Here is a 104,664-nt window from a genome sequence, read left to right as displayed (position 1 = left end):
GAGACAGCAGGCGGAGCACCGCCCGTCCTGCGGCGGACGGCCCGGGTCCGCGCCGTCAGGCGGTCACTTGACCGCGCCGGCCATCACCCCGGTCACGAACTGCCGCTGGAAGGCGAAGAACACGGCCAGCGGGATCACCATCGAGATGAACGCGCCGGGTGCCAGCACGTCGATGTTGTTGCCGAACTGGCGGACCTGCGTCTGCAGGGCGACCGTGATCGGCTGCGTGCCGGATTTGGTGAACACCAGCGCCACCAGCATGTCGTTCCACACCCACAGGAACTGGAAGATGCCCAGGCTCGCGATCGCCGGGCCGCCGAGCGGCAGCACCACCCGGGCGAACAGCCGGAGTTCGCCCGCGCCGTCGAGGCGGGCCGCCTCCAGCAGCTCCCGCGGGATCTCCGCGAAGAAGTTGCGCAGCAGGAACACCGCGAACGGCAGGCCGAAGCCGGTGTGGAACAGCACCACCCCGAGGATCGACCCGAACAGGCCGATCCTCCCGAAGAGTTCGGCGATCGGGATGAGGGCCACCTGCACCGGTACGACCAGCAGCCCGACCACGCCCAGGAACCACCAGTCGCGGCCGGGGAACTCCATCCACGCGAACGCGTAGCCCGCGAGGGAGCCGACCACGACGACCAGCAGCGTCGCCGGGACCGTGATCAGGACGGTGTTCACCAGGGAACCGGTGATGTCGCCGTTCTCCAGGAGCTTCTGGTAGCTGTCGAAGGTGAGCTGCGAGGGCCTGGTGAGCGCGGTCCACCAGCCGCTGCCGCTCATGGCGTCCGGAGCGCGCAGCGACGACAGCAGCAGGCCGATCGTCGGCACCAGCCAGAACAGGCCCACGACGACGAGGAACACCCGGACAAGCCCGCCGCCGAGGCCCTCCGTGAGCCGTGCTCCCAGCGGCCGCCGCGCCGGCCGGGGCCGGGGGGCCGCAGCCGTCCCGGTGAGGTCCTCGGCCCGTGCCGTCATCGCCGTACCTCCCGCCGCAGCCTGCGCATGTTGAACAGCATCACCGGGATCACCAGCAGCAGCAGGAACACCGCGATGGCGCTGGCGACGCCGGGGCGGCCTTCCGAGAAGCCCTGGCGGTACAGCTCCAGCGCCAGTACGTCGGCGTCGTCCTGGGAGGAGCCCGGCGCGATGATGAAGACCAGGTCGAAGACCTTCAGCACGTTGATCATCAGCGTGACCACGACCACTGCGAGGACCGGCGCCAGCAGCGGGACGGTCACCCGGCGGAAGACCTGCCACTCGCTCGCGCCGTCGACGCGGGCCGCCTCCAGCAGTTCCCGGGGCACCCCCGCGAGGCCGGCCGCGATCAGCACCATCGCGAACCCGGCCCACATCCACACGTACGCGCCGATGATGGCCGGGGTCACCAGCGACGGGCCCAGCCAGTCCACCCCGTTGTACGGCGCGCGGAAGTTCTCCGCGGGCAGCCGCAGCACGGCCCCGTCGGCCTTCGCGGGCAGGCTGAAGGTACCGTCGGCGGCCGCGGTCGCCGACGCGACCACCCGGCCGTCACGGACCGCCTCGATCCGCATGCCGGGGTAGCCGAGCTCGGAGGGGTCGACGGTGCCGAGCCGGCCGACGCCCTGGCCGCGGGTGAAGTCCTGCCAGGTGGTGCCGGTGATCCGGCCCGGCTCCGCCGTGGCCCGCCGGGCCCTCGCGGCACCGTGGGGCATCTGGTCGGGGGCGACGCCGACCAGCGGCAGGGCCACCGCCGTGCCCGTGTGCACCGGGTGCGTGGTGACGAAGCCGCCCCCGTCCGGCTTCAGCGGCGACTGCCGGCCCGGGTGGGCGTGCGGGAACGCCGACGAGCGGGCGAAGGTGTCGTGGACGCCGACCCACACCGCGTTGGCGACCCCGCGGTCCGGGTCCTGGTCGTACACCAGCCGGAAGATGATGCCGGCCGCCAGCATCGAGATCGCCATCGGCATGAAGACGACCAGCTTGAACGCCGTGCCCCAGCGCACCCGTTCGGTCAGCACCGCGAAGACCAGGCCGAGCGCGGTGGACACCGCGGGCGCGAACACCACCCAGATGACGTTGTTCTTCAGGGCCGTGCGGATGCCGTCGTCGGTGAACAGCGTCCGGTAGTTGTCGAGGCCGGCGAAGGAGTGGCCGGAGGAGTCGAAGAGGCTGCGGACGACGGAGTACCCGATCGGGTAGACCACGAGTGCGCCGAGCAGGACCAGGGCGGGCAGCAGGAACAGCGCCGCCACGGTCCTGCGGGTGCCGGTCACGCTCCTGCGCTGCCGGGGGGCGGGGGGCGCCGCCGGGCGGGCGGCGGCACCCCCGGCGGCGGCCGGGCTCATCGTCCGGCCGGCCCGGTGCCGGGGAGTGGGGTCATCGCCGGATCAGCTCCCGTTCCCGTAGGCGGCCGCCGCGTCCTTCTCCAGCTTCGCCTGGGTGCCCGCCACGTCCTTGGGGTTCTTCAGGAAGTCCTGGAGGTCCTTCCACTCGCCCTTGCCGGGCGTGCCGCCGAAGGCCTGCGGGGCCTGGTCGGACATGTCGAAGCGGAAGGAGTCGCCGGACGCGATCAGCGACTTGGCGATCTTCTGCTGCACCGCGTTCGGGTACGCCGAGTCGGGCACGTTCCGGTTCGGGGAGAGGTAGCCGCCGAGCTTCGCCTGGATGGTCGCCGCCTCCGGCGAGGCGAGGAAGGTGGCCAGTGCCTGGGCCCCCTTGGAGTCCTTGAGGATCACCGCCGCGTCACCGCCGGAGACCACCGGCGCGGTGCTGCCCACGGCCGGGAACGGGAACACCTTCGCGTCCGCGCCCACCTTCGCCTTGGTCTCGCCGATGTTGACCTGGGCGAAGTCGCCCTCGAAGACCATGCCGGCCTTCGGCTGGTCGCCTCCGGTGAAGACCTGCGTGACGGAGGCCGGGAACTCGGTCTGCAGCGCGCCGTCCGGGCCGCCCGCCAGGTACTCCTTCCGGGACCAGATCTGCGCCAGCGTCGTCAGCGCGTCCTTCACGGACGGGTCGGTCCACTTGATGCGGTGCTGGGCGAGCTGGTCGTACTTCTCCGGGCCGGCCTGGGACAGGTAGACGTTCTCGAACCAGTCGGTGAGGGTCCAGCCGTCGGCGCCGCCGACGGAGAACGGGGTGACGCCGGAGTCGTAGACCTTCTGCGCGGTGGACAGCAGGCCCTTCCAGTCGGTGGGCTCCTGGGCGCCCGCGTTCTCGAAGACCTTCGCGTTGTACCAGATCAGCGACTTGTTGGCGGCCTTGTAGTAGACGCCGTACGGGGTGCCGCCGACCGAGCCGATGTCCTGCCAGCCCTTGGAGTAGTTCTTGGTGAGCTGCGCCCGCGCCTCGGGGCCCAGCGGCTTGGCCCACTTCTTGGCGACGGCCTGCTTGATGGCACCGGGCTGCGGCAGCATCGCGACGTCCGGCGGCTGTCCGCCCGCGATCTTCGAACCGAGGAAGTTGATGATCGGGTCCTGCGCCGGGACGAAGGTGACCTTCGCGCCGGTGCGCTTCTCGAACTCCGCCAGGACCTTCTTGAAGTTGGCCTGCTCGGCGCCGGTCCAGACGGCGGCGACCTCCAGGGACGTGCCGTTCAGCCGCGGCAGGGTGACGCTGCTGCCCCCGGATTCCCTGCCGCTCGTGCCGTCGCCGCTCTTCTTGCCGCCGCTTCCGCCGCACCCGCCGAGCGAGAGCGCCAGCGCCCCCGCGGCGACGGCCGCCGCGGTCCGTACGGCCCTGCGTGTCCGGATCGTGCTGCTCGTGCTGTGCATCAACTGCCCCGTTCTTCGACCTCGTCGAACGTCCGAGCGCTGTCCCGTGCGAACCGGTCTACGCCCGGGCCCCGGGGTCGGCAAGACCGCCCACCGTGTCAAGTGGGCGATCGTGACCACGTCGTGACGGTACGTACGATCCCGGTTGCGCGCGGACGGGGCGGGGCGCCGCGCCGCTCGGGGCCGGGGCGCGTCTCGGCAAGGGGGCTCCGGTGGGCCCGTGCGGCCGTTTTGGTCAGAGGAGCGAGGAGACCTCGGCCGCCGACACCTCCCGGGCCGCCCGCTCCAACGCGCTGGCCAGCAGGGCCAGGTCGGTCGGGCCGTTGCCGAGCTCGCGGACGGTGCGCCGCGCGGGCGGGTCGCCCATGCGCTGCCACTCCAGGGCGACGACCGTGGGGCGCTGCGTCGCCGTGCGCGGGATGCGGCCCGTGACCCGGCCGCCCTGGAACGGCGTCACCCGCCCGTCCGGGCACGCCAGCCGTCCACGCCCGGGCGCCGGCTCCTCCGGCCCGGCGGCGGGCGCGTCCAGGGTGACCCGCAGCGTCGCCCGGCGGGCCGGCTCCGACTCCGCCGTACGGCCGCCCGGCGCCGCCGAGGCGACCAGGTGGACGCCGAGCGGCTCGCCGTCCCGGGCCACGGCCTCCAGCGCACGCACCACGGACCCGGCCGCGGGCCGCCCGGGGGAGCCGAGGGCGGGGGAGACCAGGGCGTCCAGGTCGTCCACGACCACGACCAGCCGGGGCAGCGGAGGCGCCGCCTCGGTGGCGGCCCGGGCCGCGGCGGGCCGCAGCCGCAGCGTCGCACTGGGCGGGCTGTCCAGGTCGCCGGCCCCGGCGGGGCCGTGCGGCCCGCGGCCCGGCGCCGCGCGCTGGGCGACCGCCCGGCCGCCGCCCTCGCGCCCGCCGTGCCACCCGGCGAACCCGGTGCGCCCGAGCAGCTCGGCCCGCCGCTTCAGCTCGGCGCTCAGCGACTGCGCGAACTCCCGCATGCGGACCGGGTCGTTGGCGGTGAGATGGGTGGTGACGTGCGGGACGTCGGTGCAGGCGCGCAGGCCGTCGGCGGCGCCCGCGCCGGTGCCGTCCCGTCCGTCGACCAGGACGACGCCGAGCCGGTCGGGACGCTCGGCGGCGGCGAGCGAGGCGACCAGGGAGCGCAGCAGCTCCGTGCGGCCGCTGCCCGCCGGGCCCTCGACCAGCAGATGCGGGCCGTCGGCCACGAGGTCGGCACAGACCGGGCCGCGCGGTCCGGCACCCAGCACGGCGCACGCCCGCCCGCCGTGGGCGGCCGCCGCGTCGGCCGCGTCCGCCCACCGGGCCAGCAGCGACGCCGGCGTGGCGCGGGCCAGACCCAGCTCGTCCAGCAGCCGCGCCGACAGCGGAAGCGGCGCCGACACCCTCGCGGGCCGGTCCCCGGCGACCGCGTCCGTCCGCAGGGGCGCCAGGGCCCGCGCGAATCTTTCGGCCCACGCCGGGGACACGGCGTCGACGACGGCGACGGTGCCGGGGGCTATGGGGAAGGGGTGCGGGCGGCCGGTCCGGCGGGGTGCGCCCCACCCGCGACGGCGTCCGGGGAGTGCGGGTCGTGCGGGGCGCCGGACGGGGCGTCGCGCCGGTCGTACGGGGCGGCGGTCCGAAGGCGCCGGTCGTACGCGGCGGCGTGCGGGTCGTGCGGGTCGTAAGGGCCGTACGGGTCGTGCGGAGTGTCGGCCGGCAGGTGCGGAGCGTGCGCCGTGGAGGAAGCGGCGTGCGGGTCGTGCACGGCGGCGGGCCGGGTGCGCGGGTCGTGGCCGGTGGCGGCGGACGGAGAGGGAGAACCGGCGGTGGGCGCGTCGGCGACCCGCATCACGCGCAGCGCCGTCGCCACGTCCCCGCTGAGCAGGCCGACCGCCCCGCACGCGCGGAACACCGGGGACACCGCGCTGGCGGCGTCGTACGTGTCGGTCACGGGCGAGGCGGGCGAGGCCGGCGCCGTCTCGGCCAGGCACACGAGGTGGATGCCCGCCCGCGGCCCCTCCTGGGCCAGCCGGACCAGCGCCGCCCGCTCGGCGGCGCCGCCCGGGTCGCCGTCCACGACGACCACCGCGTACGGACCCGCGAAGCCCCGCGCGTCGCCCGCGTCGTCGTCCCGGGCCCACGAGGGCCGCCGGGCGGCGGGGCCGGGGGCGGCCGTCGCGGTGGCGCGCGGTCCGGCCGGGCCGGGTGCGGGGCCGGCCGGGTGGTCCTCCAGGCGGCGCAGCAGTTCGCCGGTGCGGGCCGCGGCCTGCTCCCGGTCGAAGGCGAGCAGCAGACGGCAGTCCTGGCCGTGGGCGGGGCGCAGATGGGGCAGCCAGCCGAGCCAGGACCACTCCGCGGTGCGCTCCTGCGCCGTACGGGCCGGGTCCGTGCTCAGCAGGACGATCTCCAGCGCGTCGGGGGAGTGCAGCGCGGCCAGCTGGGCCAGCACGGAGCGGGCCAGCCCGTACAGGCGGGCGCGTGGCCCCGCCAGGCCCAGTGCGCCCGCCTCGCGCAGGTCGGCGGTCACCGGGACCGCGGGCAGCAGCCCGGAGCCGTCGGGGACCGACCGGTCGGCGGTGCCGAGCCGCACGGTCAGCGTCTCCGGGTGTCCCGGGGCGCGCTCCCACAGGCGGGGGCCGGGCCCCAGGACGCTCAGCAGCAGCGCGGCCGGGTCCGGCCAGGTCTCGGGCATCTGCGGGCCGCCGGTGACCGGTGAGGCGTCCGGCGCCGCCGGCCCGGCCGCGACGGTGTCGTGCGGCGCGGGGTGGTCCGCGGCCTGCTCCGGGCGTCCGCCGGCCAGCCGCCGCGCCCAGGCGCCGATCCCCCCGCGGCGGCGCAGGCCCGGCGGCACCTCGGTGCCCCGCAGGGGCGTGCCCTTGCGACCGCCGCCTCCGTACGCGCCGCCTTCCCCGTACCCGCCGTCCCCGGCCGGTGCGTCGTCCCCGGCGGAGGGCGGGACGGCCTCGGGCGACCGGGCGGATCCCGGCGGGCGGGCCGCTCCGGCGTCCGGGCCGGAGCGGGAGTGGTCCGCGGGGCCGGGCCACCGGGGCTCCCCGGTACCTCGGCCGGGGGCGTCGCCCGGTGCGCCCGGGACGTCGGCGCCGAAGCGGCCGCCGGTGCCGAAGGGGCCCGCGCGGGTGTCGCCCGCGTCCGCCGGCAGGGCGTCGCCGGGGTGCGGGGCGCCGTGGCTCTCGATCCGGGGGGCGCGGCTCTGCGGCGGGACCACGGACGCGGTGCCGGGATCGCGCTGCCCCCGCGCGTCACGGGCTCCGCCCGCGGCCGTGCCGTCCGCCCGCGACCCGTCGTGCCGTGCGCCGCCGGGCGGCTCCGCCCCGGGCGGGACCGGGGCGGAGCCGTGCCGTCCGCCCGGCCCGTGCGCGGCCGCCGCCCGGCCGCCGGGAACGCCGGGCCCGCCGGGGACACCGGGCCGCCCGCCGGGAGCACCGGCGGCACCGGCCGCGGTTGCCGGGCCCGTGCCGGGGCCGCCCGGGGAGGGGACCCGGACGTGGCCCTCCCCGTCGGGCGCCGTCCGGGCGCGGGCGCCGGGCCCCGCGGCCGGCGTCAGACGCAGGGCCGACTCGCCTATCCGGAGCAGCGCGCCCGGTGCGAAGCGGACCGGGCGTCCGCCGACCGGGCGTCCGTCCAGCACGGTGCCGTTGGTGGAGTCGAGGTCGGCCACCGCGACGCGGCCGTCCGCGCCCACCGTGACCGCGCAGTGCACGCGCGAGACGTCCGGGTCGTCCAGGGGCACGTCGGCGTCGGCCGAGCGGCCCACGGTGATCTGCCCGCCGTGCAGCAGATGGACCCCGCCCGCGTCCGGTCCCGCGACCACGTGCAGCTGGGTCGGAGCGTCGTCGAGCTCGGGGTGCGGCTCGGGGTCGGCGGGGGCGCCCAGCGACAGCACCGCGCCGTCCAGCAGCGGCGGCTCGCCGAGCGTGCAGCGCTGGACGTCGAGCCGCTCCGTGCCCGCGTAGAGCACCACAGGACCCGCGCCCGCCTCGCGGCCGCGCTCGGACCCGGCCCGCTCCCGGCCCCGCTCGGCCGCCGCGCCGTCCCCGGCGACGGCGGCCGCGAGCGCCGGGGCCACCGCGGCGAGCGCCGTGCCCGCGGGTGCCGTGACCAGCACGTCACGGCTGGTGGGAGCGGTGCGCGGGGTCGCCGGGCCGCTCGGCTCGCGCGGGGCGGGCGGCGCTGCGGAGGAGGGCGGGCCCAGCGGGTCTACGACGGTCAGCCGGATCTGCATCGCCGTCTGCGGTCCCTTCTGCGCGGGCGCCCGCAGAGCGGGGACGAAGCGCTCCCGCGGTCGCCCACCGCGGACTTCCCCCACCGCCGCACGAGCACGTCGGCCAGTACTGGCAGCATCCTCGCACCTGCCGCCGACAGCGTGCCCGCCGCCCACCGCCGAGTGATCTTGATTGGTCGGCTCTGCCCGCAAAAGTGCCTGACCATGGCTCGGCAGGTGTCCGTTTGATGCCTACTTGAGATCGGTCACGTCCGTGTGGGGCAACCATGCGACCCGAGTCGAGCGTCTTTCCGTCGAACATGCACGACGTCCCGTGCGTACTGGCCCAGTGGGGCCCGGCGGCGGCGCACCCCGGGCACCGGGTGCACCAGCACGACCGCCCGGCACCGCGTACGGCGGCACTACAGTGGGTCGGAACACCCTCCCCCCGCTCTCGGCACCGCCCGAGCGGAGGGGGTACCGCCCCGCCGGACGGGGCCGGGGACCAGGCAAGCGATCAGCAGGGAGCGCATGACGTGCGGCCGGTAGGCAGCAAGTACCTGCTCGAGGAGCCGCTCGGCCGCGGCGCCACGGGCACCGTCTGGCGAGCCCGCCAGCACCAGACCGCGGGTGCCGAGGCCGCTGTGGCCGGCCAGCCCGGCGAGACCGTCGCGATCAAGGTCCTCAAGGAGGAGCTGGCCAGCGACGCGGACGTCGTGATGCGGTTCCTGCGGGAGCGCTCCGTGCTGCTCCGCCTCACCCACCCGAACATCGTCCGGGTCCGCGACCTGGTGGTCGAGGGCGATCTGCTGGCGCTGGTCATGGACCTCGTCGACGGCCCCGACCTGCACCGCTACCTGCGCCAGAGCGGCCCGTTCTCCCCGGTGGCCGCCGCGCTGCTCACCGCCCAGATCGCCGACGCGCTGGCCGCCAGCCACGCCGACGGCGTGGTCCACCGCGACCTGAAGCCGGCCAACGTGCTGCTCCGCCAGGACGACGGGCGGATGCACCCGATGCTGACCGACTTCGGCATCGCCCGCCTGGCGGACTCGCCCGGCCTCACCCGCACCCACGAGTTCGTCGGCACCCCCGCGTACGTGGCGCCGGAGTCCGCCGAGGGCCGCCCGCAGACGTCCGCCGTCGACGTCTACGGCGCCGGCATCCTGCTGTACGAGCTGGTCACCGGCCGTCCGCCGTTCTCCGGCGGCTCGTCCCTCGAGGTCCTGCACCAGCACCTGAGCGCCGAGCCCCGCCGCCCCTCCACGGTCCCCGACCCGCTGTGGACGGTCATCGAGCGCTGCCTGCGCAAGAACCCCGCCGAGCGGCCCAGCGCCCAGAACCTGGCGCACGGCCTGCGCGTCGTCGCCGAGGGCGTCGGCGTGCACGCGAGCGTCGCGCAGATCGCCGCCGCCGAAGGCGTCGCCGCGCTGCTGGCCCCGGACCCCGAGCCCGCGACCGTGCCGGACGCGCCCGGCGCCGCCGATCCGACGCAGGTGCTGCCCCAGGGAGCCGCAGGCTTCGACCCCAACGGGGCGACCAGCGTCCTGCCGCACACCGGGGCCCCCGGCGTCCCCGGCGGACCGCAGGGCGCGGCCGACCCCACGACCGCGCTGCCGCACCACGGCGGGGCCGACCCGACACGCATGATGCCCCCGATGCCGCCGGGCGGCCCCGGCGCCGGACCGCAGGGGCAGAACCCGGACCAGCCGCACCCCTGGCAGACCCAGCTGCGCGCGGCCCGCGACCGCAACGAGCAGACGCAGGTGCAGTACCTCGACCCGAACGAGGACCCGCTGCGCCGCCGCCCCCAGCGCCAGGTCGCCCGGCCGCAGCAGCCCGGCGCCGGGTACGGCCACCCGCAACAGCAGCAGCCGCGGCAGCAGCAGGCGCCCGCCCGGAGCCGGCCGCAGCGGTACGCCCCGGCGCCGGAGCCCCAGCGGCCCGCCCGTGAACCCCGGCCGCCGCGTCAGCGCAGCGCCAACCCCATGAAGATCCCCGGCCTCGGCTGCCTCAAGGGATGTCTCTTCACCCTCGTCATCCTGTTCGTCGCGGGCTGGCTGGTGTGGGAGCTGAGCCCGCTCCAGCACTGGATCGGCACCGGCCGGAGCTACTGGGGCCAGCTGAGCCACTGGCTCGGCACCGTGTCCCACTGGGTCAAGGACATCGGCAGCGCCTCCGGGAGCGGCAACTGACCGGTTCCGCACCGTCCGGCACGGTCCGGCGGCCGCAGGACCGGCATGAGTCTGGGGATTTGTCGACACCCAGCGGGTGATTTCCGTCTCCGCGGTGAAGGTTGCTTCTCCGGACGCGTAGTTTGAACGCCAACACGCGTCTGTAGGAGCAGCCTTGGCACGGAAGATCGGCAGCCGGTACACCGCCCACCAGATCCTGGGACGGGGCAGCGCCGGCACGGTGTGGCTGGGCGAGGGGCCGGACGGCCCCGTGGCCGTCAAGCTGCTGCGCGAGGACCTGGCGTCCGACCAGGAGCTCGTGGGCCGCTTCGTGCAGGAGCGGACGGCACTGCTGGGCCTGGAGCACCCGCACGTGGTGTCGGTGCGGGACCTGGTGGTCGACGGCAACGACCTCGCCCTGGTGATGGACCTCGTCCGCGGCACGGACCTGCGCACCCGCCTGGAGCGGGAGCGGCGGCTGGCGCCCGAGGCGGCGGTGGCCGTCGTCGCGGACGTCGCCGACGGGCTCGCCGCTGCGCACGCGGCCGGCGTCGTCCACCGGGACGTCAAGCCGGAGAACGTGCTGCTCGACATGCAGGGCCCGCTGGGTCCCGCCGGGTCCCACCCCGCGCTGCTCACGGACTTCGGGGTGGCCAAGCTCATCGACTCGCCGAAGCGGACCCGCGCCACGAAGATCATCGGCACCCCGGACTACCTGGCGCCGGAGATCGTCGAGGGCCTGCCGCCACGGGCGGCCGTCGACATCTACGCCCTGGCCACCGTGCTCTACGAGCTGCTGGCGGGCTTCACCCCCTTCGGCGGCGGGCACCCGGGCGCGGTGCTGCGCCGGCACGTCACCGAGACCGTGGCACCGCTGCCGGGCATCCCCGACGAGCTGTGGCAGCTCGTCGTGCAGTGCCTCGCCAAGGCGCCGGCGTCGCGGCTGCGCGCCTCCGAGCTGGCCGCCCGGCTGCGGGAGCTGCTGCCGCTCCTCGCCGGGATGCCGGCGCTGGACGTGGACGAGCCGGAGGCGGAGCCGGGGCAGGAGCCGCCCGAGGAGCCGTCCGCGCGGGCCGAGGCCCCGGCCGCCGACAGGGCCCGGAGGCGCGGCGCGGTGCCACTGGTGCCCGGCGCCAAGCCGGACTCCAACCGGGACACCCACACCTCGATGCGGGTCCCGGCGCCGGACGAGCTGGCCGGCGGCGCGCGCGGCACGGCCCGCGTCCCGCGTCCCGCGGGCGCCCCGCGCCCCGGCTCGGCCCGCCACCGCGCGATCGCCCGCCGGCGCCGGATCACGCTCGGCGTGGCCGGTGCGGTGCTCGCGGCCGCGGTCGGGGCGGGCGCCTGGCTGGCGACCTCCGGGGACGGTGGCGACGGCGCGCCCCACGACCCCCGGCAGCACTCGGCCCCGGCGGCCCCCTGACCCGTCCCCGGTCCCGCCGTGCCGCACGCCGGTCCCGCCGTGCCGCACGCCCGGACGGGCCCGGACGCCCCGGGGGCCGTGACCGCCCCGCCTCCACCGGCACCCGCCCGCACCCGTGACCGGCGCGCCTCCACCGTGGCCAGGTCCGGCCTGCCCGTGCCCGGAGCGACCCGGGCCGGGGCGGCTCCAGGCACCCGCCCGCACCCGGGAACCCGGCCCTGACCCGGCCGCCCGGGTCCGCCCGCACCCGGGATCCGGCGCCGTCCCGCTCCCGCCCTGGCCCCGGCGCCGGACCGCCCGTGCCGCCGTCGGCGGGCGGTACCGGACCGGCCGTGCCCGCGCCGGGTGGGCGGCCCCGCCCCACCCGGGCGGTACCCGGCGGGCCCGGTGTGCGGGGTGGGCGCCCGCCGGCGGCTGCCGACGTCCGGCGTTCCCCGCCTGGCGGAGCCGTTACGCTGGAGGCGTGGCAGTCGTCGATGTATCCGAAGAGCTGAAGTCCCTCTCCTCGACCATGGAGTCGATCGAGGCCGTCCTGGACCTCGACAGGATGAGGGCAGACATCGCCCTGCTCGAGGAGCAGGCGGCCGCGCCGTCCCTGTGGGACAACCCGGACGAGGCGCAGAAGATCACCAGCAAGCTCTCCCACCTCCAGGCGGAGGTCCGGAAGGCCGAGGCCCTGCGCGGCCGGATCGACGACCTGGGCGTGCTCTTCGAGCTCGCCGAGGCCGAGGACGACCCGGACACCCGCGCCGAGGCCGAGACCGAGCTGGCCGCCGTCCGCAAGGCGCTGGACGAGATGGAGGTGCGCACGCTGCTCTCCGGGGAGTACGACTCCCGTGAGGCGCTCGTCACCATCCGCGCCGAGGCCGGCGGCGTCGACGCCTCCGACTTCGCCGAGAAGCTCCAGCGCATGTACCTGCGCTGGGCCGAGCGCCACGGCTACAAGACGGAGCTCTACGAGACCTCGTACGCGGAGGAGGCCGGCATCAAGTCGACCACCTTCGCCGTCCAGGCCCCCTACGCCTACGGCACCCTCTCCGTCGAGCAGGGCACGCACCGCCTGGTGCGCATCTCGCCCTTCGACAACCAGGGGCGCCGCCAGACCTCCTTCGCCGGTGTCGAGATCCTCCCGGTGGTCGAGCAGACCGACCACATCGAGATCGACGAGACCGAGCTGCGCGTGGACGTCTACCGCTCCTCGGGCCCCGGCGGCCAGGGCGTCAACACCACGGACTCCGCGGTGCGCCTGACCCACCTCCCCACCGGCATCGTCGTCTCCTGCCAGAACGAGCGCTCGCAGATCCAGAACAAGGCGACCGCCATGAACGTCCTCCAGGCCAAGCTCCTGGAGCGGCGCCGCCAGGAGGAGCAGGCCAAGATGGACGCCCTCAAGGGCGACGGCGGCAACTCCTGGGGCAACCAGATGCGTTCGTACGTCCTGCACCCGTACCAGATGGTCAAGGACCTGCGTACCGAGTGCGAGGTCGGCAACCCCGAGTCCGTCTTCAACGGCGAGATCGACGGTTTCCTGGAGGCCGGGATTCGCTGGCGCAAGCAGCGGGAGCAGCAGGCCGGGTAACCGGCCGCCCGCAGGGCCCGAATACGACGCTTTGTCGACAAGGCAACTGCCGCCCACCGGGCGGCGGTTGCCTTTTCCGTTCCTGAATGTCTGGGTTCCACATCACACTCACAGGCTTCAACAGCCCATAAAGGGGCGTCATTTGGACAATGCGTACGCAATGACCTTGACGGTCCTTTGAAAAATGGGAAGGGTGAAGCGTGGCATGCGCATTTCCGGGGCGCATGTGAACCGGGGGACGTGCGTCAAGTCTGCTGCCTCCGTCGATCACCGCCCCGAGCGGCGCACATCGACCTTTTCAGCTACTGGGGGTAGCAACCAGATGACAAAGAAGACGCGGATCCGTGTCGCGCGCATAGCGGCCGGTGCCGTGATCGCGGCCGGAGCCTCGCTCACCGCTGCGGGCGCCGCCTCGGCCCTCGACATCGGCGTGAACGTCGGCGTCGACGCGGGCGGCGTCGGTGTCGGCGCGGGCGTGCAGGTCGACGGCGACGGTACGCCGAGCGCGACCGCCTCGACGACCGGGCTGCCGACCGACCCGCCGCCGTCCCCTCCGGTGACCTCGGCCCCGGTCACCACGCCTCCGACCAGCTCGGTCCCGACCCAGCCCACCGGCGGCCCCACCGAGCCCACCGGCGGTCCGACGGACAACCCGACCGAGCCCACCGGCGGCCCGTCCGAGACCGCGGGCGGCGGCTCGACCGGCGGTGGCCCCGGCCCCGACGGCGGATCCGACACCTCGGCCCAGGACGAGGGCTCCTCGGCCCTCACCGACACCGGCTCGGACACCCCGGCCAACCCCTCGGCCCAGGGCGGCGGCAAGCAGCTCGCCGAGACGGGTGCCGGCCAGACCGCCTTCCTGCTGGTCGGCGCCGCCACCATGATCGCCGGCGGCATCGGCTTCCGTCTCCTGCCGCGCCTGGTGGGCGGCCGCGGCGGCGCTGTCGCCTGACGGTAGCCGCACGCGCACACGGAGTGACCGTGCGGCGCAGCGCAAAGGGCCCGGAGCACTGTGCTCCGGGCCCCTTCGCGTGGTCCCGACGTCCGCGTCGGGCGGCCGGCCCGCGCTAGACGGTCTGGTGCGCCAGCAGCGCCACTGCCGCGACCAGCACCGCGAGCAGGACGACGAGCGCCATGGGATTCAGTCCCGCGAAGAAGTTCTCCTGCTGCAGCCGCTGACGGTGGGCGCGGCACACGGGGCACCGGCCCTCGCTCACGGGCGCCGCGCAGTTCGCGCACACCAACCGGTCGTACGTCATGCGCGCCCTCCTTGCACTGTCTCCGCCTACGACAACGCTCACGGACACGCGAACGTTCCCCCCACCACTGTGCCAGGTTCCGTGGATTTCAGCGCGGGTTCCCCGGCGGCGCCGGGCACCGGGCCCGTGCGGCACGGTGCATCCGCGTCGTACCGTGCCGCGCATCCGCGTCGTGCCGTGCGGCGCATCCCCGCCACAAACCCCCGTACAAAAACACACAAGCCGCGCGCAACCCCGACCGGCGACTGCGCTCGCCCACCCGGTTCGCGTATGGTCACGCTCATCTACCCCCGGCGACCCGTGGTGCATCCGTGATCCGATTCGACAGTGTCTCCAAGGTCTACCCCAAGCAGACCCGTCCCGCCCTGAGGGATGTCTCCCTCGAGGTGGAGAAGGGCGAGTTCGTGTTCCTCGTGGGGTCCTCCGGCTCCGGAAAGTCCACCTTCCTGCGGCTCGTCCTCCGCGAGGAGCGGTGCAGCCACGGCCAGGTGCACGTCCTGGGCAAGGACCTCGCACGCCTCTCCAACTGGAAGGTGCCGCAGATGCGCCGCCAGCTGGGGACGGTCTTCCAGGACTTCCGCCTCCTGCCGAACAAGACGGTCGCGGAGAACGTCGCCTTCGCCCAGGAGGTCATCGGCAAGTCCCGCGGCGAGATCCGCAAGTCGGTGCCGCAGGTGCTCGACCTCGTCGGGCTCGGCGGCAAGGAGGGCCGGATGCCGGGCGAGCTGTCCGGCGGTGAGCAGCAGCGCGTCGCCATCGCGCGGGCCTTCGTGAACCGGCCCAAGCTGCTGATCGCCGACGAGCCCACCGGCAACCTCGACCCGCAGACCTCCGTCGGCATCATGAAGCTGCTCGACCGCATCAACCGGACGGGCACCACCGTGATCATGGCCACCCACGACCAGAACATCGTGGACCAGATGCGCAAGCGCGTCATCGAGCTGGAGAAGGGCCGTCTCGTCCGCGACCAGGCGCGCGGCGTCTACGGCTACCAGCACTGACGAGGAACGGAAAGGCTTAACCAGACGCCATGCGCGCCCAGTTCGTCCTGTCGGAGATCGGTGTCGGTCTCCGCCGCAACCTGACGATGACCTTCGCCGTCATCGTCTCCGTCGCCCTGTCCCTGGCCCTGTTCGGCGGTTCGCTGCTGATGAGCGACCAGGTCAGCACCATGAAGGGCTACTGGTACGACAAGGTCAACGTCTCGATCTTCCTCTGCAACAAGAGCGATGCGGAGAACGACGCCAACTGCGCCAAGGGCGCGGTGACCGCGGACCAGAAGAAGCAGATCCTCGCCGACCTCGACAAGATGCCCGTGGTGCAGAAGGTCACCTACGAGTCGCAGGACGAGGCGTACAAGCACTACAAGCAGCAGTTCGGCGATTCCCCGCTGGCCAGCTCGCTGACGCCGGACCAGATGCAGGAGTCGTACCGGATCAAGCTGAAGAACCCGGAGCAGTACAAGGTCATCGCCAGCGCCTTCAACGGGCGCGACGGCGTGCAGTCCGTGCAGGACCAGAAGGGCATCCTGGACAACCTCTTCGGTCTGCTGAACCTGATGAACAACGCGGCGCTCGGCGTGATGGCGCTGATGCTGGTGGTCGCGCTGCTGCTGATCGTCAACACCGTGCGCGTCTCGGCGTTCAGCCGCCGGCGTGAGACCGGGATCATGCGGCTGGTCGGCGCCTCCGGCTTCTACATCCAGGCCCCCTTCATCATGGAGGCGGCCGTCGCCGGCCTCATCGGGGGTGGTCTGGCCTGCGTCTTCCTGGTCGTGGGCCGCTACTTCACGATCGACCACGGCATGGCGCTGTCCGCCAAGCTGACGCTGATCAACTTCGTGGGCTGGGACGCCGTGCTGACCAAGCTCCCGCTGATCCTCGCCGCGAGTGTGCTGATGCCCGCGCTGGCCGCGTTCTTCGCGTTGCGCAAGTACCTGAAGGTGTGACGCATGCCAAGGGGGTCGTACGGTCAAGCGGCCGTGCGGCCCTCTTGCGTTGTCCTAGACTCACCGCCATGTCAGGTCGTGACCTGTTCTGCCCGCCCCGCCGCATTCGCCGCGGGGCCGGTCTGACCTTGCTCTTCGCGGGCGTCCTCGTCGCCGGCGCCGCCACCGGCTCACTGCCCGGCCCGGACCGCAAGTCGGCCGCGGACCGTGCCGGTTCGGCCGTCGCCGCCGGCCACCACGAGCAGGTGGCGAAGGCGGCCGCCGAGGCCATGGCCGACGGCAAGTCCCCGATGGCGGCGGCCGAACGCGCGGCCAGCCGCAGCGGCGACCGCTGGGCCGCCGTCTACTCCCAGGGCGATTACCAGGAGTTCGAGCAGGCCCTGGACGGCCGGTACACCGGCGTGGGCCTGTGGGCACGCCGTGAGCGGGACGGCCGCATCGAGGTCACCCGGGTGCAGAGCGGCTCGCCCGCCGCGGCCGCCGGCGTCCGCGCCGGCGACCGGCTGCGCAGCGTCGACGGCGAGCGGACCGACGGGCTGCCCGTCACGGACGTCGTCTCCCTGCTCCGCGGCGACGCCGACGACGCGCCCGCCGGGACCCCGGTCGTGCTCGGCCTCCAGCGCGGCGCCCGCACCTGGGACGAGACGGTCCGCCGGGCGCTGCTGTCCACGGACTCCGTGACCGTCCACCGGCTCTCCGACGGCACCACCGTCATCCGGATCTCCGCCTTCACCAAGGGGGTCGGCGACACCGTCCGCGCCGCCGTGCGCGACGCCCCCGCCTCCCGAGGCATCGTTCTGGACCTGCGGGGCAACTCCGGCGGCCTGGTCGTCGAGGCCGTCGGCACCGCCTCCGCGTTCCTCGACGGCGGCCTGGTCGCCACCTACGACGTCGACGGCGCGCAGCGCGCCCTGCACGCCGAGCCGGGCGGCGACACGGCCCGCCCCCTGGTCGCCCTCGTCGACGGCGGCACCATGAGCGCGGCCGAGCTGCTGACCGGAGCCCTCCAGGACCGCGGCCGCGCGGTCGTCGTGGGCTCCCGCACCTTCGGCAAGGGCTCGGTGCAGATGCCGAGCCGGCTGCCCGACGGCTCGGTCGCCGAGCTCACCGTCGGCCACTACCGCACCCCCTCGGGCCGCGGCGTCGACGGCCGGGGCATCACTCCCGACCTGGACGCGGGCCGGGACGCCCTGCAGCGCGCCCGCACGGTGCTCGGCGGTCTGGGTGATCCGTCGTGACCGTGGGCCCCGATCCGCATATCGGCTTTCCCCCCACCCCCTCCGTAGTGCGAAAATGGCGGCACTATGGCTAAGGAAAAAGGGCGCAAGCTGATCGCGCAGAACAAGAAGGCGCGGCACGACTACCTCATCATCGACACCTACGAGGCCGGTCTGGTCCTCACCGGCACCGAGGTGAAGTCGCTGCGCCAGGGACGGGCGTCGCTGGTCGACGGCTTCGTGCAGCTCGACGGGCACGAGGCCTGGCTGCACAACGTGCACGTGCCGGAGTACAGCCAGGGCACCTGGACCAACCACACCGCCCGGCGCAAGCGGAAGCTGCTCCTGCACCGGGCCGAGATCGAGAAGCTGGAGTCCAAGTCGCAGGAGACCGGTCACACGATCGTGCCCCTCGCGATGTACTTCAAGGACGGCCGCGCCAAGGTGGAGATCGCCCTGGCGAAGGGCAAGAAGGAGTACGACAAGCGGCAGACGCTGCGGGAGAAGCAGGACCGCCGCGAGACGGACCGCGCCGTGTCGGCGGCCCGCCGGCGCCAGAAGGCGTAGAGGCACGCCCGGGGCACCGGGAATACGCTGGCATCCGCCCGCGTTGGTCCCGTACGATGGCACTGCACCCCACAGCGGGTGCGCGCCCCTCCGAGGAGGGCCCTCCTCGGAGGGATTGAAAAAACAACATGGGGATGATCGGTTTCGACAGCGGCTGTCGAAGCAGGGGAAGCGTGTCGAGGAAGCGGCCATGATCTCGTAAACCACAGGCCGAAAACAATAATCGCCAACACCAAGCGCGATTCCTTCGCCCTCGCTGCCTAAGTAGCGACTTGCGAAGTGTCAGCCCGGGGCTGTTCCCGACCCGGATCCTGGCATCAGCTAGGGAACTAAACCTTGATCCCGGTCACGGGGTGAAGAGGGAAATCAAACAGTGACTGAGCCCGTCGGCGACTTGTTCGCGTGATCGCCGGGGCTGAGAAAATCACAGCGGACTGCACACGGAGAAGCCCTGGTTCCGCACCGTTGGACGCGGGTTCGATTCCCGCCATCTCCACGATCGGGAGGCTCCCGAGCCTCCTTCACCCATGTGGGCGAGGGGCCCCGTCGCGCGAGCGACGGGGCCCCTCGCCATGTCCGGACCGGGCGGGTGCCCGGATGCGGGGCCCCCGGCCGGTCCGCCGCCTCTCTGACAGAGGTCACCGGCCTCGGCTCGACCGGGCGTCCCGTGGGCGGTCCGCCACGTCACCGACGGGCTCCCGGCCGGGCTGCCCCGCCGCGCCGCCCGGCCAGCGCGATCAGCAGCGCCGCCGTCGCGGCCGCCACCGGCACCCCGTAGCCGGCCGTCGGCGACAGGTGCTCCACCACCCAGCCGCCGGTCGCGCTGCCGCACGCGATCCCGCCGAGCAGGCCGGTCACCGCGAGGGTCATGCCCTCGTTCAGCCGGCCCTCCGGGGTGTACTCCTGCACCAGCGCCATGGTCGTGACCATGGTCGGGGCGGTCGCCGTCCCCGCCACGAGCAGCGCCCCGGCCAGCACCACCAGCGAACCGGTGAGCGCGGCGGCCAGCAGCGGCAGGCCCATGAGCACCGCCATCGCCCCCGCGCACCACGGCAGCCTGCGCACCGCCGGGCCCGCGGGGCGCACCGCCCCGTACACCAGCCCCGCCACGCAGGAGCCCGCCGCCTGCAGCCCGAGCGCCACCCCGGCCACCGACCGATGGCCCCGGTCGTCCGCGAACGCCACCGTGACGACCTCCATCGCGCCGAACACCACGCCCGTCGCCAGGCATCCGGTGAGCAGCCGCGGCATCCCCGGCGCCCGCAGCGGCGCCCCCGCCGGGGTGCCCCGGCGGGGCGGCGGCTCGGTCGAGCGCTGCGCGGCGAACACCAGCACGCCCGCCAGCAGCAGCACCGCGGCGGCCAGCGTGCCCGCCTCCGGGAAGAACGTCCCGCACAGGAAGGCCGCGAACGCCGGGCCCAGCATGAAGCACAGCTCGTCGGCCGCCTGCTCGAAGGAGTTCGCGGTGTGCAGCGCGTCCGCGTCGCCCGCCAGCAGGTGGGCCCAGCGGGCGCGGGACATCCCGCCGGTGTTGGGCGTGGTCGCCGTCGCGGCGTACGAGGCGAACAGCGTCCAGTCGGGGGCGCCGAGACGCACGCACAGCAGCAGCGCCAGGCTGCCGAGCACCGCGCACAGCGTGGCCGGCACCGCCACCCGGGCCTGGCCGTGGCGGTCCACCAGCCGGGCGATCCAGGGCGCGGTCAGCGCGGTCGCCGCCAGCCCGGTGGCCGTGACCGCCCCGGCCAGCGCGTACGAGCCGCGCGACCCGGCGATCATCACCACCGCGCTGATGCTGAACATGCCCATGGGCAGACGGGCCGTCAGGTTGCCCGCGGTGAAGGCGCGGGTCCCGCGGCGGGCGAACAGGCGCCGGTAGGGGCCGGGCGGGCGGTGCCGGAACCGCGGGGCGAAGTCCGCGGCGACGAGCTGCTCGCCGACCACGCAGAGCAGGGGCGCCGACGGGCTCGTGGAGGTCCTGGGAGGCATGGCGTCCACGGTCCCGCCCGGGTGCGCCGCCGGTCCAACACCTGATGAGCGGGGATTGACGCATACTCGATGTGAGTCCGGCGCGGTGGCCGCCCGGCGCTGTAGGTTCCCCGCATGCCCGCCCACCTGGACCCGCGCCTGCTGCGCGCCTTCGTCGCCGTCGCCGAGGAACTGCACTTCACCCGCGCGGCGGCCCGGCTCTACGTCGCCCAGCAGGCCCTCAGCCGGGACGTCCGGCGCCTGGAACGGGAGCTCGGCGCCGAGCTGTTCGCGCGCACCACCCGGCAGGTGGTGCTGACCCCGGACGGCGAGCGGCTGCTGCCGTACGCGCGCCGCGCCCTCGACGCCCAGGACGAGCTGCTGGCCGCCTTCGGCCAGGCGCGCCCGCTGCTCGTCGACCTGAACTCGCCCGGTCTGGACACCGGACGCCGGGTGCTGCACCGGGCCCGCGAACTCGCCCCCGAGCACGAGATCATGGCCCGCTACGAGAGCGGCCTGGGCCATGCGGCGGGGGAGATGCTCGCGGGCCGGCTGGACGCCTCGTTCGGCCGGTACGCGGGCCTGGACCCGGTACTGCGGGCCCGGCTGGACCACCAGCTCGTGCGCTACGAGCCGATGGCGCTGCTGCTCCCCGAGGAGCACCCGCTCGCCGCGCTCTCCGCCGTCCCGCTGGACGCGCTGGCCGGCACGACCGTGTACGCGGGGGCCGGGAACCCGCGCACGCCGGAGTGGACCGACCTCGCGCACCGCCTCTTCGACGGGCGCGGCATCGCCGTCTCGCCGCCGGCCCCGCTGGCCGTGGGCGACGAGGAGTTCCAGCGGCTCATGGCGAAGACCGGCCATCCGGTGCTCGCGGTGGTGGACTTCGCGGCGCTGCCCGGGACCGTGGTGCGCCCGCTGGTCGACCCGGTGCCGCTGTCGCCGGTGTCGCTGGTGTGGCGGCGGGGACTGGGCCACCCGGCGTTCGACGCGCTGCGGCGAGCCGCGGCGGATCTGTCGGCTGCGGAGGGCTGGTGGCGACGACCCGAAACCGGATGGATTCCGGACATCGATGAATCGGTCAATTCCGTTCACCATGGAAACTTCGCAAACCGGCCGACCTCCCGGGCGCTACGTTCGTGAAAACCGAGCACGGTGTGACAAGGGGGGCGCTCGGACCGGTGGGGGCCGAGTCCGGCGACGCGGGCTCGGGAGTCGTATGCGCGCCCGAACACTCCCGTGGGGGGAAACGTACGTGCGCGTGAAGAACGACAAGAACGTGAACAACAGCGAGTCCGCGGAGGGCAGTAGGGAAGGCACCCCGGCCGCATGGCCCGCCGCCGCTCCGGCGACCGGAGAGGTCCCCGCCGCCGAGAACGACGTCCGCGCGGTCGACGGGACGGCCGTCACCCGGGCGCTCCGCGTCACGGACCCGTGGCAGGAACCGGTGACCGCCCGCGAGCGCCTCACCGAGGACACCCCGGACCCGAACGAGCTGACCGTGCGGCTCGACCGGGCCGCGGAACCCGGCGACCCGTCGGCCGCCCGGGATCCCGGCGGCCGCGGAGGCGGAGGCTCCGACGGACCCGTCTTCGTCGACGAGTCGGGCCGCCGCAGCCGCCGCTTCCGCCGCTTCGGCATGGGCGTCGGCCTGACCTGCGCGGTCTACGCCGTCGTCATCGTGGTCACCCTCGTCTCGGGCAACTCCAACGCTCCCTGGCTGCCGGTCCCCGGTCAGGCCGACGACGCGCCGGCCGGCAAGGTCGACACCTCGCCCGTGCCCTCCGACCCGGCGCGGCCGCCCGGCACCGGCTCCGGCGCGGTCGCCCCCGGCACCGTCGTGACGGCCCCCGGCGGCACCCGGGCCACGCCCGACGCCGCCGCCACCAGGGCCGCACCCGGCGGCTCCACCGCCCCGCACCGGCCCGGCGCCTCCGCCGCGCCCCGGCCCTCGGCCTCCGCCAGCCCGAAGAAGCCCGGTTCCGGCGCCACCGCGCCCGCCGTGCCGCCGTCCACGCCGTCGGCCGCCCCGTCGCCCGACCCGAGCCCCAGCCCGGGCGGCGGCCAGCCCTCGCCGGGGCCGTCCCCGTCCCCGGCCTCCGGGGGCACCGGGTCCGGCGGGTCCGGACCGGGCAGCCCGGGCACGGTCGCCGACGGCCCGCCCACGCCCACGCCCGTGGCCTCGGAACCGGGCACCCCGGCCCCGGACCCCGCAGGCTCCCCGGCCCCGGCCACGTCGCCGCCGCCCGCCGCCGGCCCCTCCGACACGCCCGCGCCCGCACCGACGGACACCGCGCGGCCCACGGAGCCCGCCGCCACGTCCCTCACCGTCACCGTGCAGGTCGCCTGATGGCACCGAGCACCCGCCGCCGGTCCGGGGCCGCTGCCGGAGCCCAAGGCTCCCGCACCCTCGGTTCCCGGCGCGCCCCCGCCGCCGAGGGGCGCGCCGGGAACCGCCGCCCGCGCGACACCGGCCGGCGCCGTCTGCCCATGCGCCTGCTGCTGCCTCTGCTGCTGCTCGCCGCCCTGATGGCGATGCTGATGCTGCGCGGCTACGTGCACAGCGAGATCCTCGCCGACCACCGCATCCGCACCGAGGCGCCCTCCGACCAGGTCCCCGAGAAGATCCTCGACGGCGGACCGGTCATCGACACCCGCGACGGCCGCGCCACCAGCCTGCGCGTCCCCGACCACCGCCTGGTCCTCACCTTCGACGACGGGCCCGACCCCACCTGGACGCCCAAGGTCCTGGACGTGCTGAAGAAGCACCACGCGCACGCGGTCTTCTTCGTCACCGGCACCATGACCTCCCGCTACCCCGACCTGGTCCGCCGGATGGTCGCCGAGGGCCACGAGGTGGGCCTGCACACCTTCAACCACCCCGATCTGTCGTACCAGTCCAGGCAGCGCACCGACTGGGAGCTGTCCCAGAACCAGCTCGCCATCACCGGTGCGGCCGGGATCCGCACCTCGCTGTTCCGGCCGCCGTACTCCTCCTTCGCCGACGCCATGGACGACCGGTCCTGGCCAGTGACCCGGTACATCGGCTCGCGCGGCTACATCACCGTGGTCAACGACACCGACAGCGAGGACTGGCGCAAGCCCGGCGTCGACCGGATCATCCGCAACGCCACCCCGAAGGGCGGCAGGGGCGCCGTCGTCCTGATGCACGACTCCGGCGGCGACCGCCACCAGACCGTGCAGGCGCTGAACCGCTTCATCCCCGAACTCCAGGCCCGCGGCTACCGGTTCGAGAACCTCACCGAGGCCCTGCACGCGCCGAGCGCGCACACCCCGGTCACCGGCCCCGACCTGTGGAAGGGCAGGGCGTGGATCTTCCTGGTCCAGGCCGCCGACACGGTCACCGACGCCCTGGCGGTCTGCCTCGCGGTGGTCGGCGGCCTGGTCATCGCCCGGTTCGCGCTGATGTTCCTGCTCTCCGGCGCGCACGCCCGCCGGGTGCGCCGCCCCGGCTTCCGCTGGGGAGAGCCGGTCACCGAGCCCGCGTCGGTGCTGGTGCCCGCCTACAACGAGGCCAAGTGCATCGAGAACACGGTCCGTTCGCTGAGCGCGAGCGAGCATCCGATCGAGGTCCTCGTCGTCGACGACGGATCCGCCGACGGCACCGCGGAGATCGTGGAGGCCATGGGCCTGCCCGACGTCCGGGTGGTCCGCCAGGCCAACGCGGGCAAGCCCGCCGCGCTCAACAACGGCATCGCCCACGCCTCCCACGACCTGATCGTGATGATGGACGGCGACACCGTCTTCGAGCCGTCCACCGTGCGCGAGCTGGTCCAGCCCTTCGGCGACACCCGCGTCGGCGCGGTCGCGGGCAACGCCAAGGTCGGCAACCGCGACTCCCTCATCGGCGCCTGGCAGCACATCGAGTACGTGATGGGCTTCAACCTCGACCGCCGCATGTACGACATCCTGCGCTGCATGCCGACGATCCCCGGCGCGGTCGGCGCCTTCCGCCGCTCGGCGCTCCGGGAGGTCGGCGGCATGAGCCACGACACGCTCGCCGAGGACACCGACATCACCATGGCCCTGCACCGGGCCGGCTGGCGGGTCGTCTACGCCGAGAAGGCCCGCGCCTGGACGGAGGCGCCGGAGTCCGTGCAGCAGCTGTGGTCCCAGCGCTACCGCTGGTCGTACGGCACCATGCAGGCGATCTGGAAGCACCGCCGCGCCCTGGTCGACCGGGGGCACTCGGGCCGCTTCGGCCGCGTCGGCCTGCCGCTGGTGTCGCTGTTCATGGTGGTGGCACCACTGCTGGCGCCGCTGATCGACGTCTTCCTGCTGTACGGGGTGGTCTTCGGCCCGACGCAGAGGACGATCGTGGCCTGGCTGGGCGTCCTGGCCGTGCAGGTGGTCTGCGCCGCGTACGCCTTCCGCCTCGACCGGGAGCGCATGACGCATCTGATCTCCCTGCCGCTGCAACAGGTCCTCTACCGGCAGCTCATGTACGTGGTCCTGCTCCAGTCCTGGATCACGGCCCTCACCGGCGGCCGCCTGCGCTGGCAGAAGCTGCGCCGCACCGGCGCCGTCGAGGCGCCCGGAGGCGGCGTCCCGGCCCCGCGCGGGACGACCGCGCACGAGGCGGAACGGAGGCCCGTGGCATGACGCACGACCACCGGGGACACGCCGACGGCGGCGCGCGCCCCGACACGGCGGCCGCGGCACCGCCGCCCGGCATACCGCGTCAGCGGGACGACTCCGCCGGGCCGCGCCCGCCGGCCGGCGCCGCTCCCGCGGAACCGGGCACGGCCGCCGCTCCGGCCGCGGCCGGCACGGACCGCCCGGCCGCGCCGGCGGGCCGAGACCGCTACCTGGACCTGCTGCGCTTCCTGGCCCTGGTCCGGGTGGTGGTCTACCACCTGTTCGGCTGGGCCTGGCTGTCCGTCCTCTTCCCGTCCATGGGCGTGATGTTCGCGCTGGCCGGGTCCCTCATGGCCCGCTCGCTGAACCGCCCGGCGCTCAGCGTGATCCGGGGCCGCCTGCGCCGGCTGCTGCCCCCGCTGTGGGCGTTCGGCGCGGTGCTGCTGCCCCTGATGTTCGCGGCCGGCTGGAACCCGCTGCGGGACCCCGACCTCGGCGGCCCCTCCGGCCTGGCCCAGCTCCTCGACTACCTCGTCCCGGTCGGCGCGCCGCCCTACCCCGAGCACCTCGGCTCCGACTCCGGTCTGCTGGACCCGACCTGGGCCGACGACGCGGCCGGACCCCTGTGGTACCTGCGCGCCTACCTGTGGTTCGTGGTCGCCTCGCCGCTGCTGCTGTGGGCCTTCCGCCGGGTGCCCTGGGCGACGCTGCTCGCACCGCTCGCCCTGACCGCGGTGGTCGGCACCGGCGTGGTCACCATCGGCGGGGAGACGGGCAACGCGGTCACGGACTTCGCGGTCTACGCCGGCTGCTGGGTCCTGGGCTTCGCCCACCACGAGGGCGTGCTCGCCCGGGTCCCGCGCTATCTGGCCGTCTCCTGCTCCGCGCTGTTCATGGCCTTCGCCCTGTGGTGGGCCTCCGGCCACCAGGGACCCGACCACTGGGACCTCAACGACATCCCGCTCGCGCAGGCCACCTGGTCGTTCGGGTTCGTCGTGATCCTGCTCCAGTACGCACCGTCCTGGAAGGAGCTCCCCGGCCGGCTGCGCCGCCTCGACAAGCCGGTCACGCTGGCCAACAACCGCGCCGTCACGATCTACCTCTGGCACAACCTGCTCATCACGGCCGCGGTCCCGATCCTCGACCAGGCCTACAACCTGCCCTTCATGCAGAGCGACGCCGCGTCGTCCCTGCTGGACTCCACCTACACCCTGTGGACCTTCCTGCTGGTGTGGCCCCTGATCGGCCTGGCCATCGTCGCCTTCGGCTGGATCGAGGACATCGCGGCCCGGCGCCGGCCCCGGCTGTGGCCCGCCGGACCCGGCCGCAAGCGCCGCCGGAGGGCATGAGGACACGGGGGGCGCGAGGGCGCGGAACCGACGGCCCCGGCGGGAGCCGCCCACCGGGGCCCGGCCGTGCCCCCGGGGCCGCCGGGGCCGTATACCGTCGTCGCAGGGCCGCCGCGCGACACCGGCGGCACACGGCCCGAGCGGGCCCGTCACCTGCCGTGGACAGGCCCGGGCGACAGGACGGCAGGCCCCGAGGGGCCGACGAGCAGCGCGGGACCCGGGAGCCATGGACGACGCACAGCGACCGCAGACCGGGCCCCTGGCCGGTTTCACCGTCGGAGTGACCGCCGCGCGCCGCGCCGACGAGTTCGGCGCACTGCTCCGGCGGCGCGGCGCCGCCGTCGTGCACGCCCCCGCCCTGCGCATCGTGCCGCTCGAGGACGACGGCGAACTCCTCGCCGCCACCCGCGAGATCGTCGCGCGGGCACCGGACGTGCTGGTGGCCACCACCGCCGTCGGTTTCCGCGGATGGACCGGGGCCGCCGACGGATGGGGGCTCGGCGAGGCCCTCCTCGCGCGGCTGCGCGAGGCCGAGGTGGTGGCCCGCGGGCCCAAGGTCACGGGCGCCGTCCGCGCCGCCGGGCTGAGGGAGCGGTGGGCGCCCTCCTCGGAGTCCATGGCCGAGGTCCGTGACCGGCTGCTGGCGGAGGGCGTCGAGGGACGCCGGGTCGCGGTGCAGCTGCACGGCGACCCGCTGCCGGACTTCACGGCGGCGCTGCGCGCCGGGGGAGCGGAGGTCGTCCCCGTCCCCGTGTACCGGTGGCTGCCGCCGCAGGACGTGGGCCCGCTCGACCGGCTGCTCGACACCACCGTCTCCGGCGGTCTGGACGCGCTCACCTTCACCAGCGCGCCGGCCGCGGTGTCCCTGATGGCGCGGGCCGAGGAGCGCGGGATGCTGCCGGAGCTGCTCGCCGCGCTCCGGCACGCGGTTCCGGCCGCCTGCGTCGGGCCGGTCACCGCACAGCCGTTGCGGGACCGCGGGGTGCCCACCGTGCAGCCGGAACGGTTCCGGCTCGGGCCGCTGGTGCAGCTCCTGTGCCACGAACTCCCCGCCCGCGCACGGGTGCTGGCCGTCGCCGGGCGGCGGATGGAGATCCGTGGGCACGCGGTGCTGGTGGACGGGGAGTTCCGGCCGGTGCCGCCTGCCGGGATGGCGCTGCTGCGGGCGCTGGCGCGGCGGCCGGGACAGGTGGTCGCACGGGCGGAGCTGCTGCGGGCGCTGCCCGGGGCGGGGCGCGACGAGCACGCGGTGGAGTCGGCGGTGGCCCGGCTGCGGACCGCGCTGGGCGCGCCGGAGCTGGTCCGGACGGTGGTGAAGCGCGGCTACCGTCTCGCCCTGGACCCGCAGGCCGAGGGGAGCGGGGCCGAGGCGTGACCCCGCGAGGGGTTCCGGCGGGGCCGACGGGCGGGCACTGTGGGAGTGAACGGTTCCGCAGCCCTGACGAGCACCCCACCGACCCCGCTGACCGGGGCGACCCTAGGCGGTGACAGGCACATGGCACTGGGCACGGCGACGACCCCGTACGAACTGCGCTTCGACGCGGGGCGGATCTGCCTGGATCTCCTCTCCACCACCCACCCCGCCGAACAGCTCGGCTCCGTCCCGCCGCTGCGGGCCTGGATCACCGGCACCGGCCTGGTCCCCCCGGGCACCCCGCTCGGCCACCTCGACGCCTCCTGGCCGGCCGCGTTCCGCGAACTGCGCGGGCACGTGCGCCGGTTGGTCCTGGCCGGGCTGCCCTCCGGCGGCCGGCTCCGCGAGGCGGGACCCACGGCCGCCGACGACCTGGCGCTCGCCGGCGTCAACGACCTCGCCCGCACCGCGCCGCCCGCACCCCGCGCGGTGCGGTGCGAGGACGGGCTGCTGCTGCGGGCGCCGGACGGCCCGCCGGAGTGCGCGGCGCTGCTCGCGGCCGTCGCACGGGACGCGGTCGAGCTGCTCACCGACCCCGTCGCCCGGGCGGCGCTGCGCCAGTGCGCGGGCGACAACTGCCCGATCGTCTACCTCGACACCTCCCGCGGCCGCAGGCGCCGCTGGTGTTCGAGCGAGCTCTGCGGCAACCGCGAGCGCGTGGCCCGGCATCGCCGCAGGGCGGCCCTCGCCCGCGCCTGAGGGCTGTCCCGCGATCCGCGGCGGACCGGCGCGTGGCGCCGGTCGGATCCGAGAGCGAGGCCGTGGACGCGATCGGGGGTTTCGCGGAATCCGCCCGACCCGGGCGCCGCGCCTGGGGGCCGGGCCCGGTCGGCGGGATGTCCCGAACGCGGCTTCTGCGCTGGGGACGTCCGCGTGATTTCCGCAACACCCCTGTGCGGGGCTGCGGTTGGGGCCGGAGCGGAATCCGCCCATCCTTTGTGTCGTAAATGTAAAGATCGCGCGGGAGGAATGTGGCTCCATGTCCCGCTCGTCACGTCGTTCCCGAGAAAACTGCCGCCCGGGTTTGAACGCGCCGCACCCCTCGTCCGTACCCGTCGGTGCGAGACCGACTGGGGGAACCCCCGGACACCGGAGGTGGGCGTGCGCAAGGATTCCGTCGTGGCCAATGAACGTGGATCGAGGGCCCGACATCGCATGTCCCAGCCCTCGGAACCTGACGAGGAGCTGATGCGTGCCCTGTATCGCGAGCACGCCGGACCTCTGCTCGCGTATGTCCTGCGCCTGGTCGCCGGTGACCGGCAGCGCGCCGAGGACGTGGTGCAGGAGACGCTCATCCGTGCCTGGAAGAACGCCGGCCAGCTCAATCGAGCGACCGGTTCGGTACGCCCCTGGCTGGTGACGGTCGCCCGGCGCATCGTCATCGACGGCCACCGCAGCCGGCAGGCCCGGCCTCAGGAGGTCGATCCGTCGCCGCTGGAGGTCATCCCCGCGGAGGACGAGATCGACAAGGCGCTGTGGCTGATGACGCTTTCCGACGCGCTCGACGACCTGACCCCGGCCCACCGGGAGGTCCTCGTCGAGACGTACTTCAAGGGGCGTACCGTCAACGAGGCGGCCGAGACGCTGGGCATACCCAGCGGCACCGTCCGCTCCCGGGTGTTCTACGCCCTGCGTTCGATGAAGCTGGCTCTGGAGGAGCGGGGGGTGACGGCGTGATGAGCGGGTACGGGGGGTTCGGAACGGGTGGTTCGGGTATGTCAGGCCCCATGCAGGGATCACCGGCCCCGAACGAGCACGAGACCGTCGGCGCCTACGCCCTCGGGATCCTGGACGACGCCGAGGCGACCGCCTTCGAGACGCACCTCGCCGGCTGCGAATGGTGCGCCCAGCAGCTCGACGAACTCGCCGGTATGGAGCCGATGCTGGCCGCGCTCGCGGACCTCCCGGGCTCCGGCACGCCCGCCATCGGGGAGTCCCTGTCGGCCCGGCCCAGCCCGCGGCTGGCCGAGAAGCTCGTCGACGAGGTGTCCGAGCGTCGCGCCCGCAAGCGCCGGCGCGGCTTCTACCTCGTGGCGGCCGCGGCCGCGCTGATCATCGGCGGCCCGCTGACGGTGCTGGCGGCGACCGGCGGCTCCGACCACGCCACCGGCGACCCGATGGCGATGGGCCCCGCGCAGACCGCCTTCCAGACGATGAGCGACAAGCGCACGGCCACGGACCCGGCCACGCACGTCACCGCGACCGTCGCCCTGGAGAAGCGGGACTGGGGCACCCACGCGGTGCTCCAGCTGAAGAACGTCACGGGCCCGAAGAAGTGCTCCCTGATCGCCGTCGGCAAGAACGGCGAGCGCGAGACGGTCACCTCCTGGGCGGTCCCGAACTGGGGCTACGGCGTCCCCGGCGCCAAGTCGGAGGAGGCGAAGAACCCGCTCTACGTCCACGGCGGCGCCGCCTTCGCACCCAACCAGATCGACCACTTCGAGGTCATGACCTTCGACGGCAAGCGGCTGGTCGAGGTCCACGCGTAGCAGCACGGCGCGGCCCGGCCGGAGCACCTCCGCCGGGCCGCAGCGGCGTGCCCGGACGGCTCGGCGCGACCCGGCCGGGCAGGTCCGTAGCCTGACGGGGGCCCTTTCGCGTACGGTTGACGGCTGCCCAGCACGTCAGAAGGGGGCTCGGTGGCCGCTCAGGCACAACAGAAATCCGCGGTCGACTCGGTTCCGGACACGGCGCACGACTCCGTGCGCGACCGAGAGATCAGCGTGGAACAGGAACACCTGGACCGGGTGTACCGCCGCCTCGAGGAGAAGATCCACGAGGCCGAGTTCCTCATGCACGACGCGGCCCAGCGCGGCCACGTCGGCACCCCCGGCGCGCTGGCCGAGCGCGACGCGCAGGTCTTCCGGGCGGGCGTCCACCTCAACCGCCTGAACAACGAGTTCGAGGACTTCCTCTTCGGCCGCATCGACCTGCTGCTCGGCAGGGACGGCAAGAAGGGCCCGGACGGCGCCTACACCGCGGTCGAGCCCGCCGAGGGAGCCGTGCGCCCCGACCGCACCGCCGACATCGCCGAGACCCTGCACATCGGCCGCATCGGCGTCCTCGACGCCGACTACGCCCCGCTGGTCATCGACTGGCGGGCCCCGGCGGCCGCCCCGTTCTACCGCTCCACCCCGGTCGCCCCCGGCCGGGTCGTGCGCCGCCGCGTCATCCGCTCCAAGGGCCGCCGGGTCCTCGGCGTCGAGGACGACCTGATGCGCCCCGAGCTGCGCGCCTCCCTCGACGGGCGCGAACTGCCGGTGATCGGCGACGGTGCCCTGATGGCCGCGCTCGGCCAGGCGCGCGGCCACACCATGCGCGACATCGTCGCCTCCATCCAGGCCGAGCAGGACCTGGTGATCCGGGCCCCCGCCGCCTCCGTGACCCAGGTCGAGGGCGGCCCCGGCACCGGCAAGACCGCCGTCGCCCTGCACCGGGCGGCCTACCTGCTCTACCAGGACCGGCGCCGGTACGCCGGCGGCATCCTGATCGTCTCGCCGACCCCGCTGCTGGTCGCCTACACCGAGGGCGTGCTGCCCTCGCTCGGCGAGGAGGGGCAGGTCGCCATCCGGGCCATCGGCTCGCTCGTCGACGGCGCCGAGGCCACGCTGTACGACTCCCCGTCGACGGCCCGCGCCAAGGGCTCCTCCCGGATGCTCAAGGTGCTGCGCAGGGCCGCCCGCGGCGCCCTCGAACGGCAGGACGCCCCGGACCGCCTGCGGGTCGTGGCCTTCGGCCGCCGCCTGGAGCTCGAGGCCGCCGAGCTGGCCGAGGTGCGCCGCTCCGCACTGGGCGGCACCGCCCCGGTGAACCTGCTGCGCCCGCGCGCCCGCAAGCTGCTCCTGGACGCGCTGTGGGAGCGCTCCGGAGCCGCCGCCCGCCACACCGACCCGGAGCTCGCCGCGGAGCTGCGCTCCTCCTTCGACGAGGACGTGTCCGACGAGGACGCCTTCCTCGGCTTCCTCGACGCCTGGTGGCCGGAGCTGACCGCGCCGGACGTGCTCGCGGTGATGGCCGACGAGCGGCGGCTGGGCCGCTGGGCCCGCCGGATCCTCAACCCGGGCGAGGTCCGCCGGGTGGCCCGCTCGCTGCGCCGTGAGGGCCACTCCGTGCACGACATCGCGATGCTCGACGAGCTCCAGGCGATCCTCGGCAGTCCGGCCCGGCCCCGCCGCAAGCGCGAGCTGGACCCGCTCGACCAGCTCACCGGCCTGGAGGAGCTGATGCCGGTGCGCGAGGAGTCGCAGCGGGAGCGGGCCGAGCGGCTGGCGCAGGAGCGCACCGAGTACGCGCACGTGATCGTCGACGAGTCGCAGGACCTCACGCCGATGCAGTGGCGCATGGTCGGCCGCCGCGGCCGGCACGCCACCTGGACGGTCGTCGGCGACCCGGCGCAGTCCTCCTGGTCCGACCCCGACGAGGCCGCCGAGGCCCGCGACGAGGCGCTCGGCACCCGCCCCCGCCGCCGCTTCCAGCTCACGGTGAACTACCGCAACCCGGCCGAGATCGCCGAGCTGGCCTCGAAGGTGCTCGCACTGGCCATGCCGGGCGCCCAGGCGCCGTCGGCCGTGCGCTCCACCGGGGTGCGGCCGCGGTTCGCCGTGGTGGGCGACGGCCTGGCGGAGACCGTGCGGGCGGAGGCGGCCTCACTGCTGGAGCAGGTCGACGGCACGGTCGGCGTGGTGGTCGCCATGAACCGGCGCGAGGAGGCCCGGCGCTGGCTGGCCGGGCTCGGCGACCGGGTGGTGGCGCTCGGCAGCCTGGAGGCGAAGGGCCTGGAGTACGACGCCACGGTGGTCGTCTCGCCCGCGGAGATCGCGGACGAGTCGCCGGCCGGTCTGCGGGTGCTCTACGTCGCGCTGACCCGGGCCACCCGGCAGCTCACCGTCGTCTCGGGCGGGCGGGACGAGCCGGACGCGGCCGGAGTGCCCGACCTGCTCCGGGACTGACGGGCGCCGCGGGGCCGTCCGGGGGACGGGCCGACGAAGTCCCCGACGGGGGAATGGCCCCGCGGCATCCGTTTGTTAGCCTTGTCGTGGCACCGGCTCGATCCAAGCCCCCGGGCCCAACCTTCGTCGCCACGAGCGACCACTTGCCGCGAGGCGAGCATGGCGGGTCGGTGCCACTGACCTCCGAAGAGGCCCACGTCATCCGATGGCGTGGGCCTCTTCGCATGCCCGGCTCCCCGCCCGTACCCCTTCCACCGGCCTCCCGCTTCTCGTATGGTGGAAACAAATTTCCGAAAAGCCTCGCCCTCCATGAACACAACGTCCGCAATCCGGGGCGACTACCGCGTACTCAGCGGTAGGTGCGACGATCGGACGGCACAACACGCGACACGGTGAAAGCAGAGGAAGTCGGCCATGGCAACGGCGCCCAGCGTCTCCTACTCGATGACCATCCGGCTGGAGGTGCCCGCGAGCGGAACGGCCGTCTCGCAGCTCACCAACGCCGTGGAGTCCTCCGGAGGCTCGGTCACCGGCCTCGACGTCACCGCGTCCGGCCACGAGAAGCTCCGCATCGACGTCACCATCGCGGCCACCTCCACGAAGCACGCCGAGGAGATCGTCGAGGAGCTGCGCGGCATCGAGGGCGTCACGCTCGGCAAGGTCTCCGACCGTACGTTCCTCATGCACCTCGGCGGCAAGATCGAGATGGCGTCCAAGCACCCCATCCGCAACCGCGACGACCTCTCCATGGTCTACACGCCCGGCGTGGCCCGGGTCTGCATGGCCATCGCGGAGAACCCCGAGGACGCCCGCCGCCTGACCATCAAGCGGAACTCCGTTGCGGTCGTGACGGACGGTTCCGCCGTGCTGGGCCTGGGCAACATCGGGCCCAAGGCGGCCCTGCCCGTCATGGAGGGCAAGGCCGCCCTCTTCAAGCGCTTCGCGGGCATCGACGCCTGGCCGATCTGCCTGGACACCCAGGACACCGACGCGATCGTCGAGATCGTCAAGGCGATCGCCCCCGGCTTCGCCGGCATCAACCTGGAGGACATCTCCGCCCCCCGCTGCTTCGAGATCGAGGCGCGGCTGCGCGAGGCCCTGGACATCCCGGTCTTCCACGACGACCAGCACGGCACCGCCATCGTCGTCCTGGCCGCGCTGACCAACGCCCTGCGCGTGGTCGGCAAGGCCGTGGAGAACGTGCGCGTGGTGATGTCCGGCGCCGGCGCCGCCGGTACCGCCATCCTCAAGCTGCTGCTGGCCGCCGGCGTGAAGAACGCCGTCGTCGCCGACATCCACGGCGTCGTGCACGCCGGCCGGGCCGACCTGGTCGACGCGGCCCCCGGGTCGGCGCTGCGCTGGATCGCGGACAACACCAACCCGGAGAACCTCACCGGCACGCTCAGGGAGGCCGTGCGCGGCGCCGACGTCTTCATCGGCGTCTCCGCGCCGAACGTCCTCGACGGCGAGGACGTGGCCGCCATGGCCGACGACGCCATCGTGTTCGCGCTCGCGAACCCGGACCCGGAGGTCGACCCGGCGATCGCCCGCCAGACCGCCGCGGTGGTGGCCACCGGCCGCTCCGACTTCCCCAACCAGATCAACAACGTGCTGGTCTTCCCGGGTGTCTTCCGCGGCCTGCTGGACGCCCAGTCCCGCACCGTCAACACCGAGATGATGCTGGCCGCGGCCCAGGCCCTGGCCGACGTGGTCACCGAGGACGAGCTGAACCCGAACTACATCGTCCCGAGCGTCTTCAACGACAAGGTCGCGGGCGCGGTCGCCGGCGCGGTGCGCGAGGCCGCGAAGGCGGCGGGCGCGGTCGCCGGCGCCTGATCGGCGCACCGCCGCCGGGCGGGGGACCGTGTGCCGTCTGTGAGGAGGGCCACGGCCGCCGCCCGGCGCGTCGCGGAACGCGCGCCGCCCGCGCGCCCTCTATGGTGACGGCCAGGCGCAAGACCCTCTTCGTGTGACTCCCAAGGGTGTTCTCACGACTCCTCCGGGTGCCGGATTGGCTTTCCCGCCGCAGGTAGGGGCAGGATGCTCATCCAAGGACCACGTCCAGGGGGCACCCCCACGGGCGCGAGGGCCTGAGGGACGGACCCGGGTCCGGGGACTCACCGAGGACCCTGGCAGCATCGGCTTCGATCTCACGCCTCAACGGCAAGAAGAACACGGGAGTAACAACATGAACCGCAGTGAGCTGGTGGCCGCGCTGGCCGACCGTGCCGAGGTGACCCGCAAGGACGCCGACGCCGTGCTGGCCGCGTTCGCCGACGTCGTCGGCGATGTCGTCTCCAAGGGGGACGAGAAGGTCACCATCCCCGGCTTCCTCACCTTCGAGCGCACCCACCGTGCCGCTCGCACCGCGCGCAACCCGCAGACCGGCGAGCCGATCCAGATTCCGGCCGGCTACAGCGTGAAGGTCTCCGCGGGCAGCAAGCTCAAGGAAGCCGCCAAGGGCAAGTGACCTTGCCGCCGCCCGCCCGCCAGGGACGGCGCGCGGGGCAGCGCAGGGCGCACTGACGCAGCAGGGGCGGCCACCCGAGAGGGGTGGCCGCCCCTTCGTCGTGCGCACGGGCGGTGCGGCGGTCAGCCGAGCGCCTTGCCCGGCAGCTCGACCTTCGCGCCCAGCTCCATGAGCTTCTCCATGAAGTTCTCGTAGCCGCGGTTGATCAGCTCGATGCCGTGCACGCGGGACGTGCCCTGCGCCGCCAGGGCCGCGATGAGGTAGGAGAAGCCGCCGCGCAGGTCCGGGATGACCAGGTCGGCGCCCTGCAGCCGGGTCGGTCCGGAGACCACCGCGGAGTGCAGGAAGTTGCGCTGGCCGAAGCGGCAGGCGGAACTGCCCAGGCACTCGCGGTAGAGCTGGATGTGGGCGCCCATCTGGTTCAGCGCGGAGGTGAAGCCCAGCCGGGACTCGTACACCGTCTCGTGGATGATGGACAGACCCGTGGCCTGGGTGAGTGCCACCACCAGCGGCTGCTGCCAGTCGGTCTGGAAGCCGGGGTGCACGTCCGTCTCCAGCGCGATGGACTTCAGCTGCCCGCCGGGGTGCCAGAAGCGGATGCCCTCGTCGTCGATCTCGAAGGCGCCGCCCACCTTCCGGTAGGTGTTGAGGAACGTCATCATCGAGCGCTGCTGGGCGCCGTGGACGTAGATGTTGCCCTCGGTGGCGAGCGCCGCGGACGCCCACGACGCGGCCTCCAGCCGGTCGGCGAGGGCGCGGTGGTTGTAGCCGCCGAGCTTGTCCACACCGGTGATGCGGATCGTGCGGTCGGTGTCCATCGCGATGATCGCGCCCATCTTCTGCAGCACGCAGATGAGGTCCTCGATCTCGGGCTCGACGGCCGCGTTGGACAGCTCGGTGACGCCCTCGGCCAGCACGGCCGTCAGCAGCACCTGCTCGGTGGCGCCCACCGACGGGTACGGCAGCCGGATCTTGGTGCCGCGCAGCCGCTGCGGCGCCTCCAGGTACTGCCCGTCCGCCCGCTTCTCGATCGTGGCGCCGAACTGCCGCAGCACGTCGAAGTGGAAGTCGATGGGGCGGCCGCCGATGTCGCAGCCGCCCAGGCCCGGGATGAAGGCGTGGCCGAGCCGGTGCAGCAGCGGACCGCAGAACAGGATCGGGATGCGCGACGAGCCCGCGTGGGCATCGATGTCAGCGACGTTCGCGCTCTCCACGTGGGTCGGGTCCAGCACCAGCTCGCCCGGCTCGTCACCCGGACGGACCGTCACGCCGTGCAGTTGCAGCAGACCGCGCACCACGCGCACGTCACGGATGTCCGGAACGTTGCGCAGCCGGCTTGGCTCACTGCCCAGCAGAGCGGCGACCATGGCCTTCGGTACGAGGTTCTTCGCACCGCGGACACGGATCTCGCCCTCGAGCGGGGTTCCGCCATGGACAAGCAGGACATCGTCGTTGACGGTCATGTATCTCGCGTTCCGATGAGGTGGGCAGGGTCCGGCCGGCCGGTTGGCCAAGGGGCCGGAGGGACAGAGTAATCGCCGTGCGCCCCCCTTCCGTAAGCCCGCCGACGGCCCAGCCGGGTCAGGGTCCTGTCACAACACGAACCGTTCCCCGCCGGGCACGTGCGGTCACCGGGCCGGACGGGGCGCACGGGGACTCCCGCGCCGCCGGCGGCCCCTCCCGTACGGCGCCCTGGCAGGGGCGCAGCACCGGACGGTGTCCTGCTTCACTCCCTTGTCCGCGTTGCCTCCCCATGCCGGGGCAGGATGCGGGATCATGTCTGGCATGACCGAGGTGTCCTCGCTCACAGGGCGGCTGCTCGTGGCGACCCCCGCCCTGGCGGACCCGAACTTCGACCGTGCGGTGGTGCTCCTCCTCGACCACGACGAGGAGGGTTCCCTCGGTGTCGTCCTCAACCGCCCCACCCCGGTGGACGTGGGCGACATCCTGGAGGGCTGGGCGGACCTCGCCGGGGAGCCCGGGGTGGTCTTCCAGGGCGGCCCGGTGTCGCTGGACTCCGCGCTCGGCGTCGCCGTCATCCCCGGCGGGAACGGAAGCGTGGCCGCCCCGCTCGGCTGGCGCCGGGTGCACGGCGCGATCGGACTGGTCGACCTGGAGGCGCCGCCGGAGCTGCTCGCCTCCGCCCTCGGCTCCCTGCGGATCTTCGCCGGATACGCCGGCTGGGGCCCGGGCCAGCTGGAGGACGAGCTGGTGGAGGGCGCGTGGTACGTGGTGGAGTCCGAGCCCGGCGACGTCTCCTCGCCCGCGCCCGAGCGGCTGTGGCGCGAGGTGCTGCGGCGCCAGCGCAACGAGCTGGCCATGGTCGCCACGTATCCGGACGACCCGTCGCTCAACTGATGCGTGTGAGCTTCAGTACCCTTGCCGTATGAGCACTCTCGAGCCCGAGCGCGGGACTGGTACGGGGACACTCGTAGAGCCGACGCCGCAGGTGTCCCACGGCGACGGCGACCACGAGCGCTTCGCCCACTACGTCCAGAAGGACAAGATCATGGCGAGCGCGCTCGACGGCACGCCCGTCGTGGCGCTGTGCGGCAAGGTCTGGGTGCCCGGTCGCGACCCGAAGAAGTACCCCGTGTGCCCGCTGTGCAAGGAGATCTACGAATCCATGAGCAGCGGCGGCGAGGGCGGCGACGACAAGAAGAAGTGACCGGTCCGCCGCTCGGCGCGGACCGGTGACGGGATGACCCGCGGGGCCCCCGCGGCGCGTGCTGCGCGCCGCGGGGGCCTCTGGCGTACCCGGGACGGCCCCGCAGCGGGGGAGAGGTCTTGTCGGCACCGTCGGCCGCTCCCTAGCCTCGGACGTGTTGTGCCGACCGAAACCCCCGTTGCGCGGGGTGCGACGCGCGGCGATGGGGAGGAGCTGTGGCCGACGTGAATCCTGTGCACGCGTTTCGGCCCGGGCGCCGGGTCCGCCGAGGGCGGCGCGCCCGGCCCCCGGACCCGGCCGAGCGGTGAGGGGGAGACGTGTGATGCAGGTGATTCCGGCGCCGCGCACGGTGCGGGACCCCGGCCCCGGCCGGGTCGTGCTCGACCACGACACCGTCCTGTGGGCCGCACCCGGCACCGGCACCTCCGAACGCTGGCTGCGCACCACGCTCGGCGCGGCCCTCGGCCTGCCCCTCCCGCCCGGGCCCGAGGACGCCCCCGGTGCCGTACGCCTGCGCCTGGACGCGTCCCTGGAGCCGGAGGCGTACCGGCTCACCGCCGCCGCGGGCCGCGGTGTCGAGATCCTCGGCGGCGGCGCGGCCGGCGTCTTCCGGGGCGCCCAGACCCTGCGCCGGCTGCTCGGCTCCGACCCCTTCCGCCGCGCCCCGGTGCGCGGACGCGCCGGGCACGCCCTCGACGCCCTCGCCGTCGAGGACGCGCCCCGGCTGCGCCGGCGCGGGCTCCTCCTCGACGTCGCCCGGCACTTCCTGCCCAAGGACGGCGTCCTGCGCCACCTCGACCTGATGGCCGCCCACAAGCTCAACGTCCTCCACCTCCACCTGACCGACGACCAGGGCCGGCGCATCGAGATCCGGCGGTACCCGGAGCTGACCGCGACCGGTTCCTGGCGGGCGCGCACCCGTTGCGGACACCGGGCCTCCCCACTGTGGACGCAGAAGCCGCACGGTGGTCACCACACCCAGGACGACATCCGCGAGATCGTCGCCTACGCCGCCGAACGGCACATCACCGTGGTGCCCGAGATCGGTCTGCCCGGCCACGCGCAGGCCGCGATCGCCGCGTACCCGGAACTCGGCAACACCGACGTGCCCGACGCCGTCCCGCCGCAGGTCTGGGACGACTGGGGCGTCTCCCCGCGCGTCCTCGCCCCCACCGAGGGCGTACTGCGCTTCTTCGAGGGCGTCCTGGAGGAGGTGCTCGAACTTTTCCCGGCGGACGCCGCCGGGTTCTCGGAGTTCGTGCACCTCGGCGGGGACGAGTGCCCCCGCGGCGAATGGCGCGACTCGCCCGCCGCGCAGACCCGCAGGAAGGAACTCGGGCTCGCCGACGAGGACGCTCTCCAGGCGTGGTTCACCGCGCACTTCGGCGGCTGGCCGGCCGCGCGCGGACGCCGGCTCATCGGCTGGGACGAGATCCTCCAGGGCGGGCTGCCGCCGGGGGCCGCCGTCTCCTCCCGGCGCGGCCGCGCCGGCGGGATCGCCGCCGCACGCGCCGGTCACGACGTCGTCATGTGCCCCGAGCAGCAGGTCTACTTGGACCACCGCCAGGCGGCGGGACCCGACGAGCCCGTGCCGATCGGGTACGTGCGCACCCGGGAGGACGTCTACCGGTTCGAGCCGGTTCCACCGGATCTGGACCCCGAACAGGACCGTCACGTGCTCGGCGCCCAGGCCAACGTGTGGACCGGGGCGCTGGAGGACGCCGGGCGCCTCGACTACCAGGTCTCGGCTCGCCGCGTTCGCCGAGGTCGTGTGGAGCGCCCTGCAGGCCCCGGCGGAGCGGGACTTCGCCGCCTTCGGGCAGCGGATGGACGCGCACTACGCCTGCCTCGACGCCCTGCGTGTCGGCTACCGCCCGCCCGGCGGCCCGCACCCCTGGCAGCGGCGGCCCGGGATCCTCGGCCGCCCGCTCGACGGCCCGCACCCCGCCGGGTGAACGCCTCGAACACACAGCGGAAACAAGCCACACAGTCAGCGAAGCGGGGGAATTCGCCCGCACCGGTGATGACATGGCAAAACGGGTGATGCCCCCGATGTGGTGGGTGAACCGCTCCTGGCGGACCCCCGCGTCCGGGCCCTGCGAAGATGTGCCAGAGTTGCCACGTCCGCCCTGTCAGCACGTACCGTACGGCAGCACAGGAGGGACCAGTGGGGCAGCGGGAAGGGGCAGCCGGTTTGACCACGCACGCACCGCAGGCGGCGCAGGCCGTCACGCTGCCCACGACGCTGGACGAGGCCGTGGCGGCGCTCACCGCCCTGCCCGCCGCCGTCCCCGTGGCGGGCGGCACCGACCTCATGTCCGCCGTCAACTCAGGGCAGCTCAGGCCCACCGCGCTGGTCGGCCTCGGCCGGATCAGCGAGATCCGCGGCTGGCAGTACCAGGACGGCCACGCGCTGCTCGGCGCGGGCCTCACCCACGCCCGCATGGGGCGCCCCGACTTCGCCGCGCTGATCCCGGCGCTCGCCGCCGCCGCCCGCGCGGCCGGCCCGCCGCACATCCGCAACGCCGGAACCCTGGGCGGCAACGTCGCCTCGGCCGCCCCCACCGGGGACGCGCTGCCGGTGCTGGCCGCGCTGGAGGCGACGCTGGTCATCGCGGGCGCGGGCGGCGCACGCCGGGACGTCCCGGTGTCGCACCTGCTGGCCGGGGTGGAGATGCTCGGCCCGGGTGAACTCATCGGCTACGTCCGCGTCCCGCTGCTGCACGCCCCCCAGGTCTTCCTCAAGGCGACCGGCCGCACCGGGCCGGGCCGCGCGGTCGCCTCGGTGGCGGTGGTCCTCGACCCCGCCCGGCGCGGAGTGCGGTGCGCCGTCGGCGCCATAGCGCCGATGCCGCTGCGGCCGCTGGACGCCGAGCACTGGGTCGCCCAGCTCATCGACTGGGACAACGGCCGCGCGATCGTCCCCGAGGCGCTCGACGCCTTCGGCGAGTACGTCGCCGCGGCCTGCATCCCCGACCCGGTGCCGGCCGAGGACGGCTCCGTGCAGCAGTTGCCGCCCGCCGTACTGCACCTGCGGCGCACCGTCGCCGCGCTGTCCCGACGAGCACTGGGGAGGGCGCTGTCGTGACCGACGACCCGCACACGGAGGGCACGCCCCAGAGCGGCGGCCGCTGGGACCCGCTGCCGCAGGGCGACTACGACGACGGCGCCACCGCCTTCGTGAAGCTTCCCGAGGGCGGCATCGACGCCCTGCTCGCGGCCGACAGCCCGCTCGCCGCGCCCGGCCACGGCTACGTGCCGCCGCAGATAGCGGTGACGCAGGCCCCGGCCGCCGCCACCGACCCGTCGGGCACCGGCTCGTGGGCCGTGCCGGCCGAGGGCGCCCAGTGGCCCGACCCGAACGCGCTGCCGCGGGGCCCGGGCGCCGGCGACCGGTTCGCCCACCGTCCCGGGGCCACGCAGCAGTGGCGCGTCGAGGAGCCGCCGCAGCGGCAGGAGGACCCGGACCCCGCGGCCGGACACGACGTCACCGGGCAGTGGTCCATCCCGGTCGCCGGCGGCGACCTTCCGGACGAATCGGGCGAGTTCACCACGTCCTCCCTGGTCCAGCAGTGGGGCGGCACACCCCCGGCCACGCTTCCCGGCGGCGCCGCGGCCCCCTGGGCGACCGAGGGCGCGGGCGCGCCCTGGGCCGACGGGGGCGCCGGACCCGCCGGGCACGGGAACCCCGCGGCCCCGGACGCCCACGGCACGCACGACCCCCACGGACACGGCGCCTACGGCGATTTCGCGGAGCACGGCGCCTACGACGCCCCGGACGGAGCGGCCCCCGACGGGTACGCCGACCACGCCGAACACGGCGACCACGCCGAACACGGCGCGTACGGCGGCCCGCACGGGCCCGCGCACGGGGAGCCCGCCGAGCACACCGACGGCGCCGGGCACCCGTACGGCCACGAGCACCCCGACGCGGCCGACGGGAACCCCGCCGCCCGCGACGCCGGGACCGCCGACGGCGACGACGGGACCCCCGCGGCCTCCGAGGGCCCCGCCGGGACGCCCGCGGAGGCCGGCCCGGCCGGACGGCCCGGCCCCGGGCCGCAGGACGCCCACGGGCCCGTCACGGCCCCCGGAGCCCCGGACGACCGGACGGACCACGCGGCCGCCGAGGGCCCCCGGGAGGACCCGGACGCGCCCGCCGACGGCGCCGCCCCCGAGGCCGGCTCCCCGGAGCCGGACGAGACCGAGCCCGCCCCGGACGGGGCCGCCACCGGCGCCCTCCCGCCCGAGGAGCACCCCCTCGCCTCGTACACGCTCAGCGTCAACGGCGCGGACCGGCCCGTCAGCGACGCCTGGATCGGCGAGTCCCTGCTCTACGTGCTGCGCGAGCGGCTCGGCCTGGCCGGCGCCAAGGACGGCTGCTCGCAGGGCGAGTGCGGTGCCTGCAACGTCCAGGTCGACGGACGGCTCGTCGCCTCCTGCCTGGTGCCCGCGGTCACCGCGGCCGGCAGCGAGGTCCGCACCGTCGAGGGCCTCGCCGCCGACGGGGAGCCCTCGGACGTGCAGCGCGCCCTCGCCCGGTGCGGCGCCGTGCAGTGCGGCTTCTGCGTGCCCGGCATGGCGATGACCGTGCACGACCTGCTGGAGGGCAACCCGGACCCGACGGACCTGGAGGCCCGCCAGGCCCTCTGCGGCAACCTGTGCCGCTGCTCGGGCTACAGCGGGGTCCTGCGCGCCGTCCGGGAGGTCGCCGCCGAACGCGGCGGGGGCGGCGCCGAGAAGCCCGGCGCGGACGCCGACGAGCCGCGCATCCCGCACCAGGCGGGACCGGGCGCCGGCGGCGTGCACCCCTCGGCCTTCGACACCCCGGGACCGCACGACCCCTACGGCCAGGACGGCTACGGCCAGGACGGAGGCCAGGCGTGAGCAGCGACGCCGTCACCGCCACGACGGAGCCCGCCCGGGACCCCGACGCGCCGCCGCACGGCCTCGGCGTGTCCCTGCCGGCCGCCGACGCCCGCGCCAAGACCGAGGGCACCTTCCCGTACGCGGCCGACCTGTGGGCCGAGGGCCTGCTGTGGGCGGCCGTGCTGCGCTCCCCGCACCCCCACGCGCGCATCCTGTCCATCGACACCACCCACGCGCGTGAGATGCCCGGCGTCCGCGCCGTGATCACCCACGAGGACGTCCCCGGCACCCCGGTGCACGGCCGCGGCACCGCCGACCGGCCGGTCTTCGCCTCCGAGGTCGTGCGCCACCACGGCGAGCCCATCGCCGCCGTCGCCGCCGACCACCCCGACACCGCGCGGATGGCCGCGGCCGCCGTCATCGTCGAGTACGAGGTGCTCGACCCGGTCACCGACCCGGAGCAGGCCTTCGAGGCCGAGCCGCTGCACCCCGACGGCAACCTGATCCGGCACATCCCGCTCCACCACGGCGACCCCGAGGCGGCCGGCGACGTCGTCGTCGAGGGCCTGTACCGCATCGGCCGCCAGGACCCGGCCCCCATCGGCGCCGAGGCCGGCCTCGCCGTGCCCCGCCCCGACGGCGGGGTCGAGCTGTACCTGGCGTCGACCGACCCGCACGCCGACCGCGACACCCTCGCCGCCTGCTACGGCCTCGAACCCGAGCGCGTGAAGGTCGTCGTCACCGGGGTGCCCGGCGCCACCGCCGACCGCGAGGACCGCGGCTTCCAGATCCCGCTCGGCCTGCTCGCCCTGCGGACCGGCTGCCCGGTGAAGCTCACCGCGACCCGCGAGGAGTCCTTCCTCGGGCACGCGCACCGGCACCCGACCCTGCTGCGCTACCGGCACCACGCCGACGCCGAGGGCCGGCTGGTCAAGGTCGAGGCGCAGGTCCTGCTGGACGCCGGCGCCTACGCCGACACCTCCGCCGAGGTGCTGGCCGCCGCCGTCGCCTTCGCCTGCGGCCCGTACGTCGTCCCGAACGCCTTCATCGAGGGCTGGGCCGTGCGCACCAACAACCCGCCCTCCGGGCACGTCCGCGGCGAGGGCGTCATGCAGGTCTGCGCCGCCCACGAGGCGCAGATGGACAAGCTGGCCAGGAACCTCGGGATCGACCCGGCGGAACTGCGCCTGCGCAACGTACTGGCCACCGGCGACGTCCTGCCCACGGGCCAGACGGTGACCTGCCCGGCCCCGGTCGCCGAACTCCTCCAGGCCGTACGGGACCACGCGCTGCCGCCGCTGCCCAAGGACGCCCCCGAGGACGACTGGCTGCTGCCCGGCGGACCCGAGGGCGCCGGTGAGCCGGACGCGGTGCGCCGCGGTGTCGGCTACGCCGTCGGCATGGTGCACATGCTCGGCGCCGAGGGCGCGGACGAGGTCTCCACGGCGACCGTGAAGGTCCACGACGGCGTGGCGACCGTGCTGTGCGCGGCGGTCGAGAGCGGCCAGGGCTTCACCACGCTGGCCCGCCAGATCGTCCAGGAGACGCTGGGCATCGACGAGGTGCACGTGGCCCCCGTCGACACCGACCAGCCCCCGGCGGGAGCGGGCTGCCGCGGCCGCCACACCTGGGTGTCGGGCGGTGCGGTGGAACGCGCGGCGAAGATGGTCCGCACCCAGGTCCTGCAGCCGCTGGCCCACAAGTTCGGCATGTCCACCGAGCTGCTCCAGATCAACGACGGCCGGATCACCTCGTACGACGGCGTCCTGTCCACGACGGTGACGGAGGCGATGGACGGAAAGGAGCTGTGGGCCACCGCCCAGTGCCGCCCCCATCCCACGGAGCCGCTGGACGAGTCCGGTCAGGGCGACGCCTTCGTCGGGCTCGCGTTCTGCGCGATCCGCGCGGTCGTCGACGTCGACGTCGAGCTGGGCTCGGTCCGGGTCGTCGAGCTGGCCCTCGCCCAGGACGTCGGCCGGATCCTCAACCCGGCGCAGCTGGCCGCCCGGATCGAGGCGGGCGTCACCCAGGGCGTCGGCATCGCGCTGACCGAGAACCTGCGCACCCCGCGCGGACTGGTCCGTCACCCCGACCTCACCGGGTACGCCCTGCCGACCGCCCTGGACGCGCCGGACATCCGGATCGTCAAGCTCGTCGAGGAGCGGGACGTCGTCGCGCCCTTCGGCGCCAAGGCGGTCAGCGCGGTGCCGGTGGTGACCTCGCCCGCGGCGATCGCCTCCGCGGTGCGGGCCGCCACCGGACGCCCCGTCAACCGGCTCCCGATCAGGCCCCAGGCCGCGGTGGTGACCGCACCGTGAGCGAGCAGGACACGCCGCCCGGGGAGACGCGCTACGAGCCGCCGCCCAGCGTCGGCAAGCTGCTGGCGTGGGTCCTGGTCTTCGTCGTGGCCGCCCTCGCGGTGGTGCTGGGCGGCGTCTGCTTCACCTGACGCGGCGGCCGCCCCCCGACGGCGGGTCGCGGGCAGCGGGCCGTCCGGGCGGGCCGCGGGCCGTACCCGACGCACGGGATTCCGGGCCGGTGCGAGGGAACGCGTCCGGCGCGCACGGCGTCCTGGAACCCGGGGGCGCTGTCAGTGGTGCGGCGTAGTCTTCGAGGCAGTGGGGGAGCACGGCCGCCGTCCCGATCGCGGACCGGCCGTGGACGCCCTGCCCAGGACCCATCATTCTCATGCGCGGGGGGACAATGACGTCGACGAGCACCGCCGCCACGGCGACCGTCCCGGCCGGGACCGTTCCGGCCCGCCGCGGCCCGCGCCCCGCGGCGGGCACCGCGCCCGCCCCGCCCCGCAGGCGGCCCCCGGCGCCCGGTCCGGGGGACGGCCGTGCGCCCACCTCCTGCCTGGTGGACGTGCGCCCGCTCGCGCCCTGCCTGGAGCCCCTGGTCCGCTTCGTGGCGACGGCCCGCGAACTGGCGGGCGGCCAGGGTGGGTTCGCCGTCCGCGCCGGCCGGGACGGCCTGGCCCTGGAGCTGCCGACCCGGGCGCTCTTCCGGGAGTTCGGGCCCGGGCGCGTGGCCCGCTTCGAGGACATCGACTTCCCCGCGGCGCTCACCCACGAGCCGACCCGCCGCTTCCTGCGCGACACGGGCCTGCCGGAGGACGGCGTCCTGCTGCGGCTGGACACCGAGGCACCCCTGCCCACCGTCGCCGAGTACCGTGCGGACGAGTCGCCCGGGGCCCGGCTCCCCGCCGACGCCCCCTGCGGCGCCGACCGCCTCGTCCGCCTCGGCCGCCTGGCCGGCGGCACCACCGCCCTGCTCGACGGCACCACGGGCACGATCTGGAACTGGCACGAGACCGAGGCCGTCCTCCGCCCCCTGACGGCGGACGTCTCGACCCTCGTCCTCACCCTGTGGCTGCTCCATCACAGCAGACGGCGGACGCCCGGCCCGGAGGCCGTGGCGGGATTCGAACCCGCGTAACCCTGCTTTGCGGGTTTGTCTCCGCTGGCCAGGGCGTGATCTGTGCTCGTCCGCTGGGCGCTGACGAATGAGACGGATACGGAGACGGTCGCCCTGACGAGCAGCCATGCCCGTCGAGAGGTCGGAACGCGGTTCCACGAACGGTGGCTGCAAGTGGATCGTCTCCAACCACGGGACCGCCAAGCTCCCGGCGCTCTCGCCCTACATCGCCCACTCATGAGTTGAGGACGATCTGATGAAGCTTTCCCTGCTGGCCGTCGGCCTGTCGGCCCTGGTGCTTGTGTCGGCCTGTTCCAGTGGCGAGCAACCCAAGGCCACCGACAGCCACAGTGCGACGACCGGTGCCAGCGCGACCCCCTCTCCGGCGGAGACGCCGACGAGTCCGGACCGGCTTCCCAATCCTGTCCAGTCTGCAATCCCCGTCGGGTCGAAGACGCTGTACACGGGGTCGGGTCACGGCGCACGTGCCGTCACCCTTCCCGCGTCAGCGGGGAAAGCCTCGTCCGTCACGGTGATGTGGACATGCGCCGGCCCCTCCAGGTTCAACATCACCTCAGAGGCAAAGACGCTCGCCGGGTCTCAGTGCGGCGACGGGAACGGCGTGTTCACTGCACGGATACCGCACGCCAACGTCCACGAGCTGGATTGGAAGCTGTCGGCGGCCAAGTCAGTGATCTGGCGGATCGTCATCACTCAACCGCCGGGGAAGTAGGGTCGGGCGCGTCGCTCTCGGGGCCACCCTGGGCATTCGGGTCGGGCCGTGCACAGTGTCCTCTCGCCGGGCCGCGCTCACCGTAGTGAGCGCGGCGATCGAGCGACGCAGACGATAGGTGACTGGCACGTTCGTGCGTAACTGGCGCCAAGGGCCCCACTCGTCAGGGCCTGAGCCTCGTCACTCAACTGGCTCCAATCCTGCTGAGCTGGGGTGGCAACTGAGACGGTAAGTGAGACGGACGAGCCTATGGGCGGCACCCTCCGAGGGTGCCGCTCTTTTGTTTTGCCTGGTCAGGCCCTTGGAGGCCGTGGCGGGATTCGAACCCGCGTAACTCGCTTTGCAGGCGAGCCCCTGAACCACTCGGGCACACGGCCGGGCGGGTGGCGGCGGACGGTGCCGTGCCGACCCGGTGAACCGAGCCTAGGTGGGGCGCGGAGAGGGGCTCAAGGGCGGCACCGCGGGTGCAACGCGACTGCCACACGCCGTTCATGAATGGGCGGGGAGGGGCTTCGGCGGGGCTCCCCCGGGAGGGAGGCGGTGCGGGCGGTCGTAGGACCAAGGTCCCGGTGCGCGCCCGTCTCCCGACAGGTGCCACTGCGGCCCGTGGACCTTACGCTGGCGGTCATGAGCGCCCTGGAACCACGCGACGCCGCCGTCGCCGAGGCGGCCGGCCCCGCCCTCGCCGGAGCCGGTGCCGACCGGCCCGACACCGTGCTGGGCCGGTCCCACCGGGCGCTCAGCGTCGGCATCGTCTCCGTCGTCTTCCTGATCGCCTTCGAGGCGACCGCCGTCGGCACCGCCATGCCGGTCGCGGCGCGGGACCTGCACGGGGTCTCCCAGTACGCGTTCGCGTTCTCCGGGTTCTTCACGACGAGCCTGTTCGGCATGGTGCTCGCCGGCCAGTGGTCGGACCGGCGCGGCCCGCTGGGGGCGCTGACCGCGGGGATCGGCGCCTTCGCGGGCGGCCTGGTGCTGGCCGGGACGGCGGGCGCGATGTGGGTGTTCATCGCCGGGCGGGCCGTGCAGGGGCTCGGCGGCGGGCTGGTGATCGTCGCCCTGTACGTCGTCGTCGGCCGGGCCTACCCGGAGCGGCTGCGGCCCTCCCTGATGGCCGCGTTCGCGGCGAGCTGGGTCGTCCCCTCGGTGGTCGGGCCGCTCGCGGCGGGGGCGGTGACCGAACACCTCGGCTGGCGCTGGGTGTTCCTGGGCATCCCCGTGCTGGTGGTGTTCCCGCTCGCCCTCGCCCTGCCGCAGATCCGGCGCCGTGCGTCCGGACCTGCCGCGACTGCCTCCTCCGCGTCCGGACCCGCCGCGGCGGAGGCGAAGGGCGCGGTGGGGACGGGGGACGCGGCGGAGCCGACGGAGGCGGCCGGGCGGGACGCGGCCGAGGCCGCCGGGACGCTCCGCGCCGACGCGGCGGGGCGGGACGCGCCCCCGGAGCGGACGTCCGCCGGGCGGCGCCGCATCCGGCTCGCCCTCGCCGTCTCGTTCGGCGCCGGACTGCTCCAGTACGCGGCGCAGGACCTGCGGTGGGCGTCCCTGCTCCCCGGCGCGGCCGGGGTCGCACTGCTGGTGCCCGCGGTGCTCGGCCTGCTGCCGCACGGCACCTGGCGGGCGGCGCGCGGTCTGCCGTCGGTGGTGCTGCTGCGCGGGGTCGCCGCCGGCTCCTTCATCGCCGCCGAGTCCTTCGTGCCGCTGATGCTCGTCACCCAGCGGGGGCTGAGCCCGACCCTGGCCGGGTTCTCCCTCGCCGCGGGCGGGGCGACCTGGGCGCTGGGGTCGTGGGTGCAGGCCAGGCCGCGCCTGGCGCCGCACCGGGAACGCCTGATGACCCTGGGCATGCTCCTGGTGGCCGCCGCCGTCGCCACCGCGCCCTCGGTGCTGCTGCCCGCCGTCCCGGTGTGGACGGTCGCCGTCGCCTGGGGCTTCGGCTGCTTCGGCATGGGCCTGGTGATCGCCTCCACCAGCGTGCTCCTGCTGCGCCTGTCCGCCCCGGAGGAGGCCGGCGCCAACTCGGCCGCCCTGCAGATCTCCGACGCCCTGTCCAACGTCCTGCTCCTCGCGGCCGGCGGCGCCGCCTTCGCGGGCCTCGGCGGCGGCACGGTGACCGGCACGGGCGGCTCCGGCGCCGGCTCCGGCGCCCATCCGGCCGCGTTCGCCGCGGTGTTCCTGCCCATGGCCGCGGTGGCGCTGGCGGGCGCCTGGGTGACGACGCGGCTGCGCGAACCGTCCCGAGCCGGGGCCGCCGTCGATGATCTGTGACGCGTGTCGCACCCGCGGCGGAGCCGCGGCGTCGGGCCGGGAGAGGGGCGGACGCACCGGTAGGGTGGCCCGGTTGTCATACACAGCCAGCCCGACGTCGATCTCGTGATCCTCCGGAGACCGTGACTACCACCGCCGCCAGCTCCAGTTCCCACCACCTGTCGCCCGCCTTCCCGGGCCGCGCCCCCTGGGGCACCGCCAGCAAGCTGCGCGCCTGGCAGCAGGGCGCGATGGACAAGTACATCCAGGAGCAGCCGCGCGACTTCCTCGCCGTCGCCACGCCCGGCGCCGGCAAGACGACCTTCGCCCTCACCCTCGCCTCCTGGCTGCTGCACCACCACGTCGTGCAGCAGGTGACCGTGGTCGCGCCGACCGAGCACCTGAAGAAGCAGTGGGCCGAGGCCGCCGCGCGCATCGGGATCAAGCTCGATCCCGAGTACAGCGCCGGCCCGCTCGGCAAGGACTACGACGGCGTCGCCGTCACGTACGCCGGTGTCGGCGTGCGCCCCATGCTGCACCGCAACCGCAGCGAGCAGCGCAAGACCCTTGTCATCCTCGACGAGATCCACCACGCCGGCGACTCCAAGTCCTGGGGCGAGGCATGCCTGGAGGCCTTCGAGCCCGCCACCCGGCGCCTGGCGCTGACCGGCACGCCGTTCCGCTCCGACACCAACCCCATCCCCTTCGTCACGTACGAGGAGGGGCTGGACGGGATCCGGCGGTCCGCCGCGGACTACACCTACGGCTACGGCTCCGCGCTCTCCGACGGTGTCGTGCGCCCCGTCATCTTCCTCTCCTACAGCGGCAACATGCGCTGGCGCACCAAGGCGGGCGACGAGATCGCGGCCCGGCTCGGCGAGCCCATGACGAAGGACGCGGTCAGCCAGGCCTGGCGCACCGCGCTCGACCCGCGCGGCGAGTGGATGCCGTCCGTGCTGCGCGCCGCCGACCAGCGGCTGACCGAGGTCCGCAAGGCCATCCCGGACGCCGGTGCCCTGGTGATCGCCTCCGACCAGGAGCAGGCCCGCGCCTACGCCAAGCTGATCCGTGAGATCACCGGCAGCGCGGCCACCCTGGTGCTGTCCGACGACACGGGCGCCTCGCGGCGGATCGACGACTTCAGCCACGGCGACGACCGCTGGATGGTCGCCGTCCGCATGGTGTCCGAGGGCGTCGACGTGCCGCGGCTCGCCGTCGGCGTCTACGCCACCACGATCTCCACCCCGCTGTTCTTCGCGCAGGCCGTCGGCCGCTTCGTGCGGTCCCGGCGCCGCGGCGAGACCGCCTCCGTCTTCCTGCCGACCGTGCCCGACCTGCTCACCTTCGCCAACGAGATGGAGGTCGAGCGGGACCACGCCCTCGACAAGCCGAAGAAGGAGGGTGAGGAGGACCCGTACGCCGAGTCCGAGAAGGAGATGGAGGAGGCGAACAAGGAGCAGGACGAGGACACCGGCGAGCAGGACATGCTGCCCTTCGAGGCGCTGGAGTCCGACGCCGTCTTCGACCGGGTCCTCTACGACGGCGCCGAGTTCGGCATGCAGGCCCACCCCGGCAGCGAGGAGGAGCAGGACTACCTCGGCATCCCCGGCCTGCTCGAGCCGGAGCAGGTGCAGATGCTGCTGCAGAAGCGGCAGGCACGGCAGATCGCGCACAGCCGCAAGAAGCCGGACTCCGAGGCCGACCTGCTCGAACTGCCCGCCGAGCGGCGGCCGGTGGTCTCCCACAAGGAGATGATGGAGCTGCGCAAGCAGCTCAACACGATGGTCGGCGCCTACGTGCACCAGAGCGGCAAGCCGCACGGCGTGATCCACACCGAGCTGCGCCGGGTGTGCGGCGGCCCGCCGAGCGCGGAGGCGACGGCCGGGCAGCTGCGGCAGCGGATCGCCAAGGTGCAGGAGTGGGCGACCCGGATGCGGTGACGCGGTGCCGGGCGGCGTGGGCGCCGCTGAGCACCCGGCCCCGCAGGTGGGCGTACGTATCGGGACGAACGCCGGCAGTCCGTACCGGCCCGTGACCGGATTCTGGACGAAGCCTTCCGCTCAGCGAACCGGCTTCGCTACTGTCCCGCTACGCACACGCCCCGTGGCAGCGCCGCCGCGGAGCGCAGCCGTGAAGCGACTCGCGTCCGGGACGACCGCCCGGACGGCCGGCCGATCGGCGGCCTCTGAGGCGCGTCACGGACGGGACACCGGGACGCATCCACCACGAGGAGGCCCGCCGACCTCACCACCGAAGGAGTGGGCGTCGTGACCGCGGAGACCTCCCAGACGCTCGACCGGGGGCTGAAGGTCCTCAAGCTGCTCGCCGACACGGACCACGGGCTGACCGTCACCGAACTCTCCCAGAGACTGGGCGTGAACAGGACCGTGGTGTACCGGCTGCTCGCCACGCTGGAACAGCACTCGCTGGTCCGCCGCGACCTCGGCGGCCGCGCCCGGGTCGGGCTCGGGGTGCTGCGGCTGGGCCGCCAGGTGCACCCCCTGGTACGGGAGGCGGCGCTGCCCGCGCTGCGTGCGCTGGCCGAGGACATAGGCGCGACCGCCCACCTGACGCTGGTCGACGGGGCGGAGGCGCTGGCGGTCGCCGTGGTCGAACCGACGTGGACGGACTACCACGTGGCCTACCGGGCCGGTTTCCGGCATCCGCTGGACCGGGGGGCCGCCGGCAAGGCGATACTCGCGGCCCGTCTGCAGCGCGCGGCGGACCCCGGATACACCCTCACCCACGGCGAGCTGGAGGCCGGTGCCAGCGGGGCGGCGGCACCGCTGCTCGGAGTGACCGGGGTGGAGGGCAGCGTCGGGGTGGTGATGCTGGCGGACTCGGTGCCGGAGCGGGTCGGCCCGCGGGTGATGGAGGCGGCCCGCGAGGTGGCGGAGGCGCTGCGCTGAGCCGTCCGGGCGCGGCTCCGGCCGACCTCGGAACGGGCGGTTCCGTCGCGTAGATTGATGGCGTGCTCTCTCGCCTCACACGTCTCCAGGCCGTGGCCGTCTGCGCCGTCCCCGTCGTCGGCCTGCTCCTCGCGGCGGCCCTGGCGCCGCTGCCGTTCTCGGTCGCGCAGCCGGGGATCACGGCGAACGTGCTCGGCAAGAACAAGGGCACCCAGGTGATCACGATCTCCGGCGCGCCCACCCGGGCCACCAGCGGGCAGTTGCGGATGACGACCATCGAGGCGACCGGTCCGGACGCGCGCGTCTCGCTCGGCGACGTGATCGGCGGCTGGTTCGCGACGGACCGCGCGGTCATGCCGCGCGACGCGGTCTACCCGACCGGCAACAGCGTCAAGGAGATCGAGCAGCACAACGCCGCGCAGATGCAGCAGTCGCAGGACGCGGCGACCCGCGCCGCACTCGGCTACCTCCGTCTGAACGGCAAGGGCGTCAAGGTCAGCCTGAAGCTGGCCGACGTCGGCGGGCCCAGCGCGGGCCTGCTGTTCTCCCTCGGCATCGTGGACAAGATCGACGGCAACGGCGGCGGAGGCGACCTCACCGGCGGCCGCACCGTCGCCGGCACGGGGACGATCGCGGGCGACGGCACGGTCGGCGCGGTGGGCGGCGTCTCACTGAAGACCCAGGCCGCGCGCCGGGACGGCGCCACCGTCTTCCTGGTCCCGAAGGCGGAGTGCGCCGACGCGAAGGCGGAACTCCCGAAGGGCCTCCGCCTGGTCCCGGTGACCACCCTCCAGGGCGCGGTGACCGCCCTGTCGGCACTCCAGAAGGGCACGGGCACGGTCCCGGCCTGCTAGTGCTGTGACCGGAAGGTCACCGGCTCGCGGCGTCCGGCACGGCACCTCTCTGCGTCGTCGCCTCACCCGGGTACATCCCGTACGCGGGCGACGCTCCGCCGTGCGATGCTCCCCCACGGCCTGAACGTCGTGGGAGGTGCCCCCGGCACCGGATGCCGCGGGCTTCCCGGCACACCTGTCCGGCCACAGCCCTAGCTCCCCTCTCCCGGACCCTGCCGGGTCCGTCTCAGCACGCGACGACGGCCCGCGGCCCGGCCGCGAGGCGCAGGCCGACCCCCATCACCGCTCCCGTCCCGTGCCGTGCTCGGGGTCGTCCTCCACGAACCCGTGCGCCGCGCGCTGCCGCAGGCGGTAGCTGGTGAGGCCGCCCGACTCGCCCAGCCGCTGGGCCGGTCGGCGCGCGGTGGCGGACCGCCGAAGGGTGAGCCTGGCCGCTCACCCCCCGGGCCGGCCCTCGTCCCCTTCCCGGTCCTCCGCCGCCTGTTCCACCAGCGGGATGATCCGCAGGGGGACGGCGTTCTCCATGACGATCGCGGTGGAGGCGCGGACGATGCCCTCGAAGCCGACGACGCGGTCGATCACCCGCTGGAGGTCGGCGTTCGAGCGGGCGACCAGGCGGCACAGCATGTCGCCGCTGCCGGTGGTGGTGTGCAGTTCCAGCACCTCCGGCACGGTCGCCAGGTGGGCCCGCACGTCCGCGCCCTGTCCCTGCCGGATCTCCAGGGTGGCGAAGGCGGTGACCGGGTAGCCGAGCGCCGCCGGGTCCACCTCGGGGCCGAATCCGCGGACGACCCCGTTCGACTGGAGCCGGTCCAGCCGGGCCTGCACGGTGCCGCGGGCGACCCCCAGCCGCCGGGACATCTCCAGCACGCCGATGCGCGGCTCGCGCGCCAGCAGCACGATGATCCGGCCGTCCAGACGATCGATCCCCATGCCCGCCTCCCGAGATGGTCATCCTGTACAGAAAGTCCGCCGATTGCCGCTCCGTACTGGTCAGATTGCCCAGTCGATGCGCGAACTATTGCGCACCTTGCCGGTCGGGGTGAGGCTTCGGCCATGACGCAGACCACACAGCACGCTCCCGACGCGACCGCCCGGCAGGCCGACCCCTTCCCGGTCAAGGGAATGGACGCCGTCGTCTTCGCCGTGGGCAACGCCAAGCAGGCGGCGCACTACTACTCCACCGCCTTCGGCATGCAGCTGGTCGCCTACTCCGGACCGGAGAACGGCAGCCGCGAGATCGCCAGCTACGTGCTCGAGAACGGCTCCGCCCGGTTCGTCCTCACCTCGGTGATCAAGCCGTCCACCGACCGGGGCCGCTTCCTCGCCCAGCACGTGGCCGAGCACGGCGACGGTGTCGTCGACCTCGCCATCGAGGTGCCCGACGCGCGTGCCGCGTTCGCGTACGCCGTCGAGCACGGCGCCCGCCCGGTCACCGAGCCGCACGAGGTCAAGGACGAGCACGGCACGGTCGTCCTCGCCGCGATCGCCACCTACGGCGAGACCCGGCACACCCTCGTCGAGCGCTCCGGCTACGACGGCCCCTACCTGCCCGGGTACGCGGCCGCCGCCCCGCTGGTCGCGCCGCCCGCCCAGCGGACCTTCCAGGCGGTCGACCACTGCGTCGGCAACGTCGAACTCGGGCGCATGAACGAGTGGGTGGCGTTCTACAACAAGGTCATGGGCTTCACGAACATGAAGGAGTTCGTGGGCGACGACATCGCGACCGAGTACAGCGCGCTGATGTCGAAGGTGGTCGCCGACGGCACGCTCAAGGTCAAGTTCCCGATCAACGAGCCCGCCGTCGCGAAGAAGAAGTCGCAGATCGACGAGTACCTCGAGTTCTACGGCGGGGCCGGTGTCCAGCACATCGCGCTCAACACCAACGACATCGTGCAGACGGTCCGCACCATGCGCGCCGCCGGCGTCGAGTTCCTGGACACCCCGGACTCCTACTACGACACCCTCGGCGAGTGGGTCGGCGACACCCGCGTGCCCGTCGACACCCTGCGCGAGCTGAAGATCCTCGCCGACCGCGACGAGGACGGCTACCTGCTGCAGATCTTCACCAAGCCGGTCCAGGACCGTCCGACCGTCTTCTTCGAGCTCATCGAGCGCCACGGCTCCATGGGCTTCGGCAAGGGCAACTTCAAGGCCCTGTTCGAGGCGATCGAGCGCGAGCAGGAGCGGCGCGGCAACCTCTGACCGTTGCGGCCCGCGCCCGGCGCGGGGTGCCGCCACCGCGGGGATCACCGCCCGGGCGGCACCGCCGGCGGTGCCGCGGCCGGGGCCGGCGGTGCCGCGGCGGGCGGTGCCGCGGCCGGTGGTGGCGGTGGCGCCGTCCGCGTCGGGCCGGGCGCCGTCCGCGTCGGACGGGGCGTCGCCTGCGCCGGCGGCGAGGCACCCTGGTGCGACGGCGGGACGTCCTCGGCCGACGGCCCGGCGTCGTCCGTCGGCGGCTCCTCGTCGGGCGGCTCACCGAGCGCCGACAGTGCCTTCCTCGCCCGGGGCGCCTCCAGCGGCGAGAAGTAGGGGTTGGTCCGCAGCGCCTCCTCCAGGTGCCGGCGCGCCGGCCCGGTCAGGTCCAGCTCCCGCTCGACCATCCCGCGGTGGTAGGCGTAGAGGGCACTGCGCACCGCGCCGCCCCCCGCCTTGTCCGTCGCCGTGGTGACGAACTTCAGCGCCTCCGTGTCCTGCCCGTCCCGGTGCAGAGCCCACCCCAGCGCGTCGGCCACCGCCGCCCCCGGCTGCCGGTGCCACTCGGCCCGCAGCCGCCACACCGCCGCCTCCGCCTGCCCGTGGTCCGCCTCGAAGCGCCCCAGCACCAGCTCGTCGTCGACGCCCGCCGCCGCGTCCTGCCCGACCCGGGTGCGCAGCAGGTCGTACTGGGTCCTCGCCGGCGCCCTCAGCCCGAGCGACTCGTACAACTCGCCCAGCTCCAGCGCGTACTCGGGGCGCGGCTGCCGGGACAGCGCCGACCGGTACGCCCGCACCGCCTCCCTGGGCCGGTCCAGCGCGGCCAGCGCCCGCCCCTTGCCGGCCAGCGCCGCCCACTGGCCCGGGTCGAGCCGCAGCGCCGTCTCGAAGTGCCGCAGCGCGTCCTCCAGGTCCCCGCGCTCCCAGGCGATCCGCCCCGCCTGCTCCACGTAGGCCGCCTGCTCCACCGGTGTCGCCGCGGCCGCCGCCGCGTCCGCGAGCTGGGCCGCCGCGTCCTCCCGCCAGCCCCGGTCCCAGAACACCTTCGCCGCCTGCGCCTGCACCGCCGGGGCCCGGTGCAGCTTCAGCAGCCTGTCCAGGGCGCGCTGCGCGGCCGGGCGGTCACCGAGCCCGGAGCAGGCGTCGATCAGCGGCCCGTACGCCGTCCAGCGCCCGGGCTCCAGCTTCAGCGCCTGCTCGCCGTAGGTCCGGGCCGCGCGGAAGTCCCGCCGCTGGTCGGCCAGCGCCGCCAGCCCCTCCAGCGCCGCCGCGTTCCGGCCGGGCGTCAGCCGCAGCGAGGTCCGCAGCGCCGTGTCGGCCCGCCGGTAGTCGCCGCCGTCGGCCGTCCTGCGGCCCCGCTCCACGAAGGCGGCCCCGAGCACCGCCCACGCGGACGCGTCCTGCGGATGCGCCGTCAGATGCCGCTGCCGGTCCCCGATCAGCGCCGCGAGGTCCGGCAGCGCCACCGGGGCCCCGGCCGTCACCGCCGCCAGCGCGCCCGCCGCGGGCGCCGGTGCTGCGGGCCTCCGCTCGGGCGAGGGCAGCAGCAGCCACGTCCCGCCGGCCGCCACCCCGCCCGCGACCAGGGCGGCGAGTGCCCTGTGCATCACCCGGCCGCGCCGCCGGGGCACCGCCGCCCGGCCCGTCTCCCGTCGCTTGTCCATGGCGCATACTGTGCGTCAATACGACGACCGCCACCCGGTAGGCCCAGGGGTGCGGCCGACGGGGTTCACACCGATGGCCCCGGGTGCCACGCTGTGATCATGAGCCGTATCCACGCCGCACCCGACGCCGCCCAGGGCCACCTCACCGACCGGCTCCTCGCGGGCCTGCCGGCCGAGGCGGTCCTCATCGATCCCGACGTCACCGTCTCCTACGCCAACGACATGGCGAGCTTCTGCCCGTCCGGCGCCCCGGCCGTCGTCGTCCTGCCCCGCACCGTCGAACAGGTCCAGCACGTCATGCGCACCGCCACCGAGCTGCGCGTGCCGGTCGTCCCCCAGGGCGCCCGCACCGGGCTGTCCGGCGGCGCCAACGCCTCCGACGGCTGCATCGTCCTGTCCCTGACCCGGATGGACCGCATCCTGGAGATCAACCCGGTGGACCGGATCGCGGTCGTCGAGCCGGGTGTCGTCAACGCCGCGCTGTCCCGCGCGGTGAACGAGCACGGCCTCTGCTACCCGCCGGACCCCTCCAGCTGGGAGACGTGCACCATCGGAGGCAACATCGGCACCGCCTCCGGCGGCCTGTGCTGCGTGAAGTACGGCGTCACCGCCGAGTACGTCCTCGGACTCGACGTCGTCCTCGCCGACGGCCGCCTGATGTCCACCGGCCGCCGCACCGCCAAGGGCGTCGCCGGGTACGACCTCACCCGGCTGTTCGTGGGCTCCGAGGGCTCCCTCGGCATCGTCGTGCGCGCGGTCCTCGCGCTGAAGCCGAAGCCGCCGCAACAGCTGGTGCTGGCCGCCGAGTTCGCCTCCGCGGCCGCCGCCTGCGACGCGGTCTGCCGGATCATGGAGGGCGGCCACGTCCCCTCCCTGCTGGAGCTGATGGACCGCACCACCGTGAAGGCCGTCAACGACCTCGCCCGCATGGGGCTCCCGGAGACCACGGAGGCGCTGCTGCTGGCCGCGTTCGACACCCCGGACCCGGCCGCCGACCTCGCCGCCGTCGGCGCGCTGTGCGAGGCGGCCGGCGCCACCCAGGTCGTCCCGGCCGAGGACGCCGCCGAGTCCGAGATGCTCCTCCAGGCCCGGCGCCTGGCGCTCACCGCGCTGGAGGCGGTCAAGGGCACCACGATGATCGACGACGTGTGCGTGCCCCGGTCCCGGCTCGGCGAGATGCTCGAGGGGGTCGAGCGCATCGCCGGGAAGTACGGGCTCACCATCGGTGTCTGCGCGCACGCCGGGGACGGCAACACCCATCCCACGGTCTGCTTCGACGCGCAGGACCCCGACGAGTCGCGGCGCGCCCGCGAGTCCTTCGACGAGATCATGGCGCTCGGCCTGGAGCTCGGCGGCACGATCACCGGCGAGCACGGCGTGGGCGTGCTGAAGAAGGAGTGGCTGGCACGCGAGGTGGGCCCGGTGGGCATGGAGATGCAGCGGGCGGTCAAGCTCGCCTTCGACCCGCTGGGCCTGCTCAACCCGGGCAAGCTCTTCTGACCGCTGCGGCACGGGCGTCCCGGGCGCTCAGGCGTCCGGGGCGAGCAGCCCGGTGAGCCCGTCGTCCAGCCCGAGCCGTTCGCCCTCGCTGCCCGGCGGGACCACCCGCAGCGTCCGCTCCAGCCAGGCCGACACCTGCCGCCGCCGGTGCCTCCAGCAGCGCCTCGCCGCCGGGCGGGGCCGGCGCCGGCAGGACGACGCCGCGCCTGTCCGGGCCGGGACGGCCACACCCGCACGTCGCCCCGCCCGCTCGGCCGGAACACGCCCTCCACCAGCAGCTCCCGGGCGAATCCACCGCACGGGGTCCGCGGAGTCGACGCGGAAGGCGAGGCGCACGGCGTACGGGTCGGTGGTGCGGTACCCGAGCCGCGCCGCCACCGGGACGCCGCGTTCGGGCGACAGGACGCGCCGCAGTCCCAACTCCCGCTCCACCACGGTGTGCTGCACGACGTGTCTCCTTTCCGCCGCGGGCCCGCGCGGGCCCGCACGAGTGGAGAGGCCGCCGGGCGTCCGGCGTTACGCGGGTCGGCGGAACTTTTTCGACGCGGGCTTCCGCGGATGTGAAGTCCGTGTACGAGGTTGCCCGGAAAGGAGTGGGTCGGGGCGGACTGGCGGTGGCGGCTGCGCCGGTCTGATAGATGTGGGGGCCCAGACGACCCCCGAGCAGATACGGGACGACGGACCATGAGCGCCCCAACTCCGGCACCCGGTGACGACAGGCCCCGCGAGGGTTATTACCCGGACCCGTCCATCCCCGGATACGTCCGGTACTGGAACGGAGCCGCGTGGGTGCCCGGCACCAGCCGGCCGGCCCCGTCCGACGGCGAGCCGCTCAGCCCGCCGCCCGGCGCCCGGCCCGCGCCCGCTGCCCCGGCGGTGGAGGAGACGGGCCCGCACTTCTTCGACGAGGACCCCGTCGAGGAGCCCGCCGGGCCCGCCCCCGGCGGACCGCCGCAGGGCGCCGGCTCCGAGCCGGCGTCGGCGTGGGGCGCCGACCGCTCCCGCCAGTCCGGCTTCGGCGGCGACCAGGACCGCCGGGTGTCCTGGGGCGCCCCGGCCGGGACCGACCCGCGCTCACCTGCCGCGGCGGACGGCTTCGCACCGGCCCCGGCGGGCGAACCGGCGTCCGGTGACGGCACGTTCCTGCTGCGGCGTCGGGCCCCCGGCGCCGACGGGGCCGCGGCCGACGCCGGCCCCCCGGCTCCGGGTGCGTCCGGTGTCCCGGCTCCCGCCCGGCCGCGCGCCGACGAGGGCACGATGACCTTCCGGGCGGTGCCGCGCCACGGTCCGGCGCCCGGCCCCGCGAACCCGTTGCCCGCCCAGGAGGCTCCCGCGCACGGCGCCGGGGCGGGCCAGGGCGCCGGTGCCCCGGGCTTCGGCGCGGGGAAGGCGGCGGCGGCCCGCGCGGCCACGGCGCAGCCCGGCCCCGCCGCCGCGGCTCCCGCCCCGCAGGTCCCCGCCGCCCACCACCCGGCCGCCGCGCCCGCCGTGCCGGGTGTGCCGCAGCAGTCCGCCGCTCCCGCCCCCGCTCCGCTGACCAGCGGCCCCGGCGGTGGCCAGTCCTCCTGGGCGCAGCAGGTGCACCGGCTCGCGGAGTCCTCCGACGACCAGCCCGTCGCGCCGTGGAAACCGCCGGTCGAGGACCCGTTCACCGCGGCCGCACGACGGCAGGCCGCGGCCCGGCCCGCCGGCCTCGGCAAGCGGCTCGCGGCCCGGCTCGTCGACACGGCCGTCCTCACGGGCGTCACCGCGGCGGCCGCCGTCCCGCTCGGCGTCCGGGCGGTCGACCACGTCGACGCCAAGATCGAGGCCGCCAAGCTGTCCGGCCGCACCGTCACGGTGTGGCTGCTCGACGGCACGACGGGGACGTACCTCGGCATCGTCCTCGCCGTCCTGCTGCTGTTCGGCGTCGTCTACGAGGTGCTGCCGACCGCCCGGTGGGGCCGCACCCTGGGCAAGCGGCTGTGCGGCCTGCAGGTCCGCGACATCGAGGGCCACGACGCCCCGACCTTCGGCGCCGCCCTGCGCCGCTGGCTGGTCTACAGCGTGCCGGGCCTGCTCGGCATCGGCGTGCTCGGTGTGCTGTGGTGCGTGGTCGACCGGCCGTGGCACCAGTGCTGGCACGACAAGGCGGCCCACACGTTCGTGGCGGACTGACCCTCCGTCCGGCGCGCCGCCCGGCCGAGGGCGCCGCGCCGGCGGACCGGACCACGGCGCCGCCGTCCCCCGTACGGACCCGCGCCGGATGCGGGCGGCGGCGGGGCGCGGTGCACTCGGCCCATGAGCAGCGAACCGCCCTCCGGCTCCGGACCCCAGCCCCCGCCCCCCGGCGAGGGCCCGAACGACGGCGGCTCCTCGGGCGGTGGCCCGTACTGGGGCCCCCCGCCCAGCGGCGACCGGCCCGGGGAGGGCCGCCCGGGCGAACCCGGATCCGGTCAGCCGGGTCCGGGTCAGCCCGGTCAGCCGGGCGCGGGTCAGCCGGGTCCGGGTCAGCCCGGTGGGCCCCCGCCGGGCGGTCCGTACGGCGGCGGCCCGTACGGCGGCGGGCCCTACGGCGGCGGACCCCCCGGGGGCGGCGGTCCGTACGGCGGCGGGTCCTACGGCGGCCGGCAGTACCCGCCGGATCCGCTGGCCGGGATGCCCCCGCTGGCCGACAGCGGACGCCGCACCCTCGCGCGGATCATCGACCTGATCCTCGTCGGCATCGTCGTCTGGCTGCTCACCTGGGGCCTGCGGGTCAACGAGACCATGGTGAACGCCGACCACTTCCAGTTCGGGAAGTCCTTCGCCCAGTCGGTCATCGGCGTCGTCCTCTACATCGCGTACGACACCTTCCTGATCTCGCGGTCGGGGCAGACCCTCGGCAAGAAGTGGCTGGGCATGCGGGTGGCCAACCTTGCGGACGGCTCCACGCCCTCCGTGCAGACCGCGCTCGGCCGCGCGGCGGTGCTGTGGCTGCCCTTCTGGTTCTGCTGCGCCTGCGTGTGGCTCGCCGTCGCGGGCGGCTGGAGCTACTTCGACCGGCCCTACAAGCAGGGCCTGCACGACAAGGCGGCCAAGACCGTGGTGGTCAGCACCGGCTGACGCGGCGGCGGTTCACGATCGGCGGGTCCGTCTGCGCGGGCCCGCCGAGGCATGTGCGGAGCTGCCCGGGCCCCCTTCGGGAGCGGCCCGGCGTCCTTCAGGAGCGGCCCGGCACCCGCGCCGGCGGCGCACCGGCGGACACCCGCTCGCGCCGCACCCGCACCGGCTCCGGCGTGCCGTCCGCGCCCGGCGCCGTGACGGCGGCCGGGCCGGTGGCCCGGTCCGCGTCGGCGGCCGCCGCCGACGCGCGGGCGCGGGGCAGCGGCACCGTCATGGCGACCAGCAGGCCCAGGGCGAGCGCCGCCAGGGCGATGACCGTGATCCCGAGTCCCGAACTCGTCTGTGACAGCAGCAGCATGGCGAGCGTCGAGAAGATCACGGTGCACGAACCGTAGGCGAGCTGTGCGGCGGTCGGACGAGGCATGGCAATCGGTCCTCAGAACTGGGGATCTCCTCCCCCCGGCCTCTCATGGGGGAGATGCGGACGGAATCGGGGGTGGGACGGGGGCCCGGCCCGGCGAGCGACCGGCCCCCGGGCGTTCCGCCCGCCGACTCTATTCGCCTGGATGCCCGGGCGGAACGCCCGGTAAGCGTGACCTAACCCACGGTGCCGGTGCACAGGGGGCGCACGGAGTCATGCGACCTGGTCCGGGGGCGGATCCACGCGCCCGGCAAGCCCTGCTTCCGGCCGTCCGTAAAGCGAACCCCCGCTCCGCATAGTGCACTTGACCTGTCCAAGTCAAGGTCTGTCTTTTCTCGTAAACCTCTAGTCAAATGTCGTCACTTGACTACACGCGTTGATCGCGCGCGGATCTTCTGTGGCCAGAGACCCCTGGGCCGCGCGCACGCACGCGTCAGGGGAGGACATCAAGTGATCAGCAGATCCTGGACGTTCAGAACGGCCGCGACCGGCGTCGCGCTCGCGGCGGCCACCGCCACGTTCTCGACGTTCGCCGTCGCCCAGGCCGCGACGGCAGGCACGTCCACCACGGTGACCCGGCACGACCCGCAGCCGGTCAAGCAGCCGAAGCACGACCTCGACGGTCCGCTGAGCAGGACCCAGAACGCACAGCGCCAGGAGGCGCTGCACGAGGTCATCGCCGGCAAGGCCCAGGTGAAGGACCGCAACGGCTCCAAGGTCGTCCAGCTGAAGAGCAGGAAGGGCGACGGCAAGTACGTCGAGCTGGGCCGGGAGAAGACCGACAAGATCTTCACCATCCTGGTCGAGTTCGGCGACCAGACGGACCCGAAGTTCGGCGGCACGGCCGGCCCGCGGCACAACACGATCGCCGCGCCGGACCGCACGAAGGACAACAGCACCGCCTGGCAGAAGGACTACAACCAGAAGCACTTCCAGGACATGTACTTCGGCACCGGCAAGGGTGTCGAGTCCATGAAGAAGTACTACGAGAAGCAGTCCTCGGGCCGCTACTCGGTCGACGGCGAGGTCTCGGACTGGGTCAAGGTCCCGTACAACGAGGCCCGTTACGGCAACAACGCCTGCGGCGCCACGAACTGCCCGAGCGTGTGGAACGTCGTCAGCGACGGCGTCAACGCCTGGGCCGCCCAGCAGAAGGCGGCCGGCAAGTCCGACGCCGCCATCAAGGCGGACCTGGCCAAGTACGACCAGTGGGACCGCTACGACTACGACGGCGACGGCAACTTCAACGAGCCCGACGGCTACATCGACCACTTCCAGATCGTGCACGCGGGCGAGGACGAGTCCGCGGGCGGCGGCGCCCAGGGCAAGGACGCGATCTGGGCCCACCGCTGGTACGCCTTCGGCACCGACGCCGGCGCCACCGGCCCGCAGGGCAACAAGCTGGGCGGCGCCCAGATCGGCAACTCCGGCATCTGGGTCGGCGACTACACCATCCAGCCGGAGAACGGCGGCCTCGGCGTCTTCGCCCACGAGTACGGCCACGACCTCGGCCTGCCGGACGAGTACGACACCGCCGGCGGCGACAACTCCACCGGGTTCTGGACCCTGATGTCCTCCGGTTCCTGGCTGGGCCGCGGCAAGGACGCCATCGGCGACCTGCCCGGCGACATGAACGCCTGGGACAAGCTCCAGCTCGGCTGGCTCACGTACGACACGGCCAAGGCCGGCGTGAAGTCCTGGCACAAGCTGGGCCTCGCCGAGTACAACACCAAGTACCGCCAGGCGATGGTCGTCTCGCTGCCCGACAAGGCCGTCACCACCCAGGTGGTCACCCCGGCCCAGGGCGCGACCCAGTGGTGGAGCGGCAGCGGCGACGACCTCAAGAACACGCTGACCCGCTCCGTGGACCTCACCGGCAAGAAGTCGGCCGCCCTCACGCTCGACGGCTGGTACGACATCGAGGCCAACTACGACTACCTCTACACCGAGGTCTCGACCGACGGCGGCGCCAACTGGACCGCCCTGGACGGCACGGTGAACGGCCAGCCGATCCCGCGCGACGGCAGCGACAAGCCGGCCCTGACCGGCACGGTCGACGCCTACAAGAAGCTGTCCTTCCCGCTCGACGCCTACGCGGGCCAGAAGATCCAGCTCCGCTTCCGCTACCAGACCGACGGCGGCGTGGCCCAGAAGGGCTTCGCGGCCGACGAGATCACCGTGACCGCGGACGGCGCGGCCCTCTTCTCGGACGACGCGGAGAGCGCGGACGCGGCCTGGACGGCCAACGGCTTCTCCCGCATCGGCGCGTCCTTCACCAAGGACTACAAGCAGTACTACCTCGCCGAGAACCGCCAGTACCGGTCGTACGACACGACGCTGAAGACCGGCCCGTACAACTTCGGCTTCTCGACGACGCGTCCGGACTGGGTGGAGCACTACCCGTACCAGAACGGCCTGCTGATCTGGAAGTGGGACACCTCCCAGGCGGACAACAACACCAGCGCCCACCCCGGCACCGGTCTGATCCTCCCGGTCGACTCGCACTTCAAGGCCATGAAGTGGTCCGACGGCACGCTCATGCGCAACCGCATGCAGGCCTACGACTCGCCCTTCAGCCTCTTCCGCACGGACGGCATCACGCTGCACAAGGCGGACGTCGCCACCACGATCAAGTCGTCGAAGGGGGTGCCGGTCTTCAACGACCACACCGGCACCTACTACGACACGGCGAACCCGACCGGCGGTGTCAAGATCACTGACACCAACACCGTGATCCGGATCGAGAAGGAGGCCAAGGACGGCTCCACGATCGAGCTCGAGGTCGGCCGCGCGGTGAAGTAAACAGCATTTCTGCAGGTCAAAGGCGTATCGGCGGCAACCCCCTGGCGGGTTGCCGCCGATCGTGTTTAGGTGCGTGCTGTGGTTCTCTTATTGACACCGACCGGAACGGGGATGTGACCGCATGGCCGCAGGAGGCTTCAGCAGACTGCCGAACGGCACCGTGGTGGTGGCGCTGAACCTGCCCGGCGCCGCCGTCGACGGAGCGGACGGCGTCCGGGTGCTCGTGCACGCCGGCAACCGCGCCCGCGCCCTGACCCGGCTGCGGAACCAGGGCCTGCGCGCCGTCTACCTGCGCGGCAACGCGGCGCCGCCCACCCCGGACGAGGTGACCGCGGTCCTGCACCATCCCGACGGCCTGATATGGCGCACCGCCCCGGACACCGCGGTCGGCCCGCCGGAGCTGTGGCGCCCGATCCGCTCGCTGCGCAGCCGCCACCCCGCCCAGGCGTAGCCCGCGGGCGGACCCGGGAGCGCGACCGCGCACCCGTCCCGGCGGGGCCGTCTACGACCCCGCGACGACCGGCTTGCCGGTGAGCTCGACGCCCGCCTGCCGCATCTCCTCCAGAGCCCGCCCGGTGGTCTCCTGGGCCACCCCGGCCGTGAGGTCCAGCAGCACCTGGGTGCGCAGGCCCGCCCTCACGGCGTCCAGCGCGGTCGCCCGCACGCAGTGGTCCGTGGCGATGCCCACCACGTCCACCTCGTCGACGCCCCGCTCGCGCAGCCAGTCGGCCAGCGGCACGCCGTTCTCGTCCGCGCCCTCGAAGCCGCTGTAGGCGGCCGCGTAGGCGCCCTTGTCGAAGACGGCGTCGACCGCGCCGGAGGTGACCGCGGGTGCGAAGTTCGGGTGGAAGCCCACGCCCTCGGTGCCGGCCACGCAGTGCGCCGGCCAGGAGCGGACGTAGTCCGGGTTGTCGGCGAAGTGGCCACCGGGAGCGATGTGGTGGTCACGGGTCGCCACCACGTGCCGGTAGCCGGCCCGGGCCGGGCTCCCGGCGGAGTCCGGGCGGGGCGGGCCCCCGTGGCCGATCAGCTCGGTGATCGCGGCGGCGACGTCGGCGCCGCCGGCGACGGCGAGGCTGCCTCCCTCGCAGAAGTCGTTCTGCACGTCAACGACGATCAAGGCGCGGCGCATGGTCGGTGTCCTTCGACTGTCGGTCCGGCGGGACGGAGCGGTGCGGGTCCGGCCGGTGAACCTACGAGCGTAGAGACTTCTCCGGCCGGGCGGGAGAGGGCGGGACGGGGGCAAGGAGCGGGGACGGGCGCGTCGGCGCGGGCGGGCACCCGCATTAGCTACCCGAGCGCCCGTGCGCGTACTCCGTCGGAAGGACCGGTTCCCCGCGCGAGAGCTGGGTGGCCGACAGCGGCAGGTTGGCGCGGGCCGCCGTGTGCCGGTCGCGGGCCGCGTCCAGCGGCTCACGGGCCACCACCTCGCCGCCCTTGACCAGCTGGACCAGGAGCTGCCGGTCGGCGAGCCCGGCCGGCACCGGTCCGGTGCCCACGACCTCGGCCTCGGCCACTCCGTCCGCGTCCAGCCGTCGGGCCGCCCACTTGCGGCCGCCGACGGAGGTCTTGCCGCCGGTGGACCTCTTCGCGACCGGCACCAGCGGGGCGTCCGGATCCGCGGTCGTGGCCCGCGCGACCAGCTTGTAGACCATCGACGCCGTCGGGTGGCCGGACCCGGTCACCAGCTGGGTTCCCACGCCGTACGCGTCCACGGGCGACGCCGCGAGCGACGCGATCGCGTACTCGTCGAGGTCCGAGGTGACGATGATCTTCGTGTCCCGGGCGCCCAGCGCGTCGAGCTGCTGGCGCACCCGGTGGGCGACGAGCAGCAGGTCGCCGGAGTCGATGCGCACCGCGCCCAGCTCGGGCCCGGCCACCTCGACCGCGGCGCGCACGGCCTCGGCGACGTCGTAGGTGTCCACCAGCAGGGTCGTGTCCCGGCCCAGGGAGTCGACCTGGGCCCGGAAGGCGTCCCGCTCGCGGTCGTGGAGCAGGGTGAAGGCGTGGGCCGAGGTGCCGACGGTCGGGATGTTGTAGCGGAAGCCCGCGGCCAGGTCCGAGGTGGAGGTGAAGCCGCCGAGGTAGGCCGCGCGGGAGGCGGCGACGGCGGCCAGCTCGTGGGTGCGGCGGGCGCCCATCTCGATCAGCGGCCGGCCGCCGGCCGCCGAGGACATCCGCGAGGCGGCGGCAGCGATCGCCGAGTCGTGGTTGAGGATCGAGAGGATCACCGTCTCCAGCAGCACGCACTCGCCGAAGGAGCCCTCGACCCGCAGCACCGGTGAGCCGGGGAAGTAGACCTCGCCCTCCGGGTAGCCCCAGACGTCGCCGCGGAACCGGTAGTCGGCCAGCCACCGCAGCGTCGGCTCGTCCACGATGCGCCGCTCGCGCAGGAAGCCCAGGACGTCCGGGTCGAAGCGGAAGTTCTCCACCGCGTCCAGCACCCGTCCGGTGCCCGCCAGCACCCCGTAGCGGCGGCCGTCCGGAAGGCGTCGGGTGAAGACCTCGAAGACGCTGCGCCGCTCGGCCGTCCCGGCCCTGAGGGCGGCCTGCAGCATCGTCAGCTCGTAGTGGTCGGTGAAGAGCGCCGTCGAGGGAACGTCCACCGGCAGCCCAAGGTCCGCTGTGTTCATGACCACGGATCGTACTCCCATTTCGTCAGTCTGACGATTTATGGTTCCCGGTCGCCCTGCCGCGGGCCCGTTTGTGCTCCCACCCCCCTGCGGTGGCAGCATGGGCGCTGTGACGTCACCCGCGCCCGCAGAGATCGAACGCCCCCAGTCCGCGGAGGAGGTGTTCGCGGTACCCGAGCCGGACGTCCCCTGGGTCACGATCGTCCACAACGACCCGGTCAACCTCATGAGCTACGTGACCTACGTCTTCCAGTCGTACTTCGGCTACTCCAAGGACAAGGCCACCAAGCTCATGCTCGACGTCCACCACAAGGGCCGGGCGGTGGTCTCCAGCGGCAGCCGCGAGGAGATGGAGCGCGACGTGCAGGCGATGCACGGCTACGGTCTGTGGGCCACCCTCCAGCAGGACCGGAAGTAGCGATCACACTCATGCCCGGACACTTCGAACCGCTCCCCGGCGGCGGCGCGGCCGTCGCCCTCGACGACGTCGAGATCTCCATCATCCGCTCGCTCGCGGTGCAGCTCCTGGAGCTGATCGGCCCCGGCCCCGCGGCGGAGGGGGCGGACCCGCTCGCCGAACTGTTCGCCGAGGGCCCGAGCGAGCCGCCGGCCGACCCGGTGCTGCGCCGGCTCTTCCCGGACGCCTACCGCGACCCCGAGCAGGAGCCCGGCACCGCGGGGGAGGCCGAGGAGCAGCGCGCCCACTCGTCCGAGTTCCGCCGCTACACCGAGAACGACCTGCGGGCCGGGAAGCGCGAGAACGCCCTGACGGTGGTCCGCTCGCTCGACGGCCTGGCCCCGGCCGGCGAGGGCGGGGCGGTGCTGAAGCTGTCCACCGACGAGTCCCGGCAGTGGCTCGGCGCCCTCAACGACCTGCGCCTGGCCATCGGCTCCCGGCTGGACATCGCCGCCGAGGACGACACCGACGACCTCTACCGGCTGCCGGACGAGGACCCGCGCAAGCCGATGGTGATGGCCTATCTGTGGCTGGGCGGTCTTCAGGAGACCCTCGTCTCGACCCTGATGCCCTGACATATCCGGATTCCGTGTTCGCTCAGAGGACACTCAAATCCGGATAACGATCGCGTCACCGTTCCGGCCGGTTATGGCCCTTTCGCGCAACTTTTGTCCACTTCTTCCTGTGTGATGCACCACAGCGCGCCCGCGCGATCAGCCGGGCGGCCGTGATAAATCTTCACGACCGCCCGGCGGACACCACCCATGTCCCGCCGGGTGCGCCACCGAGCCGGCGACCGCCGGCATGGCACAACTCCAGCAATCCGGGGGGATCGAAACCCGATCCGAGGCCGACCAGCGGCCCGGGTCGGCATGGAGAAAGGCGCACCACACATGACCTCGTCGCAGGTCGGTAAGAACGGTTCGGGCCGGTCCGGAGTCGAGGCCGTGAGCGGCGACGCCCCCGAGGAGGGGTACGAGCGCGGGCTCGGCAGCCGCCAGGTCCAGATGATCGCGATCGGCGGCGCCATCGGCGTCGGCCTGTTCCTGGGCGCCGGGGCGAACATCGCCAAGGCCGGCCCCAGTCTGATCGTCATGTACGCCCTGGCGGGCGTCATCATCTTCTTCATCATGCGGGCCCTCGGCGAGCTGCTGCTCTACCGCCCCGTCTCGGGGTCGTTCGCGGAGTACTCCCGCGAGTTCCTCGGCCCGTTCTTCGGCTACTTCACCGGCTGGACGTACTGGCTGATGTGGGTGGTGACCGGCATGGCCGAGCTGACGGCCGCCGCGATCTACGTGCACTACTGGTTCCCGTCCCTGCCGCAATGGGTGACGGCCCTGGTCTTCCTGGTGGTCCTCTTCGTGGCCAACCTGATCTCGGTGAAGCTGTTCGGCGAGATCGAGTTCTGGTTCTCGATGGTCAAGGTGACCGCGCTGATCGGCATGATCGTCATCGGCCTGGGCGTGCTGACCTTCGGCTTCAGCTCCGCCGGTGACACCGCCTCGGTCGCCAACCTCTGGCAGTTCGACGGCTTCTTCCCCAAGGGCATCGGCTCGTCGCTGATGACCCTGCAGGGCGTGATGTTCGCCTACCTCGCCGTCGAGCTGGTCGGTGTCACGGCGGGCGAGTCGGAGAACCCGGAGAAGACCCTCCCGAAGGCGATCAACACCCTGCCCTGGCGCATCGCCCTCTTCTACGTCGGTGCCCTCACGGTCATCCTGTGCGTGGTGAAGTGGACCGAGTTCGCGGCGGGCGTCAGCCCCTTCGTGAAGGCGTTCGCCGTCATCGGCATCCCGGCCGGCGCCGGCATCGTCAACTTCGTGGTGCTCACCGCGGCCCTGTCGTCCTGCAACTCCGGCATGTACTCCACCGGCCGCATGCTGCGCACCCTCGCCGACAACGGCGAGGCCCCGCGGGTCTTCAGCAGGCTGTCCGCCACCAAGACCCCGGCGCTCGGCATCACCGTCTCGGTGGCCTTCATGGGCATCGGCGTGATCCTGAACTACGTCGTCCCGGAGAAGGCCTTCGGCTACGTCACCTCGGTGGCGACCGCGGCCGGCATCTGGACCTGGCTGATGATCCTGGTCAGCCACATCCTCTACCGCCGCGCGGTCGACGCGGGGCGGCTGCCCGCCTCCTCCTTCCCCGCCCCCGGCGGCGCGAAGTGCAGCTGGGTCGCGGTGGTCTTCCTGCTCTTCGTCACCGGCCTGATCGCCTACGACGCCGACTCCCGCATCTGCCTGTACGTGATGGCCGTCTGGGCCGCCGCCCTGGCGATCGGCTGGGCCGTCCTCAAGGCCCGCAACCCGCAGGTCGCCGAGCGCCGCGAGCAGGAGCTCGAGCGCATCGGCTGACCGGTCCCGGACGCCCGGCGGCCGGTGCCACTCGTGGCGGCTCCGGCCGCCGCCGTTCAGGGCGTCCGTCATGTGGGCCGTTCCGTACCACTCCTCGGTACGGAACGGCCCCTCTGCTTATGCTGGCGCCCATGCTGACCCTCACCCAGGCCCTGTACGACGAGATCGTCGCCCACGCCCGCCAGGACCACCCCGACGAGGCGTGCGGCGTGGTCGCCGGCCCGGCGGGCTCCGGCCGCCCCGAGCGCTTCGTCCCCATGCTGAACGCGGCCCGCTCGCCCACCTTCTACGAGTTCGACTCGCAGGACCTGCTCCGCCTGTACCGCGAGATGGACGACCGCGACGAGGAGCCGGTGATCATCTACCACTCCCACACGGCGACCGAGGCCTACCCCTCCCGCACCGACATCTCCTACGCCAACGAGCCCGGCGCGCACTACGTCCTGGTGTCGACCGCGGACGCCGACGGCGCCGGCGACTTCCAGTTCCGCTCGTTCCGGATCGTGGAGGGGGAGGTCACGGAGGAGCAGGTCGAGGTCGTGGAGAACCGCTGAACAGGGCGATCCCGAAGTTCGGTCGGAATTCATCCAGTATGCGAGATCACATGCCGGGGCCCCGGCCGGGAATCGATACGATGAACCCATGGTTTCCCACGACGTGAGCATCAGGACGCCGGGCGCACTGCTCGTGGCGCGGCTGCACGTCGACCTGTGCAGGCTCGCCAGCGCCATGTGTTGACGCCGGCCGCTGCCGCCCCGGGGCAGCGTGCCCCGGCGCCCTGCGGCATCCCCGCGCGCGCCCTCCCCGCACCGCCCGCGCGCCCCGCACCGCACCCCGGCCGAGCCGGAGCAGGGGGCGGACCCCACCAGACTTTCTTCCGACAGGAGCACCGAACCATGGCCATCGAGGTCCGCATCCCCACCATCCTCCGCCAGTACACGGACGGCCAGAAGGCCGTGGAAGGCACCGGGGAGACCCTCGCCGAGCTGTTCGCCGACCTCGAGACCCGGCACCCGGGCATCCAGGCCCGCATCGTGGACGGCGAGCAGCTGCGCCGCTTCGTCAACGTCTACCTGAACGACGAGGACGTCCGCTTCCTCGACGGCATCACCACCAAGCTCGCCGACGGCGACAACGTGACGATCCTGCCGGCCGTGGCGGGTGGTTCCGCCGCGGCCCGGCCGCGTCCCACCGGGGCGACGGCCGGGCGACGGGCGGGAATGGCCTGATCCGTATGCGCTACGACTCGCCGCTGGCCGCGGTCGGCAACACCCCGCTGGTGCGCCTGCCGCGGCTGTCGCCGTCCGAGGACGTCCGCATCTGGGCGAAGCTGGAGGACCGCAACCCCACCGGCTCCGTCAAGGACCGCCCCGCGCTGCACATGATCGAGCAGGCGGAGAAGGACGGCCGGCTCACCCCCGGCTGCACCATCCTGGAGCCCACCTCCGGCAACACCGGCATCTCGCTGGCCATGGCCGCGAAGCTCAAGGGCTACCGCATCGTGTGCGTGATGCCGGAGAACACCTCCCAGGAGCGCCGGGACCTGCTCGGCATGTGGGGTGCGGAGATCGTCTCCAGCCCGGCCGCGGGCGGTTCCAACACCGCCGTGCGGGTGGCCAAGGAGCTGTCCGCCGAGCACCCGGACTGGGTGATGCTCTACCAGTACGGCAACCCGGACAACGCGGGCGCGCACTACGCCACGACCGGTCCGGAGATCCTCGCCGACCTGCCGTCGGTCACCCACTTCGTGGCGGGCCTCGGCACCACCGGCACCCTGATGGGCGTCGGCCGCTACCTGCGCGAGCACAAGCCGGACGTCCGGATCGTGGCCGCCGAGCCGCGCTACGACGACCTGGTGTACGGCCTGCGCAACCTGGACGAGGGCTTCGTGCCCGAGCTGTACGACGCCTCCGTCCTCACGACCCGCTTCTCGGTCGGCTCCGCGGACGCGGTCACCCGCACCCGGGAACTCCTCCAGCAGGAGGGCATCTTCGCGGGTGTCTCCACCGGCGCCGCGCTGCACGCGGCCATCGGTGTGGGGCGCAAGGCGCTGAAGGCGGGGGAGAGCGCCGACATCGTGTTCGTCGTCGCCGACGGCGGCTGGAAGTACCTCTCCACCGGCGTCTACACGGCCGCCACCACCGAAGAGGCGATCGCGACCCTGCACGGCCAGCTCTGGGCGTAGCACCTGCCTGACCGCCCGGCGCCCCGGCCCCCGAGGCCGGGGCGCCGGGCGGCCCGCGTCCGGGGCCCTTGCCGGAGGCCCGTGCCGCGGGCCGGGGCGGGCGGGCGCGCATCAGCGATCGGCCAACCCCCCGCTATGGAGGGGCTAAGCGCTGCTCATGCGGCGGCAAAGATCTTCGCTCGGGCCTGCCCGCGCCGCCCTCCGCGGGGGTACGTTCTGCCCACGTCCTGTCATGTCACGCTCATTCGGCACTTCGGGGCGTGTTCTCGGTCAATGTGTCATGCCCATGACTTGCGTCTCGCCGCCGCTACGCGCGTCGCAGGTGTGCCACCAGCTCGCGAATCCCCACTTCCGGCTGTGGCTCCGCGTGCGGCCCCGCCCCACGGGCCCGCGCGGCGCCGGCCTCGACCGATGGAGGCAAACCCCCCATGCGTGAGTCACGCCTGAGCAAGCGGCGCCGGAGTCTGCGAAGACTTCTCACCGCCGCCGTCCCCGCCGTCACCCTCACGGTCGCCGGACTCGCGGCGGCACCTGCCGCCGGGGCCCAGACCGCGGCGAAGACCCCCGTCCCCGCCACCCGGGTCACCCAGAACTCCAGGGCACTGACCGACCCGCACCGGCAGACCTTCCACCCCACCGGCAGGGCCGGCCAGCCGGTGCCGACGCACCACCTGTGCGCCACCGCGGCTCCGGGCCACGCCTCCTGCTTCGCCCAGCGGCGCACGGACATCCGGCAGCGGCTCGCCTCCGCCGTCGCGGCCGCCGCCCCCTCCGGCCTCAGCCCGGCCAACCTGCACAGCGCCTACAACCTGCCCTCGACGGGCGGTTCCGGCCTGACCGTCGCCGTCGTCGACGCCTACAACGACCCGAACGCCGAGTCGGACCTGGCGACCTACCGCTCCACCTACGGCCTGTCCGCGTGCACGAAGGCCGACGGCTGCTTCAAGCAGGTCGGCCAGACCGGCTCCACCACCTCGCTGCCCACCGACGACTCGGGCTGGGCGGGCGAGGAGGCACTGGACATCGACATGGTCAGCGCCGTCTGCCCCAACTGCGACATCGTCCTCGTCGAGGCCGACTCCGCCAACGACACGGACCTCGGCATCGCCGAGAACGAGGCCGTCTCGCTCGGCGCCAAGTTCGTCTCCAACAGCTGGGGCGGCTCGGAGGCGTCCTCGCAGACCGGTGAGGACACCTCCTACTTCAAGCACCCGGGCGTCGCCATCACCGTCTCCGCGGGCGACTCCGGCTACGGCGCCGAGTACCCGGCGACCTCCCAGTACGTGACCGCCGTCGGCGGCACCGCGCTGAACACCTCCTCCAACTCCCGCGGCTGGAGCGAGTCGGTCTGGCACACCAGCAGCACCGAGGGCACCGGCTCCGGCTGCTCCGCCTACGACCCCAAGCCCGCCTGGCAGACCGACTCCGGCTGCTCCAGGCGCATGGAGGCCGACGTCTCCGCGGTCGCCGACCCGGCCACCGGCGTGGCGGTCTACGACACCTACGGCGGCTCCGGATGGGCCGTCTACGGCGGCACCAGCGCCTCCTCGCCGATCATCGCGGGCGTCTACGCCCTGGCGGGCGCCCCGGGCGGCAGCGACTACCCGGCGAAGTACCCCTACTCCCACACCGCCGACCTGTACGACGTGACCAGCGGCAGCAACGGCAGCTGCTCCACCTCGTACTTCTGCACCGCGGCGACCGGCTACGACGGCCCGACCGGCTGGGGCACCCCGAACGGCACCACCGCCTTCACCTCCGGCGGCTCCACCGGCGGAAACACCGTCACCGTGACCAACCCGGGCAGCCAGTCCACCGCCACCGGCAGCTCGGCGAGCCTGCAGATCTCGGCCTCCGACAGCGGCGGCGCGGCCCTCACCTACAGCGCCACCGGCCTGCCCACCGGCCTGTCGATCAACGGCTCCACCGGTCTGATCTCCGGCACCGCGTCCACCGCCGGCACCTACCAGGTGACCGCCATGGCCAAGGACTCCACCGGCGCCTCCGGCTCCACGTCCTTCACCTGGACCGTCGGCTCCTCCGGCGGCGGCTGCGGCAAGCAGCTGCTCGGCAACGCCGGCTTCGAGTCGGGCAACACCGTCTGGACCGCGTCCTCCGGCGTCATCACCGACGACACCGGTGAGGCGGCGCACGGCGGCTCCTCCTACGCCTGGCTCGACGGCTACGGCTCCAGCCACACCGACACGCTGTCCCAGTCGGTGACCGTCCCGGCCGGCTGCAAGGCCACCCTCACCTTCTACCTGCACATCGACACCGCCGAGAGCGGCAGCACCGCGTACGACAAGCTGACCGTGACCGCCGGTTCGAAGACCCTGGCGACGTACTCGAACGCCGACGCCGCCTCCGGGTACGCGCAGAAGTCCTTCGACCTGTCCTCGCTGGCCGGCACCACGGCCACGCTGAAGTTCAGCGGCGTCGAGGACTCCTCGCTGCAGACCAGCTTCGTCGTCGACGACACCGCCGTGACGACCAGCTGATCCGCGTCGCCTCCGCCTCCGCCTCCGGCTCCGCGCCGGAACGACAACGGGCCCCGGTCGTGAGCACGGCCGGGGCCCCGGCATGCGCGCCCGGAGGGATCCTGATGTGCTGGAGAAACGTCACATCGGCATCAGGCAAGGGCTTGGCAACCCGGGCACAGCAGAAAGGCGGACGCCCATGCGCCGGACGACGCTCCACCGCACCTCCGTCACCGCAGCCGCGGCAGCGGCAGCGGCCCTCCTCCTCGCGGGCTGCGGCACGCAGCACGGCGGTGGCGGCAGCCCCGGGAGCGCGGCCTCCGCCCCTCCGGCCCCGGCCTCCGCGCACCCCTCGGGCTCCGGCAGGGCCCCGGCAGGCTGCGCGGGCCACGCCGAACTCACCGCGGCCGACTCCGGCCGCACCCTCTGCGTCCCGGTCGGCGGCCAGATCCGCCTCCGCCTGGACGGCACCAGGGAGCGGCCCTGGACCCCGGTCCGCACGACCGGCACGGCGCTGCGGGCCGGCAACGCGGGGATCGCCCTCCCGCCCGGCGACGCCGTCGCCGCCTTCGACGCGGTCGCCCCCGGCACGGCCCGGCTGACCGCCTCCCGCCCGCTGTGCGCCACCGGCCCGCAGCGGATCTCCTGCAAGGGCCTGAAGGAATGGACGGTCACGGTGCGGGTGACCGGGTCATGAACGGGCCGAGCGGCCCATGAGCCCCGCCCGCCCGGCCCGGCCCGGACCCGCGGGACCGCCGTCGCGGTCCGCCCCGCGGGCACCGGCCGGGCCGCGCGCGGCGCCCCGGCTCAGCCGGCCAGGTAGCGCACCTGGTCCCACAGGACCGGATCCACCACGCCCACCCGGCGCCGGAACTCCCACACCGGTACCTCCCGCACCTCGCCGGTCTCCAGGAAGCTCGCGCGCCCCTGCGCGTCCCCGACCGAACCGGGGGGCAGCGGGATGACCCCGGTCCGCTCGTCGTGGTACTTGCTGGTGATCTTGGCGACCCGGGCCCGCTTCCCGCGCACGGACAGCACCAGGCACGGACGGTCCTTCGTCCCCGGCCCGTTCTCGAACGGCACGTTCGCCCACCAGATCTCCGCCGGCTGCGGCCGCGCCCCTCGGCCCCGGCCCGCCGGGCGCCCGGGCGGCCGCGTCCGCCGTCCCCCGGGGCGCCTGCCCCGCCCCCACCCGTCCACGAGCGTGGCGACCAGCGCCAGCAGCACCACCGCCGCGAGCGCCAGCCACCAGGACGTGTCCATGGGGACGACGTTACCGGCGCGCGATCCCGTGCGCGCGCCCTTCTCCACTCCTCGTGCGCCCCGCGACCAGCCGAACCGGTGACACCACAGGTGAGTTCGCCCACAACCGCCCGTACCGGAGGAGCGACCGGGCGTTTCGCGCCTTACGCTCGACGGACCGCACGACCCCCGTCACCTTCTGTATGTGTTTTCCCGCCAGCGGAGGTTTCTGCTCCATGAAGCTCACCGTCGTCGGCTGCTCGGGGTCGTTCCCGTCCGCGGAATCGGCCTGCTCGAGCTACCTCGTAGAGGCCGACGGCTTCCGGCTGCTCCTCGACATGGGCAACGGCGCCCTCGGCGAGCTGCAGCGCCACTGCGGTCTCTACGACCTCGACGCCATCTTCCTCAGCCATCTCCACGCCGACCACTGCATCGACATGCTCGGCTATTTCGTCGCGCGCTACTACCGCCACGACGGCGGCCGCTGCGCGCCCCTGCCGGTCCACGGACCCGAGGGCACCGAGCAGCGGCTCACCACGGCCTACGCCGACACCCCCAGCGCCTCGTCGATGAGCGAGGTCTTCGACTTCCACACGGTCAAGCCGGGCACCTTCGACATCGGCCCGTTCACCGTGCACACCGAGCGGGTGGCCCATCCCGTGGAGGCCTACGGCATCCGCATCGAGCACGGCGGCCGGACGCTGACGTACTCGGGGGACTCCGGAGTCAGCCCCGTGCTGGAGGAACTCGCCCGGGACGCCGACCTGTTCCTGTGCGAGGCCGCCTTCACGTACGGCAAGGAGGCCATCCCCGACCTGCACCTCAACGGCCGTGAGGCGGGCGGGACGGCCGCCCGGGCCGGCGCCCGGCGCCTGCTGCTCACCCACATCCCGCCGTGGACCGACCCGCAGGTCAACCTCGCCGACGCCCGCGCGGTCTACCCCGGGCCCGCCGAACTGGCGGTGGCCGGGGCCTCGTACGAGATCTGAGCCCGCACGTGCGACGGCCCCGGAACCACAGGGTTCCGGGGCCGTCGCACGGCTGCGGGCGGGGCCTACCTGGCCTCGGCCTTCTGCAGTTCGGCGATCTCCTCGTCCGACTCCCGGCCCGGTGTGGGCAGGTTGAAGCGGGTGATCGCGAACCGGAAGACCACGTAGTAGACCACGCCGAAGCACAGGCCCACCAGGAGCAGCCCCCACGGGTTGCTCGCGATGCCGATGTTCAGCCCGAAGTCGACCGCGCCCGCCGAGAAGCCGAACCCGTCCTTCATGCCCAGCGCCCAGGTCAGCGCCATCGAGACGCCCGTGAGCACCGCGTGGATCGCGTACAGGACCGGCGCGATGAACATGAACGTGAACTCGATCGGCTCGGTCACGCCGGTGACGAAGGAGGTCAGCGCGATCGAGAACATCATGCCGCCGACCACCTTGCGGCGCTCCGGACGGGCGCAGTGCACCATCGCCAGGCAGGCCGCCGGGAGGCCGAACATCATGATCGGGAAGAAGCCGGTCATGAACTGGCCCGCGCTCGGGTCGCCGGCCAGGAAGCGGGCGATGTCGCCGCTCTTGCCGTGGTACTCGCCGGCCTGGAACCAGGGGAAGGAGTTCAGCAGGTGGTGCATGCCGATCGGGATCAGGGCACGGTTGGCGACGCCGAAGATGCCGGCGCCGACGGCACCCGAACCCACCAGCCACTCACCGAAGTTGTGCAGGCCGGTGCCGAGAACCGGCCATATGTAGCCGAAGACGATGCCGATCACCAGGCCCGCGAAGGCCGACAGGATCGGGACCAGGCGGCGGCCGCCGAAGAAGCCCGCCCAGTCCGGCAGCCTGGTCCGGTGGAAGCGCTGGTAGAGCAGTGCCACCACCAGGCCCATCACCACGCCGCCGAGGACCTTGGCGTCCACCGGTGCGTCCACCATGACGACCTTGCCGTCGACGGCCTGCGCCACCTTCGGCAGGTTCTTGTCGGTGAACGTGCCGAGCACGTTCTTGAAGACCAGGTAGCCGACGACGGCCGCCAGCGCGGTCGATCCGTCCGACTTCTTGGCGAAGCCGATCGCGATGCCCACGGCGAACAGCAGGGCCATGTTGTCGAGGATCGCGTTGCCGCCGGCGGCCATGAAGCCCGCGATCTTCGTGAGGAACGTGGGGAAGGACGGGCGGCCCAGCATGTCGTTGTTGCCGAGGCGCACCAGCAGGGCCGCCGCGGGCAGCACCGCCACCGGCAGCATGAGGCTGCGGCCGATGCGCTGCAGCACGGCCATCACGCCGGCGCCCTTCTTCTTCTCGGCCGCGGGAGCGGCGCTGGCCGTGGTCACAACTTCCTCCAGTGGGCATGGCGCCGCCCGGGACAGGAGAAGGGGGGACGGCGGCGTCTCTGGTCTACACCACCCAGTGGTGTAGACCTGTTGTAGCACGATGAAGGCCGTGCAAGGAACCCGCGAATCCCGCTACCGCGGCGCTACGCCCCGTGCCCGCCGCCGGGCCGGAACAGCGCCCCCCGGCCGCCCCTCCCGGAACCCCGCGCGCCCCTTCGTCCCCTTGATCCCCCGGTCTCCCCGGGCTCCTCTCCGTCCCCGGTCCCCTTCTGCGTCCGGCCGCGCCCCGGCGCTCACGCCCGGGTGGTGTCCTCCACCTGGTCCTCCGGCTCCCGCCCCGGAGTCCGCAGGTCGAACCGTGTGATGGCGAAGCGGAACACCGCGTAGTACACCGCCGCGAAGCAGAGTCCGATCGGCACGATCGCCCACGGCTTCGTCGCCAGGTTCCAGTTGATCACGTAGTCGATCAGGCCCGCCGAGAAGCTGAACCCGTCGTGCACCCCCAGCCCCCACGTCACCGCCATCGACACGCCCGTCAGCAGCGCGTGCACCGCGTACAGCAGCGGCGCGACGAACAGGAACGAGTACTCCAGCGGCTCCGTGATCCCGGTGACGAACGACGTCAGCGCCACCGACAGCATCAGCCCGCCGACCTCCTTGCGGCGGGCCGGCCGCGCGCAGTGCGTGATCGCCAGCGCCGCCGCCGGCAGCGCGAACATCATGATCGGGAAGAAGCCCGAGGTGAACTGGCCCGCGTTCGGGTCGCCCGCCAGGAACATGTTGATGTCGCCGTGCACCACCGTGCCGTCGGGCTTGGTGTAGCTGCCGAACTGGAACCACAGCGGCACGTTCAGGAACTGGTGCAGGCCCACCACCAGCAGCGACCGGTTCGCGACGCCGAAGACGCCGGCCCCCCAGGCCCCCAGGGCGTGCAGCCAGTCGCTGAACCGCTCCAGCGCGTCCCCGACCGGCGGCCACACCCACAGGCACACCACCGCGACCCCGATCGCCACGAACGCCATGATGATCGGCACCAGCCGGCGCCCGTTGAAGAAGCCCAGCCAGTCCACCAGACGCGTCCGGTGGAACCGCTGCCAGAAGAAGGCGGCCAGCAGCCCCATCACGATCCCGCCGAAGACCCCCGGGTTCTGGAAGGTGAACGCGGTCATGCCCCCGTCCACCGCACGGCAGCCGAAGTCCGGCACCACCGTCGACCCGCCCGGGCACATCGGGAACTGCCGCAGCACGTTGTAGTAGACGAGGAAGCCCGCCACCGCCGCCAGCGCGGTCGACCCGTCCGCCTTCTTCGCCATCCCGATCGCCACGCCGACGCAGAACAGCAGCGGCAGCCCGAGGGACCCGTCCAGCAGGGCGCCCCCCGCGCCCGTCATCACCTTCGACACGTCGGTCCAGCCGAGCCCCTGCGCCCCGAACACGTCCGGCTGACCCAGCCGGTTCAGGATGCCCGCCGCCGGCAGCACGGCGATCGGCAGCTGAAGGCTGCGGCCCATCTTCTGCAGGCCCCCGAAGAGCGCGTGCAGGCGCTCGCGCGCGGGGCCGGGTGTGGCGTCGGCGCTGGCGGCACTCATGGGTGTCCCTCCGGACTCCTCGGCGCGGGACCGCGTTTGGCCACCGCCCCCACGGTGGTGTAGACCAGTCGACGGCGGCTTCCGTCGTCGTGAACGCCATCATCGGCCGACCGCGGCACGGGCGCTCGCAAAGATGGGCCAACTGTGGGTTACTGCGACAAAGCAGTCCGGATCAGGGAGAAGTGCTATGGCCACCAAGGCTGAGAAGATCGTCGCCGGACTCGGCGGTATCGACAACATCGACGAGGTCGAAGGGTGCATCACCCGGCTCCGCACCGAGGTCCACGACGCCTCCCTCGTCGACGAGGCAGCCCTCAAGGCCGCCGGTGCCCACGGCGTCGTCAAGATGGGCACCGCCATCCAGGTCGTCATCGGCACGGACGCCGACCCCATCGCGGCGGAGATCGAAGACATGATGTGAACCGCCGGACCCAGGGCCGCCCCGACGGCCTCCCGGCGCCCGCCCGCAGGGGCTCCCTCCCCAGGGAAGGAGCCCCCTCGCACGCCCGGCCCGCCCCCGCGCCCCACGGCCCGCCCGCCCCGCACCACCGGCCGGGGCGACACGCGCCCGCCCGCAGGGCCTAGGCTCGGCACCATGTCTCGAATCGACGGCCGCACCGCCGAACAACTCCGTCCCGTCACCATCGAACGCGGCTGGAGCAAGCACGCCGAGGGCTCCGTCCTCGTCTCCTTCGGCGACACCAAGGTCCTCTGCACCGCCTCGGTCACCGAAGGCGTCCCCCGCTGGCGCAAGGGCAGCGGCGAAGGCTGGGTCACCGCCGAGTACGCCATGCTGCCCCGCGCCACCAACACCCGCGGCGACCGCGAGTCCGTCAAGGGCCGCATCGGCGGCCGCACCCACGAGATCTCCCGCCTCATCGGCCGCTCGCTGCGCTCCGTCGTCGACTACAAGGCCCTCGGTGAGAACACCGTCGTCCTCGACTGCGACGTCCTCCAGGCCGACGGCGGCACCCGCACCGCCGCCATCACCGGCGCCTACGTCGCCCTCGCCGACGCGATCACCTGGGCCCAGGGCAGGAAGCTGATCCGTGCCGGCCGCAAGCCCCTCACCGGCACCGTCAGCGCCGTCTCCGTCGGCATCGTGGCCGGTGTCCCCCTCCTCGACCTCTGCTACGAGGAAGACGTCCGCGCCGACACCGACATGAACGTCGTCTGCACCGGCGACGGCCGCTTCGTCGAGGTCCAGGGCACCGCCGAGGCCGAGCCCTTCGCCCGCGACGAGCTCAACGCCCTCCTCGACCTCGCCACCGCCGGCTGCACCGACCTCGCCGCCCTCCAGAACAAGGCCCTCGCCGCCACGCTCACCGACTGAACGGCCCCGGCACCCGCGGCCCCGGCGGCACCACGAGGCAGAAGGGAACCCGAGCGACCCCGCCGGACCCGGCAACCCCGCCACGCGGCCCCGCGTCCCTACCGGTACGGGCGTACGGCGCACCGCCGTACGCCCGGCCGCACACCGGGCCGCCCGACGGCCGCACCGGGGAGGGACCCGCCATGGCCGCCGACCGCCACCGACGCACCGTCCGCACCGCCGCCGCGGCCGCCGCCCTCACCGCCGCCGTGCTCACCGGCTGCGGAGCCGTCGACCGGACCCTCGACTGCGTCCGCACCGCCGACTCCGTCGCCGACGGCGTCACCGACCTCCAGCAGGCCGTCGAGAACGCGGCCGGCGGCCCCGCCCGCGCCGACGCCGCCCTCACCGCCATCGACGAGGACCTCCGCGCCCTCGGCGACCGCACCCGCAACGCCGACGTCAACCGCGCCGTCGACCACCTCACCACCGCCGCCGGCACCGTCCGCACCGCCCTGGACACCGGCGACCGGACCCCCGACCTCACCCCCGTCACCGACGCAGCCGGCGAACTCACCAAGGTCTGCACCCCGTAGCACCCGGCCCCCGCGGCCCCCGGGCCCGCAGAACCGCCACCGCGGCCCGGCAGCCCCGGGCGGCCCCCGGCGCCCGCAGCCCGCCCGCGATACTGGACCGCATGACCCGCCTGATCCTCGCCACCCGCAACGCCGGCAAGATCACCGAACTCCGGTCGATCCTCACCGGAGCCGGACTGCCCCACGACCTCGTCGGCGCCGACGCCTACCCCGACGTGGCCGACGTCAAGGAGACCGGTGTCACCTTCGCCGAGAACGCGCTGCTGAAGGCCCACGCCCTCGCCCGAGCGACCGGCCTGCCCGCCGTCGCCGACGACTCCGGGCTCTGCGTCGACGTCCTCGGCGGCGCCCCAGGCATCTTCTCCGCCCGCTGGGCGGGCCGCCACGGCGACGACCGGGCCAACCTCGACCTGCTCCTCGCCCAGCTCTCCGACATCGACGACGCACACCGCGCCGCCCACTTCGCCTGCGCCGCGGCGCTCGCCCTGCCCGACGGCACCGAACGGGTGGTCGAGGGCCGCCTCACCGGCACCCTGCGCCACGCCCCGTCCGGCAACGGCGGCTTCGGCTACGACCCGATCCTCCAGCCCGACGGCGACACCCGCACCTGCGCCGAACTGACCCCCGACGAGAAGAACGCCATCAGCCACCGCGGCAAGGCCTTCCGCGCACTCGTGCCGGTGGTGCGGGAGCTTCTGGGGTAGTACCCGGGGTAGGACACGACGGTGGGGCCGTCGAGACGACGGCCCCACCCTCTCGCTGTGCGGCCGATGGGAGTCGAACCCACATGGGCAAACGCCCCGAGGCACCTAAAACCTCTGCTTATACCGTTCAGCAACGGCCGCATGCCCACCCATGCTATCGGGGACGGGGTGTCCGTCCACAAGGGACGCGGCCTCCCGCCCCGGCGCCACGCCTGCGCCGGTGCATGCCAGTTGGGGCCCGCGCCGGGGAGGGGAAGCGCGGGCCGCCGGTGGGTCTTCGGGGGTCAGATCCCCAGATCCTTGATGATCTTGGCTACGTGGCCCGTCGCCTTGACGTTGTACAGGGCGCGTTCGACCCGGCCCTCCTCGTCGACGACCACCGTGGAGCGGATGACGCCGACGACCGTCTTGCCGTAGAGCTTCTTCTCGCCGTACGCGCCGTAGGACTCCAGGACCTGCTTGTCGGGGTCGGCGAGGAGGGTGACCCGGAGGTCCTCCTTGTCGCGGAACTTCGCCAGCTTCTCCGGCTTGTCGGGGGAGATGCCGATGACGTCGTACCCGGCGCCGGCCAGCAGGTCGAGGTTGTCGGTGAAGTCGCAGGCCTGCTTGGTGCAGCCGGGGGTGAGGGCGGCGGGGTAGAAGTAGACGATGACCTTGCGGCCCTTGCGGTCGGCCAGCGACACCTCCCGGCCGTCGGCGTCGGGGAGGGTGAAGGCGGGGGCCGGGTCCCCGGGCTGGAGTCGCTCGGTCATCGGGCTGGTCTCCTCGTACGTGGATCGGTGGCGGTGCGGCTGTCGTGCCGTCCCGGTCCGAGGGTAACCGGGGGTGCCGACAGCGCGGCCGGACCGAGAGCTGACAGACTGTCCAGAACACGCATCAGTTGACATGGGAGGCGCTGCGGTGGCGGACACGGCGGACACCAGGACCCCGGCTGAGATCGAGGCGGACATCAAGCGCCGCCGCGCGGTCCTGGCCGACACCCTGGACGAGATCGGGGTGCGGGTGCACCCCAAGACCATCGTCGGGGACGCCAAGGCGAAGGTCGTCTCCCATGTCGACCACACCCTCGGCCGGGCCTATGTGCAGGTCAACCGGGTCGTGACGGAGGTGCGGGCGCAGTTCGTGGACGAGGAGGGTGCGCCGCGTCCGGAGCGGATCGTGCCGGTGGCGCTGGTGGCCGCCGGGGTGGTCGGTCTGGTCGTGGTGGGGCTGCGGCGCCGCCGCGCCTGAGCAGCGGGCACCCGGCCGCGTACGGACGGGCCGAAGGCAGGTAGGTTCGAGACGTGAGCGCCAACAGCAGAGAGCACAGCCCCCACCACGACAAGCTCCCCATCCGGATGCTGCACGACCGCGTGCTGGTCCGGCAGGACACGAGCGAGGGCGAGCGCCGGTCGGGCGGAGGCATCCTGATTCCCGCGACGGCGGCGGTCGGCCGCCGGCTGGCGTGGGCCGAGGTCGTCGCGGTCGGGCAGAACGTCCGGACGGTGGAGCCGGGCGACCGTGTCCTGTACGACCCGGAGGACCGTGCGGAGGTCGAGGTGCGGGGTGTCGCGTACGTGCTGATGCGCGAGCGCGACCTGCACGCGGTCGCGGCGGACCGGTTCGAGGGGTCGGAGGACTCCACGGGGCTGTACCTGTAGGCGTCCCGAAGCTGTCCGGAGAGGGGCTGGTGACCATGGTCACCAGCCCCTCTCCGGCGTTCTGTTGCTAGCGTGGGCGGTACCCGACGAGACGCGCCGTACCGGGACCGAGGCAAAGACGACGCACCCGTGCAGTGTTCCGTTCGTCGTCCCGGAGGTGCCGTCATGGCCTGGGTTCTGCTCGTCGTCGCCGGCCTGCTGGAGGTCGGCTGGTCGGTGGGGCTGAAGTACACCGACGGGTTCAGCCGCCCGCTGCCGAGCGTGCTGACCGGGGCGGCCGTCGTCGCCAGCATGTACCTGCTGTCCTGCGCCGCGCGTTCCCTGCCCATCGGCACCGCCTACGGCGTGTGGGTGGGCATCGGGGCGGCCGGTGCGGCGGTGGCCGGCATGTGGCTGCTGGGGGAGCCGGTGACCGCCGCCCGGGTCTTCTTCGTGGGGCTGCTGCTGGTCGCCGTGGTGGGGCTCAGGGCGACGTCCGGGCACTGACCGCCCGGAGGGGCGGCCGGTGCCGTCGGGGGTCCGGCCGCCGCGCGGGTGGTCACTGCCGTCGTGCGGGCGGGGTGGACGGTCCTCCGGTGCCCGTCGTGGTGCCGCCGTCCCCGGTGGTGCCGCCCGCGGGCCCGCCCGGGGTCCCCGAGGTGCCGCCGTCCGCGGTGCCGCCGGTGGTCGGGGTGGGCGTGCCGCCGGGCGTGCCGCCGTCCGTGCCGCCCCCGCCGGCCGCGGTGCCGCCCCCGGTGCCGCCGTCGGTCGCCGGGGTGCCGCCGGTGCTGCTGCCGGGGCCGCCGGCGCCGCCGTCGGACTGCCCCTGGTCCAGGCCGCCGGTGCCGCGGCCCCCGGTGTCCTGGCCGTAGGTGTCGCCGCCGTCGGTCATGCCGCCGTAGTCCTCGTAGCCGGTACCGGGACTCTGCCACGGGTCGGTGCTCGCCGGGTCCGAGGGGTCCGTCTCGTCGGCGCCGGGCTGGATCTGGAGGTCGAAGTCGGTGGCCGGGGTGTCCTTGAGGGCGTCCCGGGTGAACTGGGCCCAGATGGCGGTGGGTGCGCCGCTGCCGTTGGTGCGGGCGAGGCCGAGGGCGCCGTAGAGGGACTTGTGGGCGGCGGTGACCGGGTCCTGGCCCATGACGGAGACGACGGTGGCGAGGTCGGGGGTGTAGCCGGCGAACCAGGCGGCGGTGTCCTCCTCGGCGGTGCCGGTCTTGCCCGCGGCGGGCCGGCCGACGGCCTGGGCGGGGGTGCCGGTGCCGCTCTGGACGACGCTCTGCAGGACGGCGGTGGTGGTGTCGGCGGCCTCGCGGCTGACGGCCTGCGAGGTGCCGCCGTGGGGGAGGTCGACGACCTCGGTGCCGTTCCGGGTGACCTTGTCGATCATCGTGAAGGTGCCGCGTTCGCCGTGGTTGGCGAGGGTGGCGTAGGCCTGGGCCATGTCCAGGACGCTGGCGGTGGCCGGCCCGAGCGCGATGGACGGGGTGGCGGTCAGGTCGGGGGTGGACGCGGGGAGACCGAGGGCGGTCGCGGTCTGCTCGACCTTCTCCGGGCCGACGTCCACGGCCATCTGCGCGTACACGGCGTTGACGGAGAGGTCGGTCGCCTTGCCGACGGTGATGTCGCCGTAGGAGCGCCCGTCCTCGTTCTCGGGGGCGTACGGGCCGCCGCTCCAGCCCTGGACGGGGCGCCTGCTGGTGCCGTCGTAGACGGTGTTGGGGGTGATCATGCGGCCGTCGCCGGTCTCCGAGTGGTTCTGCACGGCCGCGGCGAACACGAACGGCTTGAAGGTGGAGCCGACCTGGAAGTCCCGCCGGGTGGCGTTGGGGGTGTACTGCTTGACGTAGTCGACGCCGTTGTACATGGCGACGACCTTGCCGGTCTTGGGGTCGACGGCGGCGCCGCCGGCCCGCACGTACCCGTCCACCGTGCGGTTCTTGGGGTCCAGCTTGGACATCAGCTGGTCGTCGACGGCCTTGACGAAGGCGTCCTGCTTGTCCTTCTGCAGGGTGGTGGTGATGCGGTAGCCGCCGCCGGCGAGTTCCTCGTCGTCGAGGATCTTGTTGGCGGCGAGGTAGTCGCGGATGATCCGGACGAGGTAGCCGCGCTGCCCGGACATGCCGACGGAGGCGGTGGACTCCTTCGGCACGGGGAACTTCAGCCCGGCCCGTTCGGTGCGGTCGAGCCAGCCCTGCTTGACCATGCCGTCGAGGACGTAGTTCCAACGGGCCACGGCGGAGGCCCTGTTCTCCGGGTGGGACACGACGTCGTACTCGCTGGGCGCGTTGACCAGGGCGGCGAGGTAGGCGGCGCGGGCCGGGTCGAGGTCCTTGGCCTTCACACCGTAGTAGGCCTGGGCGGCTGCCTGGATGCCGTAGGCGTTGCGGCCGAAGTAGCTGGTGTTCAGGTAGCCCTGGAGGATCTCGTTCTTGGACACGGTGCGGTCCAGCTTGATCGAGATGAAGAACTCCTTCACCTTGCGGGTGACGGTCTGTTCCTGGCCCAGGTAGTAGTTCTTCACGTACTGCTGCGTGATCGTGGAGCCGGACTGCCTGCCCTTGCCGGTGGCGGTGTTCCAGGCGGCGCGCAGCATGGCCTGCGGGTCGACGGCGGACTCGGTGTAGAAGTCGCGGTCCTCGGCGGCCAGGACGGCGTGCTGGGCCGTGGCGGAGACCTGGTCGAGGGAGACCTTCTCCCGGTTGACCTCGCCGTCGCGGGCGATCTCGGTGCCGTCGGCGTAGAGGTAGACGTTGCTCTGCTTCAGGGCCAGGGCGTTGGCGGGCGGGATCTTGACCAGGGAGTAGCCGAGGAAGAAGGCGCCGACCACCAGCAGGACGGCGACGAGGACGCCGCCGAGCACCGTGCGCCAGGTGGGGAGGAGCCGGCGCATTCCGGTCCGGGCCGGTCTCCCGGCGGGCCCGCCCCCCGCTGCGGGTGCCGCCGGTGACTGCGCCGGCGTCCCGCCCTCGTCCGGCTGCTGCGGCTTCGGCTCGTCGCTCATCTCGTGCTCGGACTCCTGTTTCGTCGTACGTCTCCGTACGCCATCAAGCGCCTTCTGCGCCCCTGTCGAAGACTGCCGCACCCTGTGTTCCGTTCCCCGGCGGGGGCGGCTGCCGGGTGCGGAAAATACGTGGCACGCCGGGGGTGCGCGCACTAGGCTCCTGCGCTTCGGTGTCGGCGAACCTGGAGGGCGGTCGAGTGGGCGCTGGACGGTTGTACGCGGCCGTCGCGGCGGGGGGGTTCAGACGGTACGCGACGTACCGGGTGGCCACGGCGGCCGGGGTGTTCACCAACACGGTTTTCGGCCTCATCCTCGTGTACACGTATCTTGCGCTGTGGGACGTGCGACCGCACCTCGGTGGATACGACCGTGCACAAGCCGTGACATACGTGTGGCTGGGGCAGGCGTGCCTGGCGGCGCTGGCGATCGGGGGCGGCGGCGTCGAGGACGAGCTGATCGAGCGCATCCGTACGGGTGACATCGCGATCGACCTCTACCGGCCTGCGGACCTCCAGCTGTGGTGGCTGGCCGGTGATCTGGGGCGGGCGGTGTTCCAGCTGCTGGGCCGGGGCGTGGCGCCCTTCGTGCTGGGGTCGTTGCTGTTCCCGGTGGCACTGCCGTCGGACGTGCTGACCTGGACCGCGTTCCTGGGGACGGTGCTGCTGGCGATGCTGGTGAGCTTCGGGATCCGCTATCTGGTGGCGCTGAGCACCTTCTGGCTGATGGACGGCAGGGGGGCGCTGCAGATGATGATGATCACCGGGTTCTTCTGCTCGGGGATGCTGCTGCCGCTGAACGTCTTCCCGGGCGCCCTGGGCGACGTCGTGCGGGTGCTGCCGTGGTCGTCGCTGCTGCAGGCCCCGGCGGACGTGCTGCTGGGACGGGCCGGGGCGCTCGGCACGTATCTCTTCCAGGCGGCGTGGGCGGTGGCGCTGCTGCTGGCGGGGCGTCTGCTGCAGTCGGTGGCGACGCGGCGGGTGGTGGTCCAGGGTGGGTGAGCGCGGGGGCGTCCGGGAGCGCGGCGCCGTGGAGCTGGGGCCGGCCGGGTCCGGCGGGCGGGAGCCGGGGCGGCTGCGGGAGGGCCTGCGGGTGTACCGGCTGGTGGCGGGGGCGTGGATCCGGTCGACGATGGCGTACCGCGCCTCTTTCGTGATGACCGCGTTCGGGAACTTCGCCTCGACCGCGCTGGACTTCGTGGCGATCCTGCTGATGTTCACGCGGGTCGACGGGCTGGCGGGCTGGTCGCTGCCGGACGTCGCCTTCCTGTACGGCCTGTCGGCGACGTCGTTCGGGCTGGCGGACCTCGCCGTCGGCTCGGTGGAGGGGCTGGGCCGCCGGGTCCGGGACGGCACGCTGGACCTGCTGTTCCTGCGGCCCGCGCCGGTGCTGGCGCAGCTGGCGGCGGACCGGTTCGCGCTGCGCCGGCTGGGCCGGATCACCCAGGGCCTGCTGGTGCTCGGCTGGGCGCTGGCCGCGGTGGACGTGGCGTGGACGCCGCTGAAGGTGCTGTTGATGCCGGTGATGGTGGTGAGCGGCGGGGTGATCTTCGGTGCGGTGTTCGTGGGCGGCTCGGCCTTCCAGTTCGCCGCGCAGGACGCCTCCGAGGTGCAGAACGCCTTCACCTACGGCGGCGTCACCCTGTTGCAGTACCCGCCGACGGTGTTCGCGCGGGAGCTGGTGCGCGGGGTGACCTTCGTGCTGCCGCTCGCCTTCGTCGACTGGGTGCCGGCGTCGTACGTGCTCGGGCGGCCGCTTCCGCTGGACCTGCCGGCCTGGACGGCGTTCCTGCCGCCGCTGGTGGCGGCGGTCTGCTGTGCGCTCGCGGGGCTGGCCTGGCGGGCGGGCGTGCGGTCGTACCGGAGCACGGGGAGCTGAGCCGGGGGCGTACCCCCTTCCGCGGTACGGCGGGTGGCGGTGGCGGGCGACGGTGGGCGGTGGGCGGGACGGCGAACTCACGGAAGGCGGTGCGGTGGTGGACGGTGGCACGGTGGGCGAGGGGACCCCGGACGGCGCGGACGCGGTGAACGCGGCGGCGGACGGCGGGAGGACGGCCGGTGCGGGGGCGGGGGGCGGGTTCATCGAACTCGACCGGGTCGAGAAGGTCTTCGCGGTGCGCCGCAGGACCGGCCTTCTGCGCAGCGAGCGACGGGAGGTGCGGGCGGTCGACGCGCTCTCCTTCACCGTGGCGCGCGGCGAGATGGTCGGCTACATCGGGCCGAACGGCGCCGGCAAGTCGACCACGGTGAAGATGCTCACCGGCATCCTGACGCCGAGCGGCGGCCGGCTGCGGGTGGCCGGCATCGACCCCGCACGCGAGCGGACCCGGCTCGCGCAGCGCATCGGGGTGGTGTTCGGGCAGCGCACCACGCTGTGGTGGGACCTGCCGCTCATCGACTCCTACCGGCTGATGCACCGCATGTACCGCATCCCCCGGGCGCGTTACCGGGAGAACCTCGACCGCTGCGTCGAACTCCTCGAACTCGGCGACCTGCTGGACGTCCCGGTGCGCCAGCTGTCGCTGGGCCAGCGGATGCGCGGCGACATCGCCGCCGCACTGCTGCACGACCCGGAGGTGCTGTACCTCGACGAGCCGACGATCGGCCTGGACGTCGTCAGCAAGGCCAGGGTCCGCGAGTTCCTGCGGGACCTGAACGCCGAGCGCGGCACCACGGTGCTGCTCACCACCCACGACCTCCAGGACATCGAGCAGGTGTGCTCGCGGGTCATGGTCATCGACCACGGCCGTCTGGTGTACGACGGTCCGCTCGCCGGGCTGCACGAGGCGGGCGGGAGCGAACGCGTCCTGGTGGTCGACCTGGAGCGCGAGCTGCCGCCGATCGAGGCGCCGCCCGCGCGTGTGGTGCGGGTCGAGGGCCCCCGCCAGTGGCTGGCCTTCCCGGCGGCGCAGTCGGCGGCACCGCTGGTGGCGCGGATCGCCGCCGAACACCCGCTGGTGGACCTGTCGGTGCGCGAGCCGGACATCGAGGCGGTGATCGCCCGCATGTATGCGGCCACGGCCCCGGTCACCCCGCCGTAGCCCCGCGGACGGCCCGGTGCCGCGGGGCGAGGGGGGTGCCTGCCGCCCCGGGAACTCGTAGGCTGCTGCCCATGACCGACGATGCCCCGGAGCTGCGCGCCTCCGACGCCGATCGTGAACGAGTCGCCGAGGTCCTGCGGGACGCCGTGGCCGAGGGGCGCCTGGACATGGAGGAGTTCGGGGAGCGCCTGGAGGCCGCCTACCGGGCCCGCACGTACGGCGAACTGGCGCCGCTCACCCGGGACCTCCCGGGGGCCGGGGTCCCGGCTCCGGTGGTGTCCCTGAGCAAGGAGCCTGCTCCCCGGGGAAGTTGGGCGGCCCGGATCCTCGACAGCCGGGACGAGGCCGCCCCGTCGTGGGCCGTCGCCGTCATGTCCGGGTTCCAGCGCAAGGGGCGCTGGACCATGCCGCGGCGGCTCACCTGCTTCGCCTTCTGGGGCGGCGGCGAGATCGACCTGCGCGAGGCGGACTTCGCCGCCCGGGAGGTGGAGATCAACTGCGTGGCGATCATGGGCGGCGTGGAGGTGATCGTCCCGCCGGGCGTCGAGGTCGTCGTCCGCGGTGTCGGCATCATGGGCGGCTTCGACCACGGCGAGGAGGGCGTGCCGGCCGAGCCGGGCGCCCCGCGCGTGGTCGTCACCGGCCTCGCCCTCTTCGGCGGGGTCGGGATCGAGCGCAAGGTGACCCGGGCGGAGCGGATGCGGCTGAAGGAGCAGCGCCGGCAGGAGCGGCTGGACCGCCGCAGCGAGCGGCGCGAGCTGCAGTCCGCCCGCCGCGAGGAGCGCTGGCAGACCCGGGACCGCCGGCGGCAGGGCCACGGGCACTAGCTAGGCCGGCGCGCGGGGCGCGGGCCCGCCGTCGGCTCGCGCCCGTGACCGGGGGAGCAGCCGGCTCCCGCGCCCGGCTAGAGCTGGGCCTGTCCGGCACCCATCAGGGCCGCCAGGTCGAAGACCCGGGCCATCTCCTGGAAGCCCTTGTCGCTCGGGTGAAGGTGGTCCCCCGAGTCGAAGTCGGGGCGCAGTCGGCCCGGTGCGGCCGGGTCCCGCAGCGCCCGGTCGAAGTCGACCACCGCGTCGTAGACCCGTCCCGACCGGATCTCCGCGTTGACCCGCTGCCGGACCGCCTCGCGGGCCGGTGTCCAGCCCCGGTGGCCCTGGAGCGGCATGAGGGTCGCCCCGACGACCTTCAGCCCGTGGGCGTGGGCCTCGCGGACCAGGGTGCGCAGGCCGTCCGTGATCTTCACCGGGTCGGCCAGGACCGGGTTGCGCAGGATGTCGTTCACGCCGAGGTCGATGACGACGACCTTCACGTCGGTGCGCTCCAGCACGTCCCGCCCGAAGCGGTTCAGGCCGCTGGGGTTGTCGGCGGGCCGGCCGAGGCCGCCCGTGAGCACCTGGTTGCCGCTGATGCCCTGGTTGACCACGCTGTAGCGCGGCACGTCCGCACCGGCCCGCACCGCGGCCCGCAGCCGGTCCGAAAGGGCGTCGGTCCAGCGGCGGTTGGCGTTCTCGGTGGAGGTGATGCCGTCCGTGATGGAGTCGCCGAAGACGACGACGGTGCCGTCCGACTCGTTGCTGAGGACGTCCAGCGCGGTCAGGTAGCGCCAGTACCGCGTCCGCTGCGCGTACGGCGCCCCGGTCGCGTCCTCGGCGCGGTCGCCCTGGGCGACGTACGAGATCTGGCGTGCGTGCGGGTGGTAGGTGACCGGCCCGGACGGAGTGGGGGAGTAGGTCGTGACCATCACGTCGCTGCCCTGCGGCAGGGCGATGCGCACGGCGTCGCTCATCACCTGCCCGCCGGGCGGGACGACGACGGACGCGGAGCCGGAGAAGGTGAGCCGGCGCATCGTGCCGGGCACGGCGGCGGCCGTGGCGGGGCCCGCGGCGACCGCGATCGAGGCGTGCGTGACCGTCAGCGGCGACTGCCCGTAGAGATTGGACAGCGTGATACGGGCACTCGTCCCCGCGACGCCGGTGTGCACCACGTTGCGGACCGAGCGGCCCGCCATGCCGGTGATCTCCGTGCCGGGTTCGGCCCCCGCCGGGGAGGTCGACCAGGCTCCGACCCAGGCACCGGAGGAGGCCGGCGCCGCGGAGTCGTGCGGGGCGCGGTCGGCGGAGACCGCGTGGGTGGGGGAGTCGTCGCCGGGGGCGAGCCCGGCGTAGAGGGCGAGGGCCAGGACGGCGATCACGGCGGTGATCGCGGCGGGCAGGGCGCGGTGCCTGGCGGGCGCCGCCGACGTCGGCTGCTCCACAGCGGGCCCCACACCCCCGACGTGACGCTTGGTCATGCGGGCGTTGTTCTCCTCGGGCGACGGGAGCCCGTGGCTCCGAACCTACGGATCCATGATGAGGCATGGACCGGGGGGAGTTGACAGGGCCCTGCCCGATTCTCCCCCTCGGACGGACGCCGGGAACTTCGGTTCCGTTCCGGGAGTAGCTCAGGAAGGGACAATTGTGTGCGGGATCACGGGACAGGCGGAGCGTATGGAACGTACGACACCACAGGGGACGGCCTCCGGGGCCGCGAAGAGCGGGCGCGCGGGCTCGGAACCCGCTTCGGGCGGGCCCGGGAGGACCGGGCCCGCGACGGCCGGCGCTGCTGCGGCCGGTGCCGCCTCGCGCCGGGCCATGACCGTGTTCAGCGCCGCCGACGAGGAGCGGCAGCGCGGCGTACGCCGCATGAAGCTCACCGCGACCGCCCTGCTGCTGCTCGTCGCCGTCGTCTACGTCCTCGCCCGGTTCGCCGACCAGGCCGGCGCCGGCCCCTGGTCCGGATACGTCGCCGCGGCCGCCGAGGCCGGCATGGTCGGCGCGCTGGCCGACTGGTTCGCCGTCACCGCCCTCTTCCGCCATCCCCTCGGCCTGCCCATCCCGCACACCGCGATCATCCCCACCAAGAAGGACCAGCTCGGGGTGTCCCTGGGCGACTTCGTCGGCGAGAACTTCCTCTCCGAGGACGTGGTCCGCCAGCGGCTGCGCGCCGTCGGCATCGGCAGCCGCCTCGGCGCCTGGCTCGCCGTCCCCGAACACGGCGACCGCGTCACCGCCGAACTGGCCACCGCGCTGCGCGGCGCCCTGACGGTCCTGCGGGACTCCGACGTCCAGGCGGTGGTCGGTGAGGCCGTCACCCGCCGTGCCGGCGCCCAGGAGATCGGCCCCGGCCTCGGCAAGATGCTGGAGCGGATCGTCGCCGACGGCGGCCACCGCCGCGCCGTCGACCTGGTCGTCTCCCGCGCGCACGACTGGCTGGTCCTGCACAGCGACTCCGTGATGGACGCCGTCCAGGGCGGCGCGCCCGGCTGGACCCCGAAGTTCGTCGACCGGAAGGTCGGCGAGCGGGTCTACAAGGAGCTGCTGCGCTTCACGACCGAGATGCGCGACATGCCCTCCCACCCGGCGCGCGGCGCCCTCGACCGGTTCCTCACGGACTTCGCCGGCGACCTCCAGTCCGACACCGACACCCGCGCCCGCGTCGAACGCCTCAAGGGCGAGGTGCTGGGCCGCGGCGAGGTGCAGGACCTGATCGCCTCCGCGTGGACCGCGGTCCGCTCCATGATCGTCTCGGCGGCCGAGGACGAGCGCAGCGAGCTGCGGCTGCGCGTCCGGGCCTCCCTGCTGTCCCTGGGCGCCAGGATGGCGTCCGACCCCAGGGCCCAGGGCAAGGTCGACCGCTGGGTCGAGGGCGCCGCGGTGTACGTGGTGACGACGTACCGCGCGGAGATCACCTCCCTGATCACCGACACCGTCGCCGGCTGGGACGCCGAGCACACCACCCGCAAGATCGAGGCCCACATCGGGCGCGACCTGCAGTTCATCCGCATCAACGGCACGGTCGTGGGCTCCCTGGCCGGCCTGCTGATCTACACGGTGTCGCGGGTGCTGGGGGCGTAGGGCGCCGGCGGCCGGAGCGCGTGCACGCGCTCCGCCGAGTGGCCGGGTGCGTGCCTGGCGTGAACTCGCCATGTTGGGGGCACCCGATGGTGGTTCTCGCTCAATGAGGAGGGAGCCCATGACCACCGCACCGGCCGATCCCGGCCCCACCGTGACCACCAACATTCCCGCACGCCTCGACCGGCTTCCCTGGTCACGCTGGCATTGGACGATCGTGATCGGTCTCGGGACCGTGTGGATCCTCGACGGCCTGGAGGTGACGGTCGTCGGCAACATCGCCGGACGCCTGTCCGAACCGGGCAGCGGGCTCGCGATCAGTTCCGGCCAGGTCACCGGTCTGGCCGCCGCCCTCTATGTGGCGGGCGCCTGCGTCGGTGCCCTGTTCTGGGGCCGGATGACCGACCGCTTCGGCCGCAAGAAGCTCTTCATGATCACCCTTGCGGTGTATCTGGCGGCCACCGCGCTGACCGGGCTGTCCTTCGACGCCTGGTGGTTCTTCCTCTTCCGCTTCCTCACCGGCTTCGGCATCGGCGGCGAGTACGCGGCGATCAACTCCGCGATCGACGAGCTGATCCCCGCCCCCTACCGCGGACGCGTCGATCTGATGATCAACGGCAGCTTCTGGGTCGGCGCGGTCGCCGGCTCCCTGCTCTCGATCCCCGCGCTGAACACCGACTTCCTCGCCGCGGACGTCGGCTGGCGGCTGACCTTCGCCCTCGGCGCCGTCCTGGCCCTGGTGATCCTTCTGGTCCGGCGGCACGTCCCCGAGAGTCCGCGCTGGCTGATGATCCACGGCCGGGACCGCGAGGCGGAGCAGGTGGTCAGCGGCATCGAACAGCGCATCGAGGAAGAACAGGGCCGGCCGCTGCCCGAGGCGCACGGCGAGATCACCATCCACCAGCGCCGCGCCGTCTCCTTCCTGGAGATCGGCCGCACCGTCTTCTCCGACTACCGTAAGCGGGCCGTGCTGGGCTTCTCCCTCTTCATCGGCCAGGCGTTCCTCTACAACGCGATCACCTTCGGCTTCGGTGCCATCCTGACCAAGTTCTTCCACGTCCCCGCCGACCACACCGGCTACTACTTCGTCGTCATCGCGGTCGGCAACTTCCTCGGCCCGCTTCTCCTCGGCAAGCTCTTCGACACGGTCGGCCGCCGGGTCATGATCTCGACGACGTACCTGCTGTCCGGAGTGCTGCTGTTCGGCACGGCCTGGCTGTTCGACCAGGGCGCGCTCGGCGCCGGGACGCTGACGGCGTGCTGGTGCGCGGTCCTCTTCTTCGCCTCGGCCGGCGCCTCCAGCGCCTACCTGACCGTCTCCGAGATCTTCCCCATGGAGACCCGGGCGATGTCCATCGCCTTCTTCTACGCCCTGGGCACCGCGGCCGGCGGCATCAGCGGGCCGCTGCTGTTCGCCGACCTCACCGGCACGGGCAACATCGGCGACACGGTCCTCGCGTTCTCCATCGGCGCCGTGCTGATGTGCGTGGCGGGCCTGGTCGCCGCGCTGCTCGCGGTGAACGCCGAACGGCGCTCCCTGGAGGACATCGCCAAGCCGCTGTCGGCGGTAGCGGCGAAGGCGAAGGCGGCGTCCGCCGGGCGCGAGGGCGGCATCGCGCCGCCGTCGTCGTCCCCGGCGTGACGCGGGTACGGCCACCGTTCCCGACAGGACACCGGCGTCGTCGCCTCAACGGCGGGACGCCGGTGTCGTCGTGTCTGCCGGTGCCGTCGCGACGCCGGTGTGGCGGCGAGACCGGGGCGGCCGCGGCGCCGGGGTGGTCGTGAGGTCAGGGCGGTCGTGACGCCGGTGTCGTGGTCCCGGGGGCGCCATCCCAGGACGGCCTCTGTCCCGGGATGGCGCCCCCGGGACAGAGGCCGTCCTGGGAGGAGGCCGTCCGGGGGAGGAGGCCGTCCCCGGGGTCGAAGCCGCGGCGGCCGGTGCACCGCCGCGGACGACGCACCCGCGCGGAGGGTTCAGCCCCGCCGGTCGGCGACCGCCCAGGAGGCCAGCGCGACCGCACCGGCGACCCCGAGGACCGACGGCCAGGCGCCGACCCTCTTCGCCAGCGGATGCGATCCGGCGAACGCCGCGACGTAGCCGGCCGTCAGCGCACCGGCGGCCCGGCCACCTGCCCGCTGCCGCCACTGCTGGGCGGCCGCGGCCCCCGCGACGGCCAGCACGACCCCGCCCAGCGGCCGCTTCCCCGTCCACCGCGCCACGCCGTACCCTCCGACGAGCCCGCCCGCGGCGACCACCGCACTGGGAACCTTCGCCATCACGCGCCTCCTGAATGCGTCCTCGTCGGTCCTCGACGTCCCCGAGACTAGAACCTCCCGTTTCCTCCCCGGTGGCCGCCCCCGCCCCGCCCCCGCTAGGGTGCGTCCCGACCCAAGACGATGATCTTCACCGGGGGACGGATCCGCGTGGGCGCCATAGTGTTCAACCTGACCACCGCCGCTTTGATGGTGCTGCTCTTCAAGAGCGGCCTCGCCCTGGTCGGCGAGGACACCCTGCGCTGCCGGCCCGTGCCGTGGGCGGCCGTCGGCCTCACCGCGGTGGCGATCGGCGGAGTGGTCCTGCAACTGTCCTGGCCGGGAGCGATGGACGCCCTGGACGACGACCCGCGCCGGAGCGGCTGGTGGCGGGTGGTCACCGCGGTCTTCCTGCAGAACGGCGGCCTGTCCGGCGGCGCATGGAACATCGTCACGCTGGCCGTGGTCGCCGCCCTGGCGCAGTGGTTCTGGCGCGGCCCGCTCATGCTGGTGCTGTTCGCCGCGGGCATCCTGCTGCCCGAGCGGATCGACGCGCTGTTCGGCGAGACCGCGCACAGCACCGACCCGAGGAACTTCGCCGGCAGCTCCGGCGCGACGTACTTCCTGGCCGCCACCCTCGCCGGCGCCCTCCTGCTGACGGCGCCCACCATGAAGACCCGCCTGCTCGCCCTCGCCGCCCCGCTCGCCGGCCTGGCCATGTGGCTCACCCAGTCCAACGGCCACGGCCTGGTCACGGTCCACGGCTTCCTCCTGGGCACGGCCGCCCTCCCCCTCAGCCGGCACCTGCCCCGACGCCCGGCCCCGGCGGCCCCGACGCCTGGCAACGAGGGCTCCGCCCGCCCCACCACCGACTGAGGCCCTCCGGGGCCACGGGACGGGGGGTGCGGGCGGGCCCTGCGCCCGATCAGCTTCCCGTGATCGCCGAGTACGTCCACACGTCGGCGGGCAGCTCGTGGCCGAGACGCCAGGTGATGGCCATGGGCTTGCTGCCGGTGTGGCTTTCGTAGGCGGCGGGGCCGAGGAGGATCCAGGGCTGGGACTTGCCTATGTCGGTGTTCTTGTAGCGCCGCACGAACAGCAGGACCGTGCCGTCCTGCTCCTTGTGCCGCCGGTACCGCAGACCGGTGGGGGAATCGGCGGCCGTGCTGTTCTGCGACTCCCAGTGGAACAGAGTCGGGGTCAGCGCGTAGTCCTTGTAGCGCACGGTCGGGGAGAAGTCCTTCTCGTTCTTCTCCAGCGTGATGAGGAGGGCGTCCGTGTGGAGCTCTGCGACCCACTGCACCCCCTGGGCGAAGGAACGCGGCATCTGACCGCCGAACCGGGCCACGCCCAGGGCGGCCAGGATCTCCGAGCGGTTGTACGCGCTGTGCACCTTCAACGGGATCTGCTCGAGCCGGCCGGCCAGCGGCAGGGGGAGGTGGTCCGTCCGGTCACTGACGTACGCGAGGAGCTGTCTGAGCTCGTCGCGGAACGCTCGCTGCGGACGGAGGGACTCCAGCCCCTCCTGGAAGCCGGCGAAGCCGCCCGCGTTGTCCCAGAGGTTGAAGAACAGCATGCGTGCGTAGGCCTGGTCGGCCGGGTCCAGCTCCTCGTACGCCGGAGCGCCGTCGTCGAGGAGGCGCAGGTACGCCTGAGCGCGCTCCGGGTCGTCCACGTGGAGGAAGGCGTGCACCCGCTTGAGCAGTGCCGCCTCTCCCGGCGGCGCCGGTTCCTCGACGAGGCCGGCCCTGCGCAGGACCGCGGTCCATGAGGTGTCGTTCTTGTACAGCTCCTTGATCTCCCGGCGGCTCTCACGGAGGTAGTCGGCCAGGAGGGGCGTGCCGTAGGACCTGACCTCGCTCACCAGCGTCTTCACGGTGGCGCCCAGCTGCGTCCGGATGTTCTCCAGGACCAGGTCCTTGGACTTGCCCTCCAAGATGATCTGGCAGCCCGAGGGAAGCTGCGGGAAGTCGCGCTCGATGTGGTCCACGAGCCTGTTCCGCGACAGGTTGGTCAGCGCTCTGAACTGCTCCTCGAAGCGGAACTCCGCCCGGTGCTGGCCGATGAAGTCCAGCACGGTGAGCACCGGCTTCGTCTCGGTGCGGCGCAGTCCGCGGCCCAACTGCTGCAGGAAGACGGTGGCGCTGTTGGTGGGGCGCAGCAGGAGCAGGGTGTCGACGTCGGGGATGTCCAGCCCCTCGTTGAAGAGGTCGACGGAGAAGATCACCTGGATCTTGCCGTCCCTCAGGTCGGCCAGCGCCTGGGCGCGCGCGTCGGCCGGAGTGTCGCTGTCGAGTGCCACGGCCCGGAAGTCCGCCCTGCGGAAGAAGTCCGCCATGAAGTGGGCGTGTGCCTTCGTCACACAGAAGCCCAGCGCCCGCATGGCTCCCGGGCGGGAGACCTTGTCCCGGATCTGTTTCACGACGATGCGGGCGCGGGCTTCGTGCCCGGTGAACAGATTGCCGAGCTCGTGGTCCGCGTACGCACCCCTCTGCCAGCCCAGCTGCGTCAGATCCGTCCCGTCAGGGATGCCGAAGTAGTGGAAGGGGCACAGCAGGTCGTTCTCCAGGGCCTCCCAGAGCCGCAGCTCCGCGGCGATGCGTCCCTCGAAGAACTCGTCCTGGACGGTGAGCCCGTCCATCCGCTCGGGCGTGGCGGTCAGGCCCAGCAGTTCCTTCGGCGCGAAGTGGTCGATGACGCGCCGGTAGGTGGCGGCGGTGGCATGGTGGAACTCGTCGATGACGATGACGTCGAAGTGGTCCGGGGCCAACTGCTCGAGACGCTGGACGTTGAGCGACTGGACGCTGGCGAAGACGTGGTCCCACGCGGCCGGTTCCGCACCCGAGTGCAGCAACTCCCCGAAGGACGCGTCGTCCAGCACTTCGCAGTAGGTCCGCAGGGACTGCCGCAGGATCTCCTTGCGATGTGCCACGAACAGCAGCCGCGGCCGCCGGCCCTCGGAAGCCCTGCACAGAGCCCGGTAGTCCAGGGCCGCCATCACGGTCTTGCCGGTCCCGGTGGCGGCGACCAGCAGGTTGCGGTGCCGCCCGCGGATCCCGCGCTCGATGGCCAGACGCTCCAGCATGTCCCGCTGGTGGGGGAAGGGGCGCACCTCGAGACCCGAGAGGTTGATCTTGAGGTCGGGGTTCGAGCTGGTCCCGCCGGCCTGCGCGAGCGCGCCGTCGAGACGCTCGGCATGCACGTCGGGGTCGTAGGCCTCGAAAGCGGTGTCGTTCCAGTACGCGTCGAAGGTGGCCTCGAACTTGTCCAGTACCGCCGGCGTGGCGACGGAGGACAGCCGCACGTTCCACTCGAGACCGTCGAGGAGGGCGGCCCGTGACAGGTTCGAGCTGCCCACGTAGGCCGTGTCGAAGCCGGTCCTGCGCCGGAAGAGCCAGGCCTTGGCGTGCAGGCGCGTGGAGCGGATCTCGTAGTTGACCTTGACGGTGGCGCCGAAGTCGCGGACGAGCCGGTCGAGCGCGTGGCGGTCGGTCGCCCCCATGTACGTGGTGGTGATGACCCGGATCTCCACCCCCCGTGCCCGGGCGGCGAGGAGTGCGTCTTCCAGGACCCGGATGCCGTACCACTTGACGAAGGCGCAGAGCAGATCGATCCGGTCCGCGGTCGTCAGCTCGGCCCGCAGCTCCGCCCCGAGGTTGAGGTCCTCCGGTGCGTTGGTCAGCAGTGACGTCTCGGACAGCGGGGTGAGCGGGCGGATCGCGTAGGCGCCGGGTGCCTCCTTCCCGGCCAGGGCGAGCAGCTGCCGGGGACCCTCGACGACCCTGCTGCCGGTCCCCGTGCCGTCTGCGTCGCCGGACAGTGCCTCCAGCACCCGGTTGGCGAAGGGGACTTGCTGGTCGGGCGGGAGCTGGAGAAGCCTGCGAGCAGCCGTGTCGGCGATGTGCCGGGCGAGCACGTGGGGGGAGGACTCGGGGCTCACCTCCACGTCGACGGCTTTCCAGCCTGCGGCCCCCAGCCGCTCCAGATCATCGAGCACGCCCTGGGTGATGAGCTTCTCGTACACCCCGGCAGCCGGCTCCGCCAGGTCCCCCGCCTCCGTCACCGCGACCCCCTCGATCACACGCCGATGTGACTCTGTTCTAACAGGCGCCACCGACAACCGAGTGCCGAAGACCGGCGGATGGGAGGCGGCGGCGCGGATGTGGCGCCCGCTCGCTCCCACCGGTCCCCGCTGGCGGAGTCAGACCCCCGCCCCGTGACACCCCCCGTACCCCTTCCCCGACCCGCACCAGCACGCCGCGTCCCGCTGGGGCGGCCACGCCGCTGCGCGGCCGCGGGCTGCCAGCGTGGTCGCGTACTGGGGGAGCAGGGTCGTGTCGGTGGGGGAGGAGCCCTCCGAGGCGGCGAAGGCCTCGTAGGAGGGGACCGTGCCCGTGACGATGCCCAGGTTCGCGGTGCCGGAGGAGGACAGCTCGCGCAGGGACGCCTCTATCGTCGCCAGGTGCTGCTCGTAGGAGGGGTACTCGGCGGACAGGTCCGGGTAGTCGGCGACCAGTTCGGTCAGTTCTCCGGCGGGCCAGTGCAGGACCGCCACCGGGAACGGGCGGGACAGGGCCTCCCGGGCGGCGCCCAGTTCGGCGCGCAGGCGGTTGATCTCGGCGGCCAGCTCGGCCGGGTTCTCCGAGCCGAGGGACCAGACGCGCTTGGGGTCGTGGAGTTCGTCCAGGGAGACCGGGGAGTCGTGCAGGGTGTCGGCCAGCGCGTCCCACGCGTCGTGCGCCTGGCCCAGCATGCGCCGCACCCGGTGGCGGCCGAAGAGCAGCGGGCGCGTGGCGTACGGCGGCTCCGTCACGTCCGTCAGGAGCAGCCGCGCGCCCTCCGTGAACGTCTCGTGCGCCGCCTCCAGTTCGTCGTGGGACTCCAGAGCCTCCGCGACGATCACCCAGGGGGCCGGGTCCCGCGGGGCCGCCGTGCGGACGCCGTCGATGATCGCGCGGGCCTCGGCCTCGTGGCCGTACTCCCACAGGTTCGCCGCCTTCAGGGCCCGGACCAGGTGCGGATTCTCCAGGCCGTCGGCGGACGACAGCAGGCGGTCGTAGAGCGCCGTCGCGGCGGGGCGGTCGCCGGACACCTCCAGGTGGGCCGCGGCTTGGAGCAGCAGGGCCTCGGCGTCCTCGGGGTACAGGCCGGCGGTCCGCTCCAGGCGGGCCGCTTCGGCGGCGTGGTCGACGTTCTCGGCAGGCGTGTCGGGGCGCATGGGGGACACCGTACTGCCGTGCGGTGACAACGGTGAGATATGTGCAGGCCAGGGTCCTGTGCGGGACGCCACCGGCCTGCACCCGCCGGACGTCCGCGGCGGGAACCCCCGTACGCCGTCGTTCGTCTCTGTGGGCACAGGGGCGATTCCCGGGCACGGGAGGGCCGCGTGGCCGTGGACGTGGGGGGAGGGGGAGCAGCGTGGTGACCGGCCGGTTCGGAGACCGGGCGTGGGCGCGCTCCGCCGCCGTGCTGCTGCTGCCGGTCCTGCTCGTCGCGCTGCTCGACCTGGGCAGCCTCTCCGCGACCGTCGCCCTCGCCGCCGCTGCCACCGCCGCGGCCGGCTCCGCGCTCCTCGCCTGCCTGCTGGCGGCCGCGCGGTGCGCGCCCGCCGTGCCGCCCACCCGGGTGCGTACGGCCATCCGCGACCGCGACCGCCGTACGGCCTTCCTGCCCCAGCGCGACCCCGACGCCGCGGGCCGCTCACGTCCCCGGGCACCCGGGCGCACCCTCCCGGCGACCACCGCGTAGGGACACGTCCGCTCGGGCCGGCCGGTGCCGCCCGTGCTCTCGCCATGACCCCGCGCGGGTCGTCATGCCGCCTTTGTCGCAGTCCGGCACGACGAGACCCCCGGAGGGCTCACCCATGTCCGTCTTCGCCACCCTGGTCGAGCAGCTCGCCGAGCTGCTCCGGCCGTTGTTCCACGGTTGCGCGGCCGCCGCCGCGATCGTCCTGTTCACCGCGCTCGTCCGCCTGCTCGTCCACCCCCTCTCCCGGGCCGCCGCACGCGGGCAGCGGGCGCGCGAGGCGCTCCGGCCCCGGGTCGCCGAACTGCGCCGGAGGCACCGGAGGGATCCGGAGCGGCTGCGGCGCGCCCTGCTGGAGCTGCACGCCGAGGAGAACGTGTCGCCGCTGTCCGGCGTCCTGCCCTCACTGCTGCAACTGCCCGCGTTCTTCGTGCTGTACCGGCTGTTCTCGGGCGCGGCCGGCGGCGGGGACCGGCTGCTGGAGCACCGGCTGTTCGGCGCCCCGCTGGGCGGGCGGTGGACGGACCTCCTCGCCGGCGGGCAGGTCCTCGGTGCCCGGGGAGCCGTCTACGCGGTGCTGTTCGCGGTGACGGCCGCGGTCGCCGCCGTCGCCTTCCTCAGGGCGCGCCGGACGGCCGCGGGTGCCGGTGCGCGTGCCGCGGGGCGCGCACCGGGCGGGGACGCGGAGGCGCCCGGTGCGGCCGCGCTGGGCAGGGTCGCGCCGTACCTGCCCTTCCTCACCCTGGTCACGGTCGCGGTCGTCCCGCTGGCCGCCGCGCTGTATGTCGTCACCAGCACGGCGTGGAGCGCGGCCGAGCGGGCCCTGCTCCACCGCCGGCCGCCCCTGCCGTCCAGTACGTGAACGGGGTGTTGCGGGCCGGACCTCGGGGCCTGGAGGATCGACCGGTCCTCCGACGGTGCGCGGTCCGCCGCACCCGGTCGCGTTCCGCGGCGGGCGCCCGCGATCGAGGGAGTTGGGGAACATGAAGCTGCTGCGCGTCGGTACGGCGGGAGCGGAGCGGCCCGCGCTGCTGGACGCCGGGGGGACCCTGCGGGACCTGTCGGGACTCGTGCCGGACATCGACGGCGCCCTCCTCGCCGACGGGGCGGGGCTCGACCGGATCCGCGCCGCCGCGGAGTCCGGCACACTGCCCGCGCTGGACGCGGACGGGCTGCGGACCGGTCCGCCGCTGGCCGGGATCGGCAAGATCGTGTGCATCGGGCTGAACTACCACGACCACGCCCGCGAGACCGGCGCCGAGCCGCCGGCCGAGCCGGTGGTCTTCCTCAAGGCGCCGGACACCGTCGTCGGGCCGGACGACACCGTGCTCGTCCCCCGCGGCTCCACCAGCACGGACTGGGAGGTGGAGCTGGCGGTCGTCATCGGGCGCACCGCGCGCTACCTGGACACGCCCCGGGAGGCGCTCGCGTGCGTCGCCGGGTACACGGTGGCGCACGACGTCTCCGAGCGGGAGTTCCAGATGGAGCGGGGCGGGACCTGGGACAAGGGGAAGAACTGCGAGACGTTCACCCCGCTCGGCCCGTGGCTGGTCACCGCCGACGAGGTGCCCGACCCGCAGCGGCTGGCGCTGCGGCTGTGGGTCAACGGCGAGCTGAAGCAGGACGGTTCGACCGCTGAGCAGATCTTCCCGGTGGCCGAGGTGGTGCGCTACGTCAGCCGGTTCATGACGCTGTACCCGGGGGACGTCGTCAGCACGGGCACGCCCGCCGGGGTCGCCCTGGGGCGGCCCGCGCCGAAGCCCTACCTGCGGGCCGGGGACGTGGTCGAGCTGGAGGTCGAGGGACTCGGCCGGCAACGGCAGGAACTGAAGGACGCCTGAGGACGCCCCCGGCGGGGATGCGGAGGCAGCCGGCGCCCCCGCTCAGGACAGCAGGGCGGCCAGCCTGCGCCACTCCTCCCGCGGGAGTGCCTCGCGCGGGGCGCCGGTGACCACCTGGAGCGCCACGTGGTCCGCGCCCGCCGCGAGGAACTCCTCGACGCGGGCGCGGATGCGGCTGTCGTCGCCCCATGCGAACACCGCGTCCAGGAGCCGGTCGCTGCCGCCGCCCTCGACGTCGGCCTCGGTGAAGCCCAGGCGCACGAAGTTGTCGGTGTAGTTGGGGAGCTTCAGGTAGTCGGCGAGGTAGGCGCGGGCGATCCCGCGGGCGCGGGCCGGGTCGGACTCCAGGACGACCTTGAACTCCGGTGCCAGCAGCGGTGCGTCCCCGAGGATCCCGCGGGCGCGGGCGGTGTGCTCGGGCGTGCCCAGGTACGGGATCGCCCCGGCCGCGCGGTCCCGGGACAGCTCCAGCATGCGGGGACCGAGGGCGGCCAGTGCCCGGCGCGGGGCGGGCACGCCCGCCGCGTCGAGGGCGTCGAGGTGGTCCACCATCGCCCCGTACGGACGGTGGTAGCCGGCCACCCGGGGGCCGTGGCTCACCCCGAGGCCGAGCACGAAGCGGCCGGGATGCGCGGCCTCCAGTGCGGCGAACTCCGCGGCGGTCACCTCGGCCTCCTGCTGCCAGATGCTCTGGATGCTGGTGCCGACCACGAGCCGCCGTGTCGCCGCCAGGAGCGGGGCGGCGTGGGCGGCGGTGGTGTTGCCGCCCAGCCAGGCGGCGCCGTAGCCGAGTTCCTCCAGCTCGGCCGCCGCCTCGGCCCGTTCGCCGCGCCGCTCCGGGTCCTCCGAGCGGAGCCCGATGCTCCAGACGCCGTACCGGCCGACGGTCTCCTTCAGGGGTCCTGCGCTGTCGCTCATCGGTTCCGATCCCTCCGGACGGGTGCCGCGCGGTGATCACCGCGCCTGCCGACCGTCCCAACCGGGGGGCGGGACCCGGTCATTCCCGCCGTTCGCCCGGACGGGCGATCGGGCCGCCCGCACCCAGGAACCGCTCCAGTGCCTCCACCACCAGCAGGTGGTCCTGCACCTGCGGCAGACCGGACACCGTCACCGCGCCGACCACGCCCACGTCGGCGACCCGGACCGGGAAGGAGCCGCCGTGCGCCGC

General features: G+C 73.8%; 86 protein-coding genes, 2 tRNA genes, 1 other RNA gene, 4 pseudogenes and 1 riboswitch (1 of these 94 cut by a window edge). Of the genes and pseudogenes, 66 read left to right on the top strand and 27 right to left on the bottom strand.

Translation table 11 applies throughout. The features are described 5' to 3' along the window. Window positions 1-63: 63 nt before the first annotated feature. The 4 genes and pseudogenes from P3H78_RS03950 to P3H78_RS03935 all read right to left on the bottom strand — a co-directional run bounded on the left by P3H78_RS03950 (window position 64) and on the right by P3H78_RS03935 (window position 7,988). Entirely contained in the window at window positions 64-975 is a 912-nt protein-coding gene (locus P3H78_RS03950; RefSeq protein ID WP_276107301.1) for a carbohydrate ABC transporter permease, read from the bottom strand. Further along, window positions 972-2,324 (bottom strand): carbohydrate ABC transporter permease, encoded by a 1,353-nt coding sequence (locus tag P3H78_RS03945; protein WP_276107300.1) that lies wholly within the window; start codon window positions 2,322-2,324, stop codon window positions 972-974. Before P3H78_RS03945 ends, P3H78_RS03950 begins: the two co-directional genes overlap by 4 nt. 42 nt (window positions 2,325-2,366) lie before the next feature. Beyond that, on the bottom strand, window positions 2,367-3,752 hold the full coding sequence (locus tag P3H78_RS03940; RefSeq protein ID WP_276107299.1) for an ABC transporter substrate-binding protein: 1,386 nt from the start codon (window positions 3,750-3,752) through the stop codon (window positions 2,367-2,369). Between the two features lie 235 nt (window positions 3,753-3,987). Next, a pseudogene (locus P3H78_RS03935) lies at window positions 3,988-7,988 on the bottom strand (FtsK/SpoIIIE domain-containing protein). Between the two features lie 515 nt (window positions 7,989-8,503). Between P3H78_RS03935 and P3H78_RS03930 the strand changes: the two are divergent. The 4 genes from P3H78_RS03930 (at window position 8,504) to P3H78_RS03915 (ending at window position 14,092) form a co-directional block, all read left to right on the top strand. Continuing rightward, entirely contained in the window at window positions 8,504-10,159 is a 1,656-nt protein-coding gene (locus tag P3H78_RS03930; protein WP_276107298.1) for a serine/threonine-protein kinase, read from the top strand. A gap of 154 nt (window positions 10,160-10,313) precedes the next feature. Further along, entirely contained in the window at window positions 10,314-11,561 is a 1,248-nt protein-coding gene (locus P3H78_RS03925; protein ID WP_276107297.1) for a serine/threonine-protein kinase, read from the top strand. Window positions 11,562-12,024: 463 nt separating this feature from the next. Next, window positions 12,025-13,140: a peptide chain release factor 2 gene (prfB, locus tag P3H78_RS03920; RefSeq protein ID WP_276107296.1), complete on the top strand. Its 1,116-nt coding sequence runs from the start codon at window positions 12,025-12,027 to the stop codon at window positions 13,138-13,140. Between the two features lie 322 nt (window positions 13,141-13,462). Then, window positions 13,463-14,092 (top strand): hypothetical protein, encoded by a 630-nt coding sequence (locus P3H78_RS03915; protein ID WP_276107295.1) that lies wholly within the window; start codon window positions 13,463-13,465, stop codon window positions 14,090-14,092. A gap of 115 nt (window positions 14,093-14,207) precedes the next feature. Here the strand turns inward: P3H78_RS03915 and P3H78_RS03910 are convergent, their stop codons facing one another. Further along, window positions 14,208-14,399, bottom strand: a complete 192-nt coding sequence (locus P3H78_RS03910) for a hypothetical protein (protein ID WP_276107294.1) — start codon at window positions 14,397-14,399, stop codon at window positions 14,208-14,210. A gap of 311 nt (window positions 14,400-14,710) precedes the next feature. Here P3H78_RS03910 and ftsE point away from each other — a divergent pair, with 311 nt between their 5' ends. From ftsE to ssrA, 5 genes are all read left to right on the top strand, one after another. Then, the gene (ftsE, locus tag P3H78_RS03905) at window positions 14,711-15,400 is read left to right on the top strand and encodes a cell division ATP-binding protein FtsE (RefSeq protein ID WP_276107293.1); all 690 of its coding nucleotides are present in this window, start codon (window positions 14,711-14,713) and stop codon (window positions 15,398-15,400) included. A gap of 29 nt (window positions 15,401-15,429) precedes the next feature. After that, window positions 15,430-16,347: a permease-like cell division protein FtsX gene (gene ftsX / locus P3H78_RS03900; protein ID WP_276107292.1), complete on the top strand. Its 918-nt coding sequence runs from the start codon at window positions 15,430-15,432 to the stop codon at window positions 16,345-16,347. 68 nt (window positions 16,348-16,415) lie between these two features. Beyond that, window positions 16,416-17,585, top strand: coding sequence for a S41 family peptidase (locus tag P3H78_RS03895; protein WP_276107291.1), 1,170 nt, complete (start codon window positions 16,416-16,418; stop codon window positions 17,583-17,585). A 66-nt stretch (window positions 17,586-17,651) separates the two neighbouring features. Next, window positions 17,652-18,131, top strand: coding sequence for an SsrA-binding protein SmpB (gene smpB / locus P3H78_RS03890; RefSeq protein WP_276107290.1), 480 nt, complete (start codon window positions 17,652-17,654; stop codon window positions 18,129-18,131). A gap of 130 nt (window positions 18,132-18,261) precedes the next feature. After that, window positions 18,262-18,630, top strand: a transfer-messenger RNA (tmRNA) gene (gene ssrA / locus P3H78_RS03885). Between the two features lie 185 nt (window positions 18,631-18,815). Here ssrA and P3H78_RS03880 read toward each other — a convergent pair. Next, complete coding sequence (locus P3H78_RS03880; protein WP_276107289.1) at window positions 18,816-20,117, bottom strand: MFS transporter; 1,302 nt, start codon at window positions 20,115-20,117, stop codon at window positions 18,816-18,818. 114 nt (window positions 20,118-20,231) lie between these two features. Here P3H78_RS03880 and P3H78_RS03875 point away from each other — a divergent pair, with 114 nt between their 5' ends. The 11 genes from P3H78_RS03875 (at window position 20,232) to P3H78_RS03825 (ending at window position 34,877) form a co-directional block, all read left to right on the top strand. Beyond that, window positions 20,232-21,239, top strand: coding sequence for a LysR family transcriptional regulator (locus tag P3H78_RS03875; protein WP_276107288.1), 1,008 nt, complete (start codon window positions 20,232-20,234; stop codon window positions 21,237-21,239). A gap of 112 nt (window positions 21,240-21,351) precedes the next feature. Beyond that, window positions 21,352-22,446 (top strand): translation initiation factor IF-2, encoded by a 1,095-nt coding sequence (locus P3H78_RS03870; RefSeq protein WP_276107287.1) that lies wholly within the window; start codon window positions 21,352-21,354, stop codon window positions 22,444-22,446. A 140-nt stretch (window positions 22,447-22,586) separates the two neighbouring features. Continuing rightward, window positions 22,587-24,719, top strand: a complete 2,133-nt coding sequence (locus P3H78_RS03865) for a bifunctional polysaccharide deacetylase/glycosyltransferase family 2 protein (protein ID WP_276107343.1) — start codon at window positions 22,587-22,589, stop codon at window positions 24,717-24,719. Then, window positions 24,716-26,044: an acyltransferase family protein gene (locus P3H78_RS03860; protein ID WP_276107286.1), complete on the top strand. Its 1,329-nt coding sequence runs from the start codon at window positions 24,716-24,718 to the stop codon at window positions 26,042-26,044. The genes P3H78_RS03865 and P3H78_RS03860 overlap by 4 nt, the downstream gene beginning before the upstream one ends. A gap of 226 nt (window positions 26,045-26,270) precedes the next feature. After that, entirely contained in the window at window positions 26,271-27,419 is a 1,149-nt protein-coding gene (locus tag P3H78_RS03855) for a uroporphyrinogen-III synthase (RefSeq protein WP_276107285.1), read from the top strand. A gap of 120 nt (window positions 27,420-27,539) precedes the next feature. Then, window positions 27,540-28,157, top strand: a complete 618-nt coding sequence (locus P3H78_RS03850; protein WP_276107284.1) for a CGNR zinc finger domain-containing protein — start codon at window positions 27,540-27,542, stop codon at window positions 28,155-28,157. A 456-nt stretch (window positions 28,158-28,613) separates the two neighbouring features. Beyond that, window positions 28,614-29,135: a sigma-70 family RNA polymerase sigma factor gene (locus P3H78_RS03845; RefSeq protein WP_010039908.1), complete on the top strand. Its 522-nt coding sequence runs from the start codon at window positions 28,614-28,616 to the stop codon at window positions 29,133-29,135. Further along, window positions 29,135-29,947, top strand: a complete 813-nt coding sequence (locus P3H78_RS03840; protein ID WP_438827896.1) for an anti-sigma factor family protein — start codon at window positions 29,135-29,137, stop codon at window positions 29,945-29,947. The genes P3H78_RS03845 and P3H78_RS03840 overlap by 1 nt, the downstream gene beginning before the upstream one ends. A 150-nt stretch (window positions 29,948-30,097) precedes the next feature. Further along, a complete protein-coding gene (locus P3H78_RS03835; protein ID WP_276107281.1) occupies window positions 30,098-32,407 on the top strand; it encodes a HelD family protein in 2,310 nt (769 codons plus the stop codon). Between the two features lie 414 nt (window positions 32,408-32,821). Next, entirely contained in the window at window positions 32,822-34,243 is a 1,422-nt protein-coding gene (locus P3H78_RS03830) for an NAD-dependent malic enzyme (RefSeq protein ID WP_276107280.1), read from the top strand. A gap of 352 nt (window positions 34,244-34,595) precedes the next feature. Beyond that, window positions 34,596-34,877: an HU family DNA-binding protein gene (locus P3H78_RS03825; RefSeq protein ID WP_276107279.1), complete on the top strand. Its 282-nt coding sequence runs from the start codon at window positions 34,596-34,598 to the stop codon at window positions 34,875-34,877. Window positions 34,878-34,999: 122 nt separating this feature from the next. On the opposite strand, the gene murA is transcribed toward P3H78_RS03825, so the two are convergent. Continuing rightward, complete coding sequence (murA, locus tag P3H78_RS03820; RefSeq protein ID WP_276107278.1) at window positions 35,000-36,340, bottom strand: UDP-N-acetylglucosamine 1-carboxyvinyltransferase; 1,341 nt, start codon at window positions 36,338-36,340, stop codon at window positions 35,000-35,002. A gap of 322 nt (window positions 36,341-36,662) precedes the next feature. On the opposite strand from murA, the gene P3H78_RS03815 reads away from it, so the two are divergent. The 9 genes and pseudogenes from P3H78_RS03815 (at window position 36,663) to P3H78_RS03775 (ending at window position 46,567) form a co-directional block, all read left to right on the top strand. Then, a complete protein-coding gene (locus P3H78_RS03815) occupies window positions 36,663-37,235 on the top strand; it encodes a YqgE/AlgH family protein (protein WP_276107277.1) in 573 nt (190 codons plus the stop codon). A 28-nt stretch (window positions 37,236-37,263) separates the two neighbouring features. Beyond that, window positions 37,264-37,545 carry a DUF3039 domain-containing protein gene (locus P3H78_RS03810; protein ID WP_276107276.1) on the top strand — a complete coding sequence of 94 codons (282 nt, stop codon included), beginning with the start codon at window positions 37,264-37,266 and terminating at the stop codon, window positions 37,543-37,545. 322 nt (window positions 37,546-37,867) lie between these two features. After that, a pseudogene (locus P3H78_RS03805) lies at window positions 37,868-39,500 on the top strand (beta-N-acetylhexosaminidase). 239 nt (window positions 39,501-39,739) lie between these two features. Continuing rightward, window positions 39,740-40,633: an FAD binding domain-containing protein gene (locus P3H78_RS03800; protein WP_276107275.1), complete on the top strand. Its 894-nt coding sequence runs from the start codon at window positions 39,740-39,742 to the stop codon at window positions 40,631-40,633. Next, window positions 40,630-42,432: a 2Fe-2S iron-sulfur cluster-binding protein gene (locus P3H78_RS03795; RefSeq protein WP_276107274.1), complete on the top strand. Its 1,803-nt coding sequence runs from the start codon at window positions 40,630-40,632 to the stop codon at window positions 42,430-42,432. Before P3H78_RS03800 ends, P3H78_RS03795 begins: the two co-directional genes overlap by 4 nt. Continuing rightward, complete coding sequence (locus P3H78_RS03790) at window positions 42,429-44,732, top strand: xanthine dehydrogenase family protein molybdopterin-binding subunit (protein WP_276107273.1); 2,304 nt, start codon at window positions 42,429-42,431, stop codon at window positions 44,730-44,732. Before P3H78_RS03795 ends, P3H78_RS03790 begins: the two co-directional genes overlap by 4 nt. Beyond that, a complete protein-coding gene (locus P3H78_RS03785; RefSeq protein ID WP_276107272.1) occupies window positions 44,729-44,863 on the top strand; it encodes a hypothetical protein in 135 nt (44 codons plus the stop codon). The genes P3H78_RS03790 and P3H78_RS03785 overlap by 4 nt, the downstream gene beginning before the upstream one ends. Before the next feature lie 254 nt (window positions 44,864-45,117). Then, entirely contained in the window at window positions 45,118-45,855 is a 738-nt protein-coding gene (locus tag P3H78_RS03780) for an SUKH-4 family immunity protein (RefSeq protein WP_276107271.1), read from the top strand. A gap of 235 nt (window positions 45,856-46,090) precedes the next feature. Next, window positions 46,091-46,567 carry a hypothetical protein gene (locus tag P3H78_RS03775; RefSeq protein ID WP_276107270.1) on the top strand — a complete coding sequence of 159 codons (477 nt, stop codon included), beginning with the start codon at window positions 46,091-46,093 and terminating at the stop codon, window positions 46,565-46,567. Window positions 46,568-46,869: 302 nt separating this feature from the next. Here P3H78_RS03775 and P3H78_RS03770 read toward each other — a convergent pair. Continuing rightward, window positions 46,870-46,944, bottom strand: a tRNA-Cys gene (locus P3H78_RS03770). 250 nt (window positions 46,945-47,194) lie between these two features. Between P3H78_RS03770 and P3H78_RS03765 the strand changes: the two genes are divergently transcribed. From P3H78_RS03765 to P3H78_RS03750, 4 genes are all read left to right on the top strand, one after another. Continuing rightward, on the top strand, window positions 47,195-48,832 hold the full coding sequence (locus tag P3H78_RS03765) for an MFS transporter (RefSeq protein WP_276107268.1): 1,638 nt from the start codon (window positions 47,195-47,197) through the stop codon (window positions 48,830-48,832). A gap of 122 nt (window positions 48,833-48,954) precedes the next feature. Beyond that, entirely contained in the window at window positions 48,955-50,751 is a 1,797-nt protein-coding gene (locus P3H78_RS03760) for a DEAD/DEAH box helicase (RefSeq protein WP_276107267.1), read from the top strand. Window positions 50,752-51,078: 327 nt separating this feature from the next. Beyond that, on the top strand, window positions 51,079-51,720 hold the full coding sequence (locus tag P3H78_RS03755; protein ID WP_276107266.1) for an IclR family transcriptional regulator: 642 nt from the start codon (window positions 51,079-51,081) through the stop codon (window positions 51,718-51,720). Between the two features lie 62 nt (window positions 51,721-51,782). Then, complete coding sequence (locus P3H78_RS03750) at window positions 51,783-52,574, top strand: S16 family serine protease (RefSeq protein WP_276107265.1); 792 nt, start codon at window positions 51,783-51,785, stop codon at window positions 52,572-52,574. A 282-nt stretch (window positions 52,575-52,856) separates the two neighbouring features. Here P3H78_RS03750 and P3H78_RS03745 read toward each other — a convergent pair. Continuing rightward, window positions 52,857-52,994, bottom strand: a pseudogene (locus P3H78_RS03745) (transcriptional regulator); the annotation flags it as partial. Window positions 52,995-53,009: 15 nt separating this feature from the next. Further along, window positions 53,010-53,507, bottom strand: coding sequence for an Lrp/AsnC family transcriptional regulator (locus P3H78_RS03740; RefSeq protein ID WP_276107264.1), 498 nt, complete (start codon window positions 53,505-53,507; stop codon window positions 53,010-53,012). Window positions 53,508-53,630: 123 nt separating this feature from the next. Between P3H78_RS03740 and hppD the strand changes: the two genes are divergently transcribed. Next, the gene (hppD, locus tag P3H78_RS03735; RefSeq protein WP_276107263.1) at window positions 53,631-54,779 is read left to right on the top strand and encodes a 4-hydroxyphenylpyruvate dioxygenase; all 1,149 of its coding nucleotides are present in this window, start codon (window positions 53,631-53,633) and stop codon (window positions 54,777-54,779) included. Window positions 54,780-54,823: 44 nt separating this feature from the next. On the opposite strand, the gene P3H78_RS03730 is transcribed toward hppD, so the two are convergent. Further along, a complete protein-coding gene (locus P3H78_RS03730) occupies window positions 54,824-56,434 on the bottom strand; it encodes a tetratricopeptide repeat protein (protein WP_276107262.1) in 1,611 nt (536 codons plus the stop codon). Window positions 56,435-56,527: 93 nt separating this feature from the next. Between P3H78_RS03730 and P3H78_RS03725 the strand changes: the two genes are divergently transcribed. After that, on the top strand, window positions 56,528-57,934 hold the full coding sequence (locus tag P3H78_RS03725; protein WP_276107261.1) for an FAD-binding oxidoreductase: 1,407 nt from the start codon (window positions 56,528-56,530) through the stop codon (window positions 57,932-57,934). 27 nt (window positions 57,935-57,961) lie between these two features. Here the strand turns inward: P3H78_RS03725 and P3H78_RS03720 are convergent. After that, a pseudogene (locus P3H78_RS03720) lies at window positions 57,962-58,381 on the bottom strand (SsgA family sporulation/cell division regulator). A gap of 237 nt (window positions 58,382-58,618) precedes the next feature. On the opposite strand from P3H78_RS03720, the gene P3H78_RS03710 reads away from it, so the two are divergent. Together P3H78_RS03710 and P3H78_RS03705 are read left to right on the top strand one after the other, a co-directional pair. Next, window positions 58,619-60,091, top strand: coding sequence for an RDD family protein (locus tag P3H78_RS03710; RefSeq protein ID WP_276107260.1), 1,473 nt, complete (start codon window positions 58,619-58,621; stop codon window positions 60,089-60,091). 123 nt (window positions 60,092-60,214) lie between these two features. Continuing rightward, window positions 60,215-61,018 carry an RDD family protein gene (locus P3H78_RS03705; protein ID WP_276107259.1) on the top strand — a complete coding sequence of 268 codons (804 nt, stop codon included), beginning with the start codon at window positions 60,215-60,217 and terminating at the stop codon, window positions 61,016-61,018. 97 nt (window positions 61,019-61,115) lie between these two features. On the opposite strand, the gene P3H78_RS03700 is transcribed toward P3H78_RS03705, so the two are convergent. Further along, entirely contained in the window at window positions 61,116-61,442 is a 327-nt protein-coding gene (locus P3H78_RS03700) for a hypothetical protein (protein WP_276107258.1), read from the bottom strand. A 447-nt stretch (window positions 61,443-61,889) separates the two neighbouring features. Between P3H78_RS03700 and P3H78_RS03695 the strand changes: the two genes are divergently transcribed. Continuing rightward, on the top strand, window positions 61,890-64,241 hold the full coding sequence (locus P3H78_RS03695; RefSeq protein ID WP_276107257.1) for an immune inhibitor A domain-containing protein: 2,352 nt from the start codon (window positions 61,890-61,892) through the stop codon (window positions 64,239-64,241). Between the two features lie 121 nt (window positions 64,242-64,362). After that, window positions 64,363-64,692: a hypothetical protein gene (locus P3H78_RS03690; protein ID WP_276107256.1), complete on the top strand. Its 330-nt coding sequence runs from the start codon at window positions 64,363-64,365 to the stop codon at window positions 64,690-64,692. Window positions 64,693-64,743: 51 nt separating this feature from the next. On the opposite strand, the gene P3H78_RS03685 is transcribed toward P3H78_RS03690, so the two are convergent. Both P3H78_RS03685 and P3H78_RS03680 read right to left on the bottom strand, forming a co-directional pair. Continuing rightward, window positions 64,744-65,373, bottom strand: coding sequence for an isochorismatase family protein (locus P3H78_RS03685; protein WP_276107255.1), 630 nt, complete (start codon window positions 65,371-65,373; stop codon window positions 64,744-64,746). Window positions 65,374-65,527: 154 nt separating this feature from the next. Continuing rightward, entirely contained in the window at window positions 65,528-66,874 is a 1,347-nt protein-coding gene (locus tag P3H78_RS03680) for a nicotinate phosphoribosyltransferase (RefSeq protein ID WP_276107254.1), read from the bottom strand. A 100-nt stretch (window positions 66,875-66,974) separates the two neighbouring features. Between P3H78_RS03680 and clpS the strand changes: the two genes are divergently transcribed. The 9 genes from clpS to P3H78_RS03640 all read left to right on the top strand — a co-directional run bounded on the left by clpS (window position 66,975) and on the right by P3H78_RS03640 (window position 75,044). Beyond that, window positions 66,975-67,292 (top strand): ATP-dependent Clp protease adapter ClpS, encoded by a 318-nt coding sequence (gene clpS, locus P3H78_RS03675; RefSeq protein ID WP_276107253.1) that lies wholly within the window; start codon window positions 66,975-66,977, stop codon window positions 67,290-67,292. An 11-nt stretch (window positions 67,293-67,303) separates the two neighbouring features. After that, complete coding sequence (locus P3H78_RS03670; RefSeq protein WP_276107251.1) at window positions 67,304-67,906, top strand: DUF2017 domain-containing protein; 603 nt, start codon at window positions 67,304-67,306, stop codon at window positions 67,904-67,906. Between the two features lie 318 nt (window positions 67,907-68,224). Further along, window positions 68,225-69,685, top strand: coding sequence for an amino acid permease (locus tag P3H78_RS03665; RefSeq protein WP_276107250.1), 1,461 nt, complete (start codon window positions 68,225-68,227; stop codon window positions 69,683-69,685). A 131-nt stretch (window positions 69,686-69,816) separates the two neighbouring features. After that, window positions 69,817-70,239 (top strand): M67 family metallopeptidase, encoded by a 423-nt coding sequence (locus tag P3H78_RS03660; RefSeq protein WP_276107249.1) that lies wholly within the window; start codon window positions 69,817-69,819, stop codon window positions 70,237-70,239. Window positions 70,240-70,327: 88 nt separating this feature from the next. Further along, entirely contained in the window at window positions 70,328-70,423 is a 96-nt protein-coding gene (locus P3H78_RS33275) for a putative leader peptide (RefSeq protein ID WP_313884379.1), read from the top strand. Window positions 70,424-70,581: 158 nt separating this feature from the next. Then, entirely contained in the window at window positions 70,582-70,914 is a 333-nt protein-coding gene (locus tag P3H78_RS03655) for a MoaD/ThiS family protein (protein WP_276107248.1), read from the top strand. Window positions 70,915-70,919: 5 nt separating this feature from the next. Beyond that, entirely contained in the window at window positions 70,920-71,870 is a 951-nt protein-coding gene (locus P3H78_RS03650) for a PLP-dependent cysteine synthase family protein (RefSeq protein WP_276107247.1), read from the top strand. Between the two features lie 428 nt (window positions 71,871-72,298). Continuing rightward, a complete protein-coding gene (locus P3H78_RS03645; RefSeq protein WP_276107246.1) occupies window positions 72,299-74,368 on the top strand; it encodes a putative Ig domain-containing protein in 2,070 nt (689 codons plus the stop codon). A gap of 178 nt (window positions 74,369-74,546) precedes the next feature. Further along, entirely contained in the window at window positions 74,547-75,044 is a 498-nt protein-coding gene (locus tag P3H78_RS03640) for a hypothetical protein (RefSeq protein WP_276107245.1), read from the top strand. A 110-nt stretch (window positions 75,045-75,154) separates the two neighbouring features. Here P3H78_RS03640 and P3H78_RS03635 read toward each other — a convergent pair whose 3' ends face one another. Continuing rightward, complete coding sequence (locus P3H78_RS03635; protein WP_276107244.1) at window positions 75,155-75,610, bottom strand: type II toxin-antitoxin system PemK/MazF family toxin; 456 nt, start codon at window positions 75,608-75,610, stop codon at window positions 75,155-75,157. Between the two features lie 215 nt (window positions 75,611-75,825). Here P3H78_RS03635 and P3H78_RS03630 point away from each other — a divergent pair, with 215 nt between their 5' ends. Next, window positions 75,826-76,578 carry an MBL fold metallo-hydrolase gene (locus tag P3H78_RS03630; RefSeq protein WP_276107243.1) on the top strand — a complete coding sequence of 251 codons (753 nt, stop codon included), beginning with the start codon at window positions 75,826-75,828 and terminating at the stop codon, window positions 76,576-76,578. Window positions 76,579-76,643: 65 nt separating this feature from the next. On the opposite strand, the gene P3H78_RS03625 is transcribed toward P3H78_RS03630, so the two are convergent. Together P3H78_RS03625 and P3H78_RS03620 are read right to left on the bottom strand one after the other, a co-directional pair. After that, complete coding sequence (locus tag P3H78_RS03625; RefSeq protein ID WP_276107242.1) at window positions 76,644-77,909, bottom strand: PTS transporter subunit EIIC; 1,266 nt, start codon at window positions 77,907-77,909, stop codon at window positions 76,644-76,646. A 293-nt stretch (window positions 77,910-78,202) separates the two neighbouring features. Continuing rightward, window positions 78,203-79,498 carry a PTS transporter subunit EIIC gene (locus tag P3H78_RS03620; protein WP_276107241.1) on the bottom strand — a complete coding sequence of 432 codons (1,296 nt, stop codon included), beginning with the start codon at window positions 79,496-79,498 and terminating at the stop codon, window positions 78,203-78,205. A gap of 187 nt (window positions 79,499-79,685) precedes the next feature. Between P3H78_RS03620 and P3H78_RS03615 the strand changes: the two genes are divergently transcribed. The 4 genes from P3H78_RS03615 (at window position 79,686) to rdgB (ending at window position 82,110) form a co-directional block, all read left to right on the top strand. Then, the gene (locus tag P3H78_RS03615; protein WP_030810845.1) at window positions 79,686-79,919 is read left to right on the top strand and encodes a PTS sugar transporter subunit IIB; all 234 of its coding nucleotides are present in this window, start codon (window positions 79,686-79,688) and stop codon (window positions 79,917-79,919) included. Between the two features lie 174 nt (window positions 79,920-80,093). Continuing rightward, the gene (gene rph / locus P3H78_RS03610) at window positions 80,094-80,831 is read left to right on the top strand and encodes a ribonuclease PH (RefSeq protein WP_276107240.1); all 738 of its coding nucleotides are present in this window, start codon (window positions 80,094-80,096) and stop codon (window positions 80,829-80,831) included. A 182-nt stretch (window positions 80,832-81,013) separates the two neighbouring features. Further along, entirely contained in the window at window positions 81,014-81,406 is a 393-nt protein-coding gene (locus P3H78_RS03605) for a hypothetical protein (protein WP_276107239.1), read from the top strand. 101 nt (window positions 81,407-81,507) lie between these two features. Continuing rightward, entirely contained in the window at window positions 81,508-82,110 is a 603-nt protein-coding gene (rdgB, locus tag P3H78_RS03600; protein WP_276107238.1) for an RdgB/HAM1 family non-canonical purine NTP pyrophosphatase, read from the top strand. Between the two features lie 58 nt (window positions 82,111-82,168). Here rdgB and P3H78_RS03595 read toward each other — a convergent pair. Together P3H78_RS03595 and bcp are read right to left on the bottom strand one after the other, a co-directional pair. Beyond that, window positions 82,169-82,251: transfer RNA gene (locus P3H78_RS03595), tRNA-Leu, on the bottom strand. A gap of 143 nt (window positions 82,252-82,394) precedes the next feature. Next, on the bottom strand, window positions 82,395-82,862 hold the full coding sequence (gene bcp / locus P3H78_RS03590; RefSeq protein WP_276107237.1) for a thioredoxin-dependent thiol peroxidase: 468 nt from the start codon (window positions 82,860-82,862) through the stop codon (window positions 82,395-82,397). Between the two features lie 148 nt (window positions 82,863-83,010). Here bcp and P3H78_RS03585 point away from each other — a divergent pair, with 148 nt between their 5' ends. From P3H78_RS03585 to P3H78_RS03575, 3 genes are all read left to right on the top strand, one after another. Next, on the top strand, window positions 83,011-83,340 hold the full coding sequence (locus P3H78_RS03585; protein WP_276107236.1) for a DUF3618 domain-containing protein: 330 nt from the start codon (window positions 83,011-83,013) through the stop codon (window positions 83,338-83,340). A gap of 53 nt (window positions 83,341-83,393) precedes the next feature. Beyond that, window positions 83,394-83,750 (top strand): GroES family chaperonin, encoded by a 357-nt coding sequence (locus P3H78_RS03580; protein ID WP_276107235.1) that lies wholly within the window; start codon window positions 83,394-83,396, stop codon window positions 83,748-83,750. Window positions 83,751-83,810: 60 nt separating this feature from the next. Continuing rightward, a riboswitch (guanidine-III (ykkC-III) riboswitch) is annotated at window positions 83,811-83,878 on the top strand. Between the two features lie 37 nt (window positions 83,879-83,915). Beyond that, entirely contained in the window at window positions 83,916-84,236 is a 321-nt protein-coding gene (locus P3H78_RS03575) for a DMT family transporter (RefSeq protein WP_276107234.1), read from the top strand. Window positions 84,237-84,288: 52 nt separating this feature from the next. On the opposite strand, the gene P3H78_RS03570 is transcribed toward P3H78_RS03575, so the two are convergent. Beyond that, window positions 84,289-86,730 (bottom strand): transglycosylase domain-containing protein, encoded by a 2,442-nt coding sequence (locus P3H78_RS03570; RefSeq protein ID WP_276107233.1) that lies wholly within the window; start codon window positions 86,728-86,730, stop codon window positions 84,289-84,291. Window positions 86,731-86,927: 197 nt separating this feature from the next. On the opposite strand from P3H78_RS03570, the gene P3H78_RS03565 reads away from it, so the two are divergent. The 4 genes from P3H78_RS03565 (at window position 86,928) to P3H78_RS03550 (ending at window position 90,594) form a co-directional block, all read left to right on the top strand. Then, entirely contained in the window at window positions 86,928-87,728 is an 801-nt protein-coding gene (locus tag P3H78_RS03565) for an ABC transporter permease (protein ID WP_276107232.1), read from the top strand. A 28-nt stretch (window positions 87,729-87,756) separates the two neighbouring features. Beyond that, window positions 87,757-88,605, top strand: coding sequence for an ABC transporter permease (locus P3H78_RS03560; RefSeq protein WP_276107342.1), 849 nt, complete (start codon window positions 87,757-87,759; stop codon window positions 88,603-88,605). A 145-nt stretch (window positions 88,606-88,750) separates the two neighbouring features. Next, window positions 88,751-89,767 carry an ABC transporter ATP-binding protein gene (locus P3H78_RS03555; RefSeq protein ID WP_276107341.1) on the top strand — a complete coding sequence of 339 codons (1,017 nt, stop codon included), beginning with the start codon at window positions 88,751-88,753 and terminating at the stop codon, window positions 89,765-89,767. A gap of 71 nt (window positions 89,768-89,838) precedes the next feature. Continuing rightward, a complete protein-coding gene (locus P3H78_RS03550; protein ID WP_276107231.1) occupies window positions 89,839-90,594 on the top strand; it encodes a DUF1707 domain-containing protein in 756 nt (251 codons plus the stop codon). A gap of 77 nt (window positions 90,595-90,671) precedes the next feature. On the opposite strand, the gene P3H78_RS03545 is transcribed toward P3H78_RS03550, so the two are convergent. Next, on the bottom strand, window positions 90,672-92,057 hold the full coding sequence (locus tag P3H78_RS03545; RefSeq protein WP_276107230.1) for an SGNH/GDSL hydrolase family protein: 1,386 nt from the start codon (window positions 92,055-92,057) through the stop codon (window positions 90,672-90,674). A 340-nt stretch (window positions 92,058-92,397) separates the two neighbouring features. Between P3H78_RS03545 and P3H78_RS03540 the strand changes: the two genes are divergently transcribed. Both P3H78_RS03540 and P3H78_RS03535 read left to right on the top strand, forming a co-directional pair. Further along, the gene (locus P3H78_RS03540; RefSeq protein WP_276107229.1) at window positions 92,398-93,660 is read left to right on the top strand and encodes a DUF445 domain-containing protein; all 1,263 of its coding nucleotides are present in this window, start codon (window positions 92,398-92,400) and stop codon (window positions 93,658-93,660) included. A 118-nt stretch (window positions 93,661-93,778) separates the two neighbouring features. Beyond that, a complete protein-coding gene (locus P3H78_RS03535; RefSeq protein ID WP_276107228.1) occupies window positions 93,779-95,299 on the top strand; it encodes an MFS transporter in 1,521 nt (506 codons plus the stop codon). A gap of 332 nt (window positions 95,300-95,631) precedes the next feature. Here P3H78_RS03535 and P3H78_RS03530 read toward each other — a convergent pair whose 3' ends face one another. Next, complete coding sequence (locus tag P3H78_RS03530) at window positions 95,632-95,934, bottom strand: hypothetical protein (RefSeq protein WP_276107227.1); 303 nt, start codon at window positions 95,932-95,934, stop codon at window positions 95,632-95,634. Between the two features lie 147 nt (window positions 95,935-96,081). On the opposite strand from P3H78_RS03530, the gene P3H78_RS03525 reads away from it, so the two are divergent. Continuing rightward, window positions 96,082-96,786, top strand: coding sequence for a hypothetical protein (locus tag P3H78_RS03525; RefSeq protein ID WP_276107226.1), 705 nt, complete (start codon window positions 96,082-96,084; stop codon window positions 96,784-96,786). 49 nt (window positions 96,787-96,835) lie between these two features. On the opposite strand, the gene P3H78_RS03520 is transcribed toward P3H78_RS03525, so the two are convergent. After that, window positions 96,836-99,973 (bottom strand): DEAD/DEAH box helicase, encoded by a 3,138-nt coding sequence (locus P3H78_RS03520; RefSeq protein WP_276107340.1) that lies wholly within the window; start codon window positions 99,971-99,973, stop codon window positions 96,836-96,838. A gap of 138 nt (window positions 99,974-100,111) precedes the next feature. Beyond that, the gene (locus P3H78_RS03515) at window positions 100,112-101,128 is read right to left on the bottom strand and encodes an SEC-C domain-containing protein (RefSeq protein WP_276107225.1); all 1,017 of its coding nucleotides are present in this window, start codon (window positions 101,126-101,128) and stop codon (window positions 100,112-100,114) included. A gap of 203 nt (window positions 101,129-101,331) precedes the next feature. On the opposite strand from P3H78_RS03515, the gene P3H78_RS03510 reads away from it, so the two are divergent. From P3H78_RS03510 to P3H78_RS03500, 3 genes are all read left to right on the top strand, one after another. Then, window positions 101,332-101,658 (top strand): DUF6412 domain-containing protein, encoded by a 327-nt coding sequence (locus tag P3H78_RS03510; RefSeq protein WP_276107224.1) that lies wholly within the window; start codon window positions 101,332-101,334, stop codon window positions 101,656-101,658. Between the two features lie 115 nt (window positions 101,659-101,773). Beyond that, a complete protein-coding gene (gene yidC / locus P3H78_RS03505) occupies window positions 101,774-102,517 on the top strand; it encodes a membrane protein insertase YidC (RefSeq protein WP_276107223.1) in 744 nt (247 codons plus the stop codon). Between the two features lie 121 nt (window positions 102,518-102,638). Continuing rightward, complete coding sequence (locus P3H78_RS03500) at window positions 102,639-103,496, top strand: fumarylacetoacetate hydrolase family protein (RefSeq protein WP_276107222.1); 858 nt, start codon at window positions 102,639-102,641, stop codon at window positions 103,494-103,496. A 42-nt stretch (window positions 103,497-103,538) separates the two neighbouring features. Here P3H78_RS03500 and P3H78_RS03495 read toward each other — a convergent pair whose 3' ends face one another. Next, window positions 103,539-104,414 (bottom strand): TIGR03620 family F420-dependent LLM class oxidoreductase, encoded by an 876-nt coding sequence (locus tag P3H78_RS03495; protein WP_276107221.1) that lies wholly within the window; start codon window positions 104,412-104,414, stop codon window positions 103,539-103,541. Between the two features lie 79 nt (window positions 104,415-104,493). Continuing rightward, window positions 104,494-104,664: the 3' portion of a heme-degrading domain-containing protein gene (locus tag P3H78_RS03490; RefSeq protein WP_276107220.1), read on the bottom strand. The gene runs 369 nt beyond the window's last position; only the last 171 of its 540 coding nucleotides appear in the window; its start codon lies beyond the right edge, outside the window — the gene reads right to left on this strand; it ends in the stop codon at window positions 104,494-104,496.

Source organism: Streptomyces tropicalis (assembly GCF_029269835.1).
Taxonomy (GTDB): Bacteria; Actinomycetota; Actinomycetes; order Streptomycetales; family Streptomycetaceae; genus Streptomyces; species Streptomyces tropicalis.
This window is presented reverse-complemented; position numbering and strand designations above follow the sequence as displayed.

Coding starts and splice junctions, on each gene's coding strand:
- P3H78_RS03840 (WP_438827896.1), top strand. CDS start 29,135: ATGAGCGGGTACGGGGGGTTCGGAACGGGTGGTTCGGGTATGTCAGGC.
- P3H78_RS03940 (WP_276107299.1), bottom strand. CDS start 3,752: ATGCACAGCACGAGCAGCACGATCCGGACACGCAGGGCCGTACGGACC.
- P3H78_RS03775 (WP_276107270.1), top strand. CDS start 46,091: ATGAAGCTTTCCCTGCTGGCCGTCGGCCTGTCGGCCCTGGTGCTTGTG.
- P3H78_RS03950 (WP_276107301.1), bottom strand. CDS start 975: ATGACGGCACGGGCCGAGGACCTCACCGGGACGGCTGCGGCCCCCCGG.
- P3H78_RS03500 (WP_276107222.1), top strand. CDS start 102,639: ATGAAGCTGCTGCGCGTCGGTACGGCGGGAGCGGAGCGGCCCGCGCTG.
- P3H78_RS03640 (WP_276107245.1), top strand. CDS start 74,547: ATGCGCCGGACGACGCTCCACCGCACCTCCGTCACCGCAGCCGCGGCA.
- P3H78_RS03815 (WP_276107277.1), top strand. CDS start 36,663: ATGACCGAGGTGTCCTCGCTCACAGGGCGGCTGCTCGTGGCGACCCCC.
- bcp (WP_276107237.1), bottom strand. CDS start 82,862: ATGACCGAGCGACTCCAGCCCGGGGACCCGGCCCCCGCCTTCACCCTC.
- P3H78_RS03615 (WP_030810845.1), top strand. CDS start 79,686: ATGGCCACCAAGGCTGAGAAGATCGTCGCCGGACTCGGCGGTATCGAC.
- P3H78_RS03515 (WP_276107225.1), bottom strand. CDS start 101,128: ATGCGCCCCGACACGCCTGCCGAGAACGTCGACCACGCCGCCGAAGCG.
- P3H78_RS03765 (WP_276107268.1), top strand. CDS start 47,195: ATGAGCGCCCTGGAACCACGCGACGCCGCCGTCGCCGAGGCGGCCGGC.
- P3H78_RS03665 (WP_276107250.1), top strand. CDS start 68,225: ATGACCTCGTCGCAGGTCGGTAAGAACGGTTCGGGCCGGTCCGGAGTC.
- P3H78_RS03650 (WP_276107247.1), top strand. CDS start 70,920: ATGCGCTACGACTCGCCGCTGGCCGCGGTCGGCAACACCCCGCTGGTG.
- P3H78_RS03630 (WP_276107243.1), top strand. CDS start 75,826: ATGAAGCTCACCGTCGTCGGCTGCTCGGGGTCGTTCCCGTCCGCGGAA.
- P3H78_RS03915 (WP_276107295.1), top strand. CDS start 13,463: ATGACAAAGAAGACGCGGATCCGTGTCGCGCGCATAGCGGCCGGTGCC.
- P3H78_RS03845 (WP_010039908.1), top strand. CDS start 28,614: ATGTCCCAGCCCTCGGAACCTGACGAGGAGCTGATGCGTGCCCTGTAT.
- P3H78_RS03865 (WP_276107343.1), top strand. CDS start 22,587: ATGCGCCTGCTGCTGCCTCTGCTGCTGCTCGCCGCCCTGATGGCGATG.
- P3H78_RS03945 (WP_276107300.1), bottom strand. CDS start 2,324: ATGAGCCCGGCCGCCGCCGGGGGTGCCGCCGCCCGCCCGGCGGCGCCC.
- P3H78_RS03670 (WP_276107251.1), top strand. CDS start 67,304: ATGCCCGGACACTTCGAACCGCTCCCCGGCGGCGGCGCGGCCGTCGCC.
- P3H78_RS03895 (WP_276107291.1), top strand. CDS start 16,416: ATGTCAGGTCGTGACCTGTTCTGCCCGCCCCGCCGCATTCGCCGCGGG.
- P3H78_RS03645 (WP_276107246.1), top strand. CDS start 72,299: ATGCGTGAGTCACGCCTGAGCAAGCGGCGCCGGAGTCTGCGAAGACTT.
- P3H78_RS03700 (WP_276107258.1), bottom strand. CDS start 61,442: ATGCCTCGTCCGACCGCCGCACAGCTCGCCTACGGTTCGTGCACCGTG.
- P3H78_RS03575 (WP_276107234.1), top strand. CDS start 83,916: ATGGCCTGGGTTCTGCTCGTCGTCGCCGGCCTGCTGGAGGTCGGCTGG.
- murA (WP_276107278.1), bottom strand. CDS start 36,340: ATGACCGTCAACGACGATGTCCTGCTTGTCCATGGCGGAACCCCGCTC.
- P3H78_RS03690 (WP_276107256.1), top strand. CDS start 64,363: ATGGCCGCAGGAGGCTTCAGCAGACTGCCGAACGGCACCGTGGTGGTG.
- P3H78_RS03740 (WP_276107264.1), bottom strand. CDS start 53,507: ATGGGGATCGATCGTCTGGACGGCCGGATCATCGTGCTGCTGGCGCGC.
- P3H78_RS03860 (WP_276107286.1), top strand. CDS start 24,716: ATGACGCACGACCACCGGGGACACGCCGACGGCGGCGCGCGCCCCGAC.
- P3H78_RS03540 (WP_276107229.1), top strand. CDS start 92,398: ATGACCGTGTTCAGCGCCGCCGACGAGGAGCGGCAGCGCGGCGTACGC.
- P3H78_RS03730 (WP_276107262.1), bottom strand. CDS start 56,434: ATGGACAAGCGACGGGAGACGGGCCGGGCGGCGGTGCCCCGGCGGCGC.
- P3H78_RS03660 (WP_276107249.1), top strand. CDS start 69,817: ATGCTGACCCTCACCCAGGCCCTGTACGACGAGATCGTCGCCCACGCC.
- P3H78_RS03545 (WP_276107230.1), bottom strand. CDS start 92,057: ATGACCAAGCGTCACGTCGGGGGTGTGGGGCCCGCTGTGGAGCAGCCG.
- ftsX (WP_276107292.1), top strand. CDS start 15,430: ATGCGCGCCCAGTTCGTCCTGTCGGAGATCGGTGTCGGTCTCCGCCGC.
- P3H78_RS03680 (WP_276107254.1), bottom strand. CDS start 66,874: ATGAACACAGCGGACCTTGGGCTGCCGGTGGACGTTCCCTCGACGGCG.
- P3H78_RS03780 (WP_276107271.1), top strand. CDS start 45,118: ATGACGTCGACGAGCACCGCCGCCACGGCGACCGTCCCGGCCGGGACC.
- rdgB (WP_276107238.1), top strand. CDS start 81,508: ATGACCCGCCTGATCCTCGCCACCCGCAACGCCGGCAAGATCACCGAA.
- P3H78_RS03830 (WP_276107280.1), top strand. CDS start 32,822: ATGGCAACGGCGCCCAGCGTCTCCTACTCGATGACCATCCGGCTGGAG.
- P3H78_RS03705 (WP_276107259.1), top strand. CDS start 60,215: ATGAGCAGCGAACCGCCCTCCGGCTCCGGACCCCAGCCCCCGCCCCCC.
- P3H78_RS03825 (WP_276107279.1), top strand. CDS start 34,596: ATGAACCGCAGTGAGCTGGTGGCCGCGCTGGCCGACCGTGCCGAGGTG.
- P3H78_RS33275 (WP_313884379.1), top strand. CDS start 70,328: ATGGTTTCCCACGACGTGAGCATCAGGACGCCGGGCGCACTGCTCGTG.
- P3H78_RS03550 (WP_276107231.1), top strand. CDS start 89,839: ATGACCGACGATGCCCCGGAGCTGCGCGCCTCCGACGCCGATCGTGAA.
- P3H78_RS03605 (WP_276107239.1), top strand. CDS start 81,014: ATGGCCGCCGACCGCCACCGACGCACCGTCCGCACCGCCGCCGCGGCC.
- clpS (WP_276107253.1), top strand. CDS start 66,975: ATGGGCGCTGTGACGTCACCCGCGCCCGCAGAGATCGAACGCCCCCAG.
- P3H78_RS03685 (WP_276107255.1), bottom strand. CDS start 65,373: ATGCGCCGCGCCTTGATCGTCGTTGACGTGCAGAACGACTTCTGCGAG.
- smpB (WP_276107290.1), top strand. CDS start 17,652: ATGGCTAAGGAAAAAGGGCGCAAGCTGATCGCGCAGAACAAGAAGGCG.
- P3H78_RS03850 (WP_276107284.1), top strand. CDS start 27,540: ATGGCACTGGGCACGGCGACGACCCCGTACGAACTGCGCTTCGACGCG.
- P3H78_RS03910 (WP_276107294.1), bottom strand. CDS start 14,399: ATGACGTACGACCGGTTGGTGTGCGCGAACTGCGCGGCGCCCGTGAGC.
- P3H78_RS03635 (WP_276107244.1), bottom strand. CDS start 75,610: ATGGACACGTCCTGGTGGCTGGCGCTCGCGGCGGTGGTGCTGCTGGCG.
- P3H78_RS03570 (WP_276107233.1), bottom strand. CDS start 86,730: ATGAGCGACGAGCCGAAGCCGCAGCAGCCGGACGAGGGCGGGACGCCG.
- P3H78_RS03880 (WP_276107289.1), bottom strand. CDS start 20,117: ATGCCTCCCAGGACCTCCACGAGCCCGTCGGCGCCCCTGCTCTGCGTG.
- P3H78_RS03655 (WP_276107248.1), top strand. CDS start 70,582: ATGGCCATCGAGGTCCGCATCCCCACCATCCTCCGCCAGTACACGGAC.
- P3H78_RS03535 (WP_276107228.1), top strand. CDS start 93,779: ATGACCACCGCACCGGCCGATCCCGGCCCCACCGTGACCACCAACATT.
- P3H78_RS03855 (WP_276107285.1), top strand. CDS start 26,271: ATGGACGACGCACAGCGACCGCAGACCGGGCCCCTGGCCGGTTTCACC.
- P3H78_RS03875 (WP_276107288.1), top strand. CDS start 20,232: ATGCCCGCCCACCTGGACCCGCGCCTGCTGCGCGCCTTCGTCGCCGTC.
- P3H78_RS03710 (WP_276107260.1), top strand. CDS start 58,619: ATGAGCGCCCCAACTCCGGCACCCGGTGACGACAGGCCCCGCGAGGGT.
- P3H78_RS03495 (WP_276107221.1), bottom strand. CDS start 104,414: ATGAGCGACAGCGCAGGACCCCTGAAGGAGACCGTCGGCCGGTACGGC.
- P3H78_RS03620 (WP_276107241.1), bottom strand. CDS start 79,498: ATGAGTGCCGCCAGCGCCGACGCCACACCCGGCCCCGCGCGCGAGCGC.
- rph (WP_276107240.1), top strand. CDS start 80,094: ATGTCTCGAATCGACGGCCGCACCGCCGAACAACTCCGTCCCGTCACC.
- P3H78_RS03530 (WP_276107227.1), bottom strand. CDS start 95,934: ATGGCGAAGGTTCCCAGTGCGGTGGTCGCCGCGGGCGGGCTCGTCGGA.
- hppD (WP_276107263.1), top strand. CDS start 53,631: ATGACGCAGACCACACAGCACGCTCCCGACGCGACCGCCCGGCAGGCC.
- yidC (WP_276107223.1), top strand. CDS start 101,774: ATGTCCGTCTTCGCCACCCTGGTCGAGCAGCTCGCCGAGCTGCTCCGG.
- P3H78_RS03810 (WP_276107276.1), top strand. CDS start 37,264: ATGAGCACTCTCGAGCCCGAGCGCGGGACTGGTACGGGGACACTCGTA.